The sequence below is a fragment of the Mariniphaga sp. genome, from assembly GCF_041687215.1.
Classification (GTDB): domain Bacteria; phylum Bacteroidota; class Bacteroidia; order Bacteroidales; family Prolixibacteraceae; genus Mariniphaga.
In genome coordinates this window covers 12,393-98,823 of record NZ_JAWLCI010000010.1, presented here as the reverse complement: position 1 = coordinate 98,823, position 86,431 = coordinate 12,393, and the positions used below count along the sequence as shown (strand labels likewise).

The 86,431-nt window shown below is 40.3% G+C and carries 75 protein-coding genes, 2 tRNA genes and 1 pseudogene; 45 read left to right on the top strand and 33 right to left on the bottom strand.

Features of this window, described 5'->3' with window-relative positions; all coding sequences use genetic code 11:
- Positions 1-15: 15 nt before the first annotated feature.
- Positions 16-1,065 (bottom strand): A/G-specific adenine glycosylase, encoded by a 1,050-nt coding sequence (gene mutY, locus ACESMA_RS06210; protein WP_372947912.1) that lies wholly within the window; start codon positions 1,063-1,065, stop codon positions 16-18.
- 136 nt (positions 1,066-1,201) lie between these two features.
- Between mutY and ACESMA_RS06205 the strand changes: the two genes are divergently transcribed.
- From ACESMA_RS06205 to ACESMA_RS06190, 4 genes are all read left to right on the top strand, one after another.
- Positions 1,202-1,486, top strand: a complete 285-nt coding sequence (locus tag ACESMA_RS06205; protein ID WP_372947911.1) for an HU family DNA-binding protein — start codon at positions 1,202-1,204, stop codon at positions 1,484-1,486.
- Positions 1,487-1,699: 213 nt separating this feature from the next.
- A complete protein-coding gene (locus tag ACESMA_RS06200) occupies positions 1,700-3,250 on the top strand; it encodes a ribonuclease E/G (protein WP_372947910.1) in 1,551 nt (516 codons plus the stop codon).
- 137 nt (positions 3,251-3,387) lie between these two features.
- A complete protein-coding gene (locus ACESMA_RS06195; RefSeq protein WP_372947909.1) occupies positions 3,388-5,334 on the top strand; it encodes a protein-disulfide reductase DsbD family protein in 1,947 nt (648 codons plus the stop codon).
- 111 nt (positions 5,335-5,445) lie between these two features.
- Positions 5,446-6,108: a cysteine hydrolase family protein gene (locus ACESMA_RS06190; RefSeq protein ID WP_372947908.1), complete on the top strand. Its 663-nt coding sequence runs from the start codon at positions 5,446-5,448 to the stop codon at positions 6,106-6,108.
- Positions 6,109-6,114: 6 nt separating this feature from the next.
- Here ACESMA_RS06190 and ACESMA_RS06185 read toward each other — a convergent pair whose 3' ends face one another.
- Together ACESMA_RS06185 and ACESMA_RS06180 are read right to left on the bottom strand one after the other, a co-directional pair.
- Positions 6,115-6,801, bottom strand: a complete 687-nt coding sequence (locus ACESMA_RS06185; RefSeq protein WP_372947907.1) for a TrmH family RNA methyltransferase — start codon at positions 6,799-6,801, stop codon at positions 6,115-6,117.
- A gap of 80 nt (positions 6,802-6,881) precedes the next feature.
- Positions 6,882-7,154 (bottom strand): HU family DNA-binding protein, encoded by a 273-nt coding sequence (locus tag ACESMA_RS06180; RefSeq protein WP_372947906.1) that lies wholly within the window; start codon positions 7,152-7,154, stop codon positions 6,882-6,884.
- 270 nt (positions 7,155-7,424) lie between these two features.
- Between ACESMA_RS06180 and ACESMA_RS06175 the strand changes: the two genes are divergently transcribed.
- Together ACESMA_RS06175 and ACESMA_RS06170 are read left to right on the top strand one after the other, a co-directional pair.
- Positions 7,425-7,509, top strand: a tRNA-Ser gene (locus ACESMA_RS06175).
- Positions 7,510-7,672: 163 nt separating this feature from the next.
- Positions 7,673-7,745: transfer RNA gene (locus ACESMA_RS06170), tRNA-Trp, on the top strand.
- Between the two features lie 67 nt (positions 7,746-7,812).
- Here the strand turns inward: ACESMA_RS06170 and ACESMA_RS06165 are convergent.
- From ACESMA_RS06165 to ACESMA_RS06140, 6 genes are all read right to left on the bottom strand, one after another.
- Positions 7,813-8,727, bottom strand: coding sequence for a sugar phosphate isomerase/epimerase family protein (locus ACESMA_RS06165; protein ID WP_372947905.1), 915 nt, complete (start codon positions 8,725-8,727; stop codon positions 7,813-7,815).
- Positions 8,728-8,761: 34 nt separating this feature from the next.
- On the bottom strand, positions 8,762-9,904 hold the full coding sequence (locus tag ACESMA_RS06160) for a hypothetical protein (protein ID WP_372947904.1): 1,143 nt from the start codon (positions 9,902-9,904) through the stop codon (positions 8,762-8,764).
- A gap of 454 nt (positions 9,905-10,358) precedes the next feature.
- Positions 10,359-11,228 carry a UTP--glucose-1-phosphate uridylyltransferase GalU gene (gene galU / locus ACESMA_RS06155; protein ID WP_372947903.1) on the bottom strand — a complete coding sequence of 290 codons (870 nt, stop codon included), beginning with the start codon at positions 11,226-11,228 and terminating at the stop codon, positions 10,359-10,361.
- A gap of 7 nt (positions 11,229-11,235) precedes the next feature.
- The gene (locus ACESMA_RS06150) at positions 11,236-12,234 is read right to left on the bottom strand and encodes a mevalonate kinase (RefSeq protein ID WP_372947902.1); all 999 of its coding nucleotides are present in this window, start codon (positions 12,232-12,234) and stop codon (positions 11,236-11,238) included.
- 19 nt (positions 12,235-12,253) lie between these two features.
- Positions 12,254-14,158, bottom strand: a complete 1,905-nt coding sequence (locus tag ACESMA_RS06145) for an AMP-dependent synthetase/ligase (RefSeq protein ID WP_372947901.1) — start codon at positions 14,156-14,158, stop codon at positions 12,254-12,256.
- A gap of 161 nt (positions 14,159-14,319) precedes the next feature.
- Positions 14,320-15,366: an aldose epimerase family protein gene (locus tag ACESMA_RS06140; RefSeq protein ID WP_372947900.1), complete on the bottom strand. Its 1,047-nt coding sequence runs from the start codon at positions 15,364-15,366 to the stop codon at positions 14,320-14,322.
- A 177-nt stretch (positions 15,367-15,543) separates the two neighbouring features.
- Between ACESMA_RS06140 and ACESMA_RS06135 the strand changes: the two genes are divergently transcribed.
- The 3 genes from ACESMA_RS06135 to ACESMA_RS06125 all read left to right on the top strand — a co-directional run bounded on the left by ACESMA_RS06135 (position 15,544) and on the right by ACESMA_RS06125 (position 19,570).
- Positions 15,544-16,545 carry a GntR family transcriptional regulator gene (locus ACESMA_RS06135; protein WP_372947899.1) on the top strand — a complete coding sequence of 334 codons (1,002 nt, stop codon included), beginning with the start codon at positions 15,544-15,546 and terminating at the stop codon, positions 16,543-16,545.
- A 171-nt stretch (positions 16,546-16,716) separates the two neighbouring features.
- Positions 16,717-18,006, top strand: coding sequence for a galactokinase (locus ACESMA_RS06130; RefSeq protein WP_372947898.1), 1,290 nt, complete (start codon positions 16,717-16,719; stop codon positions 18,004-18,006).
- Positions 18,007-18,142: 136 nt separating this feature from the next.
- Entirely contained in the window at positions 18,143-19,570 is a 1,428-nt protein-coding gene (locus ACESMA_RS06125; protein WP_372947897.1) for an MFS transporter, read from the top strand.
- Positions 19,571-19,663: 93 nt separating this feature from the next.
- Here the strand turns inward: ACESMA_RS06125 and ACESMA_RS06120 are convergent, their stop codons facing one another.
- From ACESMA_RS06120 to ACESMA_RS06080, 9 genes are all read right to left on the bottom strand, one after another.
- Positions 19,664-20,674 (bottom strand): NAD-dependent epimerase, encoded by a 1,011-nt coding sequence (locus ACESMA_RS06120; protein WP_372947896.1) that lies wholly within the window; start codon positions 20,672-20,674, stop codon positions 19,664-19,666.
- Positions 20,675-20,681: 7 nt separating this feature from the next.
- A complete protein-coding gene (cysN, locus tag ACESMA_RS06115) occupies positions 20,682-22,607 on the bottom strand; it encodes a sulfate adenylyltransferase subunit CysN (protein ID WP_372947895.1) in 1,926 nt (641 codons plus the stop codon).
- Positions 22,608-22,735: 128 nt separating this feature from the next.
- A complete protein-coding gene (locus ACESMA_RS06110) occupies positions 22,736-23,107 on the bottom strand; it encodes a four helix bundle protein (protein ID WP_372947894.1) in 372 nt (123 codons plus the stop codon).
- 136 nt (positions 23,108-23,243) lie between these two features.
- Positions 23,244-24,152, bottom strand: coding sequence for a sulfate adenylyltransferase subunit CysD (gene cysD, locus ACESMA_RS06105; protein WP_372947893.1), 909 nt, complete (start codon positions 24,150-24,152; stop codon positions 23,244-23,246).
- A gap of 182 nt (positions 24,153-24,334) precedes the next feature.
- Complete coding sequence (locus ACESMA_RS06100; RefSeq protein ID WP_372947892.1) at positions 24,335-25,309, bottom strand: L-threonylcarbamoyladenylate synthase; 975 nt, start codon at positions 25,307-25,309, stop codon at positions 24,335-24,337.
- A 47-nt stretch (positions 25,310-25,356) separates the two neighbouring features.
- Positions 25,357-27,303: a DUF4914 family protein gene (locus ACESMA_RS06095; protein ID WP_372947891.1), complete on the bottom strand. Its 1,947-nt coding sequence runs from the start codon at positions 27,301-27,303 to the stop codon at positions 25,357-25,359.
- Between the two features lie 278 nt (positions 27,304-27,581).
- On the bottom strand, positions 27,582-28,133 hold the full coding sequence (locus ACESMA_RS06090) for a helix-turn-helix domain-containing protein (RefSeq protein ID WP_372947890.1): 552 nt from the start codon (positions 28,131-28,133) through the stop codon (positions 27,582-27,584).
- Positions 28,134-28,222: 89 nt separating this feature from the next.
- The gene (locus ACESMA_RS06085; protein WP_372947889.1) at positions 28,223-30,031 is read right to left on the bottom strand and encodes an SLC13 family permease; all 1,809 of its coding nucleotides are present in this window, start codon (positions 30,029-30,031) and stop codon (positions 28,223-28,225) included.
- Between the two features lie 120 nt (positions 30,032-30,151).
- On the bottom strand, positions 30,152-32,233 hold the full coding sequence (locus tag ACESMA_RS06080; protein WP_372947888.1) for an ATP-binding protein: 2,082 nt from the start codon (positions 32,231-32,233) through the stop codon (positions 30,152-30,154).
- Positions 32,234-32,485: 252 nt separating this feature from the next.
- Here ACESMA_RS06080 and pruA point away from each other — a divergent pair, with 252 nt between their 5' ends.
- From pruA to ACESMA_RS06065, 3 genes are all read left to right on the top strand, one after another.
- Positions 32,486-34,123 carry an L-glutamate gamma-semialdehyde dehydrogenase gene (gene pruA / locus ACESMA_RS06075; RefSeq protein ID WP_372947887.1) on the top strand — a complete coding sequence of 546 codons (1,638 nt, stop codon included), beginning with the start codon at positions 32,486-32,488 and terminating at the stop codon, positions 34,121-34,123.
- Between the two features lie 104 nt (positions 34,124-34,227).
- Positions 34,228-34,539: an FtsB family cell division protein gene (locus ACESMA_RS06070; protein WP_372947886.1), complete on the top strand. Its 312-nt coding sequence runs from the start codon at positions 34,228-34,230 to the stop codon at positions 34,537-34,539.
- A gap of 88 nt (positions 34,540-34,627) precedes the next feature.
- A complete protein-coding gene (locus tag ACESMA_RS06065) occupies positions 34,628-35,218 on the top strand; it encodes a YqgE/AlgH family protein (protein WP_372947885.1) in 591 nt (196 codons plus the stop codon).
- Here the strand turns inward: ACESMA_RS06065 and ACESMA_RS06060 are convergent.
- The 3 genes from ACESMA_RS06060 to ACESMA_RS06050 are packed head-to-tail and all read right to left on the bottom strand — an operon-like array spanning position 35,208 to position 42,095.
- Positions 35,208-36,032 carry an aminotransferase class IV gene (locus ACESMA_RS06060; protein WP_372947884.1) on the bottom strand — a complete coding sequence of 275 codons (825 nt, stop codon included), beginning with the start codon at positions 36,030-36,032 and terminating at the stop codon, positions 35,208-35,210. The two genes, ACESMA_RS06065 and ACESMA_RS06060, sit on opposite strands and share 11 nt — an antisense overlap.
- A gap of 8 nt (positions 36,033-36,040) precedes the next feature.
- The gene (locus tag ACESMA_RS06055) at positions 36,041-40,255 is read right to left on the bottom strand and encodes a translocation/assembly module TamB domain-containing protein (protein ID WP_372947883.1); all 4,215 of its coding nucleotides are present in this window, start codon (positions 40,253-40,255) and stop codon (positions 36,041-36,043) included.
- Between the two features lies 1 nt (position 40,256).
- A complete protein-coding gene (locus ACESMA_RS06050; protein WP_372947882.1) occupies positions 40,257-42,095 on the bottom strand; it encodes an outer membrane protein assembly factor in 1,839 nt (612 codons plus the stop codon).
- Between the two features lie 718 nt (positions 42,096-42,813).
- Between ACESMA_RS06050 and ACESMA_RS06045 the strand changes: the two genes are divergently transcribed.
- The 3 genes from ACESMA_RS06045 to ACESMA_RS06035 all read left to right on the top strand — a co-directional run bounded on the left by ACESMA_RS06045 (position 42,814) and on the right by ACESMA_RS06035 (position 46,123).
- Positions 42,814-43,173, top strand: coding sequence for a transposase (locus ACESMA_RS06045; RefSeq protein WP_372947881.1), 360 nt, complete (start codon positions 42,814-42,816; stop codon positions 43,171-43,173).
- Between the two features lie 32 nt (positions 43,174-43,205).
- Entirely contained in the window at positions 43,206-43,544 is a 339-nt protein-coding gene (locus ACESMA_RS06040) for a hypothetical protein (RefSeq protein WP_372947880.1), read from the top strand.
- Between the two features lie 83 nt (positions 43,545-43,627).
- On the top strand, positions 43,628-46,123 hold the full coding sequence (locus ACESMA_RS06035; RefSeq protein WP_372947879.1) for an endonuclease MutS2: 2,496 nt from the start codon (positions 43,628-43,630) through the stop codon (positions 46,121-46,123).
- Positions 46,124-46,127: 4 nt separating this feature from the next.
- On the opposite strand, the gene ACESMA_RS06030 is transcribed toward ACESMA_RS06035, so the two are convergent.
- The 4 genes from ACESMA_RS06030 to ACESMA_RS06015 form a co-directional block, all read right to left on the bottom strand.
- On the bottom strand, positions 46,128-49,229 hold the full coding sequence (locus ACESMA_RS06030; protein WP_372947878.1) for an eIF2A-related protein: 3,102 nt from the start codon (positions 49,227-49,229) through the stop codon (positions 46,128-46,130).
- Between the two features lie 172 nt (positions 49,230-49,401).
- A complete protein-coding gene (locus ACESMA_RS06025; RefSeq protein ID WP_372947877.1) occupies positions 49,402-50,133 on the bottom strand; it encodes a hypothetical protein in 732 nt (243 codons plus the stop codon).
- Positions 50,134-50,251: 118 nt separating this feature from the next.
- The gene (locus ACESMA_RS06020; RefSeq protein WP_372947876.1) at positions 50,252-50,470 is read right to left on the bottom strand and encodes a VF530 family DNA-binding protein; all 219 of its coding nucleotides are present in this window, start codon (positions 50,468-50,470) and stop codon (positions 50,252-50,254) included.
- A 90-nt stretch (positions 50,471-50,560) separates the two neighbouring features.
- The gene (locus ACESMA_RS06015; RefSeq protein ID WP_372947875.1) at positions 50,561-51,607 is read right to left on the bottom strand and encodes a M20 family metallo-hydrolase; all 1,047 of its coding nucleotides are present in this window, start codon (positions 51,605-51,607) and stop codon (positions 50,561-50,563) included.
- A 96-nt stretch (positions 51,608-51,703) separates the two neighbouring features.
- Here ACESMA_RS06015 and ACESMA_RS06010 point away from each other — a divergent pair, with 96 nt between their 5' ends.
- From ACESMA_RS06010 to ACESMA_RS05980, 7 genes are read left to right on the top strand one after another with little or no spacing between them, the layout of a single operon-like run.
- Complete coding sequence (locus ACESMA_RS06010) at positions 51,704-52,000, top strand: ArsR/SmtB family transcription factor (RefSeq protein ID WP_372947874.1); 297 nt, start codon at positions 51,704-51,706, stop codon at positions 51,998-52,000.
- Between the two features lie 58 nt (positions 52,001-52,058).
- Positions 52,059-52,292 carry a thioredoxin family protein gene (locus ACESMA_RS06005; protein WP_372947873.1) on the top strand — a complete coding sequence of 78 codons (234 nt, stop codon included), beginning with the start codon at positions 52,059-52,061 and terminating at the stop codon, positions 52,290-52,292.
- A 12-nt stretch (positions 52,293-52,304) separates the two neighbouring features.
- Positions 52,305-52,742 carry a nitrophenyl compound nitroreductase subunit ArsF family protein gene (locus ACESMA_RS06000; protein WP_372947872.1) on the top strand — a complete coding sequence of 146 codons (438 nt, stop codon included), beginning with the start codon at positions 52,305-52,307 and terminating at the stop codon, positions 52,740-52,742.
- A gap of 9 nt (positions 52,743-52,751) precedes the next feature.
- A complete protein-coding gene (locus tag ACESMA_RS05995; RefSeq protein ID WP_372947871.1) occupies positions 52,752-53,456 on the top strand; it encodes an aromatic aminobenezylarsenical efflux permease ArsG family transporter in 705 nt (234 codons plus the stop codon).
- Between the two features lie 2 nt (positions 53,457-53,458).
- A complete protein-coding gene (locus ACESMA_RS05990; RefSeq protein WP_372947870.1) occupies positions 53,459-53,848 on the top strand; it encodes an ArsR/SmtB family transcription factor in 390 nt (129 codons plus the stop codon).
- An 11-nt stretch (positions 53,849-53,859) separates the two neighbouring features.
- On the top strand, positions 53,860-54,120 hold the full coding sequence (locus ACESMA_RS05985) for a thioredoxin family protein (protein ID WP_372947869.1): 261 nt from the start codon (positions 53,860-53,862) through the stop codon (positions 54,118-54,120).
- A gap of 19 nt (positions 54,121-54,139) precedes the next feature.
- Positions 54,140-54,910: a pyrroline-5-carboxylate reductase family protein gene (locus tag ACESMA_RS05980; protein ID WP_372947868.1), complete on the top strand. Its 771-nt coding sequence runs from the start codon at positions 54,140-54,142 to the stop codon at positions 54,908-54,910.
- Between the two features lie 79 nt (positions 54,911-54,989).
- On the opposite strand, the gene ACESMA_RS05975 is transcribed toward ACESMA_RS05980, so the two are convergent.
- Positions 54,990-55,631 carry a nitroreductase family protein gene (locus ACESMA_RS05975; protein ID WP_372947867.1) on the bottom strand — a complete coding sequence of 214 codons (642 nt, stop codon included), beginning with the start codon at positions 55,629-55,631 and terminating at the stop codon, positions 54,990-54,992.
- A 182-nt stretch (positions 55,632-55,813) separates the two neighbouring features.
- Here ACESMA_RS05975 and ACESMA_RS05970 point away from each other — a divergent pair, with 182 nt between their 5' ends.
- From ACESMA_RS05970 to ACESMA_RS05940, 7 genes are all read left to right on the top strand, one after another.
- Positions 55,814-56,119, top strand: a complete 306-nt coding sequence (locus ACESMA_RS05970) for an ArsR/SmtB family transcription factor (protein ID WP_372947866.1) — start codon at positions 55,814-55,816, stop codon at positions 56,117-56,119.
- Position 56,120: 1 nt separating this feature from the next.
- Positions 56,121-57,440, top strand: a complete 1,320-nt coding sequence (locus ACESMA_RS05965; protein WP_372947865.1) for a permease — start codon at positions 56,121-56,123, stop codon at positions 57,438-57,440.
- Positions 57,441-57,478: 38 nt separating this feature from the next.
- Entirely contained in the window at positions 57,479-58,309 is an 831-nt protein-coding gene (locus tag ACESMA_RS05960) for a C-GCAxxG-C-C family protein (RefSeq protein WP_372947864.1), read from the top strand.
- 116 nt (positions 58,310-58,425) lie between these two features.
- On the top strand, positions 58,426-58,851 hold the full coding sequence (locus tag ACESMA_RS05955) for an arsenate reductase ArsC (protein WP_372947863.1): 426 nt from the start codon (positions 58,426-58,428) through the stop codon (positions 58,849-58,851).
- Complete coding sequence (gene arsM / locus ACESMA_RS05950; protein WP_372947862.1) at positions 58,848-59,651, top strand: arsenite methyltransferase; 804 nt, start codon at positions 58,848-58,850, stop codon at positions 59,649-59,651. Before ACESMA_RS05955 ends, arsM begins: the two co-directional genes overlap by 4 nt.
- Before the next feature lie 5 nt (positions 59,652-59,656).
- Positions 59,657-60,688 carry an ACR3 family arsenite efflux transporter gene (gene arsB / locus ACESMA_RS05945; RefSeq protein ID WP_372947861.1) on the top strand — a complete coding sequence of 344 codons (1,032 nt, stop codon included), beginning with the start codon at positions 59,657-59,659 and terminating at the stop codon, positions 60,686-60,688.
- Positions 60,689-60,789: 101 nt separating this feature from the next.
- Positions 60,790-61,374, top strand: coding sequence for a hypothetical protein (locus tag ACESMA_RS05940; RefSeq protein WP_372947860.1), 585 nt, complete (start codon positions 60,790-60,792; stop codon positions 61,372-61,374).
- 14 nt (positions 61,375-61,388) lie between these two features.
- On the opposite strand, the gene ACESMA_RS05935 is transcribed toward ACESMA_RS05940, so the two are convergent.
- A complete protein-coding gene (locus tag ACESMA_RS05935) occupies positions 61,389-61,961 on the bottom strand; it encodes a nucleotidyl transferase AbiEii/AbiGii toxin family protein (RefSeq protein WP_372947859.1) in 573 nt (190 codons plus the stop codon).
- An 8-nt stretch (positions 61,962-61,969) separates the two neighbouring features.
- On the bottom strand, positions 61,970-62,272 hold the full coding sequence (locus tag ACESMA_RS05930) for a DUF6922 domain-containing protein (protein ID WP_372947858.1): 303 nt from the start codon (positions 62,270-62,272) through the stop codon (positions 61,970-61,972).
- Between the two features lie 135 nt (positions 62,273-62,407).
- Here ACESMA_RS05930 and ACESMA_RS05925 point away from each other — a divergent pair, with 135 nt between their 5' ends.
- Entirely contained in the window at positions 62,408-62,743 is a 336-nt protein-coding gene (locus ACESMA_RS05925) for a TraR/DksA family transcriptional regulator (protein ID WP_372947857.1), read from the top strand.
- Positions 62,744-62,799: 56 nt separating this feature from the next.
- On the opposite strand, the pseudogene ACESMA_RS05920 reads toward ACESMA_RS05925, so the two are convergent.
- A pseudogene (locus ACESMA_RS05920) lies at positions 62,800-63,030 on the bottom strand (methyltransferase domain-containing protein); the annotation flags it as partial.
- Between the two features lie 88 nt (positions 63,031-63,118).
- Here ACESMA_RS05920 and ACESMA_RS05915 point away from each other — a divergent pair.
- Positions 63,119-63,583 (top strand): thioredoxin family protein, encoded by a 465-nt coding sequence (locus tag ACESMA_RS05915; RefSeq protein WP_372947856.1) that lies wholly within the window; start codon positions 63,119-63,121, stop codon positions 63,581-63,583.
- Positions 63,584-63,586: 3 nt separating this feature from the next.
- On the opposite strand, the gene ACESMA_RS05910 is transcribed toward ACESMA_RS05915, so the two are convergent.
- The gene (locus ACESMA_RS05910) at positions 63,587-64,498 is read right to left on the bottom strand and encodes an RluA family pseudouridine synthase (RefSeq protein ID WP_372947855.1); all 912 of its coding nucleotides are present in this window, start codon (positions 64,496-64,498) and stop codon (positions 63,587-63,589) included.
- Positions 64,499-64,690: 192 nt separating this feature from the next.
- Here ACESMA_RS05910 and ACESMA_RS05905 point away from each other — a divergent pair, with 192 nt between their 5' ends.
- From ACESMA_RS05905 to ACESMA_RS05875, 7 genes are all read left to right on the top strand, one after another.
- Entirely contained in the window at positions 64,691-65,314 is a 624-nt protein-coding gene (locus ACESMA_RS05905) for a TetR/AcrR family transcriptional regulator (protein WP_372947854.1), read from the top strand.
- A 65-nt stretch (positions 65,315-65,379) separates the two neighbouring features.
- Complete coding sequence (locus tag ACESMA_RS05900) at positions 65,380-66,687, top strand: TolC family protein (RefSeq protein WP_372947853.1); 1,308 nt, start codon at positions 65,380-65,382, stop codon at positions 66,685-66,687.
- A 17-nt stretch (positions 66,688-66,704) separates the two neighbouring features.
- Positions 66,705-67,586, top strand: coding sequence for an HlyD family secretion protein (locus tag ACESMA_RS05895; RefSeq protein ID WP_372947852.1), 882 nt, complete (start codon positions 66,705-66,707; stop codon positions 67,584-67,586).
- A gap of 56 nt (positions 67,587-67,642) precedes the next feature.
- On the top strand, positions 67,643-68,599 hold the full coding sequence (locus tag ACESMA_RS05890) for an ABC transporter ATP-binding protein (protein WP_372947851.1): 957 nt from the start codon (positions 67,643-67,645) through the stop codon (positions 68,597-68,599).
- Entirely contained in the window at positions 68,596-69,429 is an 834-nt protein-coding gene (locus ACESMA_RS05885; RefSeq protein WP_372947850.1) for an ABC transporter ATP-binding protein, read from the top strand. The genes ACESMA_RS05890 and ACESMA_RS05885 overlap by 4 nt, the downstream gene beginning before the upstream one ends.
- Positions 69,430-69,532: 103 nt before the next feature.
- Complete coding sequence (locus ACESMA_RS05880) at positions 69,533-70,639, top strand: ABC transporter permease (protein ID WP_372947849.1); 1,107 nt, start codon at positions 69,533-69,535, stop codon at positions 70,637-70,639.
- 63 nt (positions 70,640-70,702) lie between these two features.
- On the top strand, positions 70,703-71,821 hold the full coding sequence (locus ACESMA_RS05875; RefSeq protein WP_372947848.1) for an ABC transporter permease: 1,119 nt from the start codon (positions 70,703-70,705) through the stop codon (positions 71,819-71,821).
- Between the two features lie 138 nt (positions 71,822-71,959).
- On the opposite strand, the gene ACESMA_RS05870 is transcribed toward ACESMA_RS05875, so the two are convergent.
- Positions 71,960-72,838, bottom strand: a complete 879-nt coding sequence (locus ACESMA_RS05870; protein ID WP_372947847.1) for a MerR family transcriptional regulator — start codon at positions 72,836-72,838, stop codon at positions 71,960-71,962.
- A gap of 110 nt (positions 72,839-72,948) precedes the next feature.
- On the bottom strand, positions 72,949-74,418 hold the full coding sequence (gene rhaB / locus ACESMA_RS05865; protein WP_372947846.1) for a rhamnulokinase: 1,470 nt from the start codon (positions 74,416-74,418) through the stop codon (positions 72,949-72,951).
- Positions 74,419-74,629: 211 nt separating this feature from the next.
- On the opposite strand from rhaB, the gene ACESMA_RS05860 reads away from it, so the two are divergent.
- The 7 genes from ACESMA_RS05860 (at position 74,630) to ACESMA_RS05830 (ending at position 81,607) form a co-directional block, all read left to right on the top strand.
- Entirely contained in the window at positions 74,630-75,613 is a 984-nt protein-coding gene (locus tag ACESMA_RS05860) for a DUF4412 domain-containing protein (RefSeq protein WP_372947845.1), read from the top strand.
- Positions 75,614-75,616: 3 nt separating this feature from the next.
- Positions 75,617-76,501 carry a metallophosphoesterase gene (locus ACESMA_RS05855; RefSeq protein ID WP_372947844.1) on the top strand — a complete coding sequence of 295 codons (885 nt, stop codon included), beginning with the start codon at positions 75,617-75,619 and terminating at the stop codon, positions 76,499-76,501.
- A gap of 116 nt (positions 76,502-76,617) precedes the next feature.
- Positions 76,618-77,988 (top strand): T9SS type A sorting domain-containing protein, encoded by a 1,371-nt coding sequence (locus tag ACESMA_RS05850; protein WP_372947843.1) that lies wholly within the window; start codon positions 76,618-76,620, stop codon positions 77,986-77,988.
- Positions 77,989-78,163: 175 nt separating this feature from the next.
- Positions 78,164-79,042: an SRPBCC family protein gene (locus ACESMA_RS05845; RefSeq protein WP_372947842.1), complete on the top strand. Its 879-nt coding sequence runs from the start codon at positions 78,164-78,166 to the stop codon at positions 79,040-79,042.
- A 26-nt stretch (positions 79,043-79,068) separates the two neighbouring features.
- Positions 79,069-79,509 (top strand): VOC family protein, encoded by a 441-nt coding sequence (locus ACESMA_RS05840; protein WP_372947841.1) that lies wholly within the window; start codon positions 79,069-79,071, stop codon positions 79,507-79,509.
- A gap of 10 nt (positions 79,510-79,519) precedes the next feature.
- Entirely contained in the window at positions 79,520-80,368 is an 849-nt protein-coding gene (locus ACESMA_RS05835; protein ID WP_372947840.1) for a VOC family protein, read from the top strand.
- Positions 80,369-81,028: 660 nt separating this feature from the next.
- Positions 81,029-81,607, top strand: coding sequence for a hypothetical protein (locus ACESMA_RS05830; RefSeq protein ID WP_372947839.1), 579 nt, complete (start codon positions 81,029-81,031; stop codon positions 81,605-81,607).
- 112 nt (positions 81,608-81,719) lie between these two features.
- Here ACESMA_RS05830 and ACESMA_RS05825 read toward each other — a convergent pair.
- On the bottom strand, positions 81,720-86,431 hold a 4,712-nt coding region (locus tag ACESMA_RS05825; RefSeq protein ID WP_372947838.1), incomplete at its 5' end, for a LamG-like jellyroll fold domain-containing protein.

The following is an 86,431-nucleotide window of genomic DNA, read 5'->3' as shown; positions in this document are numbered from 1 at the left end:
TTAGATTTATTTTTTTCAAAATAGTCGGTTTTTCTCTATTAAAAGTTCCATCAGCCGGGGTACGGCAAATTTTATAACATCTTCTTTTGTAACAGGAATCAGGCTTCCCCGGGGTTTAAAATCTTTATTAACTTCAATATGAATTAACCTGGCAAAAATTACCTGATGGCTGAGTATATGTTTTTGCTTGCCTGAAATATATTTGATATTATATGGAAAGCCATTTAAAAAAGATGGATTTAAAACTAGTATTTCTTTTTCGCTCAACTCATTTTCTGTTTCTACAAGAGGAAACTGATGGAGGTTCTTCCAAATATCATCTCCGGTACGTTTTTCCAGCCAGGTTTTTTCGCCTGATTCAATAAAATAGTAGTAGAAATACCGGGTGCGTTGCTTCAATTTTGGAGATTTTACCGGCAGGTTTTCCACTTGTTTTTTCTGAAAAGCAAAACATGTAGTTTTTACCGGACAAACTGAACAATCTGGTGATTTGGGAACACATTGCAAGGCGCCGAATTCCATGAGGGCCTGATTATGAAATCCCGGATTGTCGTTTGGAATTATTTCTTCTGCAAGTTTTAGAAATACCTTTTTCCCTTTTCCGCTGGCCGGTGAATCGAAAATGCCAAAATACCTCGCCAGAACACGATAAATATTCCCGTCGAGGGCAGGCCGTGGGAGCCCGAATGCGATAGATGCGATGGCTGCTGCTGTGTATGAGCCAATTCCTTTCAAAGCAAGAATATCGGTATAGTTATCAGGAAAAATTCCATGGTGTTTTTCATGAACCTCTTTTGCAGTAGCATGTAAATTGCGTGCCCGTGAATAATAACCAAGTCCCTGCCATAGTTTCAGTACCTCATCTTCATTAGCATTTACCAATTCTGTCAGAGTTGGAAACATTTTAATAAAATTGAGGTAATATGAAGTTCCCTGCTCAACGCGCGTTTGTTGAAGAATAATTTCAGAAATCCAAATTTTGTAAGGGTCCTGAGTATTTCTCCAGGGTAAATCGCGTTCATTTTTATTATACCATTTATATATTTTATATAAGAAATCATTCATTTTTTTGTAATTCCTTTAAAATCTTTCAGAAAAACAAAAATAAATTATTTGAAAAGCTTTTGGGTTATTAAATTATTTATATTTTTGCAGACCATAATAAACCGATTAATTTATTGATATTTAAATATTTTAAGACATGACAAAGGCAGATATTGTAAATGAAATCTCGAAAAACACAGGTATTGAAAAGGTAACTGTTCAAAAAACAGTGGAAGCCTTTATGGAAACCGTAAAAGATTCTTTAGCTAGTGGTAAAAATGTTTACTGCCGTGGTTTCGGTAGTTTTATAGTTAAGAAACGGGCAGAAAAGACCGCACGGAACATTTCCAAAAATACTACTATCATTATTCCGGCACATAACATTCCGTCGTTCAAACCCGCGAAAACTTTTGTGTCGAAAGTTAAAAACAACGTAAAGTAAGTAATTATGCCAAGCGGAAAAAAAAGAAAAAGACATAAAATGGCAACGCATAAGCGCAAGAAAAGATTGCGCAAAAACCGACACAAAAAGAAAAAATAGCTTTTTGTAGGGTTATTTAAGAAATAACAGATTAAACCTAAGGTAACATTATCTTAGGTTTAATCTGTTATAAATAGTACATTTGTTTTATTTAACAGTATTAATATTTAGGTTGTGAGTAGTGATTTAATTATAGACGTCACTCCTTCCGAAATTGTTATAGCATTACAGGAAAATAAAAAGCTTGTTGAATTAACCAGGGAAAAGAGCGGAGCCAGGTTTGCCGTTGGCGACATCTATCTTGGAAAGGTAAAAAAAATAATGCCAAGCCTGAATGCGGCATTTATTGATGTTGGGTACGAAAAAGATGCATTTTTGCATTATCTCGACATGGGGCCGCAATTTGCTACTCTGAATAAGTTTTTGCGAATAGTTTCTTCCAAAAAAACCAAAGTTACAACCATTTCAAAAATTCATTCCGAGCCCGATATCAATAAAGAAGGCAGGATAACAGAAATTTTGAAGGTTGGACAAAGTATTTTGGTGCAGGTGGCTAAAGAGCCAATTTCTACAAAAGGACCCCGACTTACTTCTGAAATATCGATTGCCGGACGTTTTATGGTATTAATGCCATTTAGCGATAAAGTTTCCATTTCGCAGAAGATTAAATCGAATGAAGAAAAAAGCCGCCTGAAAAAGCTTATTCAAAGTATCAAACCCCGAAAATATGGAGTAATTATACGTACCGCCGCAGAAGGTAAAAAAGTTGCCGAACTCGATCAGGAATTACGTGGTCTTGTTGATAAATGGGAAACCACTTTTCATAAATTAAAACGTGCAACCACGCCTTCCCTTGTAATTGGTGAAATGGACCGGGCCACCGCTTTGCTTCGCGATATTTATACCCCAAAATTTAACAGCATTATTGTGAATGACCAATCGGTTTGCAACGAGATAACCGATTACATAGGTAGCATTCAACCCGACAAAAAAAAGATAGTTAAACTTTACAAGGGAAGAAGGCCAATTTTCGAACATTACAGCATTGAAAAGCAGATAAAAGCTTCGTTCGGAAAAACTGTTTCTTTTAAAAATGGTGCCTATTTAATCGTTGAGCATACCGAAGCTTTTCATGTAATTGATGTAAACAGCGGGAATCGCGCAAAAACTGCAGGAGACCAGGAATCAAGTGCCCTGGAGGTAAACCTTGCAGCCTGTGTTGAAATTGCCAGACAATTGAGGTTGAGAGATATGGGTGGCATTATTGTCATCGATTTTATTGATATGCATGTACAGTCTAACCGGCAAAAGGTTTTCGACCACATGAAAGAAATTATGGCCGATGACCGTACCAAGCATAATATTTTACCGCTGAGTAAATTTTGCCTGATGCAAATTACAAGGCAACGGGTTCGCCCTGAGGAAATTATTGAAACGGCAGAAAAATGTCCCACCTGCAACGGCAGTGGAAAAATTATGCCTACCATTTTGTTTGCCGATGAGTTGGACAGTAAAGTAAAATATATTTTAAAAGATTTGAACAAGAAAAAACTGGTGATTTCTGTTCATCCCTATATTGCTGCATACCTGACCAAAGGATTGAAAAGTGTCAGAAACAGATGGTTCCTGCAATTTTATAAATGGGTGAAAATTGAATCCAATAATTCTCTCTCGTTTCTCGAATACCACTTTTACGATGAAAATATGGAGGAGATTATTTTATAAAAGAAAGCCGGTTTAAATTGCCGGCTTTTTTATAGCGGATACTTACCAATTTTTAAGGGGAACAATAGAAAATGATAATTGTTATATTGAAATATATACATTTGTAGATGTTTTTGTGAAACAAAAGAATAAAAAAAATGAAGAAACTGACTTTTATATTTTTAGCTTATTTTATCACATTTTCGGCATTTTCCCAGATTATAGAACCAATAAAATGGACGTTTGATTCCAAACAAAACGGGAAAGATGTTGAATTAATTTTTGAAGCCAGCATTGATGAAAACTGGCATTTGTACGATACCTACCTGCCGGAAGGTGGGCCAATCGCTACCCAGATAGTTTTTGAAGATTCAACGCTGTTCGATTTTGTTGGGGAACTTCAGAAAGATCCTCAGCCCGTAGAAAAGTTTGATAATATTTTTCAGCTAAATCTTCGTTTTTTTAGTGAAAGAGCTACTTTAACCCAAAATATCAGGTTAAAATCTGATAATCCGGTTGAAATAAAAGGTTACGTTTTATTTATGGGATGTGATGATGAAATGTGCCTTCCGCCGAATGAAGCAGAGTTTACTTTTCAATTTAACGGAAACAGTTCATCTCAGCAGGCTGCAATTTCCGGGAGCGGTGAAAACAGTGTTTCAGGTACAACTTCGGGTTCAGCAAGCGGACAAACGCTGTGGCTTTTTATTTTAATTTCGGCATTGGCTGGCTTTGCCGCCATTTTAACACCCTGTGTTTTTCCCATGATTCCCATGACGGTTTCATTTTTTATGCGCGGAAGCGATAACCGTGGAAAAGCTATTCGTAATGGTTTGTTTTTCGGATTGTCAATTTTGCTTATATTTTCTTTGCTTGGAGCTTTATTTACATTTGGCCTGTTTGGTCCGAATGTGGGTAATATATTAAGTACACACTGGATTCCCAACCTTTTGTTTTTCCTGTTGTTCCTGGTTTTCGCCATTTCTTTTTTCGGCGCTTTCGAAATAGTTTTGCCGAGCAGCCTGGTGAATAAAACCGATTCAAAAGCAGAACAGGGCGGATTGGTTGGTGCTTTTTTTATGGCACTTACCACGGTAATTGTTTCTTTTTCGTGCACAGGTCCTTTTATTGGTGCGTTAATTATTGAAGCTGTTCAGGACGGAGGAATGCGCCCGTTAGTCGGCATGTTCTTTTTCGGGCTGGCTTTTGCGTTGCCTTTCACTTTGCTGGCAATTTTCCCGTCGGCACTGAATAAACTGCCAAAATCGGGTGGCTGGCTGAATTCCATTAAAGTGGTTTTCGCCTTTATTCTGGTTGCTTTCGGTTTAAAATTTCTGAGCAACATCGACCAGGTTTACGGGCTCAATTTCATTAGCAGGGAAATTTATCTGGCCATTTGGATTGTATTGTTTTTCCTTCTGGGAATGTATTTTCTGGGTAAAATCAAATTTTCGCACGACAGTGATTTACCGTACATTGGAACCGGACGATTGTTTTTATCTGTAGCTACATTCACTTTTGTTATTTACCTTTTTACCGGATTATTTGGTGCTCCGCTGGCGTCCATTTCGTCATTGCTTCCGCCTCAAAGTTCAGGGCACTCGTACTTTCAGGCAGGCCCGGCAACTTCGGGGCAAAACGTTCAGAATGAACTTTGCGGACCGGCAAAATATGCAGATAAATTGCACCTGCCCCACGGTTTAAACGGCTATTTCGAATATGAACAGGGAATGGCTTGTGCCAAAGAACAGCAAAAACCAGTTTTCCTTGTATTCAAAGGTCATGCCTGTGCCAATTGTAAAAAGATGGAAAACGGGGTTTGGACAGACCCGCGTTCATTGAAGATGCTTTCTGAAGATTACGTTATTATTGCACTTTATACCGACGACAGAACAAAATTGACTGAAAATGAGTGGATTACTTCAAATGTGGATGGGAAAGTAAAAGATACTATGGGCAAAAAGAATCTTGATTTTCAGATTGATAAATATGCAACCAACAGCATCCCATTTCATGTAATTATTGAACCCGACGGTACCGAGCATAAATTAGGGGTAACTTTTGAAGAAGATGAATTTGTCTCTTTTCTAGAAAGAGGCTTATAATGAATAGAATAATGTTGAATAAAAAGCCCGGGAGATTTTTTTTCCGTGCTTTTTGTTATCATTTTTTAACACTAATTCTTTTCAACCACTTTTCATTATGAATATCTTTAAATGAATTTAATAAGAGGAAAAATGGATTTAACAAACTGGTTATTTTGGAATGTTGACACCCAGATTGATTTCGTTTATCCACGTGGAAAATTATATGTTCAGGGCGCAGAAGAATTACGTCCGCAATGGAAAGAGTTGACTGAACTTGCTAAAGAAAATTCGATAAGGGTTGTGAATACGGCAGATTATCATTACCCAAACTCTGCAGAACTTGATTCATCTCCCGATTTTGTAAATACTTTTCCTGAACATTGCATGGCTGGCACCCGCGGGGCAGATTATATAAGGGAAACAGACCCGGAGGATTCCATTATTTTCGACTGGGATAAAGAATATTTAATTACGCCCGAATTTTTTAGCAGTGCAGAACACAGGAATTTTATTATAAGGAAAGATGCATTTGATGTTTTTGACGGGAATCCGATGACAGATACTATTTTAAAACAACTGAATCCTGATACAGTTATAGTTTATGGTGTTACTACAAATGTTTGTGTGGATGCAGCAGTGAAAGGTCTTGTGAAAAAAGTTAATAGGGTTTATGTGATAAAAGATGCCATTAAAGAATTACCTAACATTCCGTTACCTTTTGATGCGTGGAAAAAAAAGGGTGTTAAGATGATTACGTTGGCGAAATTGAAAAATTTGATGGTGAAAAATTGAAGTATATTATTTTTCTTTAATTCCTCGTTGCTTCCAAAAATTTTTTTCAAGTAAGTTGCTTCGTTTTATGGTAGCACGCAGCCAGGCTAATTTTATTTCGTTTCTTTCGTTTTTACTCAATTTCCAGTTAATTTCAGGATGATTGCGTATTTTTTGCGACAACTGATATAAAACTATGGCAGCCGAAACCGAAATATTAAAACTTTCAGTAAATCCATACATGGGAATTTTCAAATACTCGTCAGCTTCATTTAAAATTGTTTCAGAAATTCCAGGTAATTCTGAACCGAAAACAATTGCTGCTTTTCCGAGTGTAAAATCAAATTCGGGTAAAAGCTGGTCGTTTATGTGTGGAGAAGTTGCCACTATTCGGTAACCCATTCTTTTTAATTCTTTTATAGCTTCCAGGCTGTTTTGTTCTTTTTGGTTGTATTTGTGCAAACTCAGCCATTTCGATGCTCCCATGGCTACTTCCCGATCAATAGTAAATTCATTTCTGTTTTCAATAATATGTATATGCTGAATACCAAAGCAATCGCATGTACGCAAAACTGCACTGGCATTTTGAGGCTGAAAAATGTCTTCCAATACTAATGTAATATAAGAAGTTCTTTGTTCCAGTACTTTTTCAAATAAATTCAATCTTTCCTCAGTAACGAATTCTGATAAATGTTTAATTAATTCTTCTTCCATTGAACAATGAATAAACTACAATAATAAAAAAAGGGAAGCAAATGCTCCCCTTCAATTTTTTCCGTATCCACCTTTTTTGATTAGGATACTGCATCAGCCAAATCGGCACCTGCTTTAAATTTCACCACTTTTTTTGCAGGGATTTTAATTTCTTTCCCTGTTTGTGGATTTCTACCGGTGCGGGCACCACGTTCACTAACTGAAAAAGTTCCAAAAGAGATAAGTGCTACTCTGTCTCCACCCTTAAGGGCATCAGTTGTTGCGCTAATAAAAGCGTCAAGAGCTTTTTTTGCATCAGCTTTCGTCAGGCCTGCTCCAGCGGCCATTGCATCAATTAATTGTGCTTTGTTCATAAGTTAAAAAATTTAAATGAAAAACTAAATTATTGTAAATAAGCAAATTATAATAATTATTTCTTGTTTTTTCCATTGACTTTTGAAATTACCTATTCCGGGAAAGCCAGTAAAATCAATAGTTTCAGAGAACCTTTTTAAAATTGTAGCTAAATTCAGAAATAAGTTTCAAAAAAACAACCTTAAACCCCCTTTTTTTTCAGCATTTCCAAATTTTTTTAACGAATAGGTTTTTCAAGATTAAAAAATTATTCTACTTTTGTCGCGCCCGGAGAGATGGCAGAGTGGTCGATTGCGGCGGTCTTGAAAACCGTTGAACTGAGAGGTTCCGGGGGTTCGAATCCCTCTCTCTCCGCAAAAAATCCATCAGTTTACTGATGGATTTTTTTTTGCTAAAACCTGTTGATAACTTTTCAGGGTTTATAGGTAATTTGGAATGAATTGCTATATTTGCAGTCGCAAAATTAATAGGGTGTAGCTCTCCCGGTAACTTTCGGGAGGTAGGGCACCAAAAAAATACGGGTGTAGCTCAGTTGGTAGAGCACTGGTCTCCAAAACCAGGTGTCGGGAGTTCGAGTCTCTCCTCCCGTGCTATAAAAAGGCTGTCTCGCAGAGACAGCCTTTTTTGTGCGTGAAGGTTAGGTAAAAATCATTAAGATCAAACGTAACTAATAATCTTGTCCATTCGTTCCGAAATGTCCTTCAGGCGGTTTCTGTCGCCGCCGCTAACTTCGGCAATTATCCAGCCTCCTGTGTAGTTGATTTCCCGAACTGACCGCATAACAACCGGCCAGTTGCTGTCGCCTTCCAAGAGGTTCACCTGAAACCCTTTTCTTAACCCTTCGTCATTCATCACTTTACGGCTAAATTCCTTTATATGAATTTTCATTATTCTGGAATTCAGTGTTTTAATCCAGTGTTCGGGCCAGCCGTAGCGTAAAATGTTACCCACATCGAAATACCAACCCACCAGCGGATGGTTGATTTCATCTACAAAACGCCTGGCTTCAACCGGACTTATCAGAAAATTATTCCAGACGTTTTCCAAAGCAATCTGAATCCCGGTTTTTTCGGCAAATGGAATGAGTTCGCGTATGGAATTCATGGCCGTAACATAAGCTTGCTCGTAAGGCACTATTTCGTTTACCACTCCCGGAACAACAAGAACGGTATCGGCGCCAAAATCTTTGGCTTCCTGCAACGATTGGGCAACTGAGTTGATGCATTGCTTTCTTATCTCCAGATCGGGGTCGGAGAGGGGTTTTTGCCAGTGGTCTTTGTTCACTACGCTGGGAATTTCAATTCCTGCTAGTTCGCTGGCTTTCAGAACTTCTGACTTGTCAAGATCGGTGGGGACGTTCAGTTCCACACCATCAAACCCCAAATCTTTTACCAGTTTGAATTTATCAGTCAGTGATAAATCTTCGCCGATCATACCAAATCCCAGCCCTTTTTTCAGGGTTAATTTTTGTGGCGCCTGGCTGAGCGAAAAAGCTGACGATACTAACGGATTGGCAACTGCCGAAACTCCGGCAATGAGAACTGTTGATTGAATGAAATTTTTCCGGTTCATTTTATCAGGCTTAAAATTTTTTAAATATACTTTTTTAATACCTGTAAACTGCATTTATTTTCGAAGATGAGTCGGGTAAATCCTTCTTTTCTTCGAGGAAAACTTTTCCACCCTGTTCAAAAACTTTTACAGCAGCAAAGTTTAGAAGCGGGATTCCAGTTGAGTTTGTTTTGTTTTCTGTAGTCAACAACCCCGTTTCAAAGTTGTATTGGCCTGTAATATCGCCGTTTTTTTCTATAAACAAGGTATCTACTTTTCCCAGTTGTGTCGCTGTTAATATTTCATTAAGATCGGTAGATGTTTTCCCTGATTTACTCAATTCCTGAAACAGTGCCTTTTTATCCTGGCGCTTCCGGTTGAAATGAGATTTTAGCAGAGCCCAGGTTCTTTCGTGCAATTCCATGGCATCCATGTCTGCAGGATTGCCGGAAACATGCCGGGGATAAAGATTCTTATAGGAATTAGCTTCTTTGTAAATCGGAAAATAATAGTCGAGGCAGGCTAAAACAAAGGGAGGAGTTTGATCGTCATGCAAAAATTTCATTAAGCCTTTGTCAATAGCACGAAAGTACTGCAGCAGTTCTGTTTTTGCTTTTTCGTCGCTTTTGGCGTGGCCGTGAAACGATCCTTCGCCTTGCTGCGTTCTGAATTGCAGGCTTTTTTGTTCAAAATCGTATCCAACTACATCTTCCAGACGTGAAGGAACCAGGTCGTCCACTTCAATTTTCGTAATGCTGTGGCGTGTTCCTTCGTAAAACTTTACAGCATCTGTTTTCAGGGAAAGCAGAAAAAAACGGCCATCTCCGTTAAACAATGGTATTAATGGTTTCAGATAAATTTGGTTTGATACAATATTTAATTCCTCAAAATGAACGGGGACTGTATATTTTTTAAAATCATTCACTGTGGAGAAAACAGCCAGACCGTCAGACAGATGACGCCAGAATTCACCATCATGTATCAGGTTGATTATTGGAGCGGCAATTTGATTTATTTCATTTTTATGAATTCCCCTTTTTTCCAGTTTTTTCTTCACTTCTTTTAACTGATTTTTCAATTTCAGAGCATCTTCTCCGTTGAGAGTTTCTTTTCCGGCACGGTGAGTTGGAATAAAAATAGAAACTGCAGGTGAATTTTGCATTTGGGTTAATTCCAGTAATTCTTTTTTGGTAATCATAATGGTGTGTATTTTGAATTATTAATGAATTTTTTAACGTTAGCAATACGAAAAACGCAGCCATCTAAAAATTTTAACGTGTCAGGATTTTATTTGTTCTGAATTTTTGGAAAGAAGAAGTAATGTTTTAGGATTTTTAAGAAATCGGAAAAAAATTCATCCACACAAGTGATAAAAATCGTCATTACTCATTTAATTGGTCCCGGTGGTTAACGGGGCAACTCATAAAAGTGTAAAAATTTATCCCTTTTCAGTAATAATTATCTATTTTTTAATTGCAGTTGATATGGATAGTTGTATCCTCTAATACTGATGATTTTGCATTAACCCTAAATTGTGATGACTGTTAACTTTTTTAAAATAAATATGTTATCGGTTTTTGATAAGTCCTTGGCGGGGTATATTTAAAAATTCTATTTTTCCCCGAAATACTCAAATTGATTTTTCCCCGATATTACAAATCAGCAGCAAACTTTTTCAACCACTCACGCAAAGGTTTGCCTACTTCCTCGTGTTCCAGTCCGTAAATGATATTGGTTTTCAGGAAGTCGAGCTTATTGCCGATATCGTAACGTGTACCTTTGAATTTTAGTCCATACATGGCATATTTTTTAACCATATCGCGCATGGCATCAGTAAGCTGTATTTCGTTGTTTTTGCCCGGTTGGGTTTTTTCCAGGTAATCGAAAATTTCAGGAGTAAAAATATACCGGCTTGCAATGGCCAGGTTTGAGGGCGCTTCTTCCTGTGAAGGTTTTTCGATAAAATCTTCAGCAATCAGCACATTTTTTTCCAGGTTTTTACCTTTAATTACGCCATATTTATGTACATTCTCCATGGGAACTTCTTCGAGCGCCACCACAGAACTTTTGTATCGTTCATATACATTAATAAGTTGTTTGGTTATAGGTTCACCTTTACCGGCAATGAGCGTATCGCCCAGCAAAACTGCAAATGGCTCCTGGCCAACATGATCACGGGCATAACGGATGGCATCACCCAATCCGTTCATTTCTTTTTGCCAGATAAAATGGATATTGGCCAGATTCGATATTTTTTTGATTTGCTCCAACAAATCAAACTGTTTTTTTGCTAACAGGGACTCTTCCAGTTGCAGGCTGCGATCGAAATGTTCTTCGATGGCGCGTTTCCCTTTTCCGATAATCATCAGGATATCGGTTATTCCGCTTGCCACGGCTTCCTCCACTACATACTGAATAACAGGTGTGTCCACAATCGGGATCATCTCTTTAGGTTGCGATTTGGTGATGGGTAAGAATCGGGTTCCCCACCCGGCGGCAGGGATTACTGCTTTTTTAATCATTTCAAAATCAATTTACTATATTGGGTTTTATCACTTCTATCTCTTTTTTTGCCAGGGTTTTAACCAGTTTATTGTACATATCTTCATCTTCGTAAGTACCAATAATTGCACCGCCTGAACCGGTAAATTTTGCAGATGCGCCCACTGAGCGGGCTAATTCCACCATTTCAATATTGCCTTTTGTAATGGCAATCAGGCTGCGGCGCAAATCGAAATTGGCATTTATCAATTCGTGCATGGTTTTACAATCTTTTATTTTTAGCGCTTCGCGAAAATTTTCGGTAAAACCAGCCCATTTTTCCATGGCATCCAGAACCTTTTGTTCGCCAATGTTAAACCTTGCCCGCAGATTATTGTGTAACACTTCGGTACCTTCAGAAAGGTTTTTCCGGAACGCGATATACATGTTTGGAAAGAGTGAAGCATCGAGCACTTCGTAATTTCCAAAGCCCTGTTTTTTCATCGTTTCCTTGTTAAAATCCATGTAAACCGGCTGACCGTAAGCCTGCGCTACACGGTCCTGCAGGCCGGCAGCAATGCCAAGTTCTTTGTCTTCAACACTTAAAACCAGGTTGGCCAGAATGGGTTTGGGAATGGCTACTCCGTAAAACGAAATCAATGCTTTCATGCAAGCTGTGATGATGGCGCTGCTGCCCGCCAGTCCGAGCCGTAATGGAATGTTGGAGTCGTAACGGATGGTGAAATTTCGGTTGTCGAGCTGAATATGACATTCCTGGCAATAATCGTAAAAAACTTTGATGGTTGCTTTTAGCAATCTGATTCCACCGTAATACCCTGAACTGTTTACATTTTCAACCATTTCTTTGATGCTGTTGAAACTGGTTTTGTCGAGCCGTTGTGGCTGAATGTCGAGTTCTGGAGTGTGGTAAAGCTGCACCTTCGCCTGAAAATTTGAAAAAAGAAAGGCAATGGTTTTTCCGAAATACCCGTCTGACGGATTTCCGATAACCGCTGCCCGTGGGTAACAAAAGGTTTCAATAATCATTTTTCCGGGGTTTTTAATATTATGAATTCCATTTTTTAATTGCCGCCAGGTTCACATCGTTTATAACATTTCTGGCAAGCGGAGTATATAAAAATTCGAGCTCTTTACTAAAATATTCGCAGATTTTTCCACGAACCATTTTCATGGTGGTGTTAACCAATTCGTTTTCCTGGCTAAACGCCTCGGGCAAAACTACAAAAGTTGCCGGTAACCAGCGTTCAGGAAACATATCTTCATATTGGCCACCTTTTTTGTAATCTTGTATTTCATTTAAAAGAATTTGCAACGATTCGTTGTTGCCCTCTTCGCTTCCCGGTTTTATATTTCGTTTATTCAGTTCACGGTTAATGGCATCAATATCAGGAACTATCATGGCCGAAGTGTAGGGATTCTGATTGTTGTACAACATCATTTGCTGAATGTACGGCGATTGTTCTACAATGGCTTCTTCAATTCCTTCCGGACTGTATTTTTCTCCGTCGTTCCCGATAAGAAGACTTTTAAATCTTCCCAAAACATAAAGAAATTCATCTTTATCCATGAATCCCATATCGCCGGTATGCAACCAGCCGTTTTTAATGGTATCGGCAGTGGCAGTGGGATTGTTCCAGTAACCGAGCATCACATTGTCGCCTTTCACCACAATTTCACCTTTTTGCCCGGTTGGCAGTTCATTGCCGTCTTCATCTAATATTTTTACTTCAAGATATTTGGCCAGTTTACCCGACGAACCAAATTTAACAGCATGAATCGCGTTGGAAGAAATTACCGGTGCGGCTTCTGTTAATCCATAACCCTGACAAACCGGCATTCCAATGGCATAAAAAAACTTTTGTAACTCCACATCGAGCAGTGCGCCACCGCCAATGAAAAATTTAAGTTCGCCTCCAAAACCTTCCCGTATTTTTTTAAACAAAATTTTATCGAAAACCCAGAGAAGTGGTTTCAGGAAGAAACGCCATCCTTTTCCACGGTTGTGGCCCATTCCGTTGTGTGCATATCCCACCTTCAAGGCAAACTGAAAAACCTTGTAAAGTGTTTCCCCTTTTTTGCGGATTTGCCCTTCGATATTCTGTCTGAATTTTTTTGAAAAAGCCGGCACACTCATCAGAAGAGTCGGTTTTATTTCTTTTATATTCTGCGGAATATTTTTCAATGTTTCCAGCGGGGTTTTTCCAACTTCTACTGAAGCAATACTTGCACCTTTGTACATAAACGCGTACAAACAGCAGGTGTGGGCAAAAGCATGATCCCACGGAAGAATGGCCAGGGTACGCCAATCGGAATGAAGTTCCATTAAAGTGTTTGACTGCACTACATTTGCTGCGTAATTGAGGTGCGAAAGCATTATTCCCTTTGGATCGGCAGTTGTACCCGACGTGTAGCTGATGTTGGCCAAATCGTTGGGTTGAATATTTTTCCAGACTGATTCTACTTCTTTTTTATGAGTTTTGAGATACTCTTCTCCGAGTGTCATCAGTTCCGGGTAATTCACATCATTTTCTCCCGGATTTTCTTTTCCATCAAGAAATATAACTTTTTTCAGATCTGGCAATGAATCACGAATGGCTTCCACTTTTGAAGCGTGCGGACCCGAAACAAAAATGTACTTGCTTCCGCTGTGCTGAAGTCTGAATATCAGTTCATTTTCGTGAAGCCGGATAGAGAGTGGAACATTTACCCCTCCTGCATAAAGCATTCCCAATTCGCTGATTATCCAGTCATTTCTCCCATCGGAAATCAAGCCGGAACGATCCCCTTTTTCCATGCCTATTGCAATCAGGCCTGCTGCAAGGTTCAGAACTTTTTCCCTTGTTTCTTTATAGGATGTGCCTTCAAATTTTCCTTTTTTCTTTTCCCAGAGGTAAATGTTGTTTGGATAATTGGCAACTGAAGTTTCAAAAAGTTCGATTATGGTCTTCATTCCTTTTGATTTGGTAATTTTTTGTTTTCGATCCAAAAGTAACAAAAAATAGGAATAATCAGTTGTTTTGAAAGGGTTGGTGAAAGAGATTGCGATTGCCTTGAAATATAAGAATCACCAGATAAAATTTCTGTCATCTGGTGATTCTGAAGAGTTTGCTTTTACAGCAAAGAAAACTTGTAAATCGTTTTTTCGGTATATTTTTCACCGGGTTTTAGCAGAGTAGAAGGAAAATGCGGTTGATGCACCGAATCGGGATAATGCTGGGTTTCCAAAGCAACACCTGAATAACTTCCGAATTTCTTTTCTCCGTCAATAACCAGTTCGGGAATCCAATACCCGGTATAAAGTTGCATTCCGGGCTGGGAAGTAAACACGTCAACCTGCCGTCCACTATTCTTTTCCCGCAAAGTTCCGGTATATTTCAATTCTCCGGTTTCGTTGTTCAACACAAAATTGTCATCGTAGCCGGTAGGTAACTGGTTTAAATCTTTCGCAAAGGTTTTAAATTCACTAAAATCAAAAGGAGTATTTTTTGTGTCCTGAATTTTTCCTGTAGGAATTTGTTCCACCAATTCTGTCATTTTTGTTGCCTCAAGTTTTAGCTCGTGGTTCAAAATATTTTCTTTTCCACCGGTGAGATTGAAATAGGTGTGGTTGGTGAGATTTACAACAGTAGTTTGGTCGGTTTCGGCCACATATTCCAAAACCAGTTCATTGGCAGCCGTTAAAGAGCAAATGCATCTTACATGAAGGTTTCCGGGATAATTTTCTTCCAGATGCGGGCTCAGATAGGAGAATTCCACACCAACAACCTTATCGGCCTGGTATGGTTTGGCTTCCCATAATCGCCGGTCGAAACCTATCTTGCCCCCATGCAGGTGATTAGGCCCATTATTTACTGCCAACTCGTAGGTTTTACCTTCAATTTCGAGATGACCATTTGCAATGCGATTTCCGAACCGCCCGATAATTGCACCGAAATATGGATAACTTTCAAGGTATTTTTTGCTCAGGTAATTTTCGAGTTTGTTAAAACCACAAACAATATTTTCCCGTACACCATTTTTGTCGGGCATAGTAATAGTTGTTACAATAACTCCATAGTTGGTTATTTTAACTTCCAGACCATTGTTCCCGGTTAGGGTAAAAAGTTGAACTTCCCGCCCGTCAGGAAGTTTTTCGAATTTTTCTGATTGTACGTTCATTAGTTATTTTTTAATTTATTGTTGCAATTTTTTTTTGAGAAATTATTTTTTGATTTTCAATACTCTTTACAAAAATGCAAAAATTGATTTTGCAAACTGGTAGGTACTGGTGGTGTTATAAAACATGTTTACATTTAAGCTTTTAAATTATTTTTGCTAAAACCTAAATCAAAAACCTTGAAGAGAATTATTAAAATTAATGCCAAATCACCTCAACCCAAATACCGGCAAATAATTGATTCTGTTTGCAATGCCATAGAACACGGAAAACTTAAAAAAGGAGATAAAATTCCATCAATAAATCAGATTTGCACAGAATATGGACTAAGCCGGGATACTGTAATGCAGGCTTTTAGCGAATTAAAATCGAAAGGAATTTTAATCAGTCAGCCAGGCAAAGGGTATTATATTTCAACAACCGAAACCGGCAGGGAAGAAAAAGTTTTTGTTTTATTTGATGAATTGAATGCCTTTAAAGAAGATTTGTACAACTCGCTTGTAAATACTTTGAAAGGAAAAGCAAGTGTCGAATTGTTTTTTCATCATTTTAATTACAAGGTGTTTAAAAGTCTCATTCTGGAAAGTATTGGTCATTTTACTTCATACATTATTATGCCTGCCACATTTGACAATACCAGTCATTTAATTTCAAAACTGCCTGCCGATAAGGTTTTTATTATCGACAGGTTGAAATCTGATCTCAAAGAATACCCGGTAGTATATCAGGATTTTGAAATGGATTTTTACGATGCATTAAATGAAGGCAAACAGTTGTTGAAAAAATACAGAAAACTTGTTTTTGTAAATCCAGGCGGAAAAGAACCTGCTGAGCGGATTAAAGGTTTTGAGCGTTTTTGCAAAGAATCTCAATTTGAATCCCAGGTGGTTAAATCGCTTGATGGGTTACGCCCCGGACTTTACGAAGCCTGGTTTCTGATATCTGATCGGGATTTGGTGAAATTGGTTAAAATGGCCAAAGATTATAAATATAAACTGGGGAAAAAGTTTGGAATAGTTTCATTCAACGATATGATGTTGAAGGAAGTGGTTGCCGGCGGAATTACAACTATTTCAACAGATTTTAATGAAATGGGGAAAACGTTGGGAAATATGCTTTTAAACCGCAAAAACGGGAATGTGCGAAATCCTTCCAGGCTAATTGTTCGAAAAAGTCTTTAAAAGGTTGATGCTATGAAACATTTTAAATTTAAAACTGCAATTCCGTTTTTAAAATATATATTTGCGAAATTACCTACTGGTACCTACCAGTTTAATAACTGTAAGCAATTGAAAATAAACTCAACCTGATAAAATTGAAATATTTACAAAGGAATAACCAAATTAAAAATTATGGCAAAAATTGATAGTTTAATTGAAAAAATTAGCGGTGGAAATAACTTGTTATTTAACGAGTTATACGGAACCGAAGAAAAAGTGTTAAAAGAACAGGCCGGCAGATATACCAACCTGCTTAACGATTTTCGGCAAACTTTTGGGAAAGATGATGTTCTTTTGTTTAGTTCCCCCGGGCGGACAGAAATCGGTGGAAATCATACCGACCATAATTATGGCCGGGTGCTTGCAGGGGCTGTAAACCTCGACAATATTGCTGTGGCAACTGCCAATGGAAGCAACATCATCCGAATTAAATCCTCAGGTTATCCTGAGTTTCAGGTTGATATTTCAAATCTGGCAATTGAAGAATCGAATTTCTATACTTCCAATTCACTGGTAAAAGGTATTTGTGCCAAAATGCAGAAAAACGGATATAAAACTGGTGGTTTTGATGCTTGTATCGATGGCAGGGTACCCAAAGGCTCAGGATTAAGTTCTTCGGCTTCGTTTGAGGTGCTCATTGGCGAAATCATCAATGTATTGTTTAACGATGGAAAAATGACTGCCGTTGAAAATGCCATAATAGGGCAGTGGGCAGAAAACAACTACTTTGGAAAACCATGCGGTTTGATGGATCAAACAGCCTGTTCGGTTGGCGGGTTAATTACCATCGATTTTAAAGACCCAGCCAATCCGGTAGTAAAAGAAATTGATTTTGATTTTGTTTCCACCGGATTTTCGCTGGTTATTACTGATGTTGGCGGCGGACACGACGATGCTGCTTCGCAGGCTGAATATGCTTCGTTACCTACAGAAATGAAATCGGTTGCTGCTGGACTTGGCGCTAAAGTTTTAAGGGAAGTTACGCTCGAACAAATCGTGAAAAAAATTCCTGAGATTCGTAAAAAAACCGGAGATCGCGCAATTCTGCGTGCCTACCATTTTCAGGGCGATAACCAGCGTGTAGTCGATCAGGTTGCTGCACTTGAAAATAATGATTTTCAGGGATTTCTTAAAATGGTTGTCGAGTCGGGTTACAGTTCGTTTATGTACAACCAGAATATTTTTGATGTAGTACATAAAGATGAACAGGTGGTTTCTCTTGCACTGGCACTCAGCGAAATGGTATTGAAAGGCAAAGGCGCCTGGCGTGTTCACGGAGGTGGGTTTGGCGGTACAATTCAGGCTTTTGTTCCTCAGGAAAAACTCGATGAATATGTTGAAACGCTGGAACATGTTTATGGCAAAGGAAGTTGTCATAAGTTATTTATCAGAAATAAAGGGGCAGTGAAACTTGATTTGTAAAAAGTTACTGCTTTCCGACTTTTTTGATAACAATAATTTTATACTTTTACCATGGCCAAAAAAATTCGGAAAGTTCAATTTCAGATAACAACTATAAATAAATAAAAAATTACTTAATCCATTTAAAGTTATTATTATGAATCAAAACAAAAGTTATGTGCTGCCCATCATTATGATGATTTTACTGTTCGGTATGATCTCATTTGTTACCAATTTGGCTGCGCCTATGGGAATTGTACTAAAAAATCAGTTTAATGTTCCCAATTCTCTGGGGATGCTGGGGAATTTTGCAAATTTTATTGCGTATGCGGTAATGGGCATCCCGGGAGGGATTTTACTTCAAAAAGTAGGTTATAAAAAAACTGCACTGATTGCAATTGCAGTTGGATTCGTTGGGGTTGGAATTCAGTATCTGTCCGGACATGCCGAAAGTTTTGGAGTATATTTGTTAGGTGCATTTGTGGCAGGTTTCTCCATGTGTTTGCTGAACATTGTTGTAAACCCGATGCTGAATACGCTTGGCGGAGGCGGCAACAAAGGAAACCAGCTTATTCAGGTTGGTGGTTCATTCAATTCAGTAATGGCTACCTTCACTCCTGTTTTCGTAGGTATTCTGATTGGTGAAGCAACAAAAGCAAATATAACAGATGTTTTCCCTATTCTGTATATTGCATTGGGAGTATTCGCCCTCGTATTTTTTATTCTCTGGGCCACTTCTATTCCTGAACCGCATGCCGATCAGCCAAAAGAACCACTGGGAAGTCTGATGTCTGGTGCGCTGAAATTCCGTCATTTTGTTTTGGGTGCTATTGCAATTTTTGTTTACGTAGGTGTTGAAGTTGGAACACCGGGCATTGCAAACTTATATATGACAACACCCAGCATTGAGAAGTCTCAGGAAATTATTGCCACCTATGCCAGTCAACCATCGGCTGTGAGTGAAGATGCTTACGAAACTGCACAAAGAATTATTGACGGCAGAGACACTCCCGGATTAGGAATTGGTGCCGGAATTGCAGGTGGGGTAGTAGGTTTCTACTGGCTTCTCATGTTAGTTGGCCGTTTGTTTGGTGCAGGTTTCGGGCATAAAATTTCAAGCCGAACTATGCTAAGCACTGCCTCTCTCGTTGGCTTGATTCTCGTTCTGCTAGCCATTTTCTGGCCCGCAAAAACCGAGTTCTCAATGCCTACGTTTAATGTTGTAGGGGGAGCGTTGAAGTTTGGATTGTATTCTGTGCCGATTAAGTTTTTCTTCCTGGCACTGGTTGGGTTGTGTACTTCCATTATGTGGGGTAGTATTTTCAATCTGGCTGTGGAAGGTTTGGGTAAATACCTGGCTGCTGCATCCGGTATTTTTATGGTATTGGTTGCCGGCGGTGGAATCCTTCCTGCTATTCAGGGATGGGTTGCCGATGTTGCCAATTATGAAATGAGTTACTGGGTAATTATTGCAGGATTGGCTTACCTGTTGTTCTATGGCGCCCTGGGAAGTAAAGTCAACAAAAGAGCAGATGATATTCTTTTGGAAGGCAAAACTGTAGTAGGTTCAGCAGAAAAAGCCTAACCAAAGTTTATAAATATTTCAATTCGAAATTATCAAATAGGCTGTCAAAAAAATTGGCAGCCTGTTTTGTTTTCTACCTGCTGAAAAAAAGAATTAAATTTTAAAGTAGGATTTATACCAGTCAACAAATTTTCCTATTCCTTTTTCCAAAGGAGTACCTGGTGCGTAATCGAATTTTTTTTCCAGCTCGCTAACGTCAGCATACGTTTTATACATATCTCCCGGTTGCATAGCGTGAAATTCTTTAACAGCCTCCTTGTCCAGCGCTTTTTCAATGGTTTCAATAAAATCCATCAGTTTCACGGGCGAAGAATTGCCAATGTTGTAAACTGCATAAGGAGGGGTGTTTTCAGTTATTTTATGCAGAACTTTTACAATTCCTTCAACTATGTCATCAATGTATGTGAAGTCGCGATATAAATCACCGTGGTTGAAAATTTTAATTGGTCTTTTTTCCAGAATCGATTTTGTAAAAGAAAAATAGGCCATATCGGGCCGGCCCCATGGTCCGTAAACGGTAAAGAATCGTAGCCCGGTTGTAGGAATGGAATACAGGTGACTGTAAGTATATGCCATCAATTCATTACTTTTTTTGGTGGCTGCATACAAGCTTATTGGATTGTCAACTGAATCGGTTGTGGAAAGCGGCATTTTTTTGCTGTTGCCGTAAACGCTCGATGAGCTGGCATAAACCAAATGTTTTATTTTATTGTGCCGGCAAGCTTCAAGTATATTTAAAAACCCGACAATATTACTTTGAATGTAAGCTTTTGGATTTTCAATACTGTAGCGCACTCCTGCCTGGGCTGCGAGGTTACAAACCGCATCAAATTTTTCGGTTTCAAATAAATTTTTTATAGCTTCATCGTCTTCCAGGTTCGTTCTTAAAAAGGAATAATTGGAATTTGTGCTGCTCAAAGTTTTTTGATTCCAAACTGATGCATCCTGAGAAATTCCACATTGCTTTAACCGTGCAAATTTTAATTCGGGCGAATAATAATCATTAATATTATCAATGCCCACCACAATATTTTCTGATTGTAAAAGCTTTTGAACCAGATGAAATCCAATGAATCCGGCTGCTCCTGTTACCAATATTTTCATCAGTTTGTTATTTTAACGGGAAAATTTTATTTTCTTCCAAATATTTCAATATCTGATCAATATTGAGATCATTTTCTTCCGGATTGAATTTCAACCGTTCATTATCTGGCATTTCGTATTCCATATCAACCCCCGGAAGATTATCTGCTTCTCCCTTTTCTGCCTTTTCGTACAAATCGGGTTTGTTTTTTCGGCAATATTCGAGCGATGCCTCCATAAAAAACAGATGAAATTTGTCCTCTCCAATAATTTCAGCAACCTGGCTTCGTACAGCAATGCTGGGAGAAATGAATGAGCAAATTGCTATTATCCCCTGGTCGTTTAAAATTTTGGCAATATGGGCCACCCGCCGAAGATTTTCTGCCCGGTCGGCAGGTGAAAAATCCAATTCACGATTGAGTCCTGAACGAACTGAACTCCCATCGAGCAGCACAACTGTTGCACCATTGTCGAATAATTTCTTTTCAAGACTGAATGCCAGTTCGTTTTTGCCTGAACCATGCAGGCCTGTAAACCAAATTGTTACACCTTTTTGATTAAGTTTTGCCTGCCTGCTTTCTATGGAAATAAGTGATTTTCCTTTTTTGATCTTTTCTTTATCAATATCGGAAATGCGCGACGGCAGATTTTTGCTTTCCAGTTTGTCGAGAATCATTCCTACGGCCACGGTGTTGTTGGTAACCGGGTGAATGAGCACAAACGAACCGGTGTTTTTATTTTTTTTATAGGGGTCGAAAAACAAAGGTTTGGCTGTTGTGAAAACAGCGCGGCCAATTTCGTTGAGCGTTAGTTTTTGCACTTCCGATTTTTCGAGGGTATTTACATCCACTTTGTGGCGCAGCATGTCGATGCGGGCGCGGGTGGTATTAGTGGTTTGTTTCAGGAAGAACTGGGTGGAAAGATCCATCGGTTCTTCATCCATCCAAACCAGCATAGCTTCAAAGTGACGTTCCATGCGCGGCAGATTGTCGGGATTAACCAGCATTTCTCCTCGCGAAATGTCGATTTCATCTTCCAAAACCAGGGTAACCGATTGCGGCGGAAACGCTTTTTCGAGGTTCCCATCGTAAGTTGGAATTACTTTCACTTTCGATGTTTTTCGTGAAGGAAGCGCCATTACCATGTCGCCAGGTTTTACAATTCCGCTGGCCACTTTCCCTGCAAAACCACGAAAATCGCGGTCGGGTCGCAGCACAAATTGCACCGGAAAACGGAAGTCATCATAGTTTCGGTCGCTGCTAACATGAACTGCTTCCAGAAACTCGAGCATACTTTTTCCATGGTACCAGGGCATTTTGCCTGAAATGTCAACCACATTGTCACCTTTCAGTGCCGAAAGCGGAATAAATTCCACATCGGGAATATCGAGTTGGGTTACAAAATTTTTATAATCGGTGCAAATATCGTCGAAGATTTTCTGGCTGAAATCCACCAAATCCATTTTGTTAACAGCCAGAACAACATGCTTAATTCCCAGCAATGATACCAGAAATGTGTGGCGCCGTGTTTGGGTAATCACCCCTTTTGTGGCATCGATAAGAATAATGGCCAGGTTGGCAGTTGAGCCGCCGGTAATCATGTTTCGGGTGTATTGTTCGTGACCGGGAGTGTCGGCAATTATGAATTTCCGTTTGGCCGTGGAAAAATAGCGGTATGCCACATCAATGGTAATTCCCTGCTCACGCTCGGCTTTTAACCCATCGAGCAGCAGCGCATAGTCAATTTCTTCTCCTGCATGACCCATTCGTTTGCTGTCTTTTTCAAGGGCTGCCAACTGGTCTTCATACAACATTTTACTGTCGAACATCAGGCGTCCGATTAGGGTAGATTTACCGTCGTCAACCGAGCCGGCAGTTAATAGTCTGAGCAAGTCTTTACTCTGGTCCTGATCGAGGAATTCTTTTATGTCGAGATTTTGTGGTGATGTTGTCATGTTGTCGTTGTTTTCGTTGTTGTCATTGTTGTCAGGTTGTCGTTGTTAAGAAAGAACATGATAACCATGATAACTTTGACAACGCGTAGCTGACAACCTCTTGTGATAACTTTGATAACGCGAAGCGGTTAACCTCTTCCCGTTTTCCAATTTTTTTCTACGTAAATAATAAAGTTATATATTTTAATTCCTGCTTTATCCAATTCATTGGCAATATCAGTCCACTCCTGATCAGTTTGAACTTCCGCTAAAAACTCTGCCTGAGATGTTGCTTCCAGGCATGAGGCATGACTGGCTACCAAAAATTTAATAAAATCTGCTTTATAACGTTTTCTTCCATATCCTTCTACAATATTATCCTTTACCGATTGGCTGGACCTTCTGATTTGACTTCCTGTTTCAAATTTATCAGGGTGAGGTAATTTCAAACTCAACCGATAGATTCTAACTGCAAGTTTGAAAGCCAGGTTGTAAATGTCTAAATCTTTGTATCCTTTCATTGTATGAAGATTTTGTTGTCGTTGTTGTCGTTGTTGTCGTTGTTGTCGTTGTTATCAGGTTGTTATTGTTAAGAAAGAACATGATAACCATGATAACTTTGACAATGCGTAGCGGACAACTTCTTCTGACAACCTCCTAAAAATACCCTTCCCGTTTCTTTTGTTCCATACTTGCGTCCTGGTCGAAGTCGATAACGCGGGTAGTGCGTTCCGAAACGGTAACAGTCATCATTTCTTCCACAATTTTTTCGATGGTGTCGGCTTCTGATTCCACAGCGCCGGTAAGCGGATAGCATCCTAACGTGCGAAACCTGACTTTGCGCATTTTAGCTTTTTCGGCCAGTTCTTTTGGCATCCGCTCATCATCTACCATAATTAAATTGCCGTCCATGTCAACAATGGGGCGTTCTTTTGCAAAATAAAGCGGTACAATGGGAATGTTTTCCAAACGAATGTATTGCCAGATGTCCAGCTCAGTCCAGTTGCTCAGTGGAAAAACGCGGATGGATTCTCCTTTGTGAACTCGGGCATTGTAAATACTCCACAATTCAGGTCGCTGGTTTTTCGGGTCCCACTGGTGAAACCGGTCACGGAACGAAAAAATACGTTCTTTGGCCCGCGATTTTTCTTCGTCGCGGCGGGCGCCGCCAAATGCGGCATCAAATTTATATTTCGACAGTCCCTCGAGCAAAGCCTGAGTTTTCATCACATCGGTGTGTACTTTGCTCCCATGAGTAAACGGGCCTACTCCGCTTTCGAAGCCCTGTTTGTTGTAATGCACAATTAAATCCCAGCCTTTTTCTTTGGCATAGCGATCGCGAAATTCCACCATTTCCCGGAATTTCCACTTTGAATCGATATGCATGAGCGGAAACGGAACTTTCCCCGGGTAAAAAGCTTTTTCGGCCAGGCGAACCATTACCGACGAGTCTTTTCCAATGGAGTAAAGCATTACCGGATTTTCAAACTCGGCGGCCACTTCACGAATAATATGAATGGCTTCGGCCTCCAGTTCCCGCAGGTTTGTTAAACTGTATTCCTTCATCAAATTGTAATTAAACTTCTATTTTAGGTGACAGCGAATGTTTTTCCAATTCACTATTCGGTTGCATTTGTTCCGGATTTTCTCCGGTTTTTGCGAATGGGCAAATATAATACAATTCATACAAGTTTTTAACAAAGCAGTATTTGTCACAAATAGAGAGTGTTAGACAATATTCCGTTTTGTTAGTCAACAATTTCAGCCAGATTTTCTTTTTTAGCGGCTGCTTTTCTTAATCTGTCCATAATTGCAATTCCAATTCCGGTTTCCGGTACCGGTTCAGCAATAATCAGCTCCACTCCCGATTCTTCAAGTTTATGGAGCGCCTCGTAGAGTTTTGTTGCAGCTTCTTTTAAATTTTTTGTGGGGGATAAGTTTTCTGTAACCAACTGGTTATTTTTTTCTTTATTTGCACCAAAAGTTAAAAATCCAATTTTTTTGTTTGATAAATTAACCTTTTCTTCACCCAAAATGTATAAAGGTACTTTTGGACTGTAATGAGATTTTAAAAGACCGGGAGATTGCAGACCTCTTTCTTGTATGAAAAATTTATTATCAGTATATCGAATTACAGCAGAGAGATCCTGTTTTGAAATTACTCCCGGTCTTAATAATGTAAACCCTTCTCTGTTAAGTGAAATTACTGTTGATTCAATACCTACTTCGGTATTTCCATCATCAATAATAAAGTCAATATTTTTAAGTTGTTTCAGTACATGTTTGGCATTTGTTGGGCTGAGTCTGCCGAATTTGTTTGCACTTGGCGCAGCAATTGGCGTTCCTGCTTGCTGAATGAGTTGCAATGCAGCCCGGTGATTTGGCATTCTTACGGCCACAGTTGGCAGATTAGCAGTTACCAAATCAGGAACATTTTCATTTTTTTCTGTAACAATGGTTAGTGGTCCGGGCCAAAATTTCTCTGCCAGTTTTAGAATATTTTCATCTACTTTTTTAACCAGCAACTCAAGCTGTTTTATTTCACTTATGTGTACAATAAGCGGGTCAAAAAATGGCCTTTCTTTAATCCTGAAAATTTTCTCAATAGCTTTGGTATTAAAAACACCGGCACCCAAACCATAAACTGTTTCAGTGGGAAATGCAACAATTCCACCATCCTTAATGATTTGAGCTGCTTTTAATATGTTTTTTTCAAAAGTCATTGTACAAAATGCTTCATTAGTGAAAGCTCTACCAGGTTAATTTGGTTTCACTCCTGGTAAACTGTGCTTTGTTCGTAATCTTCAATTTGGTTGAACGAATATTGGTAGCTCATCGGAACAATTTCGTTATAGTCTTCAACCGTTGCGCTGGATAAGCAGGCATCGATTATTTTTTTCCCGGTTTTATATAAATCGTCTTTCCAAAATTTTTGAAGCTCTTTTTTAAAGAATTCCTGCAGAATTTCAGCCCCCGCATCATACCCTTCGGTACCCACTTCCAACTGGTTGTAAACTTTCAGGAAACGGGTTGGAATTTTTGAACTTTCTATGGTGAGGTAGTTCAGCTCATACCCGAGCAGACTGCTTCTTGCCGGCTGGTACTGGTCGTTTCTGAGTTTTGCCACACCACGGCGGGTCAAGTATTCACGCATAAGAAGTTGTGGTTTGAAGCCCACTTTCCAAACACCTATATTTTGGTTCGGCACAAGTGTAAATGTAGTTCGCGGAGTTTTAATAATCTGATCGAGCAACATGTTGGCATGGATTACACGTTTTCCGGTGGCAAACGGCCAGTAGGAACCGACACCTTCGCTTTCCATAGCACCTGTTCCAACAATACTGGGATTATTGTGGCCACGTGGCGATACAAGTCGCCATAACCAGGCCAGGGCAGGTGGTAAAATATGGAATAAACCTACGATTCCGTAAGATGGATTTTCTTTGCTGCAAACCGGAGTTCTCAATCCAAAACTGCGAATATCAACTGAAACAGGTTGATTGACAATATTTTTAACATTATTTCTGGGTAAAATAACTCGTGGATTCGGACAAGGTTTTCCAGGTTCGTCCTGAATGTGATCCCAAATCAGCGCTGTAGAGCGGGGTACTGTGTCAATATTCAGAAAAAGTAATGGCTTTTCCGGGTTAATGGTTGCCTGTTCAAGGTGGGGGTCGTCGCCATATTCTTTTACGCTGTCAACTCTTACAAACCACGCATTTTCCGCATCGAGAATACGAAGCTTTCCGTTGTTTTTCTGAATGGAAGGATGACATAAAGCCATATCGTCGGCCACCGATTTAAACGAACAAAACCTTGGAATGACAATGAAACGTTCTTCGCCGGTAACCTGGTTTCTGCCTATTAACACCCTGCCGTCGGGCTCGCGGATAATATGCTGGTGCATCTCACTTTTTCCACCACCGCTTGCGCCTTCGTGCATAAAGGTTGTTACATTGTCGTAAGGACTGATTGATTGCACCGCCGAGCAGTGTGCAGTAACCCATCCCTCTTTTTCGCCCTGGGTTAACAACACGCCGTAAAGTCCCTTTTTTGCACTTGGCCCCGGGTAAAGGTTATATGAATAAAGTTCATGAACTTTTTCCGTCCGGTTATGCACCACTACCTGTTTTCCGTTAAAATGGGTATGCCTGAAAACCGGTGCCACAAAAATTACCGATTTAATTTCTGTATTTTTTTCAAGTTCAGCAGGGGGCACAATTTGCTGAAGCATAGAAAGACCCATGGCAAAAAATGCAGCATTGGCAGGGGCAATGGCAATACCGGTGGAACCTATTCCTTCTCTTCCGGCAAAGTAAATGAAACATGCTAAATCCTGTTTTTTTAACCAACCGTATGTTTCTTCCTGAAGCGCAGGAAATTCAAAGCCATATTTTTCGCTGAATTTCTTTTTGTCGGTAGCCAAATTATCGGCAATCGACATGGTGCCCGGATCTCTTCTTCGCATATAGGGTTCGGTATAATTGGCCGAAATCCCGTTTTTTACGCGGTGCACAATTACTTCGGTGTATTCACCTTTGCCTGGCACATCGTATTTAACACTGAATTCGTCGTTTTCTATACCGTTTGTGGAAGCTTCGGCCAGCTCTTCCGTTGTATTAAAAACTGTCAAACTTTTGCAGTTATTCAATACATCAGAAACATTGTCCGGAAGTTGGATATTTTTTTCTTTTAGGATTTTAATTAAACTGTTCATAACCATTTTCTTTCTTTTCCATTAAGATTTTGCTGAATAACCCCCTTTTTACTGAGCAATTTTTTCAACAGCGAAAGTACCTTATTCAATTTAAATATTGAAGCTGTGCTTAATATTTGTTAAGCATAAATAAAAAAGTTAATGAATACTTAATTATTTTAAAAGGTGCATAACATCAGTTTAACATTACGTGATGTACAATTGTTTTTTAATGTCAAAATGGATAATTGATTGTTGAGGGGCGAAAAAACCGTAAGAAAGAACCGAAAATACTGTTGTTAGTTTTCAGGCGGTGTAACAACCCAGATAATTTGTGAGTTTTTTTTCGAAACATTACGCACAGAATGCGACCGGGCCGAATTGAAATAGAAACTGTCGTTTTTCTCAAGCAGAAATATTTTTTCATCTAATGTAAATTCTATTTTTCCTTCCAAAACAAAGCAAAATTCCTGGCCCGGGTGATTTTTCATGATTCCCTCTGCATTTGAGCCGGTTTCAAATTCAATTAAAAAGGTATCCATTTGTTTGCCGTTTCCATGGTTCGAGAGAAGAAAAAGTGAGGTGCCCGAATGGTTTTTCTCAACAAAACTTTTTTCTCTGAACTTTACCAAAGGGTTGTTTGTTAGAATTTCGTTTTCTCCAATTAGCTCACCAACAGTGGTGTACAGGCTGTCAGCTATTGATTTTAATGTGATAACCGAAGGAAATGCCTTTGCTTTTTCGATTTGCGACAATGCACTTGAACTAATGTTTACTTTTTTAGCCAGTTCGTTTAACTTCATGTGCAAACTTTCTCTTTTACTTTTTATTCTTTCACCTAAACGTTTCATGGTGCGATTTTTTTCTGGTATGAAAATCAGTAATTTTTTTCAGTGCAGACAAAAATAAAGTAATGTTTAATATTTTTAATAATACTTACTTAAAAGTTCCAAAAAAGAGGAATAAATATCAACGAAAGAATAAAGGCAAGAATATTGAGCGGAAATCCAATTTTCACGTAATCAATGAATTTGTAACCGCCAATGGCCTGCACAATCAGATTGGTTTGATATCCGATTGGGGTTGAAAAACTTGCTGATGCCGCAATGGCAATGGCAACAAAAAATGGTTTGGGATCTACATTTAATTGTTGTGCGGCAGCAAACGCGATGGGAAAAACCAGGGCTGCGGCGGCGTTGTTTGTAATTATTTCGGTAAAAATGGAAGTAATGATATACATGGCTGCCAATACTCCGATGGGGCCAAGGCCGCGTGAAAAATTAATTGTTGTACGGGCAAGTGATTCGGCAGCACCTGAATTTTGCAACGCTTTACTCAGGGCAAATGAGCAGGCAATGGTAATCAGCACATCCCAGCTAATATATTTGGTGTACTTTTGGTGGGGCATAATTTTCAGCCAGATAAGAAGCACTGCAGCCAGGATGGAAAAGAAAAACATGTCAAAAGTAAGGCCGGCAGGTGATTCGGAATACTGACCAACTGTTGCGCCAATAATCATGACCAAAAGAATAATAAAAGCCAGCCATTTTTTCCAGAATGTGCCCGTACTGCGGTAATCGCGGATATAGGAAGTGAGGTAAAATATTTTTGATTCGCCCCAGTTTTGTATGAATTTATCGGTGGTAAGCAACACCAGATTATCTCCTGATTTAATTTTCAGTTTATTGAGATTGGATGTTATACGTTCACCATTTCTGTGAATGGCTAAAACCACAGCCTGATAATGATCAAAGAAATTGAACTCGGGAATGGTTTTTCCTATTCCGGGAAAACGCGGTGAAACAACTGCCTCGTATTGTTTAAGTTTTTCTTTGGGAATATTTTTGATGAGGTTAAATCCGCTTAGTATAATATTTTCATTGGCCAGAATGTAGTTCAACCGGTCCGATTTTCCAGCCAACAGAAGTTTGTCGCCTGCCTGAATGGTGTGAGGACCTTTATTGGTTTTAATCACTTTGCTGTCCCGTTCAATACATTTCACAAAAAGCTTATTCAACACTTTCAGCCTGCCATTTTTAATTTCCACGCCGGCAAGGTTACTGTTTTCAGGAACAACAACATCGTAATAATAATCTTTAAATTCGGCTGAACTTTTTGAATTAAAATGTATTTTTTTGCCCGGTAGCAACCTGTTTCCGGCAATGGCCAGGTAAATAGTACCAATTATGGCTATCACCAATCCTACTTTCCCCAACTCAAACATTCCAAACCCCGGAAGACCGTTGTCAATCATTAATCCATGAAGCACGAGGTTGGTTGAAGTACCAATTAACGTACATGTACCGCCCAGAATGGTGGCATAGGAGAGAGGAATAAGAAATTTTTTGGGCGAAAGGTTTAATTTTTCAGCCCACCTTTTAATTATTGGAGCAAAAATAATTACAACCGGCGTGTTATTCAGAAATGCAGATAAAACCGAAACGGGAAGCATGATTCGTGGAATCAGGAAAACCATTCTTCCTCTTTTTCGCGGGAGATAGGTTTGAGCCAGCCTGTTCAGTATTCCCGACTGGCGAATTCCTTCGCTGACCAGGAAAAGTACACCAACGGTTATCATTCCTTTGTTGGAAAAACCAGACAGTAATTCTTTGCTTGAAATAATGCCGGTTGACATTAAAACAACAGCAGATGAAAAGAAAACCAATCCGGGGCGCATGACTTCTTTTGCAAGCGCAACAATGGTCAAAACCACCACTGCCAGTACAATATAACCTTCGAGGGTTAACAAACTGTAAATGGATTTTTATAGCCTCTCATTCCTAAATTTGCTGCTGTTAGTAGCAGTCAAAACTAAATATAAAATTGAATCCTTCAAAAAAAGACGGGGAAATAAATATTTCAGTTCAACTCAGCTAACCACCCTTAAATAGCCTTGTCCTTCTTTAAAAGGAAGGGCAAACCAAAAGGTAGTTCCTTTACCGGGTGTTGATTCGAGTTTTAACTCGCCTCCCAAAAGCTGAACATAGTGCTGGGCAATGGGAAGTCCGATTCCCGAGCCGGATGTCATATCGTTGATTTCATTTCTTACCCGGTAAAACCGGCTGAAAATATTCTCAGTTTCTTCAGGAGGAATGCCAATTCCTGTATCGGAGATCCTAAATTTTATTGCATCGGTTCCCAGCATCTCGTAACCCAGTAAGACTTCTCCATGGCGGGTGTATTTTATGGCATTGTCAACCAAAATCTGAAGGGTTTCCAAAAGGAGTCGCCGGTCGGTTACGAAACCAAATGACGGGTTGGGCACATCCAAATCCAGGATCATTTTTACCTGTCTTCCATCGGGAATAAGTGTTCGGTAGCGATTGTAAGTATCGCGCACAAGAGCGTTAACCGGGCAAAAGTTCATAGAAATATCCACCGAATCAGTTTCAATTTTCGACAGGTGAATGGTGTTGTCAATCATGTTCAGCAACTGGGTACCGTTTTGCGAAATGGCATCAGAAAGTTCTAAGCGCTCTGAGCTTCCCAAACCACCTTCGGCGAGCATGCGGGTAAAATTGGTAATAATGTTCAGTGGTGTACGAATTTCGTGCGACAGATTGGCCAAAAAGGCTGATTTCAGGCGATCGCTTTCTTCGGCTTTCTTTTTGGCCCGTTCCAGATTAAATTCTGCAGTTTTACGCCGGGTAATGTCTCGCGCTACTGAAATAACCGATTTTGAATTAAGTTTCGCCAAACGCATTTCAAACAAATAAGTTCCGTTTGGCGTGGCAAGCGAATATTCAATGGTTTCTATGGAATTATTTTTCAGGCTCGAATGAATGCACTTTAATATTTTTTCTGCCATGTTTTGCGGAAAACCAACATCAAAAATTGTACTTCCAATAATATTGGCGTCATCGAGTTTGTACAGGTCACTTTCTTTCACCACAAAATCTTCGTAGGTTCCGTCTTTCCCAATAACAAAAAACATATCGGGAATGGCTTCCAGTAATACTTTGTAGCGTCTTTTGCTGTTTTCTAGTTCAGCCAGTTTTTTCTTTTCTTTCGTAAAATCCTCAAGAATTACATAAAATCTGTTATAGTCTGGTTTAAGAATGTGTATTTTAAACCAAAGATCAAGTTTCGATGCATGATATTCTTTGGTTTTATGGTTTTCAAAAAGTATAAGTTTGTTTAGGTCGAAATGATCACGCAAAACCAGTTCAAAAATATAGTTGGCTTCCTGTTCTTTTACTTCATATAATTGAATGTTGAAAAATGATTCAAAAGCGTTATTTACTTTTTCTATTTTCAACTGAACTACGTTTCCTTCTTCGTCGCGAACTGCTTTTATTTCAGCCACCGGAAAGCCAGTTTCCCGCACAACCTTTGAAATTCCCTGACGGGTCGATTTCAGATTTTCGGTTAGTTTTTCCACAATTCGGGAATATTTTCTTCTGAGAAAAAAACCGGCAGCAACAATTAAAAGGAAAGTAACCAGAGGATGAGGAAGTAAAATACTGGAGCCGGTAAAGAATCCAAAAAATTGATTGGCCTTTAGTAATTGAAAAAACAAGGTAAAAGCTGATAGAATTGAATAAAGAACAATTTTAGTTTCCGATTCAGCAAAATAAAAAAGGAAAAAGGCTCCTGCCAAAAGCCATCCAACCGATTGGTAAACCGTGTCGGCAGGTTGCGGATGAATGGAAAAATCGGAAATAAAATAGGCATAAACAAAAAGGGGAACAGCAAAAATAGTATTTAAAGCGCAGTTAATTTTTGAATTTAAAAGACACGTAAGCGCAAGCACAGGAATGAGTATTAGCCCGATGTCGCAAATCAAACAAAAGCTACCGCTGCCGGCCGTTAATTTTATTATTAAGTTAACAAGGGTTGCCACACCCAAAATTGCAACAGCAATAAAAAGTTCAAAAAGCTTTTTTTTGTTCTCAGCAGAACTTTCGGGCCACAGCTTTTCTGTAATAATATGGTAAAAAGGTTTGTTCAACGCTATAAAAATAAAGATAATGGCATAATATCAATTACATTTTAAAATAAATTTAAGTTACAAAGTTCTGATGAATTTCGAATTTAAAAATATGACTTTTGTTTCGTTTTTATTTTGTTTTTGTGTAAGTATCTAAATGTCAGAATTTTGTTTTAGTTTGTTTTTAATTCCAAATGATTTTTGTTATGATTTTGATGGACTTGAATTTTTAGTTTTGCATAAAGAAATGGTGAAATTTAAAAACTATTGAATATGCCAAAAGGAATTTTTAATGTGCCTGTAGCGAAAAATGAACCTGTTTTAAGCTATGCTCCCGGTTCTCCTGAGAGAATTGAAGTAAAAAAAATGCTGGAAGAGCTTCGTTCAAAAGAAGTTGAACTTCCAATGGTAATTGGTGGTAAAGATGTATTTACCGACAGAAAGATAAGAATGGTTCCTCCACATGAAATAAGCCATACATTGGGGTATTACAACCAGGGCGATGCCAGTCATGTTGAAATGGCCATTGATGCAGCGCTTGAAGCGCGTGAGAAATGGGCCAATCTTTCGTGGCAGCACCGGGCTTCCATTTTTCTGAAAGCTGCCGATTTGTTGGCAGGTCCGTACCGGGCAAAAATAAATGCTGCTTCTATGCTTGGGCAGTCGAAAAATGTTTTTCAGGCTGAAATTGATGCCGCCTGTGAACTGGCAGATTTTTACCGGTTTGGAGTGAAGGCCATGATTGATATTTACAAAATGCAACCCGAGTCGGCTCCCGGAATCTGGAACTACAATGAGTTCCGCCCTCTGGAAGGATTTGTTTTCGCGCTCACTCCGTTTAACTTTACTTCCATTGCAGGCAACCTGCCTGTGGCTCCCGCTTTAATGGGAAATGTTTCGGTTTGGAAACCATCTAAAACCGCTGTTTATTCTGCCGGTGTAATTATGGAAGTACTGCGCGAAGCCGGCCTGCCTGACGGAGTAATTAACCTGGTTTTTGCCTCAGGACCGGTTACTGCCGATGTGGTTTTAACCCATCCTGATTTTGCCGGAATTCATTTCACCGGAAGCACCGAAGTGTTTCAGAGTATTTGGAAAACCATCGGAAACAACATTTACAAATACAAAACCTATCCGCGAATTGTTGGGGAAACCGGCGGTAAAGATTTCATTTTTGCAGATAACACCGTTAATATTCCTGAACTTACCACTGCAATTGTTCGTGGCGGATTCGAATACCAGGGACAAAAATGTTCAGCCGCATCAAGGGTTTATGTGCCAAAAAGCATTTGGCCAAAACTTAAACAGCAGTTGGGCGATATGCTTGCCACTGTTAAAATGGGTCCACCCGAAGATTTTACCAATTTTATAAATGCTGTAATTGATGAATCTTCATTTGATAAACTAAAAGGTTTTATTGACAGGGCACGCGAAGACAAAGATGCAGAAGTTATTTTTGGCGGTAAATGCGACAAAACGACTGGCTATTTTATTGAGCCAACAATTATTCAAGCCAAAAAACCTGATTATGTTACCATGCAGGAAGAATTGTTTGGTCCGGTTTTAACCATTTATGTGTATCCTGACGAGAAAATGGATGCAACCCTGGATATACTCGATAAAACTTCAATATATGCGCTTACTGGTGCAGTTTTCTCGCAAGACCGCTACAACATTGAAAAAATTACCAATCGGCTGACCAATGCTGCTGGTAATTTTTATATCAACGATAAGCCCACAGGCGCTGTTGTTGGCCAGCAGCCATTTGGCGGAGCGCGTGGCTCAGGAACAAACGACAAAGCCGGTTCAGTTTTCAATTTCCTGCGTTGGGTTTCCATTCGCACCATCAAGGAAAATTTTGTTCCGCCAACTAATTATTTATATCCGAATTTTTTACCGGATGAAGCGTAATTAGAAGTTAACGGAAGAGTGTTTATAAAAAGAGGGACGAAATAATTTGTCCCTCTTTTTTTTGCTTTCTTTTTGTGTTACTTTTGAATGTGAAAGAAACAGCTATGGCAAACGAAAAGCAACATAAAAATAAGTGGAGTAAAGTATTGAAAAACAAATACTTTATTGCATCAGTCCTGTTTTTGGCCTGGATTGTTTTTTTCGACGAAAACAGTTTTGTTTCGCATGCCGAAAATAAACAGCGGCTGAACGAACTGAATAAACAAAAGGAATATTACCTGGATCGCATTGAGGAGGATAAACAAAAACTGGAAGACCTGAATGCCGGCAAGCAAGAACTGGAAAAATTTGCCCGCGAACAATATTACATGAGCAAACCCGATGAAGATTTGTTTATTGTAATTGAAGAAGATTAATTGCCTGTAAAAAAAATCGCATAATTTTTGTAAAGTATAGATCAACTGTTTGATGGATAGTTGTATTTTTATTATATTGCTTTTTAGTATGAAAAACAATTTAGACATATTCAGAATTCAAACCAATAATGTGGCACCGCAAAAAGGCCGGATTTTAATTGCCGAGCCGTTTTTGCCGGGCAATTATTTTAATCGGTCGGTTATTCTTTTAGTTGCTTTTAGCGACAAAGGTGCCGTCGGATTTATTTTGAATAAAAAGGTAGAATTGGCTATTCACGATATTCTTCCCGGTTTTCCCGAATTTAATGCCGATGTTTACCTTGGAGGACCAGTTGCTACAGATTCCATTTATTTTATCCACAGGTTGGGGAAAAAACTTCCCGGCAGCATTCATGTTTTGGGAAATTTATATTGGGGTGGTGATTTTGATGTTCTGAAACAACAAATTTCTGCCGGAATTATTCCACCAACCGACATCCGATTTTTTGTGGGGTACTCAGGTTGGGATTCAGGTCAGCTTGAAAGGGAAATAAAAGAGGATTCGTGGCTGGTTACCGATGTGGACGAGGAAACCGTAATGCAGGATTTACATCAGGAATCGTGGACCGAATTTGTTAAAAAAGCAGGTTCCCGCTATTCCGTCTGGGAAAATTTTCCGGAAAATCCGGCTATGAATTAAGTTTGATTTTGTCTTTCAAAACCTCATAAATTTTTTTTGAAAAATAGTGGAGAAACCGTTTGTTTCCGATACCCAGAATCCATTGAATACCTGCATTTTCTGATGCCAAAAATATTTCATCCATTTCAAAAATTTTCGATTCTTCAATCCTGGTAATTTCCGAAACATTCAAACCTTCCAGTTTTGCTGATTTCAATACAAAAGACCGTAACACATCTTCGTAACAACCTGTTGCAAGAGAAGGGGTAATCAGTTCATTTTCCTTTATCAAAAAAATATTGGCATGGGCACATTCGCAAACAGAATGGTTTTCGTTCAGAAATATAACCTGCTGAAGCGTACTGTGATGTATTTCTGAAAGACCTGTCTGCCAAAGCATTTCATTAAAAAAGGGAAACCGGTTGAAAGGATTTTGCGATAGTTTTTTTTGGATTGAAAAAGTAGCCAGTAATCCGGCTTCAGCAAACGGAAAATCGAATTCCTGAAAAGCACTGGCTGTAATAAGGGTTTGAACCTTATTCTTATTCCGGAATAATTGAAAATAAACATATCCGGAGCGATAGAATTTATTTTTGTTCAACATGCGTTTGGTAATCCGAAACAGTTCCCCTGGGTTTTCAAATTCTTTTGGGAAAGGCAATTTAAGCGCTTCTGCTTGTTTTTTTATCTGTTCAATGTTTTCTGAAAAAAACGGAATGCCACCGTAACCGTACCAAATTTTTTGCGAAAGTCTGAAATTTGATTCCGTAAGGATTTGATTCAGATTTATTTCATCGGTTTTGGCTACTTTGCCATTTGCAATCAGAAATTCCATGATAACGGTTATTTGGAGTCAAATTTAAAAATTACATCGAAACCACTGGCTCTCGACGAATTGTTCAGTTCCAAAAACAGAAAACGAAACAGTTCATATTCCAGCTTAACCTCATATTTTACCATGTCTTTTTCATGGGTTTCACCAAATCGTTGTTCGTAGCTTACAAACAGGTCGTTGGTAATGTATTTTCCCACCACTACCGTTGCATTGTCAAATCCTCCGTCGCTTTTCACCTCGATGTAATCCACCGCAAGTTTTTCACCCAAAAAGTTGGTGAGCTGTGAGGTGAGAATTGAAGCTGCAGCCCTTCCGGCCAGGCTTCCACCTCCGGCACCGTCCATGTTGTCCTGCTCGTCGATGGTGAGTTCGTTCATGCTTTTACCAAATAAAATATATGAAATGGCATCGCCTTCACTTATTGAGCTTCCGTCGAGCTGGAAATTTACTTCGGGCGATTCGGCTGTTCCTCTGACGTTTACCGAGAGGTTCTGTTCAACCCGCTGCGGATTGCGGAATGCGTACGATGCCGTGATGTCCATGTTTGGCATCATGTCTTCGCCACCCTGAAAACTGATGGCGCCTTCATCAATCACAAATGTTTTGCCCAGCAAATCGTATTGTCCGCGCACAACGTCCACCGCGCCAAACAATTCGAAAAAGTCAAAGTTTTTTCGCAATTCCACATCACCCGAAATTTCAATGTACATGTCATCGTTTTTAATCCATGTATTTCTTGGGATACGAATGCGCAGATTTCCTTTAAAATTGTCAAAATAATCAAGCCTGACTGTGTCTGAATCAACTGGTTGATTTTCTGAGAGAAACAGCGTATCGTTTATTTGTTCCGTTTTTTCAAGTTCCTCTACCAGAATTGGTTTGGGAAGATCGGGAACATAAATGCGGCCCAACATGCGTAAAACGGTTGGAATAAATATTTCGGCGCGGGGAATGGTAATGTCGCCGCCATAAACCACTTCTCCTTTTTTACCTCCAAACGTTGCACTTCCGTTCATTTGCATGTTAAACTGGCGGTGATTAAATGGTTGAAAGCGATTAAATTTCAGGGTAATTTCTGACTGGCTGATGTCACCCTTGTATAAATCCGAAACAAAATCCATTTGTCCGGAACCTGTTAAACTTCCGTCGCTGCTTCTCACCAAAAGATTTTCTACCCGAACTTTATCCCGTAAAAAGTTTAGGTTCAGCCCAACGTTTTTGTAGTCAATTCCAAATTCGCGTATTTCCACCGAAGCATCCCGCAGCCTGATGTTTCCTTCCGGATTGGGTGATTCAACTGTGCCCGAAAGGTTTAAATCACCTTCAATAAATCCGCCGATATTGGCGTCCGGATTCATGGCCTGCACAAGTTCAAGCGATAATTTTTCAAGAATTACCCTGCCTTTCACCGAATCTTTGGGACTGAACCCGAATTTTAGGGAATCGGGATAAAAGCGAAGCGGAATTTCAGCCCGGGCTTCCAGTTTGCCGCTGTCTTGCGGAACCACATTTAAACCTGCCGAAAACAGATTATCATCGTAATTCAGGTCGCCTTCGAATTGCAAAAACCGGTATCCACTGAACTCTGCTTCATTAAAGGCAAATTTCCCTTCCATTTCCGGATTTTCAAAAGTGCCTGCAAAATCCAGTTCCGCTTCAAAAATACCGGCGATTTGGTCAATAAATCCCATTTCTTCCAGTAGGGTCATCGAAATTTTACCGATGTTTATTTTGCCTGTAACCGGGTCATTCATGTTGAACACAACGTTCATGCTGTCTGCGTTAATTTCCAAAGGAAAAGCAGCCGACATTTCAATTCTGCCACTATCGTTGGGAGCCACAAGTGTTTCCATAACGAAACGGTTACCAGCATATTCCATTTTTCCGGTGATGTCTTTTAGCTTGAACTTGTCAAATCCTGGCTCTGTAAACGAAAACCGGGAATTCAGTAAAAGGGAATCGGTTTTTCCTTTTAAATCGATTTCAAGTCCGAAAAGTCCGGTAACCGGTTGTTCAAGTTCTAAAAGCTGCATCACATTTTCCAGGTTTAATCCGCTGATTTCGAGATGAAAATCCTGTTCATTCGTCAGATTGATTACTCCGTTTGCAGCAATAAACTGTTCCTGTTCCTGGTGGTTTGAAACCATATTGAAGTTTTCTATTCGGTAATTCTGTGCATCCAGTTCAATAATTGCCGGTGGTTGTTTCAGCGCCCATTTCTGGTTTTTATAGTCCACTTTCCAGTCCGAAAGGCTTATTTTCAGTGGATCTGCCGGTATTATTCCGGCTTCAATTTGAGTGGTTAATTCGCGCGCCGCCAGTTTTGCTGTAAGAATCAGCGAATCAGTATTTCCAATGGCATGTGTTGTCACCGAGTCAATAAGCAGTTCGCCTGTTTGAATTTTTTGTGCAACCACTCGGGCATCAAAGAGGGTATCAGCAGAAGTAATTTGTCCCGTTGCATTCAGGTTGAGTTTTGCCATCGTAATTTCTCCGTACATGCTGGAATCCAGTTCGGCAGTGGTTTCCAGTGACAGATTATTGGGACGACCCCAAAGTCTGGCCCTGATTGTTCCGTTGGTTTCCAGGCTGCTGTCTGGCAGGTAGGCATAAAATTCTTCCAGTCCGGAAATTGTTGCCTGAAGTTGTAGATCAGACTGCCCGGTAAAACTGTAATTACCACTTGCTGTCAGCAGTGCCGATTGGGTTTTGGTACGCAGTGTATCCACTTTCAGGTTTTGATTTCGGTATGCTACCTTTGTAACCAATGTATCTATTTGAATGTGTTGAAAGCGGGAACCCAGCATGTTCATCCGGGCAGAGACTGAAATTTTTTCAGGATCGAATTCTTTTCCATTAATGCTGGCTGTTAGATTGAGGTTGGAATTTAAATCATCAATTCCTGTGAGCCTTTCCAAATCCAGGTTTTTGGCTGAAAATCCTATGGTGTAAGTTGGAATATCAAACAGGTTTTGTACCGACGGATTCAGTTTGAAACTTCCGAACTGGCCGTTTCCCTGCATTAGTCCGGCAAGGTTTCCATTGTTTAAACTGAGGTCGAAAGTGATTTTGTCGAGTTGTTTGTGCTGAATTACCCAGTTGTTTAATTCCCCTTTTAGCGCAATTTCTGCAGTTTTGGGATCTATTCCTTGTCCGTTTACAGAAAGATTTCCGTTTAACGTATAGGGCAAATCCGTCATTCCCAGCCAATGAACGAGATTCACATCTGAAAAATTTCCTTCCAGTGAATACGAGAGGATAGTTTCTTCTGAATTGAAGAGGAAATCGGCCAAATTGCCGGAAGCAGCCTGAAGAATGATTTGCTGGTTTTGATCTTCCAGTTGGATTGATACACGTGCCTTATTTTCCTCCATGCCAGCCTGCAGTTTAATGTTGGGAGTTGTCGGAAACTTCAGGTATGGCAGAAAATAGTTGAATTCGGAAAGGTTCAGTTCAGGAATTTCAATATGGGCATTTCCTGCCTGTTGTTCCGGTGAAAATCCGGCCTCTCCGCTAATTTGATTGATGCCCGTTTCGATTTTGAAATTTTGCAGTTCGATGAATTCATTGTTTTGTGAAAGGCCAAATTCAAGGCGCTTCAGGTTGAAATCAGGATTTCGGGTGGAAAATGAAAACTGTTTCAGTTGCGCTTGCTGTTCATTTTCAAACCAAAAAACCGAAAGCTCTGTGTTCAGTTTTTCAATCCGTTGGGGAATGATGGTGTCAGTTGTTTCGGTTCGGATAATTCCGTTTACCAACCTGAAAAGGGGTAGTTTTATATTGAAATTTCCTGAACTTTCTGGTTCAGTGTCCGATTTTTCCGCCACGGTTTTTACAATCTGCTGAACATTCCAAACCGAATCGTTTACCTGTTTCAGAAAAAACCGGGGGTGGATAATTTCGGCGAATTGAATATCGAGGGTATTTCGCAAAAGCGGCCAAAGATTATACCCGGCCTTTATTTCATCAATTTGTGCCAGTGTGTCCGGTCCCATGGTTACCATCACATTCTGAATGGAAATACTGCTAAAAAAGTTGCCCTCAATTTTTCCGACAGAAAGGTTTCCGTTGATGATTTTGTTCACCTGCGTTTCGGCAATCCGGGCAATTTTTCGTTTGGCTGGTTCGGTTTGAATGAGCAGGCCGGCAAGCATTACCAAAAGCAGGATTCCCAGGATAATTGATCCCGGAATAACCAAACCGTATTTAATTCCTCCCTTCATATTAAAATGCCTGTCCTACACTGATGAAAAACTGCGGGCTTCTTTTCTCGTTCCATAATGGAACGCCAACATCAAAACGCACCGGGCCGATGGGCGTTTCAAGGCGCAAACCCGAACCGGCAGCGTATGCAAGGTTATTAAAATCGTACGACCATGATTTCTCCCAAACGTTTCCTGCCTCGAAAAAGGCCACCAGACTCAACCGCCAAACCAACGGATACCGAATTTCAAAGTTGCTTTCGAAAATACTTTTTCCACCCTGTGGTGTTCCGCTTTCCCGTTTAGGCCCCAGTTCGGAACGGTTCCAGCCCCGAATGGAATTGCTTCCTCCGGAATAAAACCTGTCTTCAACTGGAATAAATTTGCTGCTGTCGGCAGAACTGATTCCGCCGGCCATAAACCGAAAAGCCAGCACAAAATCGCCTATGTCCTGATAGGTTCTGACATCGCCCCAAAGCCGTGAGTAGTTAAAATTACTGCCAAAAATGTGTCCGTTTATCTTGTAGTTTATTGACAGGTTAAAGCCATTCACCGGTGAGAAGGTTGGTGCGGAATTATTGAAAACACCACTAAGCAAAATCCCGGATTTGTTGTAGAGGAATTTGCTGCTTTCCATGTTCAGAAACTCAGAATCGCCGGCTTCAATTCGCTGCTGCACGTTTTCGAGATAGTAAGTTATTTTTCCGGTTGTTGACGGCGAAAATTGGTAGGTGAGGGGAATGTTCACCCCAAAAGTGCGCGTATTGTAACCGGGTTCTTTGTTTCTTATTAGAAACGGATTAACCGAAATGGTGCTGTTAAAACCGAGAAACCGGGGCTGAATCCAGCGTAATCGTGCCGAATAGGGTTCCAGAGCCGAATGTTTCAGGTAAAGGTTTATCCGGCGGGCGCCACCCAAAAATCCGCGGTAATTCAAATCAAGGAAAGTCCGGAACTTGTCTTCGGTGCCGTAACCCACTCCAAACCGGGTTGTTATCCGAGGCGCTTCTTCAATGTATATATTTACCGGAATCGGGCTTTTTTGTATTTGGGGTTCCCGTTCGGGCAAAACAGAAACCACCCGGAACAACTGCAAACTATACAAATTCTGCCGGGTTCTGTCAAGTAAAGATTTATCGTATAAATCGCCCTCTTTGTACTTTAGCTGCTTTCGGATAAACTCTTCGGAAACGTTTTTGTTTCCTGAAATTTGAGTTTCACCCAAATAGGATACCGGACCGGGTTGAACTGTATAGCGGATGCCGGTTGTTAGTTTTTCCGGTTTAAAATGAAGACTGTAATCGGCAACAGAGTAAGCGTAACCCAGGTTTCGGAAAGCATCTTCTATAAAACGGGTATCCTGCTTCAGCGCTTCATCACGGAACCGCTTGCCTTCTTTCAATTCTAATTTTCCTGAAATTTTCCTGAAAAGCGAATCCGCATCCAGGTTCTCGGAACTGTTTGCGATAATCAATGACAGACTATCGGCAACAACAGGTTCTCCTTCAGTGATTTCAATGATGATTTTTACCATTTGCTTTTTCTCGTTTACAAGCAAAGGCTGAAGTGCGGTTTGAACATTTAAAAAACCTTCAGTCTGGTATATTCGCTTTAGGCGCTCCAGGTCAAGATCCATGAGTTCCTGACTATATAAAAAAGGTTCTTTTTTTGTGAATTTTTTTTCGATCCATGAAACTTCTTTTAAAGCCATTTTTTCGAGCAGGAAATCTTTTTTAAGGGTTTTGTTCCCTTTAAAATCAACTTGTCTGACTTCAAAATTTTCCTGCGCCTGCAATAAACGCGGAGAAAGAATGCAGGAAAGAAGAAAAATTGTTATGGCTACAAGTTTTTTATGGCGCATCCATCTGTTTCTGTAAATTCTGTTAAAACTTAATCCGAATTCCGGTTTTAAAGTTAGCTGTGCATGTAATATAAACGGTACTTACACCCAATTGTTTTTTTAGTAAACACTCACAAAGTTATTTTAAATTTTGTGATAGCTGCTTAAGGACCGTATTTTAGAAACTCATCCGGTCATTGTCTGTTCAGGTTTTGTGGTTGTAAGATCAGCAGATGCATTGTTCATAAAATTGGATGCCAAAATAAGAGTGAAAAACGATACAATCTTTGTAACATGCTGTGGGGCTCCCCAAAAATCAGATTACAAAACAATTATAAAGAATTGCCAGTCAATTTAGTCGCAAAAGGAATTAACCCAAAGATACCCCGGTTCAGTGATTATAAATTGGAATTCCAATTTAAATAATATTCACCCAAAAGAATACATCGTAAAAAATCTTAAATACCCATGATTTGCCCTGCAAAAAGCAGCTTTTTGGTTGCTTTTATGGTTTTATAAAATATACATTTTACATATCGTAAAGTGGATTTGACCAAAATTTTTTTATTGGATATTCTTCCAAAAATGCGCTGTAAATGAGTTTATGCTGAAATTAAGAGTCTCGATCCGAAGCCTTAAGTACGAAAAAAAGTCAACCTTATTTAGGCATGCACAGCTGTCCTCCCATGAAATAAGGTGACAAAAAGTTTAGTTGATAACTTCTTAAATTTGCCTTATTATGGGAAACAAAATTAGAAAAGTTCGTCAATTTAGCACAGACTTTAAGAAAGAGAAAGTTAAACAAATCGATGACGGCAAAATCACGGTCTTGCAGTTGTCACGGATTTATGAGGTTTCCAGCACAGCGATTTACAAGTGGATTCGCAAGTATTCGCGCTATGCGGGTCAGAATGAAAGAGTAGTTATACAGAAAGAGTCAGAACAGACCAAGACCTTTTGGCTTTTAAAGAAGGTTTCAGAGCTTGAACAACTTGTAGGACAAAAGCAGGTTGAAATAGAGTACCTTAAAAAGGTAATCGATTTTGGTTCAGAAATAACGGAAAAGGACATCAAAAAAAAGTTCGAATCCAGGTCCTGAACTGGTTCCGGGAGCACCGGGAAGAAACAGGCATGAAGATAGAAATGCTTTATCTCGTGGCAGGCATAAAACGGCAAGATTACTTTCGCCAGCAAAAAAGGCAGATAAAGCAAGCGTTCATTGAAACACGTACCATCGAAATGGTACAAGCTATAAGGGAACGACATCCGGTGATGGGAGCCCGTCCGATGTTCTATGCACTAAAAATAACCGGTATGGGAATCAATCGTTTTGAGCGGTTAATATCTGAATCGGGCCTTGGGATAGAACGAAAAAAGTTGTGGATTAAAACAACCAACAGCAACCACAATTATTTTAAGTACAGCAACCTGACCAACGGACTGGAGCTAACCTGTATTAATCAGTTGTAAAAGGACAAAGGACAAACCTGAAACTTGAAACTTGGAACTTGAAACTACATTCCCTACTTTTGCAGCGGTTTTAAAATGAAACAATGCAAAACATTTATCCGCCACATTTTGAAGAAAAGGTAGGTTTCGACCGCATTCGGGAGATGCTGCACAATAAATGCCTCAGCCCAATGGGTAGCGAATGGGTAGATGCCATGCATTTTCAGGATGATTTTGAAACCATTTCACAGCAGTTGGGCGAAGTAAATGAGTTTTGCCGTATCATTCGCGAGGTGGAAAATTTCCCATCGAGCCATTTTTACGATTTACGCAGCGCCTTGCAAAAAATTAAAATTGAAGGCCGTTTTCTGGAAGCAGAAGAGTTGTTTGATTTGAAACGCTCGCTGGAATCGGTGCGGGCCATTGTGCAGTTTTTCAAAAAGCAGGAAGAGGACATTTTTCCTTTGCTGAAAAAGAAAACAGAACGAGTACAGATTTTCCCTTACATTTACGATCGGATTGAGGCCATCATCAACAAATTCGGAAAAATACGCGACAATGCCTCACCCGAGCTGGCGCAAATCCGGAAAAGTATTTTGTCGCTGAACTCAAACATGTCGAAACGGTTACATGCTATTTTAAAACAGGCGCAAAAGGACGGACTGGTGGACGAAGATGCTTCGGTTTCTATCCGTGACGGGCGGGCTGTCATTCCCATTTCAGCCGGAAACAAACGCAAAATAAAAGGCATTGTTTACGACGAGTCGGGCACAGGCAAAACATCCTATGTGGAGCCCAACGAAATAGTGGAAATGAACAATGAAATCCGCGAACTGGAATATGCCGAACGCCGGGAAATTGTGCGCATCCTCACCGAATTTTCCAATGACATCCGACCATACCTCACCGACTTGCTTTACTCCTATGACTTTTTAGGCAAAATTGATTTTATCCGTTCCAAAGCCTTGCTGGCTGTGGAATTCAACGCCATTCGGCCTGAGTTGCAGAAAGCGCCGCTGGTTCAGTGGCAAAAGGCAGTTCACCCGCTTTTGCAGCAGGCGCTGAAACGTGAAAACCGAAAAATCGTTCCGCTCAATATTCACCTCGAAGAAAAAAATCATATCCTGCTTATTTCAGGTCCAAATGCCGGTGGAAAATCGGTATGCCTGAAAACTGTTGGATTGCTTCAATACATGCTGCAGTGCGGACTGCTTATACCGGTAAACGAAGCCAGTAAAACCGGTATTTTCCGGCAACTTTTTATCGATATTGGTGACGAGCAGTCCCTGGAAAACGACCTGAGCACCTATAGTTCGCACCTGATGAACATGAAACATTTTGTAAAAAACAGCAACGAAAACACGCTGGTGCTTATCGATGAATTCGGAACCGGCACCGAGCCCATGCTGGGCGGCGCCATTGCCGAAGCCATACTCGACGAGTTGAATCAATTGCGGGCGTTTGGCGTGATTACTACGCACTACACCAACCTGAAACATTTTGCCTCGTCAGCCGAAGGAATTGTGAACGGTGCCATGTTGTACGATTCCCAAAATATGAACCCGCTGTTTCAACTTGAAATTGGCAAACCCGGAAGTTCCTTTGCATTTGAGATTGCACGAAAAATCGGGCTTCCCGAAGAAATTCTGGAAAAGGCCACTGAAAAAGTGGGGAAAAAACATATTGACTTTGACCGCAACCTTCGCAAAATAAACCGCGACAAAAGGTACTGGGAAATCAAGCGGGATAAAATCAGAAAGGTCGAAAAGATCCTCGATAACATGGCCGTTAATTATGAAACCGAGCTGAAGGAAACCCAAAAACAGCGAAAAGAAATTCTGAAAAAAGCACGGGAGGATGCTGAAGTTTTGCTTGCCGGCGTGAACAAACGAATTGAAAATACCATCCTCGAAATAAAACAAGCGCAGGCCGAAAAAGAAAAAACCAAACAGGCAAGGACAAAACTGGGAAAACTGAAAAGTGAGATAGAAAAAAATACCTCCGAAAATGATGCAGGCATTGAAGCAAAAATGGAGAAACTTCGGCGGCGTGAAAAAAAACGAAATCAGAAACGGCCTTCAGATTCAAAAAAAGAAATCAGCAAAAAGAAACCGGAAAAACCCGTTGAATTAAAACCCGGAGATAAGGTTCGAATTATTGGCCAGCAAACCACTGGAGATTTAATTGAACTGAACGATAAAAATGCAGTGGTGGCATTCGGGCAGCTCATCACCACCCTGCCCCGCAAGCAGGTGGAACGACTGAGTAACAACGAGGCAAAAAAAGTTGAAAAAAGTTCCCGGTCAGGGGCAGGAACCCGGTTGTTAAGCAATTATTCTGAACGGCGGCTAACCTTCAAACCCGAAATCGACATTCGCGGACAACGGGCAGAGGAAGCTATTCCCAAAATTCAGGAATTTATTGATGAAGCTATCATGTTTGAAGTGGCGGAGTTACGTATTTTACATGGCAAAGGGCATGGCATTCTAAAAGAAACCATCAGAAGCTATTTGCGTACAGAACCCATGGTGCGCAATTTTAAAGACGAACATGTAGATTTTGGAGGCGCCGGAATTACCATTGTTCATTTGGCTTTGTAAAAAACTACCATCCGGGAACGAAATTCAACCCGAAATTTTTATTTTGCCAGCCGCCATTCTGGAACGGAATCGCAAAGTAAGGTTCCAAAATCATGTAACCCAAAACATTTACCCGAACCGATACGCCGGTGCTAAAAACAGGAACACGTTGGTTAAATGCAGCTTCAGCCCAGGTGATTTTCGGCTTGTCACCTGCGCTCCAGGCCAAACCTCCATCAAAAAACAAATTCAAGTCAGTCAGAAAATATTTTGACCCGAACAGTGCAAGTCTTTTGGGACCAGTCATGGGTACGCGCAATTCGGCATTAACCACTGCTACCCTGCTGCCGCTTAAATGAGAGTAATTCAGTGAATTAAAACCTATTGTGTTGTCGCCCGGGTTTCCGTAAAACGATAAATTTTCATAGCCCCGAATCAGCCAGGGATATCCCAGGTAGATTGGTGAAACAATGTCAGTTTCCGAACCTTTTCCATACCTCCCGTAATGGTAAAACCGAAAAGCCAGGGTAACCGGATTGATAAAAGAATATTGCCGGTAATCCACAAGGCCGGTAAAAAAATTCACGGCGCCAAAATACTTCTCTAACTGGTATCGTGTGCGCTGGCCACGCATGGGCGAAGTCATTCCAAAATACGAATTATCGGTTACATAAGCCAAATCAATTTTCTGGTAATTGTTTCCGTCGGGCGCCGGCATTCGTTCTTTGCTGTAGGCCACCGGATATCCAAAATCGTCGTAATAATTATGATACCGGTCTATTCGGTAATAATACCACGAGGTAGATACACCTGCCTCAAACCTTCGTGTTTGCGAAAGTGCATGGTAAGTAAAAAAGGAAATGTTGTCTTCAAACATACGAATGTAATCCAGCACCAAATCGGTAACCGGAACCTCGTAAGTCTCGTCATCATCTTTCGATTTGAAAATCAGCGTATCGCGTCTGAAAAACATATCACCGGCGCGGTATGGAATATGTGAAGCAGTGACTCCCCAGTTGAACTTTCGGGTTTGATTCACATAGGCAACCTGCCCTCCAAAATCATAAATTTCGCCATTCAGGGCAAGAATAGAATAAAGCTGGTTATTCCCAACCATGTCGCTGAAAATCATCGTCACGCTGCCTGCCATACTGTTCGTATTGTAACGTCCACCGGTGGAAATTCCAACCCCGGCAGTATTTGAAATGTAATCGAGCTTAAATTTCGGCCTGTAAGGAACTTTCTTAACTGAATCAGGAGGAAGCGTCAATTCATTATTCCATCGTTTGTAAAGTGCCGCATCAACAATATTGCTGTAATTATGGTTCAGCGGCGGCAAAGTTCCCGGTTCAAAATCAACACGTGTTTTATCCATTTCTTCAAAACGAAAATCGGCAGATGTGGCCGTATAAATTTCGTAACTGTTTTTATTGTAGTATGTGAAAGCAATCAGATCACGTCCAATGGCTGCACTCATGGCGGTAGAATAGGGAGTAAGACCACTGATGCCTGTTTTAAAACGGGTTAACCGGAATACTTTCTCTGATTCAAGATCATAAGCAAATAAATTTCTGAAACCATCGGCATTGGAAAGAAAATAGATGCTTTTGCCATCATGCGAAAAACGGGGATTCAGATTGTCTGCCCCGGGAAATACTTCCAGCTTCTGAATTTCCTGTGTTCTGATATCGATGATTTTCAAAATTGTACTGAACTTTTTTGCCTGGCGGTCTGCGTTCATTTCTTCGTCCACAAACACAATATAATTTCCATCGGGTGACCACGCCGGGTGAATTTTGGATGAAAAACCATCAGTCAGTTTCGTAATATTTCCGGTCCGGGTGTTGTAAATGAATAAATCGCCAATGCCTTCAACCAATCCTGAAAAAACAATGTGCCTGCCATCCGGCGACCATTCCGGATTGGAAAAAGAAGGAACATTGTCAAACTCAATTTCATCGGTAATTTTGGCACGTTTCACATCCACAATCGCTAGTTTGTTTTTTCCTTTCTGAAAAATGACAAAAGCAAATTTTTTGCTGTCGGGCGACCACGTGCCTGCCGACTCATTAAAACTAAAATCATCAATTTCATGGTTGCGGGTAATGCTCGAAAGTTTTTTGATAATCTTTCCTGTTTCAGCGTCAGCCAGAAACAGATCGAGGGTAAATACATCTTTTTCCGAAAAAAAAGCCAGATATTTCCCGTCGGGGCTAAGTGACGGCGACAAATTCATTCTTCCTGAGTTCTTTTCGGAAATGATTTTTTTGCCTGCAACATAAGTAACCGAATCTTCAATGTACTTATTGTAATAAGTTTCCATGGCATTTTTCCACAATCCTGAAAGCGTTTTGGCGTCAAAGCCAAGCAGCGAATCGAGCGCATTATCAAGGCCAAACCTGGCTGTTTGTGTAAAAATAGGAATGATGAGCGAATCGCCCCAGGTTTTGCCAATCATGGCCCAAAACGCATGGCCATAGCGATAAGGAAAGTATTTTGCTTCTGTTGACAGTTGTTTCAATGTAGGGAAATCGTTGTTCACCAGGGCATCCCGCATCCACATAGCTGTGTTGGGGTCCACGCTCCCAATGGAAAAATATTCTGCCATACCCTCAATCATCCAAAGCGGAATATTATTCAAAGAAGAGCCGCTAATGGAATCGGAATGCAGCAACCGGTTGAACTGAAAAGCGTGAACCAGTTCATGCCCCAAAACATGGTCGGTTTGTGCCAATGTAGGTGCAACCGGCATTACCACCCTGTTTTTTAAAGCTTCAGTAACTCCTCCGGTGGTTGTACCAATAGTACCGCTAATGGCTGTAGTTTGCTGGAAGTCTGAATGATTGGTATATAGTATCAACGGGTTTTTATTTTGAAAGGTATCTTTAAAAACCTTCTGGTGCATAACATACCACTCTTCGGCCCATTCAGCAAATTGAGCAATAAATGTATCGTTTTTCAGGTAGTGATAAATTTCGAAATTTGGCGTATAAAGCGCATCGTATTTAAAAGTTCGGTAACTGGGCTTGTTCCGGCCAAAGTACTGGGAAAAAACATTCAGCGGCCAGAAAAGCAAATAACCCAACGACAACAACAGTATCATGAAATACTCTTTTTTCATTGTCATGCCCTCCGGTTTTCTGTCTGCCAAAATTCCAAATTACGACAGACAAATTATCGTTTCATTCATCTGTTCAACATTCTTACAAACAAAAAGAACCCATATCAAATTGTATGCCAACAGATTAACACTAAAAAAAAGCATTCATCAGTTTAAGAATTTTTAAAGAATCACTAACCTAATTTACCGGAAATTGTACCTGTTTGTAATTCATTTCAATGTGCTGGCTGTCAACCGGCAAATAAAGTTTAATAAAATCCGCCTCTCTTAAAGCGGGGAAAAAAACTTTTCCCTGCATGCTGTAATTGCTTTCCAGGGTAGTTTTTCTTATGGTGGAACTTTTCCACGAGTCCATCACTTCATTGAGGTTTTGTGACTGAAAGGAATGATGTGCATCGGTAGCAAGGGCATGATGGTAAAGATGAGTGCGTAAATGGTTATTGTGAGGATTTCCGTCAGTAGTAACAGCTATTCCGGTGGCAATATCAGCCGTTGCAGCTAAAACGGTAAATCCTATTTGATTCAATTCACGGGCTTCATTTTTCGAGAGTTCTTTTTCAATTTCCAGAATTTCATTTTCCGGGTCAGCGGCCCTCAACCGACTTTCCGTTAATGGTTCGTTATTGCCATTAAATGCCTGGATATAAAAATCGGCGGGGTCAATTAAAACCGGCAAATTAGAGTAATTGGTAATATTAAAATCGAACCAGTATTTATTGTCTTTCAGTTGATCAAAACCCACTTCATATATTACTCCGTAAAGCGAATCGGAAACAAACTGCTGGCCGTACCGCCATTTCACATCATTTTTTTCGGGTTGAAGCCGGACTATATTTTGAGGTGAAAAGCAGGATTGAAAAACGAACAGGATTAGCACAAAAACTGCAATTGAGGTAAAATTTTTTTTCATTGTAAATTGTTTTCTGGTTTTACAGGCCTTAAACAAAAGTTGTACCTGGTTGTAGAATTTTATATGCTTTTATAAGAAAATTCAATGAACAGCATATTGCATTCAACGAACAACATTTTTATGCATTCTTTTTGATTGTTGCCAAATACAAATCTTCCACTTTTTTTCTGGCCCAGGGAGTGCGTCGTAAAAACTTCAGGCTCGAATTAATGCTCGGGTCTTTTTGAAAACAATTAATCCGGATGCGTTTGCCCAATTCTTCCCAGCCATAAAAGCTCACAAGATAAACCATAATTGCTTCGAGGGTTTTACCGTGTAACGGATTGTTTGGTTGCATGGGTAAATTATAAAAATGTAAAATTGTGAAATTGTTTCAAGAGCTGAAAACTGAGACTGTAAACTGGCGACTGCGACTGAAAACTTCACCTCAGATCTTCAACCCTTCCAGCAATTCGATATACCGCTGAACGCCTGCAATAATTTCACTTTTATATATGTACTCATCGGCAGAATGGGAACGCGCCGAGTCGCCCGGCCCCATTTTTACTGATGGAAATGAAATAATGGCCTGATCTGATGTTGTAGGCGATCCGTAAATCCGGATTCCCATTTCGGCTGCTTTTCGGGCAAACGGATGATCGACACTGATTCCTGATGAATTCAGACGGAAAGATCGCGGTTTGACTTCCGAATCAATCAGTTCAGAAATAATTTTTGCAGCTTCTTTATTGGAGTAAAACTCGTTGGTACGAACATCCACCACAAAATGACAGATATCCGGAATAACATTGTGCTGAGTACCGGCTTCAATCTGGGTTACAGTAATTTTAACTGCCCCCAGTATCCCATCGGCTTTTTCAAATTCAAAATTTCTCAATTTTTGAATATCGTCGAGAGCTTTATACAGTGCATTGTCTCCTTCAAAGCGGGCTGCGTGGCCTGATTTTCCGTGAGCAAAACAATCGAGCACCAGCAGGCCTTTCTCGGCAATAGCCAGCTCCATGCGGGTTGGTTCGCCAATTATGGCAAATGCAACCGGTGCAATTTCGGGCAAAACAATTTCGAGGCCCTGCCTGCCTGAAATTTCTTCTTCGGCAGTGGCAGCAAAAATCAGGTTGAACGGCAAATCTTCCCTATCATAAAAATGAAGAAAAACGGCCAGCAAAGCCATCAGAGGGCCTCCGGCATCGTTGCTTCCCAGCCCGTAAAGTTTGTCGCCGTCTTCGATGGGTGAAAAAGGATCGAGCACATATCCTTTTGCAGGGCGTACGGTATCGATATGTGAATTAAGCAAAAGAGTAGGTTTTCCTTTGGTAAAATGCTTGTTAAAGGTCCAGGTGTTGTTCTTTTTAACTTTAAACGGAATGTTCTCCAATTGTAAAAATTCCCGCATTACCTCTGCAGCTTTTTCTTCTTCTTTGCTAAATGAGGGTGTCGAAATCAACCTTTTCAACAAATCAATAAATTTCTCCATATCTGATTTAAATTTCGAGGGTGCAAAAGTGAGAAAAAAAACCGGAATTCGAACAATACCAAATTGTATTATATTTGTGTTCAATTCAATAAAAAAATGACAAAAAAAGTTTTTTCGGAAAATCAAAAACAGCTTGCCCGGTTTGCCAAAGCGCTTGGCCATCCGGTAAGGGTTTATATTATGGAACTGCTGTCGAAACAATCGTGCTGCTACAGCGGCGATCTTTCGGAAGACCTCCCCATTGCCAAATCTACTCTTTCGCAACATTTGAAAGAACTGAAAGCTGCCGGATTAATTCAGGGCGAAATTGAAGCGCCAAAAATAAAATACTGCATTAACCAGGAAAACTGGAATCTGGCCAAAAAACTTTTTCAAAATATGTTGCAGAAATAGTTTTTTTTTAATTCCATTGTTCGTATTTTTGCGAACAGCGAACAATTAATTTTTAATAATGGACATAAAAGTTTTAGGAACAGGCTGCCCAAAATGCAAGGCATTGGAAAAAGCAGCCAACGATGCAGTAACTGCTGCCGGTGTGGATGCAACCGTATCGAAAGTGGAAGATATCATGCAAATTATGCAGTTTGGTGTAATGACCACCCCCGCACTGGTAATTGACGGTAAAGTTTTGATAAAAGGCCGGGTGCCCAGTGTAGATGAAATCAAAAATTTATTAACCAAATAAAAACCGGAAATCATGAAAAAAGTAATTTCAGTTTTGAGTTTTGTTTTTGTACTCGGAGTATTCTCTTCAAATGCACAGTGCTGCAACAAAACAGCAGAGGATGACAATTCAGTCAATGCGCTGGCTTTGGCAGAAGAAGAAAATGAATCGGCCGTTAAAGCTTACTATTTTCACACTTCACGGCGTTGTGTAACCTGCAAAACAGTTGAAAAAGTCACAACCGAATCGTTAAAGGAATTGTATGGCGACAAAATCCAGTTAAAATCAGTGAACCTCGACAACAAAGAGAATGAAGAACTGGCCAAAAGCCTTGAAGTTGGTGGGCAGTCGCTTTTATTTACAAATGGCAGCAAAAAAGTTGATATCACTACCGACGGTTTTATGAATGCATTAAGAAACCCGGAGAAACTCAAAGAAAAAATTAAAACAACGGTGGAGTCGCTGAAGTAAAAATCTGAAATGGAAGTACTGCATAATTTTCTTGAGAATACGCAACTGCCGCTGTTGTCGGCATTTATTCTGGGACTAATGACCGCCATCAGCCCTTGCCCGTTGGCAACAAATATTACAGCCATCGGGTACATCAGTAAAGACATTCAAAGTCAGCGGCGTGTATTTTACAATGGTTTGGTTTACACACTGGGACGCGGTATTTCCTACACAGCTATCGGATTAATTTTCTTTTTCAGCGCCAGCCAGTTTCAGCTCTCAGGTTTTTTGCAGGTTTGGGGCGAAAAAATCATCGGTCCGCTGCTCATTGTCATCGGCCTTTTTATGTTGGGTGTTATCAACCTGAAAATTCCGGGCATCGGTTCATTAACTGAAAAAATGGAGAACAACTCCAAAGGCGGTTTCTGGGGTGTCCTTCTTCTGGGAATTGTGTTTGCACTGGCCTTTTGCCCGTACAGCGGAGTGCTCTATTTCGGAATGCTTATTCCCATGACCATCAGCAGCACCGGCGGACTTTACCTGCCTGTTGTTTTTGCGCTGGCCACCGGAATTCCGGTCATTATTTTTGCCTGGCTCATCGCATTCAGCATGGGCAAAATCGGTCAACTTTACAACCGGATGAAAACCTTTGAAAAGTGGTTCCGGCGGGTAATTGCGGTGTTGTTTATCGGGGTTGGTATTTATTACATGGTTACTATTTTCTTTTTAGTTTAAAAATGAACGGTTTAGAAAAATACAACGAGTCTTTTGTTGAGCTGGCCTCTGCCCTGCAGGCGCTGGCACACCCTGCCCGGCTGCAAATTATTGAGCATCTGGCCAAATACCACGAATGTCCGGCCGGAGCTATCAGTAGCGAACTGCCGTTAAGTAAATCAACCGTGTCGCAACACATGGCCAAACTGCGCGAAGCCGGACTCATTTCCTGCAGTCCGGAAGGAGTTTGCCAGAACTACAGGTTGAATGAGGAAAGGCTGAATCAAATAATCCAGCAACTGGAAACGTTTGGCGAAACGGTAAATTCTCTTGCAAAAGCAAAAACGAGATGTAAAAATTCGGTAAGCAAAATTCAAATTGAAGCCGTGAAAAGTTTTCAACTGGCGGAATAAATTCAGGTAGTTTGGAACGGGAAATAAAAATATTTTGTCCGAAAAGGAAGTGCGGGAAGTGCAAGCGGCTGGTTTCCCGTGTGGAAGAAGCTCTTGCAATTTCGGGTTTACCCTTGAAAATTGAAATTGTAGATTCGCTGGACCAAATGATAAAATACCCGACCTGGATTTTACCTACACTGGTAATAAACGGGAAAGTGGCAGCCCGCGGGTATGTTCCGTCAGTGAAAATGATAGTAAGTAAATTAACTGAAAACAAATCAATTTTATAACCTTTAAATAGTAGTTATCATGAAAACAACCATAGGATTTATCGGAGGAGGAAGAATCACAAAAATTTTCCTTGAAGGATTTAAAAACAAAAGCGTTGAATTTATATCAGTAAAGGTTTACGACCACAACATAGAAACGCTCGACGCATTAAAAAATGCTTATCCGCAAGTAGAAAAAGCCGAAAGCCCGGAAGCAGCAGCCAAAACAGACGTGGTTGTAATTGCTGTTCACCCGCCGGTAGTGATGGAAACGGTCGATAAAATTGCTGGTGTAGTGAATGAAAAAACGTTTTTGGTTTCGCTGGCGCCCAAAATCACTATCGAAAAAATTACTTCGAAAGTAAAAACCGCTAACATCGTGCGGATGATTCCCAATGCAACTTCCTATATCAATGAGGGATATAATCCGCTGGCTTTTCATCCGGCCATGCTGAAAAAAGAGAAAAAGCAAATAAAAAAGCTGTTTAAACCGCTGGGCAAAACCTTCGAAACCGAAGAGAATAAGCTGGAAGGTTATGCTATTATTTCAGGAATGTTGCCCACCTATTTCTGGTTTCAGTGGCAGGAGTTGGAGGCCATTGGCGAAAAAACCGGTCTTTCGAAAGAAGAGGCTGCAAAAACCATCCGGAACACCTTAAAAAATGCCATTAAATTGTATTACAAATCGGGCTTAACACCAGAGGAAGTAATGGATTTAATTCCAGTAAAACCCATCGGAGAAAACGAAGAGGAAATTAAAAACACGTTGAATGCCAAACTGCTGGGATTGTTCGAAAAGATAAAACCTTAATTCGTTAAAAAACAAAATATTAAAAAGGCTGGCCGGATTAAAATCCGATCAGCCTTTATCTATTGGTCAAAAAACAATTTTATTCCCCTGGATACCCAACGGTTTGCGCCAACACAACATGTTGATTGGGACGAAGTTTTAAAACCTCTTTGGCTTTTTCCTTGTCAATTAAACCACGAACCACGGTACCAAGACCTTCTGACGCACACCAGAGGTAAACATTTTGCGAAATGAACCCCACATTTGTTGCAGAATAGAAAACCTTCATTTCTTCATCGTAAACTTCCATCCTGTCAAAATCGGCCACAAAAACCAGGTTTACAGGGGCAGTCTGAACATAATCCTGCGATCCTGCATGTTCCTGCAAATTTTCATTGCCCATTTTCAGCATGGCGTGTTGCTCTGCGTCGTACACAAACCAGCCGTCATTTTTAATGATGTAAATATCGTACTCGTGCACTGCACGTGCCGACGGAGCGGTTCGGTAACCATTGGGCCGGTTAATGCCGTAAGCCGCCCAAAGCAGGTTCGACATTTGCTGCTGTGTGAGTTCTTTACTGCTGTATGAGCGCTGCGACTGACGGTTGTTCAGTGATTCCATCAGCGACATACCCCCGGATTTCTGAGGCGCAGGAAGTTTAATGATTTCAAGCGATTGGGCATTCATTTCTGAAAAACCAAATACAATACAAAGAAGTGCGGTAATAAACTTTAATTTCATAATTGCTGATTTTTGGTTATTAAAACTGGTTCTAAATATGGAATTTTTAATTTTGTATATCAACACATTGCCATTCATCCTTCAACGACAAAAGCAAAATTAGTGAAAAATTCTTTGGTGGTCAATAAATCATTTCGTTATTTTGCGAAATACGAACAAAGATTTTCATTACCAACAATAAAATGACAGTAAAAATTGAATTTGAAGAGGCAATTTTGCAAAAGGCAAAAATAGCTAAAGCCCTGAGCCACCCGGTACGGATTTATATCCTAAAAAAACTGAGCGGAATTGATGCCTGCTGCTATAGCGGCGATTTGGTTGATGAACTTCCAATCGGGCGTTCTACGCTTTCGCAACACCTGAAAGAATTAAAATATGCCGGATTAATTCAGGGCGAAACCGAACCTCCTTTTATAAAATACTGCCTGAATCACGAAAACTGGGAAAAGGCCAAAAAATTGTTCAACCAACTATTTAACGAAGCCTGAAATGGACTGGAAAAAAGAGATTAAAATTTTAGGTTGGATTGTTGCCGTTTTTGTGTTTGCCTACTTTATGCCCCTCGAAAACGCACGATTCACTGAAGCGATTCTGGCTATGTTCGATTTGGCCAAATGGTATGCACAGGAACACGTGATTTTGTGCCTGCTGCCGGCCTTTTTTATAGCCGGGGTAATTGCCGTTTTTGTAAGTCAGGGCGCTGTAATGAAATATTTTGGCGCCAAAGCAAAAAAATGGGTGGCCTACACAGTGGCATCGGTTTCGGGGACAATCCTGGCCGTTTGCAGTTGCACCATTTTGCCCCTGTTTTCAAGCATTCACAAACGCGGAGCAGGTTTGGGACCAGCCATCGCCCTTTTGTACAGTGGACCGGCCATCAATATTCTGGCCATCATACTCACAGCCCGCATTCTGGGTTTTGAAATGGGCGTTGCCCGCGTAATTGGCGCAGTGGTTTTTGCCGTAGTCATTGGCTCCGTTATGTCGCTCATTTACCGTAAAGAGGAAAAAACAAAAAATGAAGAGCAACTGAGTTTTCCCGATGTTCCGGAAAAACGCCCCATGTGGCAAACATCCCTTCACTTTTTTACCCTCGTTCTTATTCTGGTTTTTGCCAACTGGGGAAAACCGGGCGATGGCGTAACCGATGGCACATGGTACTGGATTTGGGCCAACAAGTGGTACATCACCTCGGCATTTGGACTGGTACTCGTATATTCTTTAATCGCAATTTTGAAAATCAAATGGCAGCATGTTTTGCTTGCAACTTTAGCCACTGCTGCATCAGCATTCTTAAGTTCGTCACCGCTCATTCCAATGGTAGTTGCTATTGCCGGATTAAGTATTATTACCTTAATCGATAAAAGAGACCAGGACAATAAAGAATGGACCATTTCTGCATGGGATTTCACCAAACAGATTATGCCGCTGCTGGCCATTGGCGTGTTGGCAGCCGGTTTTTTGCTTGGCTCAACCCACGACGATACAGCCATGGCCGGGATTATACCCAACGAATGGGTGGCCAATCTGGTGGGCGGGAATTCGGTATTTTCCAACTTTTTCGCCTCCATTGTGGGTGCATTTATGTATTTCGCTACGCTAACTGAAGTGCCCATTTTACAGGGCCTTATTGCTGCCGGAATGGGAAAAGGACCGGCTTTGGCATTGCTGCTTGCCGGGCCTTCGTTATCGCTGCCAAATATGCTGGTCATCCGCGGTGTGATTGGCACACAAAAAACGCTGGTTTATGTTCTGCTGGTGGTAATAATGGCAACCCTGTCGGGAATGATTTACGGAACATTCTTTTAAAATCGATAATAAAAGTAACGCAAAAAACGATAAAAAAAATGGACAGAAGAAAAGCAATGAAAGTAGCTGCCGGCGCTATTGCAGCAGGCGGAGCCGGCCTGTTAACACTCACTACAGCATTCAAGCCTGAAAAACAACCTTTACCGGAAACAAGAAATCTGGAATTCACCCCGGAAGAAAGCGAATGGGAGTATTTTCACCTGGACCCTTCCGCAACAGCTCAACTGGCATACGACAGATACAGTGAAGGAAGCTGCATGTATGCGACCGTTATAAGTGTCGTTTCCCAGTTGGCCGATAAGTTTGGTGAGCCGTTTACATCGTTTCCCATCCACATGTTTAAATACGGGCATGGGGGAATTGGTGGCTTCGGGTCGGTTTGTGGTGCATTGAACGGCGCAGCAGCGTTAATTGGATTATTTGTTACCGATAAAAATGTTCAGGATAAAATGATTACCGACCTTTTTCAATGGTACGAAAAAGAGTCTTTGCCGGTATTCAACCCGCAAAATGCTGTGTTTGATTTTACACCAGTGGTAAGTGCTTCCAATTCGGTTTTGTGCCATGCATCGAACACCAATTGGTGCAAAACATCGGGTTTCTCTGTGGACAGCAAGGAACGAAAAGAACGGTGCCGCCGGTTAACCGGTGACGTGGCGCAAAAAGTAACCGCTTCGCTCAACGATATTTACACCAATGCATACATCACAAATACACACACCAATGAAGCGACAAACAGCTGTGTAGCCTGCCACGGAAACGACGGAAAAGTAAAAAACACCAGTGTGAAAATGAGCTGCACCTCCTGCCATTCAGAATCCTTTGCACACAAAGCGTTTGCAGATGTGCACTATAAATTCATGAAGTAGCAAAACATGATTGCATGAGTATGATGACACATTAATTTAGGAAACGAGCAGAAATAGCATAATCCAGCAATTTTGCATTTAACAGTTTAACAATTTGACACCTTAACAATTTCATCATGAAAATTTTAATTCTATGCACCGGCAACAGTTGCCGCAGCCAGATGGCCCACGGATTTTTAAAATCGTTCGACGACAGGTTGGAAGTAGCTTCAGCCGGAACCGAGGCTTCCGGAAAACTGAACCACAAAGCCGTTGAAGTAATGAAGGAAATTAGTATCGATATCAGCGAACACACTTCCGATTCAGTTGATTTATATCTGGACAGAGAATGGGATTACGTGATTACCGTTTGCGGCGGCGCCAACGAAAACTGTCCGGCTTTTTTGGGTAAAGTAAAACACAGGCTGCACATCGGGTTCGACGACCCTTCGCACGCCACCGGTACACCGGAATTTATTCAAAATGAATATTACCGGGTGCGCGACGAAATAAAAGAAGCATTTACGAAATTATATAAAGAAGAAATTTTACCACAACTATGAAAGCAGAAGATTTAAAACTGGTAGTAAAAGAAAAGTACGGCTCCATTGCCAGCCAAAGCAGTCTTTTACAACAGGAAGGATGTTGCGGCTCATCGGGGTGTTGCGGTGAATTGGAATTCAGCATGATTGGCGACGAATATACCAACGTAGCTGGATATAATCCGGATGCAGATTTGGGACTGGGCTGCGGTTTACCCACCGAATTTGCCGGTATAAAACCAGGCGACAGTGTGCTCGATTTGGGCAGCGGTGCCGGCAATGATTGTTTCATTGCCAGAACTATTGTTGGCGAAACCGGAAAAGTTACCGGCCTCGATTTTACCGAAGAAATGATTCGGAAAGCACAGCAAAATTTAGCCAAAACCGGATTCAAAAACATCGGATTCATTCAGGGCGATATTGAAGAAATGCCGCTGTCCGATTCCAATTTTGATGTGGTTATCAGCAACTGTGTGCTCAACCTGGTTCCCGACAAACAAAAAGCATTTTCTGAAATTTTCCGGGTGCTTAAACCGGGTGGCCATTTTTGTATTTCGGATGTGGTAACCAGCGGTGAATTACCAAAGGGGCTAAAAGAAGCTGCTGAAATGTACGCCGGTTGCGTTTCGGGTGCAACTGAAAAACAGGAATACCTAAAAATTATTGAAAAGCAGGGATTTACGAATATAGAAATCAAAAAGGAAAAACAAATCAGAATTCCGGACACGGTTCTTATAAACTATTTGAATGAAAACGAAATTAAAAAATTCAAACAAACTGAAACGGGAATTTTTAGTTTAACGATTATTGCAAACAAATAGTCAAAATGGGAAAACAAAAAAAGAGCATTGGCTTTTTCGAGAAATATTTAACCATCTGGGTAGCCCTTGGAATACTTGCCGGTATAGGGCTTGGCTATTTACTCGGTGATTCAATTGAAATAATCAGCAGCCTGGAGTTTGCCCGTGTAAACATCCCGGTAGCAGTTTTGATTTGGCTAATGATTTACCCGATGATGCTCCAGATTGATTTTACCAGTATTAAACAAGTGGGTAAAAAGCCTCGGGGTATTGTCTGGACCGTTATTATCAACTGGGCCATCAAACCTTTTACCATGGCATTTTTTGCATGGATATTTTTTTCAAAAATCTATTCTGCCTGGATTGACCCGGAGCTTGCCGGCGAGTATATTGCCGGCGCTATTATTTTAGGGGCAGCACCCTGCACTGCTATGGTTTTTGTTTGGAGTTACCTCACCGACGGCGACCCCAATTACACGCTGGTGCAGGTTTCAGTAAACGATTTGATTATTTTGGTAGCATTCATACCCATTGTAGGTTTACTGCTCGGAATTACCAATATTATCATTCCTTATGACACTTTGATAGCCAGTGTTATCATTTTTGTTGTAGTTCCGCTGGTTGCAGGAATAATTACTCAACGAATCCTGATAAAACGACGCGGGGACGAATGGTTTAAAAAAGAATTTTTACCCAAACTGAAACCGGTGAGCATCATGGCGCTTTTGATTACACTGGTGTTGCTTTTTGCCTTTCAGGGGCAAAACATTCTGAATAATCCGCTGATTATTTTGCTGGCTGCTGTGCCCCTGATTATTCAAACCTATTTTATCTTTTTCCTGGCCTGGTTTGGAGGTAAAAAACTAAAACTTCCACATGCTATCTGCGCCCCGGCAGCCATGATTGGCGCCAGCAACTTTTTTGAACTGGCCGTGGCCGTTGCCATTGCACTTTTCGGATTACACTCGCCGGCGGCTCTGGTAACAGTTGTTGGCGTATTGGTTGAAGTTCCGGTGATGTTATCGCTGGTGGCGCTGGCAAACAGGTGGAAGTATTAAATATTTTAAACTATTTTTGCAGGAAAACGTTGTTTTAGTGATTGGAAATTAACAGCAAATCTAAAAGGAACAACTCAATTTAAATTAACAAATTAAAAATTATGAAGTACATGAAAATTCAATTTAATTTATACACGATTGTAATTACTGCAGTTGCCATGTTTGTTATAACATCTTGCAACCCTGCAAAAAATGATTCGAAACAACCTGCACAATCAGAAAATCAGGAACAGGCTATGGAGCAAAATAACATAGTGAACACTGAGACAGAAGCCAATTTGTCAGATGAAGTTGACATGCAAGAGATTTCAACACCAGTTCCTGAACCAACAGAGCAAACCGGCCCGGCCCAGAACAGTGCAGAAGTAATGATGAATCCCCCGCACGGAGAACCCTATCACCGTTGTGATATCCCGGTTGGTGCGCCGCTTAATTCTCCTCCGGCAAACACCACACGGCAAACAACATCCAGCCAAACAACCACTACTGCTCCCCGTACCCAAAGTTCAGCACCTTCAACAGCAAATAACCCTACTGCTCCAACCATCGAAAACGCCATGCGAATGAATCCCTCGCAGGCAAGAAGCACCACTCCTGCAAACAGTGGAACAAAACCACGTCTGAATCCGGCGCACGGACAACCCTGGCACCGGTGCGATATTGCAGTAGGTAGTCCGCTGCCCTAATTATTCGGTTGAAGTTAGCGTAAATAATCGCTGACAATTTTACTTATGCCTTTTTTAATCCCCTCCCAGGTTTGATTTTTGAAACTTACCGGGGTTTCGCTATCATCGGCATCAACAAAATATGTGATGGCATGTGGAATACTTATGGCAAGCATCTGGCTCGGATATTTTTGTTTGTGCCAGTCGATGATTTGTTGTAGTGAATAGTGTTGAAGTAATTCATACAGATCCCAAAAATCCTTTTTCTTTCCGCGCCCCAAAATGGCCTGTATTTTCATAGCGGCAATATCTGCATCGCTGTAAAAACGGACTTTTTCATACTCCTCAAAAGGAGCAATTGGTGGATGTGGAAAATGGACTATATCGACTTTTACTCCATCGATAAAACAAAATATTCCAAATCGGGTCTGTTCCTGTTTGTAAACAAATCTTTTCTGAAACACTCTTTCAAGATTTTCAACAATTTGGGATTGACTAAACTCTTTATGATTGAACAAATCCAAATCCACTGAACTTCGATGACCGTAACGTAAAGCCAAAGCGGTTTCCCCAACCAATGAAAAGGGTTGAAGGATTGGTAATTCCATCACTTCCCTTAATAGGGAAAAAGTTCCGGGTTCAATTGCCGAAGTGTGTAACATCTGAATTCTTCAATTGGTTTGTTTATGATTGCACTTGCAAAATGAATGGTATGGAGTGGCAAATATTTGGCATTCAAGAGGGCTTCCGTCACTTTTTCATCGTCATAGTACCGGCGGCATTGACGGATGTCTTCCACATCACCTCGCTCGAAAACCCGCTCAATAACGAAATTTGCTTTGACATCGTAATCGATTTGCTCAAAGTTCACATCCCAGAAAATGCGTTTGTTAAATACCGGTTTCTGTTTTGCCTTCATACAGCGAAGATAATGAATTTGCCATAGATTTAAATTACACAGGGAAAAGTGCAATAACAAAAATTACAGCATTTATAATTCAACAAGCATAAAAGCCACACAAAAAATTCTATTTTTGGGTTAATTCTAAAAAATATGACACAAGAAGAACGACAGCAGATTATAGAAGTAATTAATAGTGAAATGAACAAACTCTCGCAAAAAATAGAAGAATTAAGGGAGTTTACTGCACCCGTTTCTCCCGATGATGCCATTGGACGCATTTCGCGCATGGATGCCATAAACAACAAAAGCATAACGGAAGCCAGTTTGCGCAACCTTCAAACCCGGCTCGACCAACTTCAGAAAATTTCGCAGGTGGTAAACGACAAGGATTTTGGTCTGTGCGTTAAATGCCACAAACCCATTGCTTTTGAACGACTGAAAATCAGGCCCGAAATACGTTTATGCGCCGGTTGTTTGCAAAGATAATGGGTCATTTCTTTTGCAAAATCACTACCTTGCTTTTTTTTCATTTCAAGAATGTTAAAACCAAAATGAATCGCAATAAAACGGAAAGTTTGCTCATGATAAAAGACCACATGGGTAGGGTCGTGTGCATACCTCCAGGTTTTAAAACTCTTTAATTCTTTCCATAGTTTTGACATCACCACTAAAATTCCATCAGGTTTAAGCATATTCCGGAGTTTTTGCAATTCTTTTGCCGGCCTGAAAAAATGCTTGAAACATTCGGTGCAAAAATAGAAAAAACAGTTCAGTTACTTTGTTCCTTGAAACGGGTTAATGGAAAGATAAGAAAACTGTAAAATTCAAAATAATTACCTTTGTAAAAAGGTCTTGAAGAAAATGAAAAAACAAAACCTTCCCATAATCCTTTTATCTCTGCTGCTTGGACTTTTGTTGCTAGGTTACTTTATGAAAAACAACCTAAACAACTTCATCGCTGAAAAATTGCGCGCATCAGCCGGAACAGAAGTAATCCTTTCAGGTGAACAGTGGGTAGATTCTCTTTTCAATTACACCAAAAACGGAGAAAATTTTGAGTTTACGTTGTTGCAATTCAAATCAACCGGATGCACCATCTGCAAACAAATGGAGCCAGTTTTGGCAGAAATAAAAAGCGCACCGAAAATTAAGGTAAATGTTGTCGAATTGAATGTGATGAACCCAAACAGCCAGAATGTAATGCAGTATTTTGGAATTTCAGCTGTGCCAACTCAACTGGTTCTGAATAATGAAGGTGTGGAATTATTCAGGAATTACGGATTTATAGCGGCAAGTGAGTTAAAACTGAAGTTTCATCAGCAATAGCTGTTAAAATAACCGCATAAATACCCGCGGAATTTTAGTTTCAAAATCCATTTTCTCTCCTGAAACGGGATGAATAAACGTTATTTTCGTAGCATGAAGGCCCAATCTTTTCATCGGATTTGTTGTGGCATAGTATTTTTTATCGCCTGCAATGGGGTGCCCCATTTCCTGCATGTGAATCCGTATTTGATTTTTTCTGCCGGTTTCGAGATTTACTTTTAACAAAGAATATGATTCGTTTTTTTTGAGCACTGAAAAATGCGTTACTGCTTTTTGTCCGTCACCGGGCGCCTGCGACGAGTGCATTTTAAAAACCTTGTCCTCCGACAGATACGACGAAATAGTTCCTTCCTGTTGTTCAACCATTCCCTCAACCACCGCAATGTAAGTGCGTTCAATAACTGTTTCATTCCAAAACTCCTGAAGTTTCATTTTTACCGGTTCACTTTTGGCAAACAGCATTAATCCCGATGTTTCCCTGTCCAGGCGGTGCACAATAAATATTTTGTTTCCTCTGTCCTGTTTTTTCACATGTTTACTTAATAAACTGTATGCGGTGTTTCGTTTCTCATTTTTTGTAGCCATGGAAAGCAACCCGGCCATTTTGTCAATTACAATAATGTGCTGGTCCTCATAAATAATATTGTATTCCCTGAATTTTTGTTCCGGCAAAATACGATTGCTGCTAATTTCAACCTTTTGCCCCGATGTAAGCGGAAAATTGAACTGTGAAACCGGGTTTCCGTCAACCAGAACCTGCTTGTGGCTTAACAGCGATTTAATGTTATTGCGGCTTTTATGAGGCATTTGTATCATCAGAAAATCCATAAGAAGTGAATTTGCAGTAACTGTAAAAGAAAGATTGTTCTGATTTGGTATTTTATTCTGAAACGATTTCGATTTTTTTGAATGCATTGTATTAAATATTAGAATGCCACATTAACCTTCTTTTTCCGGCATAATTTGGAGAATCAAAAGTAACACTTATTTTTTGAAATAATTATTTTTAACCATTTGGTTAAACTTTTAGGTTAAAATATTTGGTCAATCCAATTTATGATTCTATTTTTGACCAGTTGGTTAAATCAAACAGTTAAATTATTTGTGATGAGTGAAATAAAAAAAGACAACACCGAAGACAAAATTCTTGAAGCAGCACAAACGGTTTTTATACAAAAAGGTATGGATGGAGCGCGAATGCAGGAAATTGCCAACGAGGCTGGTATAAACAAAGCGCTGCTGCACTATTACTTCCGAACCAAGCAAAAACTTTTTGAAGCCATTTTCAAAAAGGTTTTTAATCAGATTTTTCCAGGTCTCGAAACTTTTATTCATTCGGAGCTTCCTTTCGAAAAGAAACTCAGCATTTTTATTGAGAAATATATCGATTTCCTGTTGAAAAATCCGTTTATACCTTCTTTTATTCTGAAAGAAATTCATCGCGACCCCGGGTTCCTGGCATCGGTGATAAAAAGTACCGGTGTAAATCCGCAAGAAGTTTTCAACATGCTTGAAAAAGAAATGGAAGCGGGAAAAATCAAAAAAATGGATCCGAAAGACCTGCTTATTAACATTCTGGCATTAAGCATTTTTCCAGTGGTTGCCAGGCCGCTTATGGAAATTATGTTCTTTGAAAACAACAAAAAAGCTTACAAAGAATTTCTTATTAAAAGAAAAGAGTCTGTGAGACAATTTATTCTGGATTCCATCTTAATTGAAAAAGCCGGATGAACAATGATACATATTAGTTGCAGATGCAGTCACAGTTATCAGAAACAATAAAAATCTCAGCAAAAATGAAACGAATTCTTATCCTTTTGCTTCTTCCAGCCCAGATGGCACTGGGACAACAGGAAGTTACACTTGCCGAATGCTACCTTCGGACCCGGGAAAATTATCCGAATCTTCAACAGGCTGGTATCTGGCAGGAAATTACCCAATTGAAAAAAGACAACCTGAAAACCGGTTATATGCCTCAGATTTCGTTGAACGGGCAAGCCACCTACCAGTCGGATGTAACAAAAGTGGACATTGCGCTGCCCAACATTTCCATCCCAACGGTTTCCAAAGACCAGTACAAAGCGTATGCTGAGTTTCGCCAAACCATTTGGGACAGCGGGTTAACAGAAGCCAATGCCCAACTGGAAGATGCCCTGCTGAAAAGCCATTTAAGCGAATTGGAGGTGGAACTTTACAAACTGAACGAACAGGTTGCACAGGCATTTTTTACCGCATTGTTGGTTGAAAAACAGATGGAAGTTGTGAGTGCCCAGCAAAAAGTTCTAAATGAAAAACTGAGTTCAGTGGAGTCTGCCATCAGAAACGGTATGGCAGAAAAAACTTTAGCCCTGGAAATTAAGGCTGAATTACTGAATCTGGAGCAGCATAAAATTCAACTCGTTGCGGCAAAAAATGCAGCCATTCAAATGCTTTCCATTTTAACCGGGAAAACCATGAATCAGAATGTTGAATTGGTTTTCGACGAAAAACCGGTTTTGCCCGGAGATAATCTTTTACGCCCCGAGCAGGTGTTATTTTCGAACCAAATGGCACAACTGGAAACGCAAATGACGTTGCTCGACAAATCACGCAATCCGAAACTATTCGGCTTCGGACAGGCAGGTTACGGCAAGCCGGGTTTGAATATGCTGAACAATGAGTTCGATACCTACTATCTGGTTGGAGTCGGATTGTCGTGGAATGTTTTTGACTGGAACAAAACGAACCGGCAAAAGCAGGTCCTCACACTGCAGCAGGAAATGATTCAGAAACAGGAAGAAACGTTCGACCAAAACATTCAGCTTTTGCTGGCCCAGCAAAAAGAGCAAATTGGCAAACTGGAAACTATACTGAAAACGGACCAGGAAATGGTTGAGTTACGGACAGAAATCACTAAATCGGCAGCCTCAAAGCTGAAAAACGAATTCGTCACAACAACTGACTACATTCGTGAATTACAGGCAGAAACGGTGGCAAAACTAAACCTTGAACTGCACAAAATTCAGTTGGATGAAGCAAACGAAAAATACAATTTGATTAAAGGAAATGTGGGGAGTGGACAGTCGCAGTCGCAGTCGCAATTTTCAGATAGAATAAACAGATAACCTTAAAATTAAATACAATGAAATATAAAGCAATCTTTTTCATTTTAGCGCTTTCGCTTTTTGGATGCTCCAACCAAAATGACAAATCGGATGCTTACGGGAATTTTGAGGCAGAAACGGTCATTGTTTCGTCTGAAGCTTCAGGAAAAATTCTTCAGTTAAATGTGGAAAAAGGTCAAAAAATAGATGCAGGTTCAGTGACTGCACTAATCGACACGGTCCAGGTTTATTTGAAACTTCAGCAAATTGAAGCGCAAAAAACAGCAGTAGAGGCCAAAAGAAAATCTGTAAACGCACAGGTTGCCGTTTTTGAAGAGCAGAAAAAGAACCTTCAGACCAATGAAATACGGGTTAAACAAATGCTAGCCGATGGCGCTGCTACGCAGAAACAACTGGATGACATCACCGGTCAAATCAGCGTTATCAACCGGCAAATTGAAAGTACAAAAACACAGTTTACTGCAATTACAACGGAACTGCAGGTGCTGGAAACCCAGATGGAATCGACCCTCGATTTACTGAACCGCTGCAAAGTGATTTCACCAGCCAATGGCACCATCCTCGAAACTTATATCGAGCAGGGTGAACTGGCTGCACCGGGTAAACCGCTTTTCAAAATGGCCAATCTGGGGGAACTGACTTTAAAAGTTTATGTGAGCGGCGCACAGCTTCCGGGCATCAAAATCGGACAGGAAGTGAAGGTTCTGGTGGACAAAAATGATACAGAGAACCAGTCATTTACCGGGAAAATAACATGGATTTCGTCTGAAGCAGAATTCACACCGAAAATCATTCAAACCAAAGAAGAAAGGGTAAAACTGGTTTATGCCGTAAAAGTGGCCGTAAAAAACGACGGTACGCTGAAAATTGGTATGCCGGGGGAAGTTAGTTGGCAGTGAGCAGTCGCAGTTGTCAGTAGCAGTGAACAGTAACAGTTTGAAGTAATTTCAAAAAAATGATAACGGTAAAAAATATATCAAAATCCTACAATAAAATACTGGCTTTACAAAACATATCGCTTACAATTAATGAAGGCGAGCTGTTTGGGCTGATTGGCCCCGACGGCGCCGGAAAAACCACGCTGATGCGCATTCTGATGACTTTGCTCCTTCCCGACTCCGGGGAAGCGAAAATGGATGGCCTCGATGTGGTTGCCTATTTTAAAAAAATCAGGCATATTGTTGGCTATATGCCGGGGCGGTTCTCACTTTACCAGGATTTGAGCGTGGAGGAAAACCTGAACTTTTTTGCAACGGTTTTTGGCACTACCGTAGAAGAAAATTACAACCTCATCCGCGATATTTACTATCAGATTGAACCGTTCAAAAATCGTCGTGCCGGAAAGCTTTCAGGTGGAATGAAACAAAAACTGGCTTTATCGTGTGCACTTATTCACAGTCCGAAAATACTGGTACTCGACGAACCAACCACCGGAGTGGATGCCGTTTCCCGAAAAGAGTTCTGGGAAATGCTGAAAAAACTGCAAGCAAAGGGAATTACCATCCTTGTTTCCACACCTTACATGGACGAAGCCAACCTTTGCGACCGCGTGGCACTTATACAAAACGGACGGATACTGAATGTGGATTCGCCAAAAAAAATAATTGAAAAATTTCCACGAAAAATTATACAGATTCGTTCAGATGAAACCTACCGGCTAATCAAAGATTTGCGGGCATACGAAAAAGCGGAGTCGGTGTTTGCTTTTGGACAGTTTGTGCATTTTACTGGAATCGATGATGATGTGGAACCATCTGAACTGGATTTGTATCTTGAAAAACTGAACCACAAAAATGTGCTGGTGGAAGAAATTACTCCGGGAATTGAGGATGTGTTTATGAGTTTGATGAAAAAAGCCTCCCCTGACCCCTCCGAAGGAGGGAAAAAGAAGAATTCAAAATATAAAGAATGAACACAAAGGTAAACCATAACAATCTTTCCCCCATTGGGGGAAATCCCGGCAGGGAAAGGGGGCCAATCATCACCGTACAAAACCTTGTAAAAAAATTTGGTTCTTTTACCGCCAACGATAATTTGACTTTTGATGTTTACCGGGGCGAAATTTTCGGATTTCTCGGGGCGAACGGCGCAGGAAAAACCACGGCACTGCGCATTTTGTGCGGCCTCTCCGCTCCTACTTCCGGCGAAGTGAAAGTTGCCGGATTCGACATTTACCGTGAAACGGAAAAAATTAAAAGGAACATCGGGTACATGAGCCAGAAATTTTCGCTGTACGAAGATTTGACTGTGACCGAAAACATTCAATTTTATGCAGGAATATACGGGATTTCGCCGAAAAAACGGAAAGCAAAAATGGCAGAACTGTTAAAAAAACTGGAGTTGGAAAATGCCAAAAACAAGCTGATTGCCGGTCTTCCTCTGGGTTGGAAACAAAAGCTGGCTTTTTCGGTGGCTGTTTTTCACGAGCCTAAAATTGTGTTCCTCGACGAACCCACCGGAGGCGTTGACCCCATTACCCGCCGCCGGTTTTGGGACCTGATTTACGAAGCAGCCAGCAACGGAATAACGGTATTTGTTACCACACACTACATGGACGAAGCCGAATACTGCGACCGCGTTTCAATAATGGATGCCGGAAAAATTGAGGCGCTTGATACACCAGCCAAATTGAAAGAAAAATACAATTCAAAAAATATGGATGAAGTATTTATACAAATTGCAAGGAAGGAAGCCTCCCCTAACCTTTCCGAAGGAAGGGATTTGGAAATAAGTAATGAATAAACGAAAAATATGTAGCAACTAATAAAAAAATGGAAAACGAAATTCTGTAATATAACGAATCAACTTCGGTCTTCTGACTTCCGTCTTCCAGCCATCTTAATATATGAAACAACTGAAATCATTCATAAAAAAAGAATTCTTCCACATTTTCCGCGACCCGCGGACGATGCTGATTTTGTTTGGTATTCCAATTGCCCAGTTGCTCATTTTTGGCACGGTTATAAAAAGCGAAATCAGCGATGTGCACATTGCCATTTACGACCAGTCGAAAGATGAAACCACCCTGCAAATAACCAACAAGCTGCTGTCTTCAGGCTATTTTCTGCTCGAAGAAAACCTCAGCAATACACAAGGAATTGAAGAAATTTTCAAAAAAGGGAAAGTAAAGGAAGTGGTTGTTTTTGAAAGCAATTTTGGTGAAAAATTAATTCGCGAAGGTTCAGCTCAGGTGCAGCTCATTGCCGATGCGTCCGACCCGAATATGGCCCGGCTGGTCACTTCCTACACCACAGGCATTATCAACGATTACATCCGCAAGTTGAACCCGAACATGGAAATGCCTATGCAAATTGAACCCGAGGTGCGCATGTATTTCAACGAGGAGATGAAAAGCGCCTATATGTTTGTTCCGGGAACCATGGCGCTCATTTTAATGCTCATCTCAGCCATGATGACCTCCATTTCCATTACCCGCGAAAAAGAGATGGGAACCATGGAAATTTTGCTGGTTTCGCCGCTGAAACCGGGACAAATCATTGTAGGGAAAGTACTGCCTTATCTGATTCTTTCCATCATCAACGCCTTTGTTATTGTGCTGATTGGGCACTTCGTTTTTGGCGTGCCGGTTACCGGAAGCTTCATTTTACTGATGCTTGAAACCATCCTGTTCATTTTGATGGCACTTTGTTTTGGAATTCTCATTTCCACTGCGGCAAAAAACCAGATGGTGGCCATGTTCATTTCAATGATTGCGCTGATGCTGCCGACCATTATTCTATCGGGATTTATTTTCCCCATCGAAAACATGCCCAAAATTCTGCAGTGGCTCAGTCACATCATGCCTGCCCGCTGGTTTATTACCATCATCCGCAGCATTATGCTGAAGGGAACCGGGTTGCTTTTTGTCTGGAAAGAAACGTTCATATTGATTGGAATGACGCTGTTTTTTGTGGCGGTGAGTGTGAAAAAGTTTAAGGTAAGACTGGAATAAAAGCCCCCTCTAACTCCCCCAAGGGGGAGAAACCTAAAACGTGAAACTTTTAACAGTTGAAACATGAAAACCATTCTTTACATATTACAAAAAGAATTCCGGCAGATATTCCGGAACCGGTCGATGCTGCCCATGATTTTTGGCGTTCCGTTGATGCAAATGCTTATTTTGGTTTTTGCCGCTACATTCGAAATGAAACAGATTGATATGGTGGTGGTTGACAAAGACCTTTCCTCTGCATCGCGGGAGTTAATTGCCAAATTCGATGGCATTCCGTTTTATCACATCACTGAAATGGTGCAGGATGAAATCATTGGAGAGGAAATGCTGCTGAACGACAAAGCTGATGTTGTACTCAACATTCCGGTAAATTTCGAACAAAACCTAGTCCGAAACGATAAAGCTCATTTACAGCTTCTTGTAAATGCCATCGATGGCAATTCTGCTCAACTTATCTATGCCTATTCTTCGCGAATTATTTCCTCGTACAACCAAAACCTGGTGGCCGAATGGAAAGGAATCCCTGAATTTACCCCGCCTGCACAGGTAAAAATTGCCGAAAGTTACTGGTACAACAGCGAACTCGATTACAAATGGTACATGGCGCCGGGCATTCTGGCCATTTTGGTTACCATCATTGGAATGTTCATGTCGGGAATGAACCTGGTGCGTGAAAAGGAAATAGGAACCATAGAGCAACTCAACGTAACGCCGATAAAAAAACACCATTTTATCATCGGTAAACTGGTACCTTTCTGGATTATTGCACTCTTCGACCTGGCCTTCGGGTTATTTATCGCGTGGCTGGTTTTCGACCTGCCCATTGTGGGAAGCCTCTGGCTTTTATTTGGGATGGCTGGCATTTACCTCATCAGTGTGCTCGGTCTGGGATTGTTCATTTCCACCATTTCGGAAACCCAGCAACAGGTGATGTTTGTGAGTTTCTTTTTTATGATGATTTTTATTTTGATGGGCGGAATTTTTACGCCTGTGGAAAGTATGCCGCAATGGGCGCAGATGGCCGACCGCGTGAACCCGATTTTTTATTTTATGAAAATCATGCGTATGGTTATCCTGAAAGGTTCCGGGTTTTTCGATTTGATTGAAGAATTTATTTCTCTTTCTGTGTTGGGTGTGTTTTTTCTGAGCCTGGCCATTTGGAGGTACCGGAAAACTTCTTAAGAGGCTGCCCGGAGAGGAAAATAGAAGCAGGCGCAGTTAGAAGTCGCAGTTTGCAGCCAATTTCACAGGTAAAAGGGATTTGGCAAACATCTGGGAAAACCGATGATTAATTCAACATATCAAACTGCTTAAAATCTTTTACCTCATAAACTTTTTAAATTCTTTGTAATCTTTTACGATTTTTACATTCCTGGGAAGAGTGGGTTCGTGCAGGTGCAGTTGCCAGCCGGTAATAAAAACTTTTTGGTTGCTAAAAAGTTCCTTGAGCGAAACAAGGTAATTTTCAAGGTCTTCTTTAGCAACCGAATTGATAAAAGCCGTAAATACAAAATCAATTTTTACCTGTTGCTGAATTTTTTCCAAATCATTCCATGGAACAAACTGTCCGAGGTAAATAACATGGTAACCCAATTTGAGAGAAAGGTACGAATAGAAAAGCAAACTCATCTCATGCAGCTCATTTTCAGGGAGAAAAAACAGTATGGTTGCGCGGCTGGATTCTTTCATACCCAACTTATCAATTTCGGAAATCATTTTCTGCCTGAAAATATTGGTTACATAATGTTCCTGTGCCGGAAAAATAGATCCCACCTGCCAATAAGTGCCAACCCTTACAAAAAATTCGAAAAATACTTTGGTAACGGCATCTTCAAACCCCATAGAATCAATAATTTCATTGGTTAATTGGTAAAAGCCCCGGTTATCAAAATTAACCATGTGTAATATCAGGCGATCAATATAATCTGAATCAGACGTTCTTCTTTTGGATATTTCAAGTACTTTATCGTTAATTCTTTCTTCGTCCCACTTTGAGACCTTTGATATTTTGTAACCCATGCGAACCAAAAGAGAAACATTTAACATTCTGCGCAGGTCATCATCTGTATAATATCTGATGTTTGTGTCGGTACGTTGCGGAACAAGCAGTTCATATCTTTTCTCCCAGATACGAATAGTGTGAGCCTTTATTCCTGATAAAACCTCTAAATCCTTTATTGAATAACCCCTCTCTTTCATTTGTTTAATGTTATTGTTTTAAGTTTACTGAAATGTTGGTAATGTAACGCAAATCAATACATTTTTGTTTAAACTTAAAAAATAAATATTTAAACAAATAAAAATATTTTTTAAATCAGCTTTTTGAACTTTTCAAATGCTTTTTCCCATTCAGCAACAGCAACCGGATGGTAAATTTTAACTTCGAAAGAGTTTTTCACCACTTCTCTGACTTCCTTCAGCGAATTCAAAACACCCAGTGCTTTTGCCTGCATAAGAATGTTGCCAATTGCGGTAGCTTCTGTAGGCCCTGCAATCACAGGTATTCCGGTTGCACTGGCTGTAAAACGGTTCAACAGTTCGTTGTTGGCTCCACCTCCTATAATATGCAGTTTTTCAATCGTTTCGCCGGTTATCGTTTCAATTTGTCCTATTGTATATTTATATTTCAGTGCCAGACTATCGTAAATGCAGCGCGCTATTTCGCCTTTGTTTTCCGGGATCGGCTGCCTGGTTTTTCGACAATAATTCTGAATAGCCCCGGGCATGTTTCCCGGATTTAAAAAAGCCAAATCATCAGGATTTATAAGGCACTTAAATGGCAGGGAGCTGTTACTCAAACGAACAATTTCATGCCATGTAATTTCTTTCTCCTGGTCCCAAATGCGCTTACATTCCTGGATGAGCCACATGCCCATAATGTTTTTCAGAAACCGTGTGGTACCTTCCACTCCGCCTTCATTGGTAAAGTTCATTTCCAGTGATTTCTCAGAAACCAGCGGATTCGGGCTTTCAATTCCCAGTAACGACCAGGTGCCGGAACTCAAATAAGCCCAGTTTTTATCCTCTGCCGGAACTGAAGCCACCGCCGATGCAGTGTCATGGGAAGCCACTGCAACACAGGGAATGTTTTCACTTCCTGTTTCCTCCTGAATTTCAGGCAGAATATTCCCCAACAAAGTTCCCGGAAGTATTATTTCGCTGCCAAGTTTCCGGTCAATTCCAGCAGCATCAAAAAGTTTGTACTCCCATTCCGGTTTGCCCGGTTTCAACATTTGCGAGGTGCTGGCAATTGTGTATTCATTTTTTTGAACACCGGTAAAAAGGTAATTCAACGCATCCGGTGTAAACAACATTTTCTCAGCCTGTTTTAGTTCCGGATCTTCATTTTGTACCGATGCAAACAACTGAAAAAGTGTGTTAAACTGCATAAACTGAATACCGGAAAGAAGGTATGTTTCTTTTTTGGGCAGCCGCTTAAAAAACTGTTCCATTGAATGGTCAGTCCGGTGATCGCGATAGGCAAACGGCAATCCGGTCAATCTTCCGGCAGAGTTTGCCAAAGCGTAATCAACGCCCCATGTATCAATACCAATGGATTGCGGCTGAATTTTCAAATCAGAAACACATTTTTTCAAACCCGTTTTTAACTCATCGAATAAATTAAAAATGTTCCAAAAATATGTGCCATGAATCCGGGTCATCTGGTTTTTAAAACGATGAACTTCTGTAAGTTTCAATTTGCCGTTTTCAAGTGTACCCAGCATTGCCCTTCCGCTGGAAGCTCCTAAATCGAATGCTAAAAAATGGTTTTTGCTCATTTTCGGCTTCTTAAAATTTCAACCAAAGTAAGAAAAATCATAACTACTTCCTATCCTGCGCTGTCATGATCTTTTACGAACAAGAAAATTATTTATCGTAAATAACTCTTTCAATCAAATTCCGCTCAGAAAATTGATTATTACAATCTTTTCTTCTAATTTTGAATGTTTATAAATAAGGATTGTCGTTCAAACTGAAAATTTTACGAATATGAAACTTTTAATTAATTTGTTGCTAATTGCCTTTGTTTCGGCCATTTTGACTCAACCTGCTCATGGTCAGAAACTTCTGAGAAAACTTCAGGAAAAAGTTCAGGAAAGAACTGAAGAAAAAGTGGAAGAAAGAGTTGATAAAAAAATTGACGAAGCCATTGATAAACAATTGGATAAAATTGAAGAGTCGCTGGAAAGCGATTCAGAAAACGAGCCCGGTTCTTCAGAAGACAGGTCACAGAGTGACAGGGACCGTGAACAACGTATGCAAAATATAATGAAAGGAATTGGTATAGGCGGCGAACCTGTGCCTGTTGCCGATGCTTATGCTTTCAAACAAATGATTGAGATGCGCGTGGAATCGTACAACAAAAACGGGAAATTAGAAAGCGAAGGCGATTTTATTACACATCTTAGCCCGGATTCAAAAAGTATGGCTTACCAGGTTGTTTCGGGCGACATGGGTAACCCGGGACAGGGCATGTTTATTATTGACGCAGATAACGGGGCCACCATTATTTTGAGTGAAGAAAAAGGTGAAAAAACCGGCATTGTTTATGGAATGGGGGCATTCTTTTCGTCGATAGGTGAAACATACGAAGAGGAAAATCTGGCGGAAACCCCGGAAGCTTACCTGGCTAATCCGAATGTAAAAAAAACCGGACGGTCCAAAACAATTGCCGGATACAAATGTGAAGAATACAAATTCAACGATGAAGAAACCGAATCGGAAGTATGGATTACCCAGGACTTGAAAATGAATACCCAGGATTTTTTCAGCACCCTGTTCAAAACCAATCTTTATGCACGAGGTGTACCATGGGGTTATATGATGGAAGCAACAACCCTCGACAAAGAAACCGGCGAAAAATCTGTGATGCAGGTAACCCGTGTTGATGCCAACTCCAACAAACGTTTCAACATGGCCGATTATCAGATAACCAACCTGGGCTCGTTTACCATGCCGGCCGAAGAGGAATGAAAAATGAAACATGCTGTTCAGCTAATTTTAATACTTTTTGTGGGATTCATTTCAAAAAACGCTAAAACCCAAATAAGTTTTGGAGTTTTTGCCGATTGCCAGTACTGTGACTGTGAAACCCTAAACAGCCGGTTTTACAGGAATTCGCCGGAAAAACTGGAAGAGGCCATCGCTCATTTCAACCAAAAAAATAACCTGGAGTTTGTTGTGAATGTGGGTGATTTAATCGACCGCGATTTTACCAGTTTTACACCGCTGAAACCTATTTTACAAAAATCAAACAAAACCATTTACCACTTGCCCGGGAACCACGACTTTGAAGTAGAACCGGAACATTTGGAAAAAGTACCCAAGGAGCTGGGTCTTTCTAAAATGTACTATTCATTGGAAAAAAAAGGATGGATGTTTATATTTATGGATGGCACCGATATTTCTTTTTTTTCGGCTGATAAAGAAAAGGTTAAGCAGGCAAATGTAATGTCGGAAAAACTAAAAGCTGAAGGGAAACCAAACTACCATCCCTGGAACGGAGGTGTTGGCAAACAGCAGTTAAACTGGCTAAACAATCAGTTACAGCAGGCAAAATCTAAAAACCTGAATGTTGCCGTTTTTTGTCACTATCCGCTTTTACCCTTCGAAAGCCATGCTTTGTGGAACCAGGCAGAAGTAATTGAAGTTTTGAACAAATATTCCTGCGTTAAGCTTTGGATGAACGGACACAACCATGCAGGAAATTATGCCTTAAGTAACGGAATTCATTTTGTAAACCTGAAAGGCATGGTTGAAACTGAAAATGAAAATGCTTTTGCTGAAGTTATTTTAAATGACAGCACAATCGAAATCAAGGGTTTAGGTCGTGAAGAAGATAGAACTCTGCACATAAAATAATTTCTCAATATTTCTTAAAATAAATCAGAAAACGGGATTGCTAATTGCACAAATATTCATAATTTTGAATAAGAGTTAAAGATATTTTTATTACAAAAATTTAAAAGTGTAACCTTATGAAAAAATTTACCTTATTTCTCGCCATTATGGCGGTTGTTTTGTTTGCAAACGGACAATCCGCTGAATTGCTCCAAAAAAGAATGGATGTGGCAAAGAAAAAATATGCGCAACCAGCATCTGCAAACTTTCAGTTGCTAAACCATTCCAAATTTCAATCAGCATTTATTTTGGTCTCAGAAAAATATTTAAAAAGTGCAGCCGCCACCATGAAGCTCGACAGCACAGTTTCCCAGGTTTGGAATGATGCGAATCAGGTATTGGAAAATGAGACAAAAGAGGAATTTCTTTATGATTCTGAAATGAAAAACACCATGTGGCTTCACAGCGACTGGGACAATAGTTCTGGCACGTGGGATGTCTGGTCGAAAACAGAAGTAGATTTCAATCCGGATGGCACAGTTTCCACCATGTATATTTATGAATCGCACGAACAGGGAGCGGAACCTTCATTAATAAATAAACTTAATGCTTTTTACAACGATGCAGGCCAACTTGACTCAGTTCAGCACTGGTATGCACTCGGGCCTGACACATGGGTTTTGGAAGGAAGACAACATTATTTATATGATGACTCTGGCCGGTTAACCGAAATGAAAGTGTGGTCGCTTGAAGAGGATGAAGGCGAAGAATATATGGCAGCCATGCGTTTTGTATTTACCTATACCAACTCAGACAGAATGGAAACGTCTTCCATGTTTTTTCTTTTTGAAGAAGAGGAAATTCTTTTTTTCAAAACAGAATACAACTATGATGGTTCAGGTCGGTTAGTTTTCACAGAAGACTTGTCTTTAAACCTTTTGTTCTTTGAGCTGGAAAAGAATGCCCGAACAGACTTTGAATACAATGCATCCGGGGATGTATCCACAGAAACTTACTCTTTGTGGGACGCAACAAGCGAGGAATGGATTCCGGATGAAACAGATGAATACACGTATTATGATTTTAACAATTCCGAAGTTTTTTTGCCCTCCTACCTGTTGTTTTATGGAATAGTTGAAGAATTTCAGGTTCCGGGTAAAGCGGTTAAGGAAATAGAAACCATGGAATGGAATGAAGGAACATCACAGCTTTCTGCTAAAACTATTTTTTATTACTCAGCCGGAACAAATACCTATGCAGATAATCTGAATAAAGCCGGATTTTCAATTTATCCCAATCCGGCCAGTGAAACAGTAATATTTAACTGGGATAGTAACCAGGAAAAACTGAATCTTGAAGTCTTTCAGATTGCCGGGGCAAAAATATTTCAACGCCTCATCAACTCTGGTGACCCAGTTTCAGTTTCAGCGCTGGAAAATGGTATTTACCTGTATAAATTGCAGAACGGAACGGAAACCCTGCATTCAGGAAAACTGATTAAAAAATAGCATCCGGAAAAATTTTCCAACTTGATACCAAAACACCGGCACCTGCCGGTGTTTTCGTATTATTTAAGGAAGAACAGCTCTTCCATTTTGAACAAATACTTAAAAAACAAGCATTTAAACTTTTTTACAGGAACAATTGTTTTTAACTTCACTAATCGATTTAATTACATTAACCATGGAAACTTCAGCCAACACAATTCTTACCGTTTTCACCACGATAAACGTGCCGGTTGACCTGGTCTGGGAGTACTGGACAAAACCCGAACACATAGTAAACTGGAACCATGCATCAGACGAATGGCACACCCCAAAAGCCCAAAACGATTTGCGCGAAGGCGGAAAATTCTGCTGGCGCATGGAAGCCAAAGACGGAAGTTTTGGTTTCGATTTTGAAGGCACCTTCGATGAAATTCAGCCCCGCGAGCGAATTCTTTACACCCTTGCCGACGGCAGAAAAGTGACTGTTGCTTTTGAAACCAGCGGCAGTTCAACAACTGTTACCGAGATTTTTGAAGCTGAAAAAGAAAACCCGGCGAAACTGCAGCAGGATGGCTGGCAGGCTATCCTCAACAACTTTAAGAAATACGCCGAATCCATTAAAAAAATGGTAAGGCTCCATTTTGAAACCGAAATAGATGCCCCGATTGAAAAGGTTTTTCGGTTGATGCTTGCCGACAAAACATACCGTGAATGGACGAAACTTTTTAATCCAACCTCACGGTACGAAGGTTCATGGGAAAAAGGTTCAAAAATTTTGTTTCTCGGAACAGACGAAAAAGGAAACGAAGGAGGAATGCTCAGCCGGATTAAGGACAATATTCCAAATCGGTTTATCAGCATTGAACATTATGGAATAATTGCAGATGGAAAAGAGATAACCACCGGTCCTGATGTTGAAAAATGGGCCGGAGGATTGGAAAATTATACATTCGAAAATAAAAATGGAAAAACGCTGCTTTCTGTTGATACCGATACAACCCCGGAATACAAAAACTATTTTGAAAAAACCTGGCCCAAAGCTCTGAAGAAAATAAAAGAGATTTGTGAAGCATAAAATTCAACCATTAAAAACAAATAGTTATGGCAAGTGTAAGTATTTATCTCAATTTCCCCAACCAGACTGAAGAAGCTTTTAATTACTACAAAACGGTTTTCGGTACCCAATTTATGGGTGATGGCATTATGCGGTTTAAAGATGTTCCACCATCCGAAGAAATGCCTCCATTACCCGAAGCCGATAAAAATTTGGTGATGCACGTTACGCTGCCAATACTTGGTGGCTACCTGCTTATGGGAAGCGATGCACCCGAATCGATGGGATTTAAGGTAAATAAAGGCAACAATGTGTACATCAACCTGATGCCCGACACCCGCGAGGAAACCCGCCGGATTTTTAACGCACTTTCAGAAGGCGGCGTTGTGGAACAGGAACTTCAGGACATGTTTTGGGGCGATTATTACGGTAGTTGCAAAGACAAATTTGGTGTAAATTGGATGTTTAACTGCTCCGAAAAAGCGTAAAATCCAAATCATGAATCATTCCAGTTACCCCTGCCTTTGGTTCAACGGCAAAGCAAGGGAAGCAGCAGATTTTTACTGCTCAGTATTTAAGAATACAAAAATTACTTCTGAAAATCAATTTGTTGTAACATTCGAAAGTGACGGCCAAAAATTTATGTGCATCAACGGTGGTCCACAATTCCAACCGAACCCATCTATTTCTTTTTACGTAACCTGTGAAAATGAACAGGAAGTGGACGAGGCCTGGAAAAAACTTTCCGATGGTGGACAGGTATTAATGGCACTCGATAAGTATCCCTGGAGTCAAAAATACGGCTGGATTCAGGATAGATACGGTGTGAGCTGGCAACTTTCGTTTGGCAAACTAAAGGATGTTGGACAAAAATTTGTTCCCACCCTTATGTTTACAGGCGAAATGGCGGGTAAAGCCGAAGAGGCTATCGGCTATTACACTTCGGTTTTCAAAAACTCATCAGTAACGGGAATTTTAAAATATGAAGCAGGAGAAGGCGATGTGGAAGGCCATGTAAAACACGCTCAATTCAGTTTAAATGGTTATGTGTTAATGGCGATGGACAGTTCAATGCCTCACAAATTTAGTTTTAATGAAGGCATTTCTTTGGTGGTAGAATGTGAAACACAGGAGGAAATTGATTACTACTGGGAAAAACTTTCTGCCGTACCCGAAGCAGAACAATGCGGCTGGCTGAAAGATAAATACGGCGTTTCGTGGCAAATTATTCCGGCCATTCTGCTGAAACTGGTTAATCAACCTGAAAAGGTACAAAACGTGGTGCAGGCCTTTATGTCAATGAAAAAGTTCGATATCGAAAAACTCATTAAAGCATTGGAAGTTTAAATGTAAACATTTATACACTACACACTGAGCAAACAGTCGAAATATACCTTAACTTTGCTCCGTGAAAAAAGTGTTTAAAATAGCGGGAGGAGTATTAACAGCAGTACTTTACAGCATTGCAGTTTTTCTTTTTACGGAAAATGCGAAGCCGCAATTTTCTTCTGTTTTTGAAACGCAAACTTCCGGCAATCGTATTTTATTTTATGTAAGCCCTTCCGGTATTTTAGGCATTCCATTAACACAGGAATCGTCTGTTAATCTGTTCAGCGGGATAAATTATTCTAATCCAGATTCTCCGTACAAATCTTTTTCTGCCTGTTTAAAATATGCTGAAAAAACAATCTCATCCGAATTTGTTCAATATGTTTTTCAGTCCAAAAACTTTCAGATACGGCTACGGAAAGCAGATTTCCTTTTTCCTTTCCACTACTTCTGGTAAACTCTAAAAGCATTTTGAAGTTGTCGCAATCAACTGCAACCAGATGGAAATATGCTTTCAGGTCGCTCCTTTGCAATTGAAATAATTGCCGAAAGCGCAACTTGCATTTGTAAGCATTCATTTTTGACATTCTTACCCGACAACTTCGAAACTCTGAATCAGCAGAAAAATATCTTTCTGTAATATTTCATTTTGTTTAATAATTTTTAAAAATGTTTATAATGGATTTAGGAACAATTATTATAACCTTTATTTTTATTGCTATTGTAACAATACCATTTGTTTTAACCGGTTACAGCAAAAAAAGAAAGAAAAAAAACCTGCTCCGCAAACTTACCGAAATAGCGGGAAATGAAGGCGGTACTATTTCACAACACGAATTTTGCAGCAATTTTGTTATTGGCCTCGACGAGATGGCAAATCACCTTTATTTTTATAAAAAAGGTGAAAACATGGAAATTGCAAAAAGTATAAATCTCCGGGAATTCAAAATCTGCAGACTTTTAAATACAAACCGCACCATTGGCGAAAAAAAATCAAGTTACAGCGTAATTGACAAGCTTGAATTGTGTTTTTATCCAAACGATAAAAATAGACCTGATGAATCTTTAGAAATTTACAACGATGAATACGACAGTTTAACGTTATCGGGTGAACTGCAACTGGCCGAAAAATGGGAAAAGCTGCTGAACGAGCGAATGAAAAAGCTCCAAAAATCAAAAACAGGAATCGATATTCTGCCTTCGAAAACTGTTTCTAAGCCGGTAAAACAGATTACCAAAAAACCTGCAGTTGCTTGAAAAATAAGCCGGCATTCTTTTTTTAAGGTGCCGGCTTTTATTTTTTCATGAATGAAATAAATAATAAAAACGACATCTGCACATCTGGTTGTCAAAAACCATGTGGCTTTTATTATTTTTCAACAATCAATTTTGAGTAGTAAGTTTGTTCACCTCTCAATTCAATCAAATAAATACCGGATTTAAGTGAACCTCTTTTCAAAATAATTTTATCTGAAGTAACATTATTCATTTCCAATACCTTTTTACCCAATATATTATAAAGGACCATTTTATAATTTGAATGTTTGGGATTACTGAATTCAATGGTTGTATTTTCAGAAAAAGGATTCGGATATATTTTAAAATTTTTCAAATAGAATTCATTCGCACCTGTAATACGATCAACTAAAACATTCCACTCCTGAGCAGTCATCCCATCTTCGGCAATAACTGTATAAATAACCAGACTGGAAAAATCATTGGGGGTAATGCCGCTTTCCTGCACAACTTCACTTATTTTTACGGTTGCCCCTTCTGACAGTTTAAATGTGGCAATCAGATTGGTTAAATCTGTTTCTGATTCCACCTCAATTTGAATTGTCCATGTATCAGGATTAATTACAGATGCTCCCGTTTGGGGAGGTATTCCGAAACCAAATTCCAGAATTTCTGTTTCGGTGTTAGCAGCGACAGAAACGGTAACAACCCATTCCTGAACCGTTGTTCCATCTTCGGCAATAACTGAGTAAATAACCGGATTGGTGAAATCATTTGAAGTTACTCCGCTTTCCTGAACAACTTCTCCAACTTTTGCTGAGGCGCCATCTGAAAGGATAAATTCTGCAATAAGGTTTGTAATATCTGTTCCGTTTTCAACTTCAATGTTAACGGTATGATTTGTTGCATCAATGGTTGCATCCCCGGTTTGGGGCGGTAATCCAAAGCCAAACTCCAGAATTTCTGTTTCTGTATTTGGTGCAACTGAAACTGTTACAATCCATTCCCGAACAGTAATTCCATCTTCAGCAATTACAGTGTAAGTAACCTGATTGGTGAAATCATTTACTGTAACTCCGCTTTCCTGAACAGCATCACTAACTTTCGCCGACGCTCCCTCTGAAAGAGAAAATCCTGCAATAAGATTCGTTAAATCTGTTCCGTATTCAACCTCAACAGTAATTGTATGAAAATTGAAGTTAATTGTTGTAGCAACTGTTTGTGGTGGAATTCCAAAACCGAAAGTTAAAATATCGGATTCATCATTTAATCCGGTTTCAACAGATACTTTAACCACCCAATCCTGAACTGTGGTTCCATCCTCAGCAGTTACACTATATGTGACAGTATTGGTGAAATTGTTGGATGTTAAACCACTAGTTTGAACATCGTCTCCAATTTTTGCTGTTGCACCATCGGACAAAGTAAAATTTGCAACAAGGCTAGTTAAATCTGTACCATTTTCAACCTCGATAGTAATTGTTTGAGAATTGTGATTAATTATTGAATTCCCTGTTTGCGGAGGTATGCCGAAACTGTAAGTAAGAATATCGGTTTCGTTGTTTAAAGTCGGCGCTTCCTTTACTGTTACCACCCAGTCCAGTGTTGAAGTTCCGTCTTCGGCAGTAATTGTGTAAGTTACCGGGCTGCTAAAATCGTTGGAAGTGGTACCACTGGTCTGTGCCACTCCCCCGACTTCGGCTGTTGCTCCATTTGAAAGTGTGAAGGTCGCAACAAGGCTGGTCAGGTCGGTTCCGGATTCCACTTCAATGTTAATAGTGTGCGAATTTGTGTTAATTGCGGCGTCGATGGTTTGAGGTGGTGTTCCGAAACCAAATGATACTATATCGGCATTATCGTTCGGACTGGATATTTGATTAAAAAGGGAATCAATTTCTGCAACATTCAAAGCACGGTTATATATACTAACATCATCTATATCACCTCTAAACATTCTTTCTGATAGCTCAGCATTTCCAATTAATAGTGGTTCACTTGGATCAGGGATTGTTCTCGAATCTTCAATTGATCCAATTAAACCTCCATCAACATAAATACTAAATGTATTTTGATTGCGAATCAGACTAATAAAATACCATTTATTTAATTCAGGATCCCAAGGAATATTTATTATCCAATATTCTCCATTTAACCTTTCATGAAGCCCTAAAGAATTCCCTGTAAACCACAAAATCCATTTTTTTGTATAACCCCCTCCATCATCGTGGCCCATTATATAGTATGATCCGATTTGGTCAAGATTTATCCAAAGGGATAACGAAAATGGATTTGTCCCAAAGGTAAAACTTGGATCATCAGCTACACTAATATAATCGTTGCCGTCAAAATGATAAGCGCTGTTTTCATTTCCAAATCTATCTGAAGTTAATGTTGCCCCATTGACCACTCCGTCATGACCATTTCCAGTCTCATCATTTGCATTACCATTGAAAGGATAATGCGCAACCAACCCTGAACCCAAATCAATAACTGTAATTGGAGCAACAGTAATTGTTACAAGCCAATCCTGAATTGTCGTTCCATCCTCGGCGGTAACTGTATAAGTTACCGGGCTAGAAAAATCATTTTCAGTTGTCCCGCTTTCCTGTGCAACTCCGCCGACTTTTGCCGAAGCTCCGTCTGAAATAGTAAATGAGGTAACCAAGTTGGTAAGGTTGGTTCCCGATTCCACTTCGATGTCGATGGCGTGGTTGACATAGTCAATTGAAGCTGCGCCGGTTTGCGGCGGTATGCCGAAACTGTATGTGAGAATATCGGTTTCGTTGTTTAATACAACTTCTTCCGTTACCGTAACTACCCAATCCTGTGTTGTGGTTCCGTCTTCGGCAGTGATTGTGTATGTCACCGGACTGCTAAAATCTTTAGATGTGGATCCGCTGGTTTGTGCAACACCTCCAACTTCGGCTGTTGCTCCTTCTGAAAGTGTGAAGGTTGCAACCAGACTAGTCAGGTCTGTGCCCGATTCTACCTCTATGTCAACCGTGTGGTTCACTTCATCGATTGAAGTTTCGCCGGTTTGTGGCGGAATGCCAAAACTGTAGGTAAGGATATGGGTTTCGTTGTTTAATACAACTTCTTCCGTTACCCTAATTACCCATTCCTGTGTTGTGATTCCGTCCTCGGCAGTGATAGTGTAAGTTACCGGACTGCTAAAATCGTTAGGCGTTGTACCACTGGTTTGTGCCACGCCGCCTATTTCTGCGGTTGCGCCGTCAGAAAGGGCGAAGGTAGCAACCAAACCAGTAACATCAGTGCCTGATTCGACTTCAATATCAACGGTGTGATTGACTTCATCGATTGACGCAGTGCCAGTTTGTGGCGGGATGCCAAAGCCAAATTCCAGAATTTCAATTTCTGTATTTGGTGCAACGGTAACAGTTACCATCCAATCCTGTACGGTAGTTCCGTCTTCGGCAGTAACCGCATAAGTTACCGGGCTTGAAAAATCATTTTCAGTGGTCCCGCTGACTTGTGCAACAGCACCAACTTCTGCAGATGCTCCATCGGAAAGCGTAAAGGTGGAAACCAGATTTGTCACATCCGTTCCATATTCCACTTCAATATCAATAGTATGATTAACTGCATCTATCGTTGCATCTCCGGTTTGAGGTGGAATGCCAAATCCAAAGTCAGTTATTTCAGTTTCTGCATTTGGTGCAACTGTAACAGTTACCTCCCAATCCTGAACTGTTATTCCATCTTCTGCAGTGATTGTGTAAGTTACGGGGCTTGAAAAGTCATTTACCGTTGTTCCGCTAACTTGTGCTACTCCTCCAATTTTTGCAGTTGCGCCGTCGGAAAGTGTAAAAGTGGAAATCAAGTATGTTAAAACTGTTCCATATTCAACTTCAATATCAACGGTATGTGCCGTTGCATCAATTGTTGCATCTCCGGTTTGAGGAGGCATTCCAAAACTGTAAGTTAGGAAATTGGTTTCTGTTGAAAGCTGAGAGTCAAATTCGATAATGACATCATCAATATACCACCCAGTGCTGACATCAAAAGCATTAGAATAAATGTAAAAAGCAAATTGAACCGATTGACCTGCATAATTGGATAAATCGAAATAGGTATATGTCCAAATATTGCCACTCGTATTTGTATAATAGGCTGAAGGAATATCAATCCAATCGACTGTACCGTCTATTTTAATCTGTACTTTTCCATAGTCATTAGGTCCCATAGTATACCAATGCCAAAATCGCAAACGAGGGTTCTTTGAAGCTGATGGGATTGCATATGTTGGACTTGTTAATCTTGAAGAAACTGAAGTCGCATAATTACCATTCAATACAGTTGCTGCACACTGTTGCCCTTCATAAGCTTCCCCGGGGCCACCAGAGGGTGTGCCAACTTCCCAAGTGCCACTTTCTGAAGCCCATTCGCCAAGCCCACTTTCCCAATCTTCAGGATTATTAAAAGTCATAGGTCCGGTTAGCACTTCTACATCGTCAATATACCAACCAGTGCTGACATCAAAAGGATTAGAATAAATGTAAAAAGCAATTTGAACCGATTGCCCTGCATAATCAGATAAATCAATAGAAGGATAAGTCCATACATCGCTGCCAGTATTGATGTATGAAGGAGATATGTCCACCCAATCCGTTGTACCATCTACTTTAATCTGTACTTTTCCATAGTCATTAGGTCCCATACTATACCAATGCCAAAAACGTAAACGAGGATTCTCCGAAGCGGATGGAACTACATATGTTGGACTTATTAATCTTGAAGAAACTGAAGTCGCATAATTACCATTCAATACAGTTGCTGCACACTGTTGCCCTTCATAAGCTTCCCCGGGGCCACCAGAGGGTGTGC

Excerpts from the sequence above, each read along its gene's own strand:
- ACESMA_RS05895 (WP_372947852.1), top strand. The coding sequence starts at position 66,705 with ATGAAATATAAAGCAATCTTTTTCATTTTAGCGCTTTCGCTTTTTGGA.
- galU (WP_372947903.1), bottom strand. The coding sequence starts at position 11,228 with ATGATTAAAAAAGCAGTAATCCCTGCCGCCGGGTGGGGAACCCGATTC.
- ACESMA_RS06010 (WP_372947874.1), top strand. The coding sequence starts at position 51,704 with ATGACAAAAAAAGTTTTTTCGGAAAATCAAAAACAGCTTGCCCGGTTT.
- ACESMA_RS05835 (WP_372947840.1), top strand. The coding sequence starts at position 79,520 with ATGAATCATTCCAGTTACCCCTGCCTTTGGTTCAACGGCAAAGCAAGG.
- ACESMA_RS06095 (WP_372947891.1), bottom strand. The coding sequence starts at position 27,303 with ATGAACAGTTTAATTAAAATCCTAAAAGAAAAAAATATCCAACTTCCG.
- ACESMA_RS06060 (WP_372947884.1), bottom strand. The coding sequence starts at position 36,032 with ATGGAATTTCTGATTGCAAATGGCAAAGTAGCCAAAACCGATGAAATA.
- ACESMA_RS05925 (WP_372947857.1), top strand. The coding sequence starts at position 62,408 with ATGACACAAGAAGAACGACAGCAGATTATAGAAGTAATTAATAGTGAA.
- arsB (WP_372947861.1), top strand. The coding sequence starts at position 59,657 with ATGGGAAAACAAAAAAAGAGCATTGGCTTTTTCGAGAAATATTTAACC.
- ACESMA_RS05940 (WP_372947860.1), top strand. The coding sequence starts at position 60,790 with ATGAAGTACATGAAAATTCAATTTAATTTATACACGATTGTAATTACT.
- ACESMA_RS05905 (WP_372947854.1), top strand. The coding sequence starts at position 64,691 with ATGAGTGAAATAAAAAAAGACAACACCGAAGACAAAATTCTTGAAGCA.
- ACESMA_RS05930 (WP_372947858.1), bottom strand. The coding sequence starts at position 62,272 with ATGAAGGCAAAACAGAAACCGGTATTTAACAAACGCATTTTCTGGGAT.
- ACESMA_RS06205 (WP_372947911.1), top strand. The coding sequence starts at position 1,202 with ATGACAAAGGCAGATATTGTAAATGAAATCTCGAAAAACACAGGTATT.
- rhaB (WP_372947846.1), bottom strand. The coding sequence starts at position 74,418 with ATGAGCAAAAACCATTTTTTAGCATTCGATTTAGGAGCTTCCAGCGGA.
- ACESMA_RS06070 (WP_372947886.1), top strand. The coding sequence starts at position 34,228 with ATGGCAAACGAAAAGCAACATAAAAATAAGTGGAGTAAAGTATTGAAA.
- ACESMA_RS06045 (WP_372947881.1), top strand. The coding sequence starts at position 42,814 with ATGGGAAACAAAATTAGAAAAGTTCGTCAATTTAGCACAGACTTTAAG.
- ACESMA_RS05855 (WP_372947844.1), top strand. The coding sequence starts at position 75,617 with ATGAAACATGCTGTTCAGCTAATTTTAATACTTTTTGTGGGATTCATT.
- ACESMA_RS06110 (WP_372947894.1), bottom strand. The coding sequence starts at position 23,107 with ATGAAAGGATACAAAGATTTAGACATTTACAACCTGGCTTTCAAACTT.
- ACESMA_RS06025 (WP_372947877.1), bottom strand. The coding sequence starts at position 50,133 with ATGAAAAAAAATTTTACCTCAATTGCAGTTTTTGTGCTAATCCTGTTC.
- ACESMA_RS06165 (WP_372947905.1), bottom strand. The coding sequence starts at position 8,727 with ATGAACCGGAAAAATTTCATTCAATCAACAGTTCTCATTGCCGGAGTT.
- ACESMA_RS06180 (WP_372947906.1), bottom strand. The coding sequence starts at position 7,154 with ATGAACAAAGCACAATTAATTGATGCAATGGCCGCTGGAGCAGGCCTG.
- ACESMA_RS06040 (WP_372947880.1), top strand. The coding sequence starts at position 43,206 with ATGAAGATAGAAATGCTTTATCTCGTGGCAGGCATAAAACGGCAAGAT.
- ACESMA_RS06120 (WP_372947896.1), bottom strand. The coding sequence starts at position 20,674 with ATGAAAATATTGGTAACAGGAGCAGCCGGATTCATTGGATTTCATCTG.
- ACESMA_RS05875 (WP_372947848.1), top strand. The coding sequence starts at position 70,703 with ATGAAAACCATTCTTTACATATTACAAAAAGAATTCCGGCAGATATTC.
- arsM (WP_372947862.1), top strand. The coding sequence starts at position 58,848 with ATGAAAGCAGAAGATTTAAAACTGGTAGTAAAAGAAAAGTACGGCTCC.
- ACESMA_RS06000 (WP_372947872.1), top strand. The coding sequence starts at position 52,305 with ATGAAAAAAGTAATTTCAGTTTTGAGTTTTGTTTTTGTACTCGGAGTA.
- ACESMA_RS06150 (WP_372947902.1), bottom strand. The coding sequence starts at position 12,234 with ATGATTATTGAAACCTTTTGTTACCCACGGGCAGCGGTTATCGGAAAT.
- ACESMA_RS05910 (WP_372947855.1), bottom strand. The coding sequence starts at position 64,498 with ATGCATTCAAAAAAATCGAAATCGTTTCAGAATAAAATACCAAATCAG.
- ACESMA_RS06125 (WP_372947897.1), top strand. The coding sequence starts at position 18,143 with ATGAATCAAAACAAAAGTTATGTGCTGCCCATCATTATGATGATTTTA.
- ACESMA_RS05995 (WP_372947871.1), top strand. The coding sequence starts at position 52,752 with ATGGAAGTACTGCATAATTTTCTTGAGAATACGCAACTGCCGCTGTTG.
- ACESMA_RS06190 (WP_372947908.1), top strand. The coding sequence starts at position 5,446 with ATGAATTTAATAAGAGGAAAAATGGATTTAACAAACTGGTTATTTTGG.
- ACESMA_RS06160 (WP_372947904.1), bottom strand. The coding sequence starts at position 9,904 with ATGATTACCAAAAAAGAATTACTGGAATTAACCCAAATGCAAAATTCA.
- ACESMA_RS06020 (WP_372947876.1), bottom strand. The coding sequence starts at position 50,470 with ATGCAACCAAACAATCCGTTACACGGTAAAACCCTCGAAGCAATTATG.
- ACESMA_RS05830 (WP_372947839.1), top strand. The coding sequence starts at position 81,029 with ATGGATTTAGGAACAATTATTATAACCTTTATTTTTATTGCTATTGTA.
- ACESMA_RS05990 (WP_372947870.1), top strand. The coding sequence starts at position 53,459 with ATGAACGGTTTAGAAAAATACAACGAGTCTTTTGTTGAGCTGGCCTCT.
- ACESMA_RS05980 (WP_372947868.1), top strand. The coding sequence starts at position 54,140 with ATGAAAACAACCATAGGATTTATCGGAGGAGGAAGAATCACAAAAATT.
- ACESMA_RS06140 (WP_372947900.1), bottom strand. The coding sequence starts at position 15,366 with ATGAACGTACAATCAGAAAAATTCGAAAAACTTCCTGACGGGCGGGAA.
- ACESMA_RS06015 (WP_372947875.1), bottom strand. The coding sequence starts at position 51,607 with ATGGAGAAATTTATTGATTTGTTGAAAAGGTTGATTTCGACACCCTCA.
- ACESMA_RS05970 (WP_372947866.1), top strand. The coding sequence starts at position 55,814 with ATGACAGTAAAAATTGAATTTGAAGAGGCAATTTTGCAAAAGGCAAAA.
- ACESMA_RS05880 (WP_372947849.1), top strand. The coding sequence starts at position 69,533 with ATGAAACAACTGAAATCATTCATAAAAAAAGAATTCTTCCACATTTTC.
- ACESMA_RS05900 (WP_372947853.1), top strand. The coding sequence starts at position 65,380 with ATGAAACGAATTCTTATCCTTTTGCTTCTTCCAGCCCAGATGGCACTG.
- ACESMA_RS05975 (WP_372947867.1), bottom strand. The coding sequence starts at position 55,631 with ATGAAATTAAAGTTTATTACCGCACTTCTTTGTATTGTATTTGGTTTT.
- ACESMA_RS05840 (WP_372947841.1), top strand. The coding sequence starts at position 79,069 with ATGGCAAGTGTAAGTATTTATCTCAATTTCCCCAACCAGACTGAAGAA.
- mutY (WP_372947912.1), bottom strand. The coding sequence starts at position 1,065 with ATGAATGATTTCTTATATAAAATATATAAATGGTATAATAAAAATGAA.
- ACESMA_RS06065 (WP_372947885.1), top strand. The coding sequence starts at position 34,628 with ATGAAAAACAATTTAGACATATTCAGAATTCAAACCAATAATGTGGCA.
- ACESMA_RS05935 (WP_372947859.1), bottom strand. The coding sequence starts at position 61,961 with ATGGAATTACCAATCCTTCAACCCTTTTCATTGGTTGGGGAAACCGCT.
- ACESMA_RS06035 (WP_372947879.1), top strand. The coding sequence starts at position 43,628 with ATGCAAAACATTTATCCGCCACATTTTGAAGAAAAGGTAGGTTTCGAC.
- ACESMA_RS05850 (WP_372947843.1), top strand. The coding sequence starts at position 76,618 with ATGAAAAAATTTACCTTATTTCTCGCCATTATGGCGGTTGTTTTGTTT.
- ACESMA_RS06005 (WP_372947873.1), top strand. The coding sequence starts at position 52,059 with ATGGACATAAAAGTTTTAGGAACAGGCTGCCCAAAATGCAAGGCATTG.
- ACESMA_RS06090 (WP_372947890.1), bottom strand. The coding sequence starts at position 28,133 with ATGAAACGTTTAGGTGAAAGAATAAAAAGTAAAAGAGAAAGTTTGCAC.
- ACESMA_RS05890 (WP_372947851.1), top strand. The coding sequence starts at position 67,643 with ATGATAACGGTAAAAAATATATCAAAATCCTACAATAAAATACTGGCT.
- ACESMA_RS06130 (WP_372947898.1), top strand. The coding sequence starts at position 16,717 with ATGGCAAAAATTGATAGTTTAATTGAAAAAATTAGCGGTGGAAATAAC.
- cysD (WP_372947893.1), bottom strand. The coding sequence starts at position 24,152 with ATGAAGGAATACAGTTTAACAAACCTGCGGGAACTGGAGGCCGAAGCC.
- ACESMA_RS06195 (WP_372947909.1), top strand. The coding sequence starts at position 3,388 with ATGAAGAAACTGACTTTTATATTTTTAGCTTATTTTATCACATTTTCG.
- ACESMA_RS06185 (WP_372947907.1), bottom strand. The coding sequence starts at position 6,801 with ATGGAAGAAGAATTAATTAAACATTTATCAGAATTCGTTACTGAGGAA.
- ACESMA_RS06055 (WP_372947883.1), bottom strand. The coding sequence starts at position 40,255 with ATGAAGGGAGGAATTAAATACGGTTTGGTTATTCCGGGATCAATTATC.
- ACESMA_RS05885 (WP_372947850.1), top strand. The coding sequence starts at position 68,596 with ATGAACACAAAGGTAAACCATAACAATCTTTCCCCCATTGGGGGAAAT.
- ACESMA_RS06100 (WP_372947892.1), bottom strand. The coding sequence starts at position 25,309 with ATGACTTTTGAAAAAAACATATTAAAAGCAGCTCAAATCATTAAGGAT.
- ACESMA_RS06030 (WP_372947878.1), bottom strand. The coding sequence starts at position 49,229 with ATGACAATGAAAAAAGAGTATTTCATGATACTGTTGTTGTCGTTGGGT.
- ACESMA_RS05965 (WP_372947865.1), top strand. The coding sequence starts at position 56,121 with ATGGACTGGAAAAAAGAGATTAAAATTTTAGGTTGGATTGTTGCCGTT.
- ACESMA_RS05915 (WP_372947856.1), top strand. The coding sequence starts at position 63,119 with ATGAAAAAACAAAACCTTCCCATAATCCTTTTATCTCTGCTGCTTGGA.
- ACESMA_RS05845 (WP_372947842.1), top strand. The coding sequence starts at position 78,164 with ATGGAAACTTCAGCCAACACAATTCTTACCGTTTTCACCACGATAAAC.
- ACESMA_RS06145 (WP_372947901.1), bottom strand. The coding sequence starts at position 14,158 with ATGAAGACCATAATCGAACTTTTTGAAACTTCAGTTGCCAATTATCCA.
- pruA (WP_372947887.1), top strand. The coding sequence starts at position 32,486 with ATGCCAAAAGGAATTTTTAATGTGCCTGTAGCGAAAAATGAACCTGTT.
- ACESMA_RS05955 (WP_372947863.1), top strand. The coding sequence starts at position 58,426 with ATGAAAATTTTAATTCTATGCACCGGCAACAGTTGCCGCAGCCAGATG.
- ACESMA_RS05860 (WP_372947845.1), top strand. The coding sequence starts at position 74,630 with ATGAAACTTTTAATTAATTTGTTGCTAATTGCCTTTGTTTCGGCCATT.
- ACESMA_RS05870 (WP_372947847.1), bottom strand. The coding sequence starts at position 72,838 with ATGAAAGAGAGGGGTTATTCAATAAAGGATTTAGAGGTTTTATCAGGA.
- ACESMA_RS05960 (WP_372947864.1), top strand. The coding sequence starts at position 57,479 with ATGGACAGAAGAAAAGCAATGAAAGTAGCTGCCGGCGCTATTGCAGCA.
- ACESMA_RS06050 (WP_372947882.1), bottom strand. The coding sequence starts at position 42,095 with ATGCGCCATAAAAAACTTGTAGCCATAACAATTTTTCTTCTTTCCTGC.
- cysN (WP_372947895.1), bottom strand. The coding sequence starts at position 22,607 with ATGACAACATCACCACAAAATCTCGACATAAAAGAATTCCTCGATCAG.